74 protein-coding genes are annotated in these 90,380 nt (G+C 73.2%); 22 read left to right on the plus strand and 52 right to left on the minus strand.

The annotated features are described in order from the left end of the window. Positions 1 to 2,096: fibronectin type III domain-containing protein (locus ACERUN_RS10935; protein WP_370289972.1), on the minus strand; the 2,096-nt coding region annotated here is incomplete at its 3' end. A 175-nt stretch (positions 2,097 to 2,271) separates the two neighbouring features. Between ACERUN_RS10935 and ACERUN_RS10940 the strand changes: the two genes are divergently transcribed. Then, complete coding sequence (locus ACERUN_RS10940) at positions 2,272 to 3,120, plus strand: NAD-dependent epimerase/dehydratase family protein (protein WP_370289973.1); 849 nt, start codon at positions 2,272 to 2,274, stop codon at positions 3,118 to 3,120. Here the strand turns inward: ACERUN_RS10940 and ACERUN_RS10945 are convergent. Next, positions 3,108 to 4,598, minus strand: a complete 1,491-nt coding sequence (locus ACERUN_RS10945) for an MFS transporter (RefSeq protein ID WP_370289975.1) — start codon at positions 4,596 to 4,598, stop codon at positions 3,108 to 3,110. The two genes, ACERUN_RS10940 and ACERUN_RS10945, sit on opposite strands and share 13 nt — an antisense overlap. A 113-nt stretch (positions 4,599 to 4,711) precedes the next feature. Next, positions 4,712 to 5,146: an SRPBCC family protein gene (locus tag ACERUN_RS10950; protein ID WP_370289976.1), complete on the minus strand. Its 435-nt coding sequence runs from the start codon at positions 5,144 to 5,146 to the stop codon at positions 4,712 to 4,714. A gap of 189 nt (positions 5,147 to 5,335) precedes the next feature. Here ACERUN_RS10950 and ACERUN_RS10955 point away from each other — a divergent pair, with 189 nt between their 5' ends. Next, positions 5,336 to 5,851 (plus strand): hypothetical protein, encoded by a 516-nt coding sequence (locus tag ACERUN_RS10955; RefSeq protein ID WP_370289977.1) that lies wholly within the window; start codon positions 5,336 to 5,338, stop codon positions 5,849 to 5,851. 62 nt (positions 5,852 to 5,913) lie between these two features. On the opposite strand, the gene ACERUN_RS10960 is transcribed toward ACERUN_RS10955, so the two are convergent. The 10 genes from ACERUN_RS10960 to ACERUN_RS11005 form a co-directional block, all read right to left on the minus strand. Continuing rightward, entirely contained in the window at positions 5,914 to 8,160 is a 2,247-nt protein-coding gene (locus tag ACERUN_RS10960; protein WP_370289978.1) for a fibronectin type III domain-containing protein, read from the minus strand. 395 nt (positions 8,161 to 8,555) lie between these two features. Then, a complete protein-coding gene (locus tag ACERUN_RS10965) occupies positions 8,556 to 12,416 on the minus strand; it encodes a fibronectin type III domain-containing protein (RefSeq protein WP_370289980.1) in 3,861 nt (1,286 codons plus the stop codon). Between the two features lie 277 nt (positions 12,417 to 12,693). After that, positions 12,694 to 14,280 carry an MXAN_6640 family putative metalloprotease gene (locus ACERUN_RS10970; RefSeq protein ID WP_370289982.1) on the minus strand — a complete coding sequence of 529 codons (1,587 nt, stop codon included), beginning with the start codon at positions 14,278 to 14,280 and terminating at the stop codon, positions 12,694 to 12,696. 112 nt (positions 14,281 to 14,392) lie between these two features. Continuing rightward, positions 14,393 to 15,775 (minus strand): FAD-binding oxidoreductase, encoded by a 1,383-nt coding sequence (locus tag ACERUN_RS10975; RefSeq protein WP_370289983.1) that lies wholly within the window; start codon positions 15,773 to 15,775, stop codon positions 14,393 to 14,395. Positions 15,776 to 15,778: 3 nt separating this feature from the next. Beyond that, positions 15,779 to 17,338, minus strand: coding sequence for an aldehyde dehydrogenase family protein (locus tag ACERUN_RS10980; protein WP_370289986.1), 1,560 nt, complete (start codon positions 17,336 to 17,338; stop codon positions 15,779 to 15,781). Further along, entirely contained in the window at positions 17,335 to 18,960 is a 1,626-nt protein-coding gene (locus tag ACERUN_RS10985; RefSeq protein ID WP_370289987.1) for a GMC family oxidoreductase, read from the minus strand. Before ACERUN_RS10985 ends, ACERUN_RS10980 begins: the two co-directional genes overlap by 4 nt. Before the next feature lie 192 nt (positions 18,961 to 19,152). After that, a complete protein-coding gene (locus ACERUN_RS10990) occupies positions 19,153 to 19,953 on the minus strand; it encodes a crotonase/enoyl-CoA hydratase family protein (RefSeq protein WP_370289989.1) in 801 nt (266 codons plus the stop codon). A gap of 4 nt (positions 19,954 to 19,957) precedes the next feature. Continuing rightward, complete coding sequence (locus tag ACERUN_RS10995) at positions 19,958 to 20,935, minus strand: crotonase/enoyl-CoA hydratase family protein (RefSeq protein WP_370289991.1); 978 nt, start codon at positions 20,933 to 20,935, stop codon at positions 19,958 to 19,960. 43 nt (positions 20,936 to 20,978) lie between these two features. Then, on the minus strand, positions 20,979 to 21,800 hold the full coding sequence (locus tag ACERUN_RS11000) for an aminotransferase class IV (protein ID WP_370289992.1): 822 nt from the start codon (positions 21,798 to 21,800) through the stop codon (positions 20,979 to 20,981). A gap of 158 nt (positions 21,801 to 21,958) precedes the next feature. Further along, a complete protein-coding gene (locus tag ACERUN_RS11005) occupies positions 21,959 to 23,242 on the minus strand; it encodes a lipase family protein (RefSeq protein ID WP_370289993.1) in 1,284 nt (427 codons plus the stop codon). A gap of 188 nt (positions 23,243 to 23,430) precedes the next feature. Here ACERUN_RS11005 and ACERUN_RS11010 point away from each other — a divergent pair, with 188 nt between their 5' ends. The 3 genes from ACERUN_RS11010 to ACERUN_RS11020 are packed head-to-tail and all read left to right on the plus strand — an operon-like array spanning position 23,431 to position 25,799. Beyond that, positions 23,431 to 24,342: a cation diffusion facilitator family transporter gene (locus ACERUN_RS11010; protein ID WP_370289994.1), complete on the plus strand. Its 912-nt coding sequence runs from the start codon at positions 23,431 to 23,433 to the stop codon at positions 24,340 to 24,342. Then, positions 24,339 to 24,725 (plus strand): ArsR/SmtB family transcription factor, encoded by a 387-nt coding sequence (locus ACERUN_RS11015; protein ID WP_370289995.1) that lies wholly within the window; start codon positions 24,339 to 24,341, stop codon positions 24,723 to 24,725. Before ACERUN_RS11010 ends, ACERUN_RS11015 begins: the two co-directional genes overlap by 4 nt. Before the next feature lie 45 nt (positions 24,726 to 24,770). Then, positions 24,771 to 25,799, plus strand: a complete 1,029-nt coding sequence (locus tag ACERUN_RS11020) for an alpha/beta hydrolase (protein WP_370289996.1) — start codon at positions 24,771 to 24,773, stop codon at positions 25,797 to 25,799. A gap of 98 nt (positions 25,800 to 25,897) precedes the next feature. Here ACERUN_RS11020 and ACERUN_RS11025 read toward each other — a convergent pair whose 3' ends face one another. The 3 genes from ACERUN_RS11025 to ACERUN_RS11035 form a co-directional block, all read right to left on the minus strand. Beyond that, a complete protein-coding gene (locus tag ACERUN_RS11025) occupies positions 25,898 to 26,569 on the minus strand; it encodes an SDR family oxidoreductase (RefSeq protein WP_370289997.1) in 672 nt (223 codons plus the stop codon). A gap of 98 nt (positions 26,570 to 26,667) precedes the next feature. After that, the gene (locus ACERUN_RS11030) at positions 26,668 to 29,469 is read right to left on the minus strand and encodes a fibronectin type III domain-containing protein (RefSeq protein WP_370289998.1); all 2,802 of its coding nucleotides are present in this window, start codon (positions 29,467 to 29,469) and stop codon (positions 26,668 to 26,670) included. Positions 29,470 to 29,837: 368 nt separating this feature from the next. Beyond that, positions 29,838 to 30,626, minus strand: coding sequence for a fibronectin type III domain-containing protein (locus tag ACERUN_RS11035; RefSeq protein WP_370289999.1), 789 nt, complete (start codon positions 30,624 to 30,626; stop codon positions 29,838 to 29,840). A 224-nt stretch (positions 30,627 to 30,850) separates the two neighbouring features. On the opposite strand from ACERUN_RS11035, the gene ACERUN_RS11040 reads away from it, so the two are divergent. The 4 genes from ACERUN_RS11040 to ACERUN_RS11055 all read left to right on the plus strand — a co-directional run bounded on the left by ACERUN_RS11040 (position 30,851) and on the right by ACERUN_RS11055 (position 36,445). Further along, entirely contained in the window at positions 30,851 to 32,083 is a 1,233-nt protein-coding gene (locus ACERUN_RS11040) for a TetR/AcrR family transcriptional regulator (protein WP_370290000.1), read from the plus strand. A gap of 295 nt (positions 32,084 to 32,378) precedes the next feature. Beyond that, the gene (locus tag ACERUN_RS11045; protein ID WP_370290001.1) at positions 32,379 to 34,655 is read left to right on the plus strand and encodes a methyl-accepting chemotaxis protein; all 2,277 of its coding nucleotides are present in this window, start codon (positions 32,379 to 32,381) and stop codon (positions 34,653 to 34,655) included. A 103-nt stretch (positions 34,656 to 34,758) separates the two neighbouring features. Continuing rightward, positions 34,759 to 35,442, plus strand: coding sequence for an MBL fold metallo-hydrolase (locus ACERUN_RS11050; protein ID WP_370290002.1), 684 nt, complete (start codon positions 34,759 to 34,761; stop codon positions 35,440 to 35,442). Between the two features lie 103 nt (positions 35,443 to 35,545). After that, the gene (locus tag ACERUN_RS11055; RefSeq protein ID WP_370290003.1) at positions 35,546 to 36,445 is read left to right on the plus strand and encodes a GyrI-like domain-containing protein; all 900 of its coding nucleotides are present in this window, start codon (positions 35,546 to 35,548) and stop codon (positions 36,443 to 36,445) included. 147 nt (positions 36,446 to 36,592) lie between these two features. On the opposite strand, the gene ACERUN_RS11060 is transcribed toward ACERUN_RS11055, so the two are convergent. Both ACERUN_RS11060 and gabT read right to left on the minus strand, forming a co-directional pair. Then, positions 36,593 to 37,990, minus strand: coding sequence for an NAD-dependent succinate-semialdehyde dehydrogenase (locus ACERUN_RS11060; protein WP_370290004.1), 1,398 nt, complete (start codon positions 37,988 to 37,990; stop codon positions 36,593 to 36,595). A gap of 11 nt (positions 37,991 to 38,001) precedes the next feature. Beyond that, positions 38,002 to 39,378 carry a 4-aminobutyrate--2-oxoglutarate transaminase gene (gene gabT / locus ACERUN_RS11065; protein WP_370290005.1) on the minus strand — a complete coding sequence of 459 codons (1,377 nt, stop codon included), beginning with the start codon at positions 39,376 to 39,378 and terminating at the stop codon, positions 38,002 to 38,004. A gap of 124 nt (positions 39,379 to 39,502) precedes the next feature. Here gabT and ACERUN_RS11070 point away from each other — a divergent pair, with 124 nt between their 5' ends. Then, positions 39,503 to 40,387 carry a LysR family transcriptional regulator gene (locus ACERUN_RS11070; protein WP_370290006.1) on the plus strand — a complete coding sequence of 295 codons (885 nt, stop codon included), beginning with the start codon at positions 39,503 to 39,505 and terminating at the stop codon, positions 40,385 to 40,387. A gap of 130 nt (positions 40,388 to 40,517) precedes the next feature. Here ACERUN_RS11070 and ACERUN_RS11075 read toward each other — a convergent pair whose 3' ends face one another. Continuing rightward, a complete protein-coding gene (locus ACERUN_RS11075) occupies positions 40,518 to 41,111 on the minus strand; it encodes a TetR/AcrR family transcriptional regulator (protein WP_370290007.1) in 594 nt (197 codons plus the stop codon). Positions 41,112 to 41,264: 153 nt separating this feature from the next. Between ACERUN_RS11075 and ACERUN_RS11080 the strand changes: the two genes are divergently transcribed. Next, positions 41,265 to 42,650: a flavin monoamine oxidase family protein gene (locus ACERUN_RS11080; RefSeq protein WP_370290009.1), complete on the plus strand. Its 1,386-nt coding sequence runs from the start codon at positions 41,265 to 41,267 to the stop codon at positions 42,648 to 42,650. Between the two features lie 64 nt (positions 42,651 to 42,714). Next, complete coding sequence (locus ACERUN_RS11085; RefSeq protein ID WP_370290010.1) at positions 42,715 to 44,067, plus strand: aldehyde dehydrogenase family protein; 1,353 nt, start codon at positions 42,715 to 42,717, stop codon at positions 44,065 to 44,067. A 96-nt stretch (positions 44,068 to 44,163) separates the two neighbouring features. Here the strand turns inward: ACERUN_RS11085 and ACERUN_RS11090 are convergent, their stop codons facing one another. The 4 genes from ACERUN_RS11090 to ACERUN_RS11105 form a co-directional block, all read right to left on the minus strand. Then, the gene (locus ACERUN_RS11090) at positions 44,164 to 45,228 is read right to left on the minus strand and encodes an NAD-dependent epimerase/dehydratase family protein (RefSeq protein WP_370290011.1); all 1,065 of its coding nucleotides are present in this window, start codon (positions 45,226 to 45,228) and stop codon (positions 44,164 to 44,166) included. A gap of 93 nt (positions 45,229 to 45,321) precedes the next feature. Next, positions 45,322 to 46,236: an oxygenase MpaB family protein gene (locus ACERUN_RS11095; RefSeq protein WP_370290012.1), complete on the minus strand. Its 915-nt coding sequence runs from the start codon at positions 46,234 to 46,236 to the stop codon at positions 45,322 to 45,324. Beyond that, positions 46,233 to 48,194 (minus strand): hypothetical protein, encoded by a 1,962-nt coding sequence (locus tag ACERUN_RS11100; RefSeq protein WP_370290013.1) that lies wholly within the window; start codon positions 48,192 to 48,194, stop codon positions 46,233 to 46,235. Before ACERUN_RS11100 ends, ACERUN_RS11095 begins: the two co-directional genes overlap by 4 nt. Beyond that, positions 48,191 to 48,370, minus strand: coding sequence for a hypothetical protein (locus tag ACERUN_RS11105; protein ID WP_370290014.1), 180 nt, complete (start codon positions 48,368 to 48,370; stop codon positions 48,191 to 48,193). Before ACERUN_RS11105 ends, ACERUN_RS11100 begins: the two co-directional genes overlap by 4 nt. A 72-nt stretch (positions 48,371 to 48,442) precedes the next feature. On the opposite strand from ACERUN_RS11105, the gene ACERUN_RS11110 reads away from it, so the two are divergent. Then, positions 48,443 to 49,063, plus strand: coding sequence for a TetR/AcrR family transcriptional regulator (locus ACERUN_RS11110; protein WP_370290015.1), 621 nt, complete (start codon positions 48,443 to 48,445; stop codon positions 49,061 to 49,063). Between the two features lie 60 nt (positions 49,064 to 49,123). Here ACERUN_RS11110 and ACERUN_RS11115 read toward each other — a convergent pair whose 3' ends face one another. The 8 genes from ACERUN_RS11115 to ACERUN_RS11150 all read right to left on the minus strand — a co-directional run bounded on the left by ACERUN_RS11115 (position 49,124) and on the right by ACERUN_RS11150 (position 55,381). Next, entirely contained in the window at positions 49,124 to 49,429 is a 306-nt protein-coding gene (locus tag ACERUN_RS11115; RefSeq protein ID WP_370290016.1) for an excalibur calcium-binding domain-containing protein, read from the minus strand. 244 nt (positions 49,430 to 49,673) lie between these two features. Next, a complete protein-coding gene (locus ACERUN_RS11120; protein ID WP_370290017.1) occupies positions 49,674 to 50,342 on the minus strand; it encodes a DUF6629 family protein in 669 nt (222 codons plus the stop codon). A gap of 468 nt (positions 50,343 to 50,810) precedes the next feature. Beyond that, the gene (locus tag ACERUN_RS11125; protein ID WP_370290018.1) at positions 50,811 to 51,908 is read right to left on the minus strand and encodes a hypothetical protein; all 1,098 of its coding nucleotides are present in this window, start codon (positions 51,906 to 51,908) and stop codon (positions 50,811 to 50,813) included. Between the two features lie 17 nt (positions 51,909 to 51,925). Beyond that, positions 51,926 to 52,492, minus strand: coding sequence for a TerD family protein (locus tag ACERUN_RS11130; protein WP_370290019.1), 567 nt, complete (start codon positions 52,490 to 52,492; stop codon positions 51,926 to 51,928). After that, positions 52,492 to 52,995 carry a hypothetical protein gene (locus ACERUN_RS11135; RefSeq protein ID WP_370290020.1) on the minus strand — a complete coding sequence of 168 codons (504 nt, stop codon included), beginning with the start codon at positions 52,993 to 52,995 and terminating at the stop codon, positions 52,492 to 52,494. Before ACERUN_RS11135 ends, ACERUN_RS11130 begins: the two co-directional genes overlap by 1 nt. Positions 52,996 to 53,019: 24 nt before the next feature. After that, complete coding sequence (locus tag ACERUN_RS11140) at positions 53,020 to 54,120, minus strand: toxic anion resistance protein (protein WP_370290021.1); 1,101 nt, start codon at positions 54,118 to 54,120, stop codon at positions 53,020 to 53,022. Between the two features lie 64 nt (positions 54,121 to 54,184). Next, the gene (locus ACERUN_RS11145; protein WP_370290022.1) at positions 54,185 to 54,763 is read right to left on the minus strand and encodes a TerD family protein; all 579 of its coding nucleotides are present in this window, start codon (positions 54,761 to 54,763) and stop codon (positions 54,185 to 54,187) included. 39 nt (positions 54,764 to 54,802) lie between these two features. Beyond that, positions 54,803 to 55,381 (minus strand): TerD family protein, encoded by a 579-nt coding sequence (locus ACERUN_RS11150; protein ID WP_370290023.1) that lies wholly within the window; start codon positions 55,379 to 55,381, stop codon positions 54,803 to 54,805. 209 nt (positions 55,382 to 55,590) lie between these two features. Between ACERUN_RS11150 and ACERUN_RS11155 the strand changes: the two genes are divergently transcribed. The 4 genes from ACERUN_RS11155 (at position 55,591) to ACERUN_RS11170 (ending at position 59,457) form a co-directional block, all read left to right on the plus strand. Then, positions 55,591 to 56,850, plus strand: a complete 1,260-nt coding sequence (locus ACERUN_RS11155) for an NADH:flavin oxidoreductase/NADH oxidase family protein (protein ID WP_370290024.1) — start codon at positions 55,591 to 55,593, stop codon at positions 56,848 to 56,850. 24 nt (positions 56,851 to 56,874) lie between these two features. Then, complete coding sequence (locus tag ACERUN_RS11160) at positions 56,875 to 57,540, plus strand: enoyl-CoA hydratase/isomerase family protein (protein ID WP_370290025.1); 666 nt, start codon at positions 56,875 to 56,877, stop codon at positions 57,538 to 57,540. Positions 57,541 to 57,608: 68 nt separating this feature from the next. Continuing rightward, on the plus strand, positions 57,609 to 58,010 hold the full coding sequence (locus ACERUN_RS11165) for a hypothetical protein (protein WP_370290026.1): 402 nt from the start codon (positions 57,609 to 57,611) through the stop codon (positions 58,008 to 58,010). 127 nt (positions 58,011 to 58,137) lie between these two features. Next, positions 58,138 to 59,457, plus strand: coding sequence for an HNH endonuclease signature motif containing protein (locus tag ACERUN_RS11170; protein ID WP_370290027.1), 1,320 nt, complete (start codon positions 58,138 to 58,140; stop codon positions 59,455 to 59,457). Between the two features lie 59 nt (positions 59,458 to 59,516). Here ACERUN_RS11170 and ACERUN_RS11175 read toward each other — a convergent pair whose 3' ends face one another. The 13 genes from ACERUN_RS11175 to ACERUN_RS11235 form a co-directional block, all read right to left on the minus strand. Next, on the minus strand, positions 59,517 to 60,404 hold the full coding sequence (locus ACERUN_RS11175; protein WP_370290053.1) for an amidohydrolase family protein: 888 nt from the start codon (positions 60,402 to 60,404) through the stop codon (positions 59,517 to 59,519). A gap of 40 nt (positions 60,405 to 60,444) precedes the next feature. After that, positions 60,445 to 61,368 carry a 3-hydroxyacyl-CoA dehydrogenase NAD-binding domain-containing protein gene (locus ACERUN_RS11180; protein WP_370290028.1) on the minus strand — a complete coding sequence of 308 codons (924 nt, stop codon included), beginning with the start codon at positions 61,366 to 61,368 and terminating at the stop codon, positions 60,445 to 60,447. Continuing rightward, entirely contained in the window at positions 61,365 to 63,389 is a 2,025-nt protein-coding gene (locus tag ACERUN_RS11185) for an acetoacetate--CoA ligase (RefSeq protein WP_370290029.1), read from the minus strand. The genes ACERUN_RS11180 and ACERUN_RS11185 overlap by 4 nt, the downstream gene beginning before the upstream one ends. Next, positions 63,386 to 64,225: a crotonase/enoyl-CoA hydratase family protein gene (locus ACERUN_RS11190; RefSeq protein ID WP_370290030.1), complete on the minus strand. Its 840-nt coding sequence runs from the start codon at positions 64,223 to 64,225 to the stop codon at positions 63,386 to 63,388. Before ACERUN_RS11190 ends, ACERUN_RS11185 begins: the two co-directional genes overlap by 4 nt. After that, the gene (locus ACERUN_RS11195; protein ID WP_370290031.1) at positions 64,222 to 65,853 is read right to left on the minus strand and encodes an AMP-binding protein; all 1,632 of its coding nucleotides are present in this window, start codon (positions 65,851 to 65,853) and stop codon (positions 64,222 to 64,224) included. The genes ACERUN_RS11190 and ACERUN_RS11195 overlap by 4 nt, the downstream gene beginning before the upstream one ends. 114 nt (positions 65,854 to 65,967) lie before the next feature. After that, positions 65,968 to 67,644 carry an urease subunit alpha gene (locus tag ACERUN_RS11200; RefSeq protein ID WP_370290032.1) on the minus strand — a complete coding sequence of 559 codons (1,677 nt, stop codon included), beginning with the start codon at positions 67,642 to 67,644 and terminating at the stop codon, positions 65,968 to 65,970. Then, on the minus strand, positions 67,641 to 68,357 hold the full coding sequence (gene ureA / locus ACERUN_RS11205) for an urease subunit gamma (protein ID WP_370290033.1): 717 nt from the start codon (positions 68,355 to 68,357) through the stop codon (positions 67,641 to 67,643). Before ureA ends, ACERUN_RS11200 begins: the two co-directional genes overlap by 4 nt. Before the next feature lie 14 nt (positions 68,358 to 68,371). Continuing rightward, positions 68,372 to 71,299: an aminotransferase gene (locus tag ACERUN_RS11210; RefSeq protein ID WP_370290034.1), complete on the minus strand. Its 2,928-nt coding sequence runs from the start codon at positions 71,297 to 71,299 to the stop codon at positions 68,372 to 68,374. Positions 71,300 to 71,307: 8 nt separating this feature from the next. Further along, positions 71,308 to 72,345 (minus strand): agmatine/peptidylarginine deiminase, encoded by a 1,038-nt coding sequence (locus tag ACERUN_RS11215; RefSeq protein ID WP_370290035.1) that lies wholly within the window; start codon positions 72,343 to 72,345, stop codon positions 71,308 to 71,310. After that, positions 72,342 to 73,157: an SDR family NAD(P)-dependent oxidoreductase gene (locus tag ACERUN_RS11220; RefSeq protein ID WP_370290036.1), complete on the minus strand. Its 816-nt coding sequence runs from the start codon at positions 73,155 to 73,157 to the stop codon at positions 72,342 to 72,344. Before ACERUN_RS11220 ends, ACERUN_RS11215 begins: the two co-directional genes overlap by 4 nt. Positions 73,158 to 73,194: 37 nt before the next feature. Continuing rightward, complete coding sequence (locus ACERUN_RS11225; RefSeq protein ID WP_370290037.1) at positions 73,195 to 73,635, minus strand: MarR family winged helix-turn-helix transcriptional regulator; 441 nt, start codon at positions 73,633 to 73,635, stop codon at positions 73,195 to 73,197. A gap of 54 nt (positions 73,636 to 73,689) precedes the next feature. Beyond that, entirely contained in the window at positions 73,690 to 74,160 is a 471-nt protein-coding gene (locus ACERUN_RS11230; protein WP_370290038.1) for a DUF3237 family protein, read from the minus strand. A gap of 44 nt (positions 74,161 to 74,204) precedes the next feature. Next, the gene (locus tag ACERUN_RS11235) at positions 74,205 to 75,719 is read right to left on the minus strand and encodes an APC family permease (protein WP_370290039.1); all 1,515 of its coding nucleotides are present in this window, start codon (positions 75,717 to 75,719) and stop codon (positions 74,205 to 74,207) included. Between the two features lie 285 nt (positions 75,720 to 76,004). Between ACERUN_RS11235 and ACERUN_RS11240 the strand changes: the two genes are divergently transcribed. Continuing rightward, positions 76,005 to 77,456, plus strand: coding sequence for an amidase (locus ACERUN_RS11240; RefSeq protein ID WP_370290040.1), 1,452 nt, complete (start codon positions 76,005 to 76,007; stop codon positions 77,454 to 77,456). Positions 77,457 to 77,459: 3 nt separating this feature from the next. Here the strand turns inward: ACERUN_RS11240 and ACERUN_RS11245 are convergent, their stop codons facing one another. Genes ACERUN_RS11245 through ACERUN_RS11255 form a run of 3 tightly spaced genes read right to left on the minus strand, consistent with a single transcriptional unit; the run spans position 77,460 to position 79,746 of the window. Further along, positions 77,460 to 78,203, minus strand: a complete 744-nt coding sequence (locus ACERUN_RS11245) for an MBL fold metallo-hydrolase (RefSeq protein ID WP_370290041.1) — start codon at positions 78,201 to 78,203, stop codon at positions 77,460 to 77,462. Next, positions 78,200 to 79,132: a fumarylacetoacetate hydrolase family protein gene (locus tag ACERUN_RS11250; RefSeq protein ID WP_370290043.1), complete on the minus strand. Its 933-nt coding sequence runs from the start codon at positions 79,130 to 79,132 to the stop codon at positions 78,200 to 78,202. Before ACERUN_RS11250 ends, ACERUN_RS11245 begins: the two co-directional genes overlap by 4 nt. An 8-nt stretch (positions 79,133 to 79,140) precedes the next feature. Further along, positions 79,141 to 79,746: a TetR-like C-terminal domain-containing protein gene (locus ACERUN_RS11255; protein ID WP_370290044.1), complete on the minus strand. Its 606-nt coding sequence runs from the start codon at positions 79,744 to 79,746 to the stop codon at positions 79,141 to 79,143. A gap of 61 nt (positions 79,747 to 79,807) precedes the next feature. Between ACERUN_RS11255 and ACERUN_RS11260 the strand changes: the two genes are divergently transcribed. After that, a complete protein-coding gene (locus ACERUN_RS11260; RefSeq protein WP_370290045.1) occupies positions 79,808 to 81,073 on the plus strand; it encodes an alpha/beta hydrolase family protein in 1,266 nt (421 codons plus the stop codon). A gap of 101 nt (positions 81,074 to 81,174) precedes the next feature. Here the strand turns inward: ACERUN_RS11260 and ACERUN_RS11265 are convergent, their stop codons facing one another. From ACERUN_RS11265 to ACERUN_RS11275, 3 genes are all read right to left on the minus strand, one after another. After that, positions 81,175 to 83,454 carry a methyl-accepting chemotaxis protein gene (locus ACERUN_RS11265; protein ID WP_370290046.1) on the minus strand — a complete coding sequence of 760 codons (2,280 nt, stop codon included), beginning with the start codon at positions 83,452 to 83,454 and terminating at the stop codon, positions 81,175 to 81,177. A 213-nt stretch (positions 83,455 to 83,667) separates the two neighbouring features. After that, complete coding sequence (locus tag ACERUN_RS11270) at positions 83,668 to 84,288, minus strand: CE1759 family FMN reductase (RefSeq protein WP_370290047.1); 621 nt, start codon at positions 84,286 to 84,288, stop codon at positions 83,668 to 83,670. Next, a complete protein-coding gene (locus tag ACERUN_RS11275; protein ID WP_370290054.1) occupies positions 84,285 to 85,388 on the minus strand; it encodes an LLM class flavin-dependent oxidoreductase in 1,104 nt (367 codons plus the stop codon). The genes ACERUN_RS11270 and ACERUN_RS11275 overlap by 4 nt, the downstream gene beginning before the upstream one ends. A gap of 125 nt (positions 85,389 to 85,513) precedes the next feature. Between ACERUN_RS11275 and ACERUN_RS11280 the strand changes: the two genes are divergently transcribed. Beyond that, the gene (locus ACERUN_RS11280; RefSeq protein WP_370290048.1) at positions 85,514 to 85,921 is read left to right on the plus strand and encodes a hypothetical protein; all 408 of its coding nucleotides are present in this window, start codon (positions 85,514 to 85,516) and stop codon (positions 85,919 to 85,921) included. A 36-nt stretch (positions 85,922 to 85,957) separates the two neighbouring features. Here the strand turns inward: ACERUN_RS11280 and ACERUN_RS11285 are convergent, their stop codons facing one another. After that, a complete protein-coding gene (locus ACERUN_RS11285; RefSeq protein ID WP_370290049.1) occupies positions 85,958 to 87,877 on the minus strand; it encodes a PHB depolymerase family esterase in 1,920 nt (639 codons plus the stop codon). A 233-nt stretch (positions 87,878 to 88,110) separates the two neighbouring features. Next, entirely contained in the window at positions 88,111 to 89,037 is a 927-nt protein-coding gene (locus ACERUN_RS11290; protein WP_370290050.1) for an oxidoreductase, read from the minus strand. 59 nt (positions 89,038 to 89,096) lie between these two features. On the opposite strand from ACERUN_RS11290, the gene ACERUN_RS11295 reads away from it, so the two are divergent. Together ACERUN_RS11295 and ACERUN_RS11300 are read left to right on the plus strand one after the other, a co-directional pair. Then, positions 89,097 to 89,669 (plus strand): TetR/AcrR family transcriptional regulator, encoded by a 573-nt coding sequence (locus ACERUN_RS11295; RefSeq protein WP_370290051.1) that lies wholly within the window; start codon positions 89,097 to 89,099, stop codon positions 89,667 to 89,669. A gap of 213 nt (positions 89,670 to 89,882) precedes the next feature. Continuing rightward, a partial coding sequence (locus ACERUN_RS11300; RefSeq protein ID WP_370290052.1) for a DUF222 domain-containing protein occupies positions 89,883 to 90,380 on the plus strand: 498 nt, incomplete at its 3' end.

Below are 90,380 nucleotides of genomic sequence, written 5' to 3' on the forward strand. Positions count from 1 at the left end.
AGCGGCACCACCGACGCCGTCGTACCGGTCGCGCCCGGCACGTCGCTCCACGCGGTCAGGCCGTCCGGCACCCGCTGCCACTGCCACCGCACCGAGGACGACGCGGGCGTCGACGCACCCAGATCCGCCGACACCTCGTCCTCGACCGTGAAGACGGCGTCCTTCGCCCGGATCTGCGCCGGCGGCGTCTCCTGCCACACCCCGATCGGCGTCACCGTCGACGAGGGCTCCGACGTCGACGCCTTGCCGTCGGAGAAGTCCGCCGTCACCGTGAACGAGTACTCGGTGCCGTTGCCCAGACCCTGCACCGCGCACGACGACTCGTCCGGGGCCGCCACGCAGGCGCCGGCGGGCGAACCCGTGACGCGGTATCCCGACACGGTCGGTGAATCCACCGCGTCGGCCGGGGGCGTCCACGACACGATCGCCGACCCGTCACCCGCGACCGCCGACACGGCCGACGGCGCGGCCCGCCAGCGCGCCACGAACGTGAGATCCGCCGGGCCCCTCACGCCGGTCAGCGTCACCAGATCCGTGGACGAGGTCACCGACGCCGGAGCCGACGACGCGTCCTTGCGCCAGGTCCAGCCCGCGAAGGTGTACCCGGCGCGTCGCGGCGAGGCCAACGCCAGGCCGCCGTCATCGAACGATCGTGCGTACAGCCGTCCGGGAGAGGCCACGGGCTCCCCGCCGGCAGCGTCGTAGAGGATCCTGAAGTTGCGGTTGGTGATCCGTTCATCGGTCGGTGACTCGATGCGCATCCCGACGATCGCCCCGTTGTTGACCAGGGCGGACGGAGCGCTGTCGGGCGCTCGCACCTCACCGCCGCCCGTGATGCGCCCGGCGACCGACAGGGTGTCGCTGGAACGCAGCCTGAACGAGGCGTCCGTCGGGACGACCAGGGCCGCGCCCGCCCCGACGGACACACCGATCCTGCCCGTCGTCGACTGGGGTGCGGCACCGACGGCCGAACCCGTCGAGCCGCCCCGGGCCGTCAGGGTCGCGCCTGTCGACACCACGACTTCGAAGGACGAGCTGTCGGCCGCCTGAACCTTGCCGTCGGCTCCCACGCCTGCGCCGGCCCCGTCGCCGGTCGCCGTCACGCTGGCGCCGTCCAGCACCGCGAGCTGGACGGTGGGGCTCGATCGCAGGGCACCGATGCCGGCACCACCGCTGCCGGGCACCGCCGAGGCGTGGACGATCGTGCCCGCGCCGGTGATGGCGACGCCGCCGGAGCGCCCGGAGGTGGTGGCGCCTCGGCCTCCTCCGATGCCGGCGCTCATCCCGGTGGCGCGGACGCTCGCGCCGTCGGAGATCCTGACGCGGGTCGGGCCGTCGGCTCCGCCGCCCCCACCGATCCCGGCCGCGCCGTCGCCGTAGGCGGTCGCCGTGACGTTCCCGCCGTAGATCTGCGCGTCGTCCACCGTCGAGTCGAACTGCCCACCACCGATCCCGGCGCCACCCGCCGTGCTCGTCGCCACGACGGTGCCGCCGCGGACCTGGACCGTCTCGTGCTCGCCCCGCTGCCCGCTGCCGATGCCGGCTCCCGTGCGTGAGAGCGCGGTGACCTCGCCGCCCCTGACGCTGACGAACGGAGCGAAGACGGCGCCCTCCCCTCCCCCGATCGCGGCTCCGGAGTCGCTCGACGCGTCGACGACGGCGTCGAGGTAGAGGTCGCCGAGCAGGTCCTGCGTGCCCGCAGCGCCGCCGACCGCCGCTCCCGATGCCGCGCGAGCCGACACCTTGCCACCGCCGATGCTGTCGATGATCGTCAGCGAGCCCCTCCCGGAGATCCCGAGAGCGGCACTCGTGCCCGTGGAGGTGGTCGTCAACCGGTGCCCCGCCAGGTCGAGCACCGTGTTGGTCGACCCGACCGAGAGCCCCGCGTCGGCGGCGGTGAGGTCGGCCTCCAGCCTCACCGTTCCACCGGACCTCAGGGCCGCCGCCAGTTCGTCGACCGTCTGCACGCCGGCAGCCGAGGCCGCTGGCGCGACAGCGAGCGCCGACGTCACGACGGCCAGGGCGACGACCACGCGGGTCGCACCCCGACGCGTCGGTGCGGGCGAGGAGCGGCGGAGGACGGAGACGAGGGACATGCAGCAGCCTTCGGGCACTCGGGAGCAGAGCGGTCCCAGCCTGCAAGGTCGCCGCCACCGCCGTCCGGAAGTCCACCGAATCGTGCGCAATCTGAGCGCAATCCGCTGATGCTGCCGATGCGCGCGCATCGGTGGTCGTCGGAATAGCGATCGGCCGCGGGGCCGTTGGGCCGACATGAAGATCCTGCTCACCGGAGGTACAGGTTTCATCGGCCGCGCCGTGCTCGGGCGCCTGATCGAGGAGGGGCACGAGGTCACCGCCGTCGTCCGCAGCGAGAGCTCGGCAACGAAGGTGGCCCAGACGGGAGCCACCGCTCTCGTCGGCGACCTCTTCGACGCCGGCTGGCTGATCGACCAGCTGCGCGGGCACGACGCCGCGATCCACACCGCGGCGGGGAGCGACGGCCGCGACGCCGAGCTCAACGACGCCGTGATCGAGGCCGCGCTGACGGCCTTCGCCGGCACCGAGAAGGTGTTCGTGCACACCGGCGGCGTCTGGGTCTACGGCAGCAACGACGCGATCACCGAGGAGTCGCCGCTGTCGCCGCCGGCGATCACCTCCTGGCGCCCGGCCGGCGAGCAGCGCGTGCTCGACTCGGGGCTGCGGGCGGCCGTCGTCCAGCCGGGCATCGTCTACGGCCACGGCCAGGGCATCCCTGCGATGCTGGCGGGCTCCGTGGACGGCGACACGGTCACCGTGCCGGGCACCGGCGACCAGCACTGGACGACGATCCACGTCGACGACCTCGCCGACCTCTACCTCGCGGTGCTCGCTGCCGCGCCCGCCGGCCGCGCCTACCTGGGCGTCAACGGCCAGAACCCCACCGCGCGCGAGCTGGGCGAGGCCCTCGCCGCGACGGTGCGCGCCGAGGGCGACTCGGCCACCGTCGCGCGGCTCGGCGCCTTCGGCGAGGCGCTCGTCCTCGACCAGCAGGCCGCGGGCGAGCGCGCCCGCAACGAGCTGGGCTGGGCGCCCACCCGCCCCTCGCTGCTCGAGGAGCTGAGGGCCGGCTACACGGCCTGACCGACGGTCTCGGCGTACTCGCGCTCGGCCGCCTGCTCGGCCTCCTCCTTGTGCCGGCGCACGGCTTCGACGCCGGGCAGCAGCAGGCTGCCGATGGCGGCGACGCTCAGGGCGATCCCGGGCACCCATAGACCGGCGAGCAGGCCGTCGCGCAGGCCCTCGGGCGTGTAGTTCACGCCGACGGTCTCGAAGAACACCACGCCCACGATGGCGAGCAGGAGCGCAGCACCGACCTGCTGGGAGGTGCCGAGGACGGCGGAGGCGGCACCGGCGTCGGAGACGTCGGTGTTGGCGAGCGCGACGTCGATGAGCGGGATCGCGGAGAGCGCGAGGCCCACGCCGCCGAGGGCCATCGGGCCGATCATGTCGGCGATCCCGAGGTCGTTGCCGTGGTGGTTCACCGTCTGGCCGAACCAGGCGACGGCGGCCACGAAGAGCACCAGACCGACCGTGACCAGGCGTCGTCCGAGCCGGTCGATGAAGGGCACGGCGGCGCCCGAGGCCACGAACGCGCCCACGCTGAAGGGCACGGTGGCCAGGGCCGCGTCGATGGCCGAGAACTGCAGGCCCACCTGCAGGTAGAGGGTGACGACGAAGAAGAACGCGCCGATGGAGCCGAAGAAGGCCAGCGAGGTGAGGGCACCGGCGGTGTAGCCGCGGTCGGCGAACAGACGCGGCGGCACGAGCGGGAACCCGCCGGCCCTCTCGATGCGGCGCTGGTAGGCGAAGAAGACGACCAGCAGCACCAGGGCGAGGGCGATGAGCGCCCAGATCCACCACACCCAGTCCTTGGGGCGACCCTCGATGAGGGCGAAGGCCAGCGAGAACAGGGCGATCGAGGCGAGGGCCACGCCGGGGAGGTCGAGGCTGGTGCGGTGCGGCGAGCGGGTCTCGGGGATCAGGCGCGCGCCGCCGATGAGCAGCAGCACGCCGATGGGCAGGTTGATCACGAAGATCGAGCGCCACTCGAGGCCGGCGATGTCGTAGGTGACGAGCACGCCGCCGAGCAGCGGGCCGGCCACCGCCGCGGTGCCGGTGACGGCACCGAACGCACCGAGGACGCCGGCGCGCTCCTTCGGCGAGTAAAGCACCTGCACGATCGAGAGCACCTGCGGCACCATCGTGGCGGCGAAGAAGCCCTGCACGAAGCGGCCCGCCACCAGCACCTCGGCCGTGGGGGCGAAGGCGCACATCGCGGAGGCGATGGTGAACCCGGTCACGCCCACGAGGAAGACTCGCTTGCGGCCGTACAGGTCGCCCAGGCGACCGGTGGTGATGAGCACCGTGGCGAAGGCGAGGACGTAGCCCGAGACGATCCACTCGAGCTGGGAGGGCGTGGCGTCGAGGTCCTGCTGGATGGCCGGCAGCGCCACGTTGACGATGGTGGTGTCGAGCAGGTCCATGAAGGTGGCCACGAACAGCACGAGCACGGCGGTCGTGCGCACGCGGCCCGTGGGCAGGGCAGGGGAAGACGGCATGGGGATCCTCGGGCTTCGGGATGTTGGGAGCGGAACCGGCGGCACCTCGACGTGCCGCTCCATTGAAGCAAGGCCCACCGACCACCCCCGGTCGGTCGCGGGCCTTGAGGGGCTCAGCCCTTGCGCACCGCGCGGCTGTAGAGCGCCAGCAGCGTGCGCGAGACCACAGCCAGCGCGGCCTGCTCCATCACCGGCACCCGGGGCTTCGCCGAGAGGGTCCACTCCACGAGGACGCCGCTGCCCTGGGGCGTCAGGCGCACCTCGCCCCGGTAGTCGCGGAACGGGACGCCCGCGACGCCGCGGTAGCCGAGCACGTGGGGCGCGTCGAAGGTGACGATCTCCTCCACGATCGCGGGGGCCGGTCCGGGGGCGGCGATCGTGCGCACCGCACCGACCGCGCCGGGCGCCTGGGCCCGCGTGTCGTCGACGGTGACCTTGATCCCCGGGCCCCAGCCGGCCATCGCCTCGTGGTCCGCGAGCGCCGACCAGGCGGCGTCCAGGCTGACGGGGAGGGTGGTGCGGGCGGTGGCCTGGGCGCGCTTGGTCATGTCGGTCCTCGTCGTCGGGGTCATCTGGTTCGCAGGGTCACTTGTTCGCTGGCCGCCACCGGATCTGCTCGCGACGGTGGGTGTCGGGAGCGGCGTGGCGGGGCAGGGTGCGGGGGCACCGCCGACGATGGTGACAGGCCGCGGGAGCCCTCGCTCGGGCGCCTCGCATCGCGGGCAGGAGGAGGAGACGTGGACGACGGATCGGTGGACGAGCAGACCTCGCTGTGGCGCGACCTCGTCGGACCGAGGCGCGGTCCGGAGAGCCCGGGTGTTCGCCGCGGACGCCGCGTGGCGACAGTCGGCCTGACTCTGCTCGCCTTCGCTGTCGCCGTCGGGATGATCCTCCTCGCGCAGTCGAGCCGGGACGACGACTGGCCGCTGAACGTGCTCATCTTCCCGCTGGGCATCGGGATCGGCGGAGGTGTGCTCGCCATCGCGCGCGTGACGCGGATCGCCGGGTGGATCGTGATCGCGGTCGCCGCCTGGGCCTTCTTCACCTGGTACGGCCTGGTGTCGATCGTCGATCCCTACGAGGCGATCTCCGACTCCCTCAGCCATCCCGGCGGCAAGGGCCCGGACCTCGACTCGGTGGGAGAGGCGCGCTTCTGGGGGGCCTTCTTCCTCCTCATCGTCAACGTCCCGGCGGCCTTGCTCGCCTGGGCGTTGCTCGCCGAGCGCCTGCAGCGAGGCAGGCGCCGGGAGTGACCGGTCCCCGGCCCGCTGGGTGCGGCGGGCCGGGGACCGGTCATCGATCTCCTCGCAGAGCGCTACCTGGTTACCGTGACCGTCACGACCCGGCTGTAGCTGACCCCGCCACCCGAGGGCTGGCTCGCCTTGAGCCGGTACTGCCACCCGCTACGAGCCAGCTGCGCCTTGTCGGAGAACGAGAGCGACGTACCCGTCACCGCCTTGCCCGCATTGCGCCACACACCGTCAGCACCCTTGACCTCCCAGCGCAGGCTCGGCACCGGATCGGCGTCCACGCTCGCGGTGAGCGTGAACGTCGCCCCCGCCTTCACCGTCACCGACTCCGGCTGCGTGGTGAACGTGACCCGCTTGATCGGCGTCGCCCTCGTCGTCGCCGTACGACCCACACCCGCCTCATTCACCGCAGCGACCGTGAACGAATAGGTCTCAGCGTTGCTCAACTTCTTCACCACACACGACGTCACCGACGCGGGCACCTCGCACACCGTGCGCACGACCGCTCCGGTCGAGCTCAGCAGCTTCACCCCGTACTCGGTGACCGGCAGCGGCCGGTTCGCCACCGACGGCGCCGTCCAGCTCAACGTCACCTGCCCGTCGCCGGGCACCGCCTTGAACGAACCCGGCGCCCGCAGCAGGCGCGAGACCGACAGCTTCGCCGACGTCGACGTCACCGAGCCACCAGCGTTGCTCACCACGGCACGGAACAGCGCGTTGTTCAACCCCGCCGCACCCGTCACCGAGTAGGACGACGCACCGTTGACCGCCGGACCCGACTGGACCTGCGTCCACGTGGCCCCGTTGTTCAGCGAACGCTCCCACGTCACCGACGGCGCCGGATCACCCGTCACGTCCACGTTGAACGTGGCCGTGCGCTCATCCATCACCGACAGATCCGACGGCTGCGTCACCACCGTCGGCGCGACCGCGACCTGCTTGACCGTGATCGGTCCCACCACGTTCGAGAACGTCGGCGTCTCGGGGTAGCCCTTCAGCTTCGAGACCAGCTTCACCCGGTAGTAGCGGCCCGCCTGCAGGCCGCTCAGCAGCCCCACCGAAACACCGGCGTTGAACACCCCCGACGGGGCGCCCTCACCGCCCGCGCCCGCGACATCGACCCAGTCCTTCTCGCCGTCCGGCGAGGACTGCCACTGCCACGCCTGCGAGGTTGCCGCCGGCTGCGACTGACCGGTCGTGGCGTACAACGTGTCGTCGGTGTCCAACGAGTCGCCGCCCGCCAACGCCCCGCCGAGCGAGATCCACTTCCCGAGCGGCGTCACCGGCTCCGACGGCGCTGAGGCCACCGACTCCCCGGCCGAGTTCTTCGCTGTCACCGAGAACGTGTACGACGTGCCGTTGCTCAGACCCGACACCACACACGACGTCGACGTCTGCGTCACGCACGAACCACCCGGGGCGCCGGTGACCGTGTAACCCGTGATCGCCGCACCACCGTCGGAAGCCGGCGCCGTCCACGACACCGTCGCCGACCCGTCACCCGCCACCGCCGAGACACCCGTCGGCGCACCAGGCACCACCGCAGCCGGCTTCGGCTTGTAGAACAACAGGATGTACCCGTCACCGCTGTTGCCCCCCAGCGTCGCCTCGGTCGAGATCGGACCCGTCAGCCCCGCCGAGTAGCCGTTGCCGCCACCACCGCTGGAGCTATAGCCACCCGAGCCGCCGTAGTAGCCGCCGCCACCACCGCCACCGCCGCCGTAGAGGGGGCTACCGCCCCGCCCACCCTTGCCGGGCACGATGTCGCCGTTGACGAGTGCAGCAGGGCCGGACCCGCTCGTGACATCGGGGCAGAAGGCCGTCGACACTGGGAGCGAGCCGCCGGCGGTGGCTGTCGCGCCCCGACCTGCGCAGTCGGGGTAGGAGAGCGATGCGGCGTCGGCTCCAGCCGACCCTCCCGAGCCGGCACCCGCGTCGGAGCCCCGAAGATTCCGGGCGCTGCCGCCGCCCCCGCCAGCAACCGCGAGCGGCTCGGCCTGGCCGCTGAGGAACAGGAACGAGCCGCCGCCTCCCTGCCCCCCGTCGGCGCTGAACGGCCCCGTGGCGTAGGCGGGGCCGCCGCCACCCACCGTGGTCGTGCTTCCTGCGTAAACGCCGGCCTGGCCAACGAGGAGCGCCAGGGTCTTGCCCTGTGCGCCCTGGAGGACGCCGCGGACCTTGCCACCCAGCCCGCGCTTCGCTGTCGCCGGCTGCTCGATACCTCCGGCGGCCCCCGCGAGCTCGACGGTCACGGCGGTCGCGTCCGACGGCAGGGTCAGCGCCCTCTGCGCGCCGGTGTAGCTGATGAACACCGAACAGACGCCGTCGCCCGCCACGAACGGCGCGGGACAGGTCAGTGTCGCAGCACTCGCGGATGGCGCTGCGCCGATCACAGCCAGGCCGGCGAGGCCGGCTGCGGACGCGGCGAGGGCCGCCGTCGTCCTACGAATTGAGAACCCCATGTTCTAGATCCACCTCGGTGTCGATCATGTGCCGCGTACGCACCCCGAGCGTGGACGGCGGGCGCCTGGGAGCAGACGCGAGCCCATCAGACACTGGGACCGGTCCCGCCCGCAGTGATTCGGACGAACCAGGGCCGATACGGACCGAAGTCTCAGTTCACCGGCACCCGTTTCCCGCGCCAATCGACCGTGGGGGCTGACCGAACGTTCAGCCCCCACCATCGATCGGTCGGCGATCAGGGGGGCTAGCGGGTGATGGTGACCGTGACGACCCGGCTGTAGGAGACCGCGCCGGTCGGCTGGGTCGCCTTCAACCGGTACCGCCACCCGCTGCGCGCCGCGAGCGCCTTCTCGCTGTAGACCGTGGACGTCGCGCCCGCACCGTTCGCGTTGCGCCACGTCGCCCCGTCGTCCGAGCTGACCTCCCACCGCACCCGCGGAGCAGGATCACCGCTCACCGCAGCCGTGAACCGGAACGTCGCTCCCGCCGCCACGCTGGTGGACTCGGGCTGCTGGGTGAACACCGTCGCACGGATCGGGATGCCCGACACCGCGGCGGCCCGCCCCGCGCCGGCCGCGTTCACCGCCGCCACCGAGAACCCGTACTTGCTGCCGTTCACCAGCCCCCCGACGACGCAGCGCAGTGCAGCGTCGGCCGGCACCAGGCAGACCGTGACCGGGCTCGCGTTCGGCACCACACGCTGCACCACGTAGCCGGTCGGCTCCAAGGGCCGGTTGCCCAGCGACGGCGACCACGTCAACGTCAGCTGCCCGTCCCCACGCTGCACCGCGACCGTCGGCGGTCGCAGGAGGCGCGTCACCGACAGCCTCGCCGTGCTCGAGCGCACCGTGCCCGCCGTGTTCGTCGCCACGGCCCGGTACAGCGAACCGTCCAGTTTCGCCGCGCCCGTCACCGTCAGGGTCCGACCATCGCTCGACACCCCCGTGGCGGCGGTCGGGACCATCGGCGCCCACGTCCGACCGGAGTTCGTCGATCGCTCCCACGACACCGCAGGACTCGGCGCACCGGTCACCGCCACCTGGAAGGTCGCCGTCCGCTCGTCCATCGTGAGCGCATCGGCGGGCTGCTCGGTGAACACCGCCGCCTCGACGACGGGTTTGTCGATGACAGGGCCCACGACGTTCGAGTACGTGGTGGCATCGCGGTAGCCCGCGCGCACGTAGGTCAGCTCCAGGCGGAGGTACTGCCCGGCGTAGTCGCCCAGCGAGCTCAGGGCCGTCACCGGCACCCCGGAACCCGACGCGCCGGGCACGTCCCTCCACGCGCTCAGACCATCGGGCACGTATTGCCAGCGCCACCGCACGTCGCTCGCCCCCGGCGTCGCGGCGCCCACATTCGCCGCGAGACTGCCTGCGACCGTGAGGGGCGAGGAGTCGGCGCTGATCACCGGATCCGGCGTACTGGTCCACTCGGCGAGCGCGGAGCCGATCACGTTCGACACCACCACCGCGTCCGGGAAACCAGGCCGCTCGTAGGTCACCTCGAGCCGGTAGAACCGCTCCGCCACCAGCCCGTTCGACGCCGTCAACGACGTCACCGGCGTAGTCGTGCCACCCGCACTCGCAACATCGGACCACGCGCTACGACCATCCGGCGTCGTCTGCCACTGCCAGCGCACCACCGACGCCGTCGGCGTCGCCGCGCCCAGGTTCGCATCCAACGCACCCTCGACCGTCAACGGCGACGCGCTCGCATAGATCGACGGATCCGGGGTCGACGTCCACACCCCTAGCGAGGGACCCACGACGTTCGAGAACGCCTCCGCGTCCGGGAAACCCGCACGCTCGTACGTCACCTTCAACCGGTAGAACCACCCGGGCAGCAGACCGTCGCCCTTCAGCGCCACCACCGGCGCCGTCGTCCCAGTCGCACCCACCACGTCCGACCACGCCGTCGCACCATCAGGCGTGCGCTGCCACTGCCAGCGCACCACCGACGCCGTCGGCGTCGCCGCTGCCAGATTCGCGTTCACCTCCCCACCGGTCGTGAACGCACCCGTGCCCGTGGCGATCGCCGCCGGCGGCGTCGAGATCCACGAACCACGCGGCGTCACCGACCCCGACGGCAGCGACGCCGCGCCGTCGCCGTTGCGGTTCGACGACACCACCGAGAACGTCACCGCAACTCCCGGCTCCAGCCCCGACACCACACACGACGTGGCGGACGCCGCCGCAGTGCACGAACCACCTGCCGACCCCGTCACCGTGTAGCCGGTCACCGGCGACCCGCCGTCATCGGCCGGCGCGGTCCACGACACCCGCGCCGATCCCGCCTCATCCGCCGACACCTCCGCCGAGACACCTGACGGAGCACCCGGCACATCTGAGGCGATCACATCAGCCGCGGTGACCAACTCTGTCGCCGCGAGCCATCCGATGTCGAAACCGAAGACCGAGACCGCCAGCGACTTGCCCACCTGCGCCCGTGTCGGCGTGTACGAGCCGGAGGAGCCGTACTGCACCCGTTGGCCGTCGACCAACCAGGAGTAGATGTAGTTGTCCCCAGAAGTGGAAGGGTTCGAGATCCGGACGCCGACCGGCGTACCCGCCCTGACCTGCGACGTCGTCAAGGCTGCCGTGAAGGCGTACTGGTTCGTCACCGGCCCGATAACGTTCGAGTAGACCGTCGCGTCCGGATACCCGGCCCTCAGGTACGTCAGCGCCAGCCGGTAGTACTGCCCGAGGGAGAGGTAGGCCGGCGTTCCGGCCAGGGGCGTGACCGGCACGCCGGTGCCGCTGCGACCAGGCACGTCGTTCCAGGCGCTCCGGCCGTCGGGGACGTACTGCCATTTCCATCGCACGTCCGACGCCGCGGGAACCGCTGCTCCGACATTGGCTCGCAGAGTGCCGGCCAACGTCAACGGCAGCGCATCCGCGGCGATCACCGGATCCGGCGTCGAGGTCCACACCCCCAAGGGCGTCACCGCGGACGACGCACCCGATGTCGCCCCCTCGCCCACCGCGTTGCGCGGGCGCACCGTGAACGAGTACGCCGTGCCGTTGGTCAGACCCGTGATCGTGCACGACGTCGCGACCACGACACACGAACCGCCCGGCGAGCCCAGCACCGTGTACCCCGTCACCGGCGAACCGCCGTCATCCGACGGCGCCGACCACGACACCCGCACCGACGAGTCCCCGGCCACCGCACTGACCGTCGTGGGGGCCGACGGCGTCGACTGCAACGGCGGTTCGTACGTCAGCACGAGATAGCCGGCACCACTGTTGCCGCCCAGCGTCGACTCGTAGGAGAGCGGCGCACTCAGACCACCCGAGAAGCCGTTGCCGCCGCCACCGCCACCGCCGTAGCTGCCGCCACCACCGCCGTAGTAGCCGTCACCACCGGGGCCGCCGCCGTCGACATCGGAGTCGCCGCCGCGACCAGGGAGGATCGTTCCGTCCCGAACCTGCGCGGGCCCTGCTCCATCCCGCCCCAACTTCACACCGGCGGCGTCGCAGAACTCATCGCCATCGGCGCCGTTGCCGCCGCGGTCCGGCTGCGCACCGCCACCGACGGAGCACACTCCTCGACCGTTCCCTCCCGTCGAGGTTCCCGAGCCATCTCCGCCGCCCTGACCGATGTAGTAGCTGGCGCCGCCGCCACCTCCCGCCGCGGCCACGAGAACGCCCGTCGCCCCGAAGGCCAGGAAGGATCCGCCGCCGCCGGTGCCGGTCGGCGACAGGTAATCAGGCACGGGTACACCAGCCGCTCCGATGCGGTAGATCAGCCTCTGGCCGGCGGCGTTGAGGAGGCGACCGCGCAGCTTTCCCCCCGATCCTCCAGGCACGTCGTAGGCGGGATTCGCGGCATCGATGGCGTCTCGATACGCGGAGCCCCCGCTCGCGCCAGCGAGCTCCACCGTCACGACCCCCGCCTCAGCGGGAAGAGTGATCTCGCCCTGCCTGCTGGTGTCGGTGAGCCGCACGGTGCAGGTCGAACCCGACATCACGAACGGCGCCGGGCAGCTCACCGCCGCCTGCACCGGCGCAGCCGATACGGCAGCGACCGCACTCACACCGCCACCCAGCAGAGCCACCGCCACCACCCGCGACAGCAGCCCCGCACCGACCCGCTCGAACCCCATGACCCACCACTTCTCTAGCTGTGGCAGCACCGACGGCCGCGAGCGACCGCGAGGCTGCCGGGAGCAGACAGCCGGCCCTGCACGCAAGGCCTCGCGATCATGGTGGCGCAGCGAGGGCCGGGGTGTGGAGGATCTGGGGAAGGTCGACGCAATCTGAGCGCAATGTCGCTCCGGAACGGGGAGATCGACCCGCCGGAAGGGTGCCGAGATGCCGAGTGCCTCCCCGACCGTCGCGGTCGAGGAGGCACTCGGGTGGATCAGCTGAAGCGCTCCCGGCTCAGCGCACCCGGTAGGTGAGCTTGAACGGCTGCGCGTCGTCCACCGGCACGCCCTGGCAGGAGAACGCGGTGTTGCGGAAGCAGGCGAAGCGGCCGCTGGCGTTCACCAGCGTCACCTCGACGAACTTCACCGACCCGAAGGGCACCGTCAGGGCGCCGTTGCCGGTGCTGCTGTTGAGCGGCACGACCTTGCGGCTGATCGCGCCGGACTTGGCGAACGAGGTGACGATGGCGCGCGAACCGCGCACGGTGGCGGGTGCGTCGATCGTCACGGTCAGGCGGCGGGCGGCCGGCACCTTCGGCGTGAAGCGGTAGGTGGCGCTGGCGAGGTGGTTGATCTTGCGGGTCACCACCCGGGTCTTCAGGTCCCTGAGGACGACGCTGCCCACCGGCGCGGCGGTCGGGTAGCGCAGGGCCGCACCCTCGGCGTAGGTCCGGCCCGGGAGACGGTTGCCGACGGCGAAGTCGGCGAAGGCGGCGGCAGCGGTGATGCCGCGCGCCCGCAGCGCACCGTCGACCGCCTGCCACGAGTACTGGTCCGGCGCCTCGCCTGCGGCATCCACGCGGTCCCAGATGTCGCGCACGATGGTCGGGAGACCGCCCTCCGCCGTGGGGAACCGCTCGGACAGGTTGCGGAAGAAGATCCACACGCCGTAGTGCCAGCCGCTGAGCGAGCCCTCGCCGATGAACTGGTCCATCGACAGACCCGGGCGGGTCAGCGGGCTGTTGGCGAGGTACTGGCGGTTGTCGTTGACGCTCGGGTAGACCTCGTCCTCGATCCAGGCCGCCGTGGCCTCGAGGAGCCAGGCGTCCTCGAGGTAGTCGTAGCCGAACTGCACGGCGTGGAAGTACTCGTGCGCGGCCGTGACGCGCAGCGAGTCGATCGGCGTGTTCTGCGCGGTGAACTCCGAGTAGTCGTCGTCGAGCACGCAGTAGGCCCACACGTCGTAGGCGCCCTCGACGTTGGTGCGCGGGTCGTCGCTGGTGCAGTAGCCGTAGGTGCCGTCGGCGCCGATGTTGGCGATGTAGACGTCGATGCGGCTGTCACCGCCCGCGGTGCCGTCGGACTTCGGGGCGCGGTAGCCGGCGGCGAGGTACTGCTCGTGGATGAGGCCCATCTCGCGGAGCACCGTGTCGACGTAGTCGGGGATGCCGTTCTCACCGGGTTCGCCGGAAGCATCCTGGAGGTCGGTCGGGTCGGGCGCCGCATCGGTGGAGGTCACGTAGTGGACGCAGATCGACTCGTCGCACGCGGGCGTGGCCTCTTCGACGGCGTAGGTGACGTCACCGCGCACATTGGCACGCCGCTCGGCGGTCGGTCGGGCGAGGTAGGCGTCGGCCTTGGCCCGCTGCGCGGGCGCGAGCTCGGACCTCGTCGCAGCGAGGTCGCGCAGAGCGATGGTCCGGTCCGCACCACCGGCTCCGGCGAAGGAGTCCTGGACGGCGGCGAGCGCCTTGGCCGCACGCGGGCTCGAGGCCTGCTGGCGGTCGTTGTCGGCCTGGGCCGAGGGTGCGAGGAGCGCACCGGAGAGCGCTGCCAGCCCGACGAGGGTCGCGAGCCGGGCGCGGTGTGAGGCGAATGACATGTCGCGGACTATAGGAGTGCCGCGACCCCCGCCGTGGGGTTTCGAAGGTCCCTACTTGACTGACCACTTCGGGCCCTCCGGCCTAGTCCGGCGAGGCCCCGATGCCAGGCGCTCAGCACCCCCGGCCGGGGTTCAGCCGCCCCTCGGGATCGAAGACGGCCCGGACCTTCCGCATCAGGTCGAGCTCGCGCCGCCCGACCTGGTGGGCGAGGAAGGGCAGCTTCAGCGCGCCCACGCCGTGCTCGCCGGTGATCGTGCCGCCGTGGGCGAGGGCGGTGTGGAGGATGCGCTCGAAGGCCGTCTCGGCCCGACGGCGCTGGTCGGGGTCGGTCGCGTCGAAGACGATGGTGGGGTGCAGGTTGCCGTCGGCGGCGTGGCCGAAGGTCCCGATGGTCACGTGCTCGTCGACGGCGATCTGCTCGATCGCCACCACCATGGCCGGGAGTGCGTCGGGCGGCACGCCCACGTCGTCCAGGAGGATCGAGCCCTGGCGCTCGAGGGCCGGCAGGGCGAGGCGACGAGCGGCCATGAACTCCTCCCCCTCGGCGAGGTCGTCGGTGCGGTAGACCTCGCCCGCGCCGTGGCCGCGCGCGATGCGCTCCACCTGCTCGGCCTCCGCCGCGGCCGAGGAGCCGTCGCAGACCACGAGCAGCAGCGCCTCGGCGGAGGTGTCGAGCCCCATGCCCGCCATCTGCTCGACGGCCGCCACCGTCGTGCGGTCCATCAGCTCGACCGCCGCCGGCGTGAGGCGCCCGCCGATCTCGACCACCGCCTCCATCGCCGCGCCGAGCGAGGCGAAGGACGCCGCCACGGTGGAGGCGGCGGTGACGGCCGGCAGCAGCCGGACGCTCGCCTCCACGATCACCCCCAGCGTGCCCTCCGAGCCGATCATGAGCCGCAGCAGGTCGAGACCGGCCACGTTCTTGCGGGTGGCCCCGCCGAGGCGCACCACCTCACCGTCGGCGAGGACGACGGTCAGCGCCGCCACGTGGTCGGCGGTGACGCCGTACTTGCAGCACGCCATGCCGCCGGCGTTGGTCGCGATGTTGCCGCCGATCGTGCAGGTGGCGCGACTGCCCGGGTCGGGCGCGTAGCGCAGGCCGTGGGCCGCGGCGGCGCGGTCGAGGGCGCCGTTGATCACCCCGGGCTGCACCGTGGCGAGGCGGCGGGCCGGGTCGATGGAGACGATGCGGTCCATCTCCGCCACGCTCAGCACGAGGCAGCCCGCCAGGGCGTTGGCGCCGCCCGTCAGACCGGTGCCCGCGCCGCGGGTGACCACCGCGACGCCGTGACGCTGCGCCCACTGCAGCGCCGCCACCACGTCGTCCACGCTGCGGGCGCGGACGACGGCGAGGGGCGCGGCATCGGGGGCGATCGGGCTCTGGTCGCGGCTCCACGCCGCCATCAGGTCGGGGTCGACGACCACCCGCGGATCGCCCTCGAGGAGCTGCCGGAGCTCCTCGAGGGCACGGGTGTCGGCACCGGTCGCGACCACCCCTCAGCGCTTGCGCAGCGAGCGCGGCAGCTTGGGCAGCTGGGTGGCGCGCCCGTGCATCACGGTGGTGAGCGTGGCGACCTGGGTGTCCTGCGCCGCGGTGCGCTCGAAGGAGGTGAGGTTGAGCGGCGCCTTGAAGCGGGTGCGGGTGACGGCCTTGGCGTAGGTGAACTCCTTGAGCCCGTCGGGGCCGTGGATGCGCCCGAAGCCGGAGTCGCCGACGCCGCCGAAGGGCAGGCCCGGCACGGCCGCGAACGAGATCACCGAGTTGATCGCGGTCATGCCGGTGCGCAGGCGACGGGCGAGCTCGTCGCCGCGGGAGGCGGAGTAGATCGACGAGCCCAGGCCGTACTTGCCCGCGTTCGTGAGCCGGACCGCCTCGTCCATCGATGCCACCTTGCGCACCGTCACCGTCGGGCCGAAGGTCTCCTCGCACACGGCCTCGGAGTCCTCGGGGACGTCGACCAGCACCGTCGGCTGGATCGCGCGCGCCCCCTCGGGCACCTCCCCGCCCACCAGCGCGCGCCCGCCGCGGGCGAGGGCGTCGGCGATGTGGCGACGCACGACGTCGACCTGCGAGGGCATCGTCATCGGCCCGATCGGCGCGTTGGAGTCGCTGCCCGAGCGCAGCTCGCGCGCGCGGCGGGTGAGGGCGTCGAGGAAGGAGTCGTAGACGTCGGCGTGCACGTAGACCCGCTCGATGCCGGTGCAGGTCTGGCCGGCGTTCGCGAAGGCGCCCCAGCAGGCGGCGTCGGCGGCGGCCTCCACGTCGGCGTCGGAGTCGACGAGCATGGCGTCCTTGCCGCCGGCCTCGATGACGACGGGGGTGAGGTTCTCGGCGCAGGCGGCCATCACGCGCTTGCCGGTGGCCGTCGAGCCGGTGAAGGCGACCTTGTCGACGCCCGCCTTGCACAGCGCGGTGCCGGTGTCGCCGAAGCCGGTGACCACCTGCAGCAGGTCGTGCTCGGGCGCGACCTCCTTGAGGCTCTCGGCCAGCCACGCGCCCACACCGGGAGTGTGCTCGCTGGGCTTGAACACCACGGTGTTGCCCGCGGCCAGGGCGTAGGCGATCGAGCCCATCGGCGTGAACACCGGGTAGTTCCACGGGCCGATCACACCCACCACGCCGAGCGGCAGGTACTCCACCGACGCGGCCTGGTTGGCCAGCAGCAGCCCGGGGCTCACGCGCTGGCGCCCCAGCACCTTGGGTGCGTGCGAGGCCACCCACGCGAGGTGGTCGATCGCGAGCACGGCCTCGAGCTGGGCGTCGCCGTGCGGCTTTCCCGTCTCGCGGTGGACGACGTCGACCAGCTGCGCGAGCCGGCGCGCGAGCACGCCGCGCCACTGGTCGAGCACCTCGCGGCGGCCGGTGAACCCGATGGCGGCCCACCACTCGGCCGAGGTGCGGGCGCGCGCGACGGCGGCGTCGACGTCCTCGGCGGTGTGGATCGGGTGGGTGCCGACGACGTCGCCGGTGCGGGGGTCGAGGGAGTCGAAGGTGGGTGAGCCCTGCTGGGCCACGGTGTCGGAGCCGGCCTCGGGGCCGGGGGCGGTGGTCGTCATCGTGCTGCTGCCTTTCCGCGCAGGAGGTCGGCGGCCTTCTCGCCGATCATGATCGAGGGGGCGTTGGTGTTGCCGCGGGTGACCATCGGCATGACGCTGGCGTCGGCGACGCGCAGGCCCTTCACACCGCGGACCTTCAGCTCGGGGTCGACGACGGCGCGCTCGTCGCCGCCCATCGCACAGGTGCCGACGGGGTGGTAGAGCGTCTGGCTGTGCCGGCGGATGTGGTCGACGATCGCGGTGTCGCTGATGTCGCTGCCGGCCCGCCACTCGCGCATCGTCGGCAGCAGGCCGCCGACGATGTGGGGAGCGATCGGGCCGCCGAAGGTGATCTCGAGCGTGCGACGCACGCCCGCGGTCATGGCGTCGAGGTCGGTGGCGTCGTCGTAGTAGGCGGCGTCGATCTCGGGGTGCCAGTGCGGATCGGTGGAGCGCAGGCGCAGCGTGCCGCGACTGGCGACGTTGACCAGCGTCGGCGCCGCGGTGAAACCGCGCTCGGTGGGCTCGTGCAGGCCGTTGTCGTAGAAGCCGGTGGGCGCCACGTGCGCCTGGATGTCGGGGGCGGCGAGGTCGGGACGCGAGCGCCAGAAGCCGCCACCCTCGCCGATGTTGGAGACCAGCGGGCCGGTGCCGCTGGCCTTGGCGCGCAGGAACTGGCCGAGGTTGTTGTGGTTGAGCAGGTCGGTGACGCCGCGGGTGCGGAACACGAGCGGGACGACCGGGTGGTCGTGGAGGTTCTGGCCCACCCCCGGCAGGTCGACGAGGACGTCGACGCCGACCTCGCGCAGGTGCGCGCCCGGACCGACGCCGGAGAGCATCAGCAGCTGCGGGGAGGCGATCGCGCCGCCGCTGAGCACGACCTCGGCCTCGACGCGGGCGGTGCGCAGGCGCCCGTCCACCTCGTAGAGGACGCCGACCGCGCGGCCGTCCTCGATGAGCACGCGGTGGGCGTGGGCGCCGGTGCGGATCGTGAGGTTGGGCCGCGACTCGGCGGGCTCGAGGTAGGCCTTCGCCGTGCTCCAGCGGCGGCCCTTCTTGCAGGTGACCTGGTAGAGCCCCGCGCCCTCCTGCTCGCGACCGTTGAAGTCGTCGTTGCGCTTGAGGCCGGCGGCCACCGCCGACTCGACCCAGAGGTTGGTCATCGGGTGGGTGTAGCGGCGGTCCTCGACGTGCAGGGGACCGTCCTGCCCGTGCAGCGGAGCGCCCAGCCGGGTGTTGCCCTCGGCCCGCTTGAAGTACGGCAGCACGTCGTCGTGGCCCCACCCGGTGGCGCCGTAGGCGTCGCGCCAGGTGTCGAAGTCGGCGTGGTTGCCGCGGATGTAGATCATCGCGTTCATCGACGAGCAGCCGCCGAGGGCCTTCATGCGCGGCCAGTCGGCGCGTCGTCCCTCGAGCTGCTTCTGCTCGGTGGTGCGGTAGCCCCAGTCCCACTTGGTGCGGAAGAGGTTGGCGAACGCGGCGGGCACCGTGATCTCGTCGGCGTCGGCCGGCCCGCCCGCCTCGAGCAGCAGCACGCGGGTGCGGGAGTCCTCGGTGAGCCGGGCGGCGATCACGGCGCCGGCGCTGCCGGCCCCCACCACCACGTAGTCGAAGGTCTCGGTGTCGGACGCCGAGTGGGCCATGGAACCTCCTGGAAAGGCGCTGCGGTGCGCCGGGCCGCGGGTGCGGACCTGCTGCCCTCGACGGTAGGCCGTGTGAGGGCGATCACCAAGGCCGATCTCAGGATTCTGACTGCGGGCCCTGTCAGATCGCGGGCGAGCGGGCGGGCGCGCGGCGTCGAGCGCGCGAGGCCCGTGGACGACGACGGGGCCGGGTCAGGCGTCGAAGCTGCCGTGGCGGCCGGCGCCGTCGGCGAACCGGGCGGCCCCGGCGAGCGCCTCGGCGATCGACACGGTGCCGTGGTGGTACTCGGCCGCCAGCGCGTCGTCCTCGCCCAGACCCTCCTGCTCGAGCACGGAGAGGCGGTCGTGGCGCAGGCAGGTCTGGGGGAACGCGGCGAGCTGGTGCGCCAGCCGCACCGCCTCGTCGACGGCGGTGCCGTGCGGCACCACCCGGTTGGCCAGGCCCATCCGCAGGGCCTCCTCGGCGCCGACGGGGCGGCCGGTGAGGAGGAGGTCCATCGCGTGGCTGGTGCCGATGAGGCGGGGCAGGCGCACGGTGCCGCCGTCGATGAGGGGCACGCCCCAGCGCCGGCAGAGGACGCCGAGCACGGCGTCGTCCTCGACGACGCGCAGGTCGGCCCAGATCGCGAGCTCCAGGCCGCCGGCCACCGCATGGCCCGCGATGGCGGCGATCACCGGCTTGCCCAGGCGCAGGCGCGTGGGACCCATGGGGCCGTCACCGTCGGGCTCGAAGCGGTTGGGGTCGCCGGCGGCGAGGGCCTGCAGGTCGGCGCCGGCGCAGAAGGTTCCACCCTCGCCGTGGAGGACGGCGACCGCGGCGTCGGGGTCGGCGTCGAAGGCACGGAAGGCGTCGGCGAGCGCCTCGGCACTCGCGCGGTCGACGGCGTTGCGGCGCTCGGGGCGGTCGATGCCGATGAGGGTGACGGGGCCGTCGGTGCGGACCGTGACCGTGGGCCGGGGAGTGGGACTGGAGGTGGAACCGGGTGAGCCCATGTCGTCAACCCTTGAACGTCGAGGGGCCGGCGTCGTCGAAGGGGGCGCCGTCGCGCTCGCGCACGGCCTGCTTGAAGCCGACCTCGGCCGCACGCTGCTGGAAGGCGTAGCCCTCGCGGGTGTGGCGCGAGATGCCGTCGAAGACCGTGCTGATCATCTGGCTCGTCTGCACGCCCTGGGCCAGCAGGGCGGAGTTGAGGGCGAGCTTGACCATCACCAGCTGGTTGATCGGCATCGCCGCGATGCGCTGGACGAGCACCTCGGTGCGCTCGTCGAGCTCGTCGGATTCGGGGGCCTCCACGGCGAGGCCCCACTCGGCCGCCTCCCGACCCGAGAGGCAGTCGCCGGTGAGCAGCAGCCGCTTGGCGCGCTGGTCGCCGAGGCGGTGCGCCCAGAGTCCGGCACTGGGCACGCCCCACACGCGGGTGGGCGGGTAGCCGATCTTGGCGTCGGCGGCGATGACGATCTGGTCGCAGTGCAGCGCGATGTCGGTGCCGCCCGCCACGCAGAAGCCGTGGATCTTCGCCACCGTGGGCTTGTTCGCGTGCAGCAGGCTCGCGAAGCCCTTGGTGAAGCGGCTCATCATCGCGTAGTCGACCATCGGGTCCCACGTGCCGCGGGGATCGTGGTTGCGCATCTGCACGTCGGGGTCGAGCACGGTGCCCTCGCGCGGGACGGCGCCGGCCATCGCTCCGTCCATGAGGTTCTCGGCGGACGCCGCGAGGTCGTAGCCCCCGCAGAACCCCTTGCCGCGCCCGCTCAGCACGATCACGTGGACGCGGGGGTCGAGGTCGGCGCGCTCGACCGCGTCGGCGAGCTCGACCGGGGTGTCGGGGGTGATGGAGTTGCCCTGCTCGGGACGGTCGAAGGTCAGCCGCGCCACGCGGCCGTCGACCTCGTAGGTGAGCGTGCGGTAGCGCGGCGCCTCGGCTCCGGCGCCCGAGGGGGCGGCCTGCTGGCGCCACGGAGCGGGATCGGTCACGCCGTGGACGCTACAGAAATCTGATCGGTTGCGCCACGAAGTGTTACAACCCGTGACGCGGGAGGCCGGCGAGGCCGGCTGCGAAGCGAGCGAGCAGATCGGCGTCGAGCGGGAGGTCGCGCTCGCCGACGCGGGTGAGCGCCCGCAGCGGGTGGTTGGCGTTGACCGCCAGCACGAGGCGCGCGCCGGCGGCGACGAGGTCGTCGAGCAGCACGGGTCGGGCGGTCGTCGTCCACCCCCAGGTGCGGGCGATCGCGGCGAGGTGATGGGCGGTGATGCTCGGCAGGGCAGGGCCCTCGGGCACCACGAGCTCGCCCTCGCGACACAGCAGCAGCGTCCAGGTCAGGCCCTCCAGCACCGTGCCGCGGTGGACGAGCAGGGCGTCGTCCGCACCGGCGAGGCGGACCTCTCGCTTGATCGCGAGCTGGGCGAAGAGGTCGGTGGTCTTCAGATGCGCCGTGCCGCGGGTGTGCTCGACCGCCTGGACGACGAATCCGCCGTCCTCGACGCCCGGCGGGTCGACGGGAGTGGAGGCGATGAGCGCGCGGGCGCCGTCGGCGCGTTCGGGGGCGGCGATGGTGAGGCCGTCGGGGAACAGGGTGATGCGCACCGACTGCGCGGGCGCCCCGGACGTGCGGGCGAGGTGGGCGAGGTGGGCGCGCAGGACGCCCCGAAGGCGCTCGACGTCGAGGCGATGCCCCCACAGCTCCTCGGCGCCTCGGGCGAGCCGCTGCTCGTGCATCGCCCAGCCCAGCGTGGCGCCGTGCTCGACCACGAGCGTGGTGAAGACGCCGTACGGGTAGAGCGCGAAGGTCGGCGGCACGGCGTCGACGGGATCGCCGTCGAGCGTGTAGGTCGTCGCCACGGGGTCATCCTGGCAGGCGGCGGGGGCGGGGCAGATCGTGGCGGGCGGGCGTCGTCCACCCGGGAATGAGCCGGACTACTCGACCGAAACTCGTGCTTGTTGCATGAAGCTTCAGCCGAGAAGGTGGTAATTCGCCGGTTCACCGGCGAATTCCGACCTCAGCCGCACCCGCCCGGAGCGACCGCCGGACGCCCGGCAGCGCGGTCGGCGAGCCGGTCGGCGAGGAAGCCGATGGCGGGGCCGGCGAAGGACACGATGCCGGTGACGTGCTCACCGAGCGGCACGTCGAGGAAGGCGACCTTGGCGCCGCGGGCGCACCAGCGCTCGCGCAGGTCGGCGGCCTGGCGGAACGGGATCACCTCGTCCTGGCGTGCGGCGCCGAGGATGAGCGGCACTCGCGGGGCGGTGTAGCCGAGGTCGGCGCTGCGCAGCGTCGCGCGCCACAGCGGGTCGTTGATGACGTCGCGGGCCAGGTAGGTGCGCGAGTCCTTCGGCAGCAGGGCGCCGAGCCCGACCGCGCCGACGATGCAGGTGCGGCGCAGCAGGTCGGCGGTGCGTCGTCCACGCGGGTTGAGGAAGGTGTCGAGCTTCAGCTGCGGGTAGGCGGCGTCGAAGCCGATGCCCGTGTAGAGCAGGAGGAACGCGAACAGGGAGCCGTCGAGCGCCGACCACATGCCGAGGAAGTCGGCGGGCGGGGCGCCGACCGCGCCGGCCACCACGTCGAGCTCGGGGGCGTAGCTGGGCGCCAGCTGCAGCGCCCAACCGGCCGCATTGCCTCCCTCGGAGTAGCCGAACACCAGCACCCGACCGTCGCGGGCCAGCCCGGAACCCCGCACCTGCCGCGCCGCGCGGACGACGTCCAGCACCGCCCGACCGTTCGCCCGCCCGACGACGAAGGTGTGGTCGCCCGGGGTCCCGAGCCCGGGGTAGTCGGTGATCGCGACCGCCCAGTTGCGGCCCAGCAGCTGGCTGATCGTGTAGCTCTCGTACTCCGTGCCCTGGGCGAGCTGCTGGGAGGCCGCGCAGCGATCGGCCATCCCCTGGGTGCCGACGGCCAGCGACACGACCGGCCGCTCACCCGGCCCGGCCCACGGCGTGGTCGGCACGAGGAGCGTGCCGGTGACCTCGATCGGCCGACCGTCCTGCAGCTCTGAGCGGTAGCGCAGGCGCCACGCCCGGGCGTCGAAGGGGATGAGCGGCAGCACGTGGGCGACGAACGGCGTCGCGCCCAGCAGGGCCCCGGGCTGGCCGGGCTGGCCGGGCTGGCCGGGCGGTCCGGACGACGACCGGGCGGGCGCCGCGGCGGGCGCGAGGAGCGGGACGACGAGACCGAGCAGCAGCACGGCCACGACCTGGGGCAGCAGGTGGGGGCGACGGCGCACCGGGGGCGGCGCGCCGCGCCGGGAGGGTCGCCGAGGGGGTCGGCGCTCGTCCGGGAGCACGGGCCGAGGATGGCACGCACGCGGCCGCGCTGACCACGGCCGACCCCGGACGGCCCACCGCTCCGCGGGGACGACGGCCCGACCCTGCCAACCCTCCGGACCGCTGGCCGTCGTGCCGACAGGGAGTGACAGCGGCGAGCTCCCGGGTCTATCATCGCCGACAGGCGATGATTCTAGGAGGACTCGCGATGGGCGTCGGCCACGGACACGGGCACGGTCACGGTGGTGCCCACGCGGGCGCGGCCCACCGCTGGCGACTCGCCCTGGCCTTCGCCCTCGTCGGCGGCTTCTTCGTCGTCGAGCTGATCGCGGGCCTGGTGTCCGGGTCGCTGGCGCTGCTGTCCGACGCCGGCCACATGGCCGCCGACGTCGTCGCGCTCGGCGCCGCGCTCGCCGCGACCCGCATCGCCGCGCGCCCCGACCGCACCGGACGACGCACCTTCGGCTCCTACCGCGCGGAGGTGTTCGCCTCCGGCCTCACGGTGCTGCTCATGCTCGGCGCCGGCGCGTACGTGGTGGTCGAGGCCATCGCGCGCATCGGCGAACCGGTCGACCCCTCGACCACCCCCGTGCTGGTCGTCGGTGCGCTGGGCCTGGTGATCAACGTGATCGCCCTCCTCCTCCTGCGCGGCGGCGCTGGCGAGAGCCTCAACGTCAAAGGCGCCTACCTCGAGGTCGTGGCCGACACCGTCGGATCGGTCGGCGTCATCGCCTCGGGCGTGCTCGTGGCCGCGACCGGCGACGGCTGGTGGGACACCGCGGTGGCCCTGGCGATCGCGGCGTTCGTCGTCGTCCGCGCGGTGATGCTGGGGCGCGAGGTGCTCGCCGTCCTCGGTCAGCACGCGCCCGCCGGCATGGAGCCGGCCGAGGTCGAGGGCACGCTGCTCGCCGTGCCCGGCGTGGCCGAGGTGCACGACCTGCACCTGTGGACCCTGACCTCCGGCATGCACGTGGCCACCGCCCACCTGGTGGCCCACGCCGGAGCCGGCGAGACGGTGCTGGCCGGAGCGCGGGCAGCGCTGCGCGACGTCCACGGGGTCGACCACGCGACGCTGCAGGTCGAGTCGGACGCCAGCGCCTGCCAGGAGCTCTCGTGGTGAGCACCTCGGAGCGGATGGGGCCGGGCGCCGCGACCGGCGCGGTCCTGGCCGGCGAGGTCGAGGCGCTGGACGCGGCCTCCGCTCTGCTCGACGCCCTCGGCGACCGCTCCCGCCTGACGATCGTGCAGCACCTGCTGCTCGGCGAGCATCGCGTCGTCGAGCTCACCGCCCACCTCGGGCTCGCCCAGTCGACGGTGTCGAAGCACCTCGCCTGCCTGCTCGGGTGCGGCGTGGTCGGCGTGCGCACGCAGGGGCGCTCCTCGTACTACTCGCTCACCCACCCGGACGCCGTCCGCGCACTGCTCGCAGCCGCCGGTGCGCTGCTCGAGCTCACCGACGCCGCCGTCGTCGCGTGCCGCGCGGGCGAGGGCGAGGCGCGCTAGATTCACCGACCAGGGGGCGCGTCCCGCCTCCGGGAGGAGGCGGCCGTGCGCGTTCGATCGCCGCGACGAACCGTCGCCGCACGCGCCCTGAGCGCCACCGCCGTGCTGGCGGTGGCCACCGGCGCAGCGGGGGCACGCCGCCACCTCGTGATGCGACGCGTCGCGCCCGCACTGCGCAACCCGTGGCTCTACCTGCCCACCCTGGTGAACGCCCGCACCCTGCCGCGGCTGCGCCGCGCCCTCGCGGTGACCAAGCCGGTGGCCGACGGGGTGTCGATGGAGGAACGGCGGATCCGCGGGATGGACGGGCGACCCGACGTCACGGTGGTGATCTACCGGCCCGCCGCGCCGGGGCCGAGCGGTGCCGTGCTGTGGCTGCACGGCGGCGGGTTCGTCGCCGGACACCCCGCCGGCGACCACGCCCTCGCCAGCGGCCTCGCCGCCGAGCTCGGGGCGGTCGTGGTGGCCGTCGACTACCGCCTCGCCCCCGAGCACCCCTTCCCCGCCGCCCTGGACGACGTCACCGCCGCCCTCGACTGGCTGGCCGCCTCCGCCGACGAGCTGGGCGTGGACGCCGCTCGCATCGCCGTCGCCGGAGCCAGCGCCGGCGGCGGGTTGGCGGCCTGCCTGGCCCAGCGTGCACTCGACGAGGGTGGGCCGGCGCTCGTCGTCCAGTGCCTGGTGTACCCGATGCTCGACGACCGCACGACGCGCTCGCGCCGCGGAGCCGGCCGGATCGCCTGGACCCCGGCCGCCAACCGGTTCGGCTGGTCGGCCTACCTGGGCGGGCGCGGCCGCACGGCCCCCACTCCCCCGCCGCACGCCGTGGCCGCCCGGCGCGACGACCTCACCGGACTGCCGCCCGCCTGGATCGGCGTCGGCACGCTCGACCTCTTCCACGACGAGTCGGTGGAGTACGCCCGGCGGCTCGGCGTGGCGCGGGTGCCGTGCGAGCTGCACGTGGTGCCGGGGATGTACCACGGCGCCGACGCGGTCGCGCCGGACGCAGTGGCGATGCGGGCGTTCCGGGAGGGGTGGGTCGGCGCGCTGCGGGAGTCGCTGGCGTCGTCCTGAGGGCTGCTGGTCGACCGAAACTCGTGCTTGTCGGCTGAAGCTTCATGCACCAAGCACGAGATTCACCGGTTCACCGGTGAATCCCCGCCGCCCCCGCCTCACCCCTCGTAGCGGATCTCGGAGCGCCAGTCGTCACCGGAGGCACCGCCCTGCTCGACGGCCGCCCGCAGCTGCTCGGCGACCCGGTCGGGGGTGAAGGGGCCCTCGTCGGCCAGCAGACCGCACACGGTCACCGACACCGCGCGGACGCCGTCCTCGCGCAGGCGGGTGTCGATGCTGCGCACCAGGTTGCGCACGCCGGCCTTCTGCACGCCGAGGGAGGCCGCGCCGAACCACGGCTTGTCGGCGGCCTCGCTGCCGGTGACGGTGATGCGCGCGCCGTCGTGGAGGTACGGGCGGGCGGCCTGCACGACGCTCAGCAGTGCTGCGACACCGAGGCGGACGTCGTCCAGCAGGCCGTCGACGCTCAGCTCGAGGGGGTCCTGCTCGCGGTAGGCCGAGGGGTTGAAGTGGACGACGTCGAGGCGCGCGTCGCCACCCTCGGCGTCGACGACCTCGGCGATCGTCGCCCGCGTGGCGGTGTCGTCGGTGAGGTCGACCACCCGCGTGGACGACGAGCCGCCGGCCGCCTCGACCTCGCCGGCCAGGGTGGCGAGCACGTCGTCGTCCGCACCGAGCAGGAGCAGGCGGGCACCCTCGGCGGCGTAGACGCGGGCGAGGGAGCCGGAGACGCCGGGGCCGGCGCCGGCGATGAGAACGGTGAGGGTCATGTCGCGAGCCTAGGTGGGCGGCAAGGCGACGGCCCCGCCCCGGGAGTCCGGGGCGGGGCCTGTGCCGAGGGCGCGAAGGCGCTCGAGGAGTGACCGGGTCAGCGGGTGACGGTCACCGTGATCGAGCGGCTGTACGACACCCCGACGCCCGCCTGCGTCGCCTTCACCCGGTAGCGCCACCCCGACCGCGCGGCGACCGCCTTCTCCGCGTAGGAGATCGTCGAGCCCCGTGCACCGGAGCCCACGTTCTTCCAGGACCGGCCGGCGTCCTTGCTGACCTGCCACACGAGGGAGGGGGCCGGTTCGGCGTCGACCACGGCGTTCAGGGTGAACGTGGCGCCGGCGGCGACCGAGACGTCGTCCGGGAGGCTCGTGAACGACACCGGGCGGTAGGGGATGCCCGCGACCTTGGCCGGGCGGCCGATGCCCGCCCGGTTGAGGGCGGTGATGGTGAACCCGTAGGTGGTGCCGTTGGTCAGGCCCGACACCGCGCACTCCAGCGGTTCGCCGACCGCGACCGTGCACAGGCGCTCGACGCCTGCGGCGCCGGTGCGCTCCACCACGTAACCCGTCACCGGCAGGGGCTTGTTGACCAGCGAGGGCGGCGCCCAGGTGAGGGTCAGTCGCCCGTCACCTCGCAGGGCCGTCGCCGACGACGGCGGGCGCAGCAGCCGGGTCACGCTCAAGGTCGCGGACGCCGAGGCGGTCGAGCCGGCCTTGTTGGTGGCCACGGCGCGGATGCGGACGCCGTTCAGCTTCGCGGAGCCGATGATCGACAGCGTGGCGGTGTCGCCGTCGCGGGCGAGGGAGGCACCGTCGGCGGCGGTGAGCGGCGTCCACGGGCCGCCCTTCGCGCTCTGCTGCTGCCACTCGACCGTTGCGGCGGGGCCGTTGCCCCCGACCGCCACGGAGAAGGACGCCGCCCGCTCGTCCATGGTCAGGGCGTCGAGCGGCGAGGTGACGATGGCGGGCACCTCGATACCCGGGGGCGAGGCCACCGAGGTGGCCGACTGGGTGCCGGCCGTCGGGTCGTTCGCCCCGGCGGGCGAGCCCGTGCCGAAACCGGCCAGCGTGTTGGTGGCGGGCCCGCCCCACGGCCCGGTGGCCGTGGAGGTGAAGGTGTAGCGCTGGCCGCCGGGCAGCGGCTCCAGGCCGTCGATGGTGCACGCCAGCGGGGTCGCCGACGCCGGCACCGTGCAGGTCCGGCCGCCGGGCGAGGCCGTCACGGTGTACGACGTCACTTCCACCGCGGCCTGCGGCGGGGCGATCGTCACGGTCGCCGAGCCCGGGCCGGGCCGCACCGCGGGTGCGCCGGGGATGATCCGGGGGTCGTCGAGGAAGCGCGCGAGGGCGAAGAAGGCCTGGTTGGCGTCGAAGCGGACCGGGTAGGTGCGCAGGTCGGCGCAGTACGGCGAGCCCGGTGGCGGGAGGAACACCACGGCCTGGTTGTACGCCTTGAACGTGGCGTCGGTATGCGTCCCCAGCCCGGGCACAAGGTAGACGCCGAGCCCATTCTGCCTCTTCGGACTGAGCGGGGTCGTGGTGGCTCCGGTGCCGGCATCACCCTCCGCGTTCGGGACAGCGGTGCCGAAACCGCTCAACGACTCAGCCGCGTCGCGGGTGGCGGCGGCCCACGGAGCGAAGCGGAACGCCTCGGTGCCGGCCTCACTCGGGACGCCGACCTGTCCGACGGCGACGGCCACCGTTCCCGTCCCGGCCGGGAGTGCCGGCGTCAGCTTCACCGCCAGCTTGGAGACCGCGCGGGTGCCGACGTGCTGGAGGCCGGTGAGGGCAACTGGGATGGAGCGCGGCTGCCCGGGCGCGCCGTCGCAGCGGAAGAGGTCCGCCACCTCGGCGTTGGTCACCGGCCTCGTGGTGACCCGCACGCTCGGTGCCGACGAGCCGCCCGGCCCGTTGGCGATCACGGTGACCTCGTATTTCGGCTGACGGAGGTCCGTCAGCGTGCATCCGAGCGGTTTCGCGCCCGTCAGCACCGCACAGGTCGCCGGCGCCGTGGTCGCGTCGCTCTCGGCGCGCACCGTGTAGGAGTCCACCGGCCCACCGGAGGTCGGCGGCACGACCGTCACCGTCAGCTGCCCGTCGCCGATCTCGATCAGGGGCGTGCCGGGCGCCCCGGGGGCCACGAACACCGGTGGCTCCTCGGCGTCGATGACGTCGTTGCCGTCGGCGTCGAGACCGCAGCGCACCGTCCACGACACGTCGCTGCTGAACCAGCCCAGGCTCGAGGGCGGGCTGTAGGCCTCGGCGAGCGGCACGGTCACCGAGCTCGCACCGTTGACGAAGTCGGGCAAGGTCCGCACGGTGTCGACGGTCGGGACGCCGCTCTGGTCGTAGAGAGCCACCGTCACCCCGCCGTCGGGTGCCGTCGCCGATCCCCCGGTGCGGGTGGCGGTGACGACCGCCACCTCCTTCGGGCCGTAGGCGCCGACGCGCGAGGGTGCCGCCGACAGGTCGTCGACGCTGCCGTAGGTGCCGTCGAAGACGGTGGAGTTCAGGCTCGCGCACCCCGACGAGAGGTCGACGGTGAGGGTGAGCACCCGGTCCTTGCCGATGCCGTAGTCGGCGAGCGTGCGGCCGTCGTCCAGCTCGGAGGTGCCGGCGAAGAGGTGCTGACGCTCGGGCAGGTAGCCCTGGGCGTCCTGGATCTTCGCCTTGACGTTCTCGATGCTGTCGGACGGCTCCACGTCGAGCTGGAGGCGGGCACCCGGCCCGGCGACCTGGACGACGAGGGTCATCGCCCGCGCCGGCAGCGTGGTCGCGGCGAGGGCGCCGACGACGAGGGCGAGCACGATCAGCAGCGCCCGCGCGCTGCGCCCCGCGGACGACGCCGCGCGGGCGACCCGCGGACGGAGCGGACGGGGACGTGGGGACGAGCGCACGAGTTCTCCTGGGATTGAGCAGAGCAGGACGGGCACCCGAGCGCATCCCGCGGAGGAGACACGTGCCGACAACGCCGTTCAACCGCTGGACGACCTCAAGGTCACGGTCGCGGGCGACGATGAGCCGAAGGCTCACCGCCGCAGGGGCCCCTCACGCCTGGGACAGCCGCTCGAGGCGAACATCCGTTCAGTCCGGCCGGGCGCGCGCGGCTCACGCCGCCTCGCGTGTCGACCGCCGACGAGGCGCCGGCGGCGTCGTCCTGAGGACTGCTGGTCGACCGAAACTCGTGCTTGTCGGCTGAAGCTTCATGTGAGGAGCACGAGATTCACCGGCTCACCGGTGAATCCCGACCGCCGGCCACCGCAGATCAGCGGGCGAGCAGGAGCCGACCGCGTCGCCGCGACCGAGCGGGGGCGGCGGCGCTGCGAGGCGCGGTGCGCACCAGCGCCCCCGCCCCGAGCGACGGGGCGAACGGTCCCTCCGCCGACGACTCGGCCGAGAGGTCGGTGAGCCGGACCGGTCGGGAGGGCTGCGCCGTCACCGTCGCGGGCAGCCCCACACCTGCCCGGTTCATCGCGGCGATCCTGAACTCGTAGCGGGTGCCGTTGCTCAGCCCCGATAGCTCGCACAGCGGCTCGTCGGCCGGCACCGCGCACACCCGCTCCACGCCCGCGGCCCCCACCCGCTCCACGAGGTAGCCGGTCACGGGCAGCTGCCCCTCGGCCGGCGACGGCGCGGCCCACATGATGACCAGCCCGCCATCGCCCCGCACGGCGAGCACGGACGTCGGCGGCCCGAGCAGGGGCGTCACCCCCAGCGTCGCGGCCTGCGAGGTCACCGGTCCGGCCGCACCGGACACCACCGCCCGCACCCGGATCCCGTCCCGCGCGGTCGTCCCCGCGATGGTCAGCGAGGCGGTGCCGGCGTCGCTGGAGAATCGCGCGTCGTCCTCGGCGGTGAGCGGCGTCCAGGCCGCGTCGCGCGACACCTGCTGCTCCCAGGTCACCGCCGAGCCGGGGGCGCCGTCGACGTCCACCGTGAAGACCGCCGGGCGCTCCACCATCGTCAGCGCGTCGGCCGGCTGCCGGGTGATCACCGGCACCGGCGCCGGCGCAGCGTCGTGACCGGTCGAAGGTGGCACAGGAAGCACGGGCATCGGGTTCTCCTCGCGCGTGAACGACGGACTCACCGGCACCCGAGAGCGCCCAGGTGGGGCGCATGCCGCTTCATGCAGCCAACGACATCGTGGGGCACGCGTCCCGGGGGGACCACGAGGTCGGACCGAAGGTTCATTCGCCGGAACCGTGCGCCCGCGGCGAGATCGGTTCATCACCGAACGAACGTTCAGCCGACACCCGTCCCCTGCCCTACCCTGGACCCGTGGACGACGCCCCGCCGCCGCTCAAGCAGCGCCTGCTCGACGCCGCGCTCGAGGCGCTGCGCGAGCTCGACACCGCAGCCCTGCTGAACGCCGTCGGCGTCCGCGAGATCGCGCGGCGCGCCGGGGCGAGCCCGGCCAGCATCTACCACCACTACGGCTCGCTGCAGGGTCTCGCCGACGCCGTGCTGGGGCACGTGTACGAGCCGCGCACGGCGCCGATCGAAGGGTTGCTCGAGCAGATCGCGCTGATGAAGTACAGCCAGCTGCCGCTGACGACGGCCCTCGAGGTCCACGGGAGCGAGCTCGACCGGCTCACCGACGACGTCGACTACCCGCTGCGGGTGGGCCTGTGGGCCTTCGGCGGCGCGCAGGGGGCCGCGGCCTACCGGCACTACCTGCGCACCATCGACGACCACCTCGGGGCTCTCGCGAAGGCGCTCTTCGACAGCTGGTCGCGCACGCTCCGCCCCCCGTTCGAGATCGAGCACTACATGGCCATGCGGGTGGCCCTGGTGAACGGCAGCGTGCTGCGTCACCGCATCGAACCCGAGGCCCTCACCCGGCACCACTACCAGCGCGCCGCCACCGCCCTCGACCTCGTGCTCCTGCGGGTGGACGGCGATCGCCACGACACCGATGGTCGTCTGGCGGAGATCAACTACTACCCGCTCGGCGCCACCACGGCCCGGGTGCCCACGACCGCCCGCGGGCTCGCGGCGAACGCGCGCATCCTCAACGCCGCTGCGGGACTGTTCAACACCCTCGGCTACGAGCACACGACCTACGACCACATCGCGTCGCGCTCGAACACCTCGGTGTCGACGCTCAAGCGCTACTACCCGAGCAAGCACGACCTCGCCGTCGCCCTCTTCATCCAGCACGCCCGCGACGAGCTCCTCACCGACCCGCAGCCTCAGTGGGCGAGCCTCCTCGGCCACCTCACCGCCCTCGCTCGCCTCGTGCCACCGCGGGCGGCGGAGGCCACGGCCTACCTGACCGAGGTGCTCACCACGCCCCATCACACCGACGAGCTCGTCCAGCACGTCTGCTCCTTGCTGGTCGAGGCGCGCGAGCGCGCCGACCCGGACGCCCCCGCCGACGAGCACGCCGAGACGAGCCGCCTCCTCATCACCCTGACCATCCGTCGTGCCCTGCACGAGCCGGCCGGCGACCCGTCGGACCACGCCGCCGCGGTACTGGGCCTCCTCGCGCCCCAGCACCTGCCGACGTGAGTTCGCCGGGCGACTGCGAGAGGATTCTTCTAGCTTTCAGGCGACGTAGTGAGAAGTGACGGGACCCTGCCGATGGGAGCGGGGACCGCCCCACCGCATCTAGCCCCGTTCGCGGTTGCGCGCGTCTCATCATGAGACGGGGGGTCCCTGGTCACGCTCACGAGCGACCCGGCCCTCTCGGGACGAAGTCCGCCGCGTCGCACTCCGGCTCACCTCCGCGCCGCCCTGGCCGTCCATCAACTCGCAACGTTGCCGAGATCATGCGAGGCGACTCTACGTAGAGGACGGGTCGCCGATGACCGAGAGCCCCACGCGCCACCGGGTCCCCACCCAGGACCTCGCTCGCGCGATCACCACGACCGACCTGCACCTGCTGCCGTCGATCCTGGAGAAGCTGCCCACCCGCGTGATGGTCGCCGACCACGACCTCGTCATCACCTACGTCAACCCGGCGTCGATGCGCGCGCTCACCGCGGTGGCCGACTGGCTGCCTGTGGCACCCGACGAGGTGGTGGGCTCGAGCATGGACGTGTTCCACCACGAGCCCGGCTACCAGCGGGGCCTCCTCGCCGATCCCGAGTCGCACCTGCCCCGACAGGCCTTCATCCGGCTCGGCCCGGAGACTCTCGACCTCACGATCGACGCCATCCACGACGAGTCCGGTGCCTACGTGGGCGCCGTGGCCACCTGGGACGTCGTCACCGGCAAGCTCCAGCTCGAGGCGGAGCTGGCGCAGATGCGGTCGATGATGGACCAGGCTCCGACGAACATGATCCTCGCCGACCGGGACCTGGTGGTGACCTACATGAACCCCCGGTCGCTGGAGACCCTGCGCGGGGTGGCCGATCACCTGCCCGTGCCGGTCGATGAGATCGTCGGCTCGAGCCTGGACATCTTCCACACCGATCCGTCCTACCAGCGAGAACTGCTTGCCGACCCCGACCGTCACCTGCCACGGCGGGCGAACGTGAGCATCGGGCCCGAGGTCATCGACCTGCTGGTGTCGGCGATCACCGACGCCGACGGCATGTATGTGGGCGCCATGGCCACCTGGGAGGTCGTGACCAGGCAGGTCGCGCTGGACAAGGATCGCGCGGCCGCGGACACCGACATCGCGGCCGCCAACCGTGTCGCCGCCGCGGTGACAGCGGCGACCACCGAGGCCGAGGCGATCATGCTGGCCCTCGACCTGGTGCGCGAGGAGTTCGGCTGGGTCTACAGCTCCTTCTGGCGCGTGGACGACGCGGAGCGTGTGCTGCGCTTCGACTGCGAGTCCGGCGACGCCGGTGAGGAGTTCCGCCGCGTCACCCTCTCCTCCACCTTCCGGGAGGGCGTCGGCCTGTCCGGGCGCGCCTGGGCGGCGCGTGAGGTGTTCTTCACCCCGGACCTCGGTGAGATGACCGATTGCGTGCGGGCCCCCGTCGCCCAGCGGGTCGGCGTCCGTTCGGGACTGTGCTTCCCCATCAGCTGCCGCGGCGAGATCGTCGGGACGATGGACTTCTTCAGCACCGACATCATCGAGATGTCGGAGCGGCGGCTCACCGTGCTGCGCACCGTGGCCCGGCTCGTGAGCAACGCGATCGAGCAGATCACACAGCGCGAGGCGGAGCGGGCCATGCAGCGCGACCTCACCGCCAAGGTGGGGCAGATCCTGGCCGTGGTGAGGAGCGCGGCGGGCGGTGACCTCACCCGTCGCGTGGAGTTCACCAGCGACGACGAGCCCGGTCAGGTGGCCGAGGCGCTCAACGCCCTCCTCCACGCGCAGCGCCGGTCGGTCACGGCGATCAGCCAGAGCGCCGAGCGCCTCGCCGCCGCCTCCGAACAGCTCACCGCTCTCTCGCAGGCCATGGACGCCGGCGCCACCACCACCTCGCAGCTGGCCGCCAGCGCCAGCGACGCCTCGGAGGAGATCAGCACCTCGATCAACACGGTCGCAGCGGCCACCGAGCAGATGACCGCCTCGATCCGCGAGATCTCGCAGAACACCACCGAGGCGGCGGTGGTCGCCACCGGCGCGGTCGGCGTCGCCACCGCGGCTCAGCAGACCATCGCGGACCTCGGCGACTCCTCGGCCGAGATCGGGCAGGTCATCAAGGTGATCACCTCCATCGCCCAGCAGACCAACCTGCTCGCCCTCAACGCCACGATCGAGGCCGCGCGCGCCGGCGACGCCGGCAAGGGCTTCGCCGTCGTCGCGGGCGAGGTCAAGGAGCTGGCCAAGGAGACGGCCAGGGCGACCGAGGACATCGGACGACGCGTCGAAGCGATCCAGGGCGACACCCACGGCGCGGTATCGGCCATCACCGAGATCGCCGACGTCATCGCTCGCATCAACGAGATCCAGTCGACCATCGCATCAGCCGTGGAGGAGCAGACCGCCACCACGAACGAGATCGCGCGCAACGTCACCGAGGCAGCCGTCGGCGCGGGTGCCATCGCGCGCGACATCTCCGGCGTCTCCGGCGCAGCCACCACCACCAGTGCCGGCGCCGAGGGCGCACTGGTCGCTGCCACCGACCTCTCGGGGCTCGCGCTCGAACTCAAGGCGCTCGTCGACGAGTTCGTGCTCTGAGCGGGGGCGGGGTCGGGTGGTGTGCGCCCGGCCCCGTCCCGTCCACCAGACGATCCGCGCCCGTCGCCGGCTCCATGCCCTGTTCGTGGCTAGCCTCGGGCGCATGCGCTCCCTGCAGACCGTCGCCGACGGCGTCCACCTCGGCGCCCTGGGCCCCGGCAGCTTCATCAACGTCGTCGTGCTCGATGCCGATGACGACAGTGGAGCCGGCGGGATGGTCGTCGACAGCGGGCTGCGCTGGCAGCGCCGTCGGCTGCAGCGCCTGCTCGACGGGGTCGAGGCCTCGACCCACGTCGTCACCCACGCCCACGCCGACCACCTCGGCTCCACCGCGTGGCTGTGCGGGCACCTGGGCACCGACCTGGCGATGGGCCGTGAGGACGCCACGCTCTTCGCCGGCGGTCGCATCGACACCCTGCAGACCCGCGTGGGGCGCGCCCTGAGCCGCGCCCTCGACCCCGAGCGCCGAACGGTCGAGCGCCCCCTCGTGGACGGCGACCGGCTCGGCGCCTGGCAGGTGCTCACCACGCCCGGGCACAGCCCCGGCTCCATCGCGCTGTGGCGCGAGGCCGACCGGGTGCTGCTCATCGGCCACGGTCCGGTCAACCTCGGCTCGCGCACCTCCCCGCGCTGGCTGCGGCTGCCCGAAGCGCTCAACCACGACCTCGCCGAGGCAGCCGCCTCGCGCCGCCGACTCGTCGACCTCGATCCCGCCGTCGTCGTCTCCACGCACGGCGCTGCGGCGCGGGTGGACGACGCGTGGCTGCGGGCGATGCTGCGGCCCTGAGCGGGCGTCGTCCACCACGGTGATGCGGGGCTGATCGAACGGGCCCCGAGAGATCGGGTGCGGCCGCGCCGACGGGGGCAGGCTGGGTGCGGAAGGAGGACCCGTGATCGCATCGCTCAACCGCGTGGTCGACATCGTCGAGCAGCAACTCGCCCACGACCCCGCGGCACCGGTCGAGGTCGCCGCCCTGGCGCGCGAGCTCGGCACCACCGAGCACCATCTGCGCCGGATGTTCAGCTCGCTCGCCGCCATGCCGCTCGCGGAGTACGTGCGACGGCGTCGCATGGCGCTCGCCGCTGCCGCCCTCGTCAGCGCGGACGACGACCTGCTCACCGTCGCCGTGCGCCACGGCTACGGCTCGGCCGAGGCCTTCGGCCGCGCGTTCCGCTCGGTGCACGGCGCCGGCGCCGGCGACGTGCGACGCGACGGCGGCCCTCTGCGCACACAACCCCGCATCAGGTTCCACCTGAGCGTCGAAGGGAGCACCCCCATGGACACCCGCATCGTCGACCTGCCCGCCGTCACCCTCATCGGCCGCGCCGCTCGCGTGCCGCTCGTGCACCGCGGCGAGAACGAGGCCATCGCTGCGCACACGGCGTCGATCCCGAGGGAGGAGACCGTCCGGCTCGCCGGGCTCAACGACGTCGAGCCGCACGGCGTCCTCGCCGTGAGCGACGACCTCGACCCCGACCGCGCCGAGGGCACCGAGCTCACCTACCTGCACGGCGTCGCCGTGGCGCACCCCCCGCTCGCAGACGGGGACACGGATTCCGGGTGGGACCGCATCGCCGTGCCGGCCGGCACGTGGGCGGTGTTCCGCACCGACGGCCCCCACCCGCAGGCCCTGCAGGAGGCGTGGGCCGCCACCGCCACCTCGTGGTTCCCCTCCCAGCCCTGGCGGCTGCGGCCGGGACCCGAGATCGTGGCGCTGCAGGAGTACGACGCCGAGGCCGGCACCGCCGTGTGCGAGCTGTGGCTGCCGGTCGAGGCCGCCCCACGCTGACCCTCCTCCCCCGCACTGTCCGAGGTCGCTGCGGGTTGGCCGCGCACCAACGATTTTTGTCGCTTCTGAGGCCGAAAGACGACAAGAATCGTTGGTGAACCGCAGACCACGGCGCCCACCGACACCCACCACCGAGGACGACGGGGGTCAGCGGCCCCAGTCGACGGAGAAGTACTGGGTCTCGGTGAACTCGGCGAGACCCTCGCGGGCGCCCTCGCGGCCGAGGCCGCTCTGCTTCACGCCACCGAAGGGGGCGGCGGGGTCGGAGACGAGGCCGCGGTTGATGCCGACCATGCCGGCGTCGAGGCGCTCGGCGAGCTGCAGCGCGCGCTGGAGGTCGCGGTCGTAGACGTAGGCGGCGAGGCCGTACTCGCTGGCGTTGACCTCCGCGAGCAGGGCGTCCTCGTCGTCCCACACCCGGATCGGGGCGACGGGGCCGAAGATCTCCTCGCTCACCAGCGGGTCGCCCTCGGCGACGTCGACGATGACGGTCGGCGGGTAGAAGTGGCCGGGCAGCTCGGCGGGGTCGGGCACGGCGGCGCGGGCCACGACGCGGGCGCCGGCGGCCACGGCGTCGTCCACGGTGCGGGTGATGCGCTCGACGGCGGCGGCGCTGATCATCGGGCCGATCGCGGCGCCGTCGCGGGCGGCGCCCACGGTGAGCTTCTCGACCTCGGCGGCCAGGCGCGCGGTGAACTCCTCGACCACGTCGCGGTGCACGTAGAGGCGGTTGGCCGCGGTGCAGGCCTGGCCGGCGTTGCGGAACTTCGCGATCATCACGCCGGCGATGGCGGCCTCGAGGTCGGCGTCGGCGCCGACGATGAAGGGGGCGTTGCCACCGAGCTCCATCGAGGAGTTCACGACCCGCTCGGCGGCCTGGCGCAGCAGGATGCGGCCCACGTTGGTGGAGCCGGTGAACGACACCTTGCGCACGCGCGCGTCGGCCAGCCACGCGCCGACCACGCCCGAGGCGTCGGTGGTGGTGACGACCTCCACCACGCCGTCGGGCAGTCCCGCCTCGCGCAGGATGTCGGCCACCGCGATCGCCGTGAGCGGCGTCTCCGCCGCCGGCTTGAGGACGACGGTGCAGCCCGCCGCCAGCGCCGGGCCGATCTTGCGCGTGGCCATCGCCGCGGGGAAGTTCCACGGCGTCACGAGCGCCGCCACGCCGACCGGCCGGTGGTGCACGATCGTGCGGGTGCCGCCGGCGGGCGCCGAGCCGAAGTCGCCGTCGGTGCGCACGGCCTCCTCGCTGAACCAGCGGAAGAACTCGGCCGCGTAGGTGACCTCGGCGGCCGCGTCGGCCAGCGACTTGCCGTTCTCGCGCGCGATCAGCTCGGCGAGCTCGTCGCGGCGCTCGATCATCAGGTCGAACGCACGGCGCAGCACCTCCGAGCGGGCGCGGGGAGAGGTGGCGGCCCAGGCGCCGAAGGCCTGCGAGGCGCGCGCGACGGCGGCCAGTCCGTCGTCCACGGTGTGGTCGGGCACGGTGCCGACGACCTCGAGGGTGGCGGGGTCCTCGACGGTGATGAGGGCGTGGCTCACGACCGCCCCGCTCAAGCGCTCGCGAGGGAGGCGAACACGCCCTCGAGGACGTCGAGCGCCTCCTCGAGCAGGGCGTCGCCGATCACGAGCGGGGGCAGGAAGCGCAGCACGTTGCCGTAGGTGCCGCAGGTGAGCACGATGACGCCCTGGGCGTGCGCGGCGGCGGCCACGGCCTTGGTGAGCGCCGGGTCCGGCTCGTCGGTGCCGGCCTTCACGAGCTCGACGGCGATCATCGCGCCGCGACCGCGCACGTCGCCGATGCGGCTGTCGCGCTCCTGCAGCGCGCCGAGACGACGCTTCATCAGCGCCTCGATCTCCTGCGCGCGGGCCACGAGGCCGTCGGCCTCGATGGTCTCGATCGCGGCGAGGGCGGCCGCGCAGGCCAGCGGGTTGCCGCCGTAGGTGCCGCCGAGGCCGCCGGCGTGGGCGGCGTCCATGATCTCCGCGCGGCCGGTGACCGCCGAGAGCGGCAGGCCGCCGGCGATGCCCTTGGCGGTGACGATCAGGTCGGGGACGACGCCCTCGTGGTCGGAGGCGAACATGGCGCCGGTGCGCGCGAAACCGCTCTGCACCTCGTCGGCCACGAAGACCACGCCGTTCTCGCGGCACCAGGCGGCGAGCGCGGGCAGGAAGCCCTCGGCGGGGGTGATGAAGCCGCCCTCGCCCTGCACCGGCTCGATCACCACGGCGGCGAGGTTGTCGGCGCCGACCTGCGCCTCGATCTGGGTGATCGCGCGACGGGCGGCGGTGGCGCCGTCCAGGCCGCCGTCGCGGTAGGGGTACGACAGCGGGGCGCGGTAGACCTCGCTCGCGAACGGCCCGAAGCCGTGCTTGTAGGGCATGTTCTTCGCGGTCATCGCCATCGTGAGGTTGGTGCGGCCGTGGTAGGCGTGGTCGAAGACGACGACGGCCTGACGCTTGGTGTGGGCGCGGGCGATCTTCACCGCGTTCTCCACCGCCTCGGCACCGGAGTTGAACAGGGCGCTGCGCTTCTCGTGGTCGCCGGGCGTGAGGCGGTTGAGCGCCTCGGCCACCGCCACGTAGCCGTCGTAGGGGGTAACCATGAAGCAGGTGTGGGTGAAGGCGGCCACCTGCTCCTGCACGGCCGCGACGATGCGGGGCGCGGCGTTGCCCACCGTGGTGACGGCGATGCCCGAGCCGAGGTCGATGAGGTGGTTGCCGTCGACGTCCACGAGGACGCCGCCGCCCGCCCGCGCGGCGAACACCGGCAGCGTGGTGCCGACACCTGCGGCCACGGCCGCCTGCTTGCGCGCCATCAGCTCCACCGAGCGCGGGCCCGGGAGCTCGGTGACCAGACGGCGCTCCTGAGCGACGCCCTCGACGCTCGTCGTGCCGGAGTGCAGGGGGTTCTCGACGGTGGCGGTCACGGGGTCCTCCTCGGGTGGCATGCGGATGCCCCCAGTGTCCGACCGGTCGAGCTATGCTGTCGAATACTTCTTGGGCACCCGATTCATGCCTCATGGGCATGGCCCACCACCCCGCGGAGGCCCTGTGGAACTGCGTCACCTGCGCTACTTCGCCGCCACCGCACGCGCGGGCTCGGTGAGCGCCGCCGCACTGGACCTCCACCTCACCCAGCCCGGCCTCAGCCGCCAGCTGCGCGACCTCGAGCGCGAGCTCGGCGTCGCGCTCTTCGACCGCGACGGCGGGCGCCTGCGGCTGAGCCGCACCGGCACCGAGCTGCTGCCCCTGGCCACCGCGGTGCTCACCGCCGCCGACGATCTGCGCCGCGCGGCCGGCATCCAGGCGGCGGGGCGCATCGAGCGACTGCTCATCGCCGCCCCCACGGTGACCCTCACCGACGTCGTCTCGCCCTTCGTGGCCACCCTCGGCCACGACGACCCCGTGGTCGACGCCCGCGTGGCCGACGGCACGTCGGCGCAGGCCATGCTCGTGGACGGCGCCGACCTCGCCATCGCCGCCGACCGCGCGCCCGCACCGTTCGCCGTCCGGCGCCTCGCGACCCTGCCCGTGTGGGCCTACGTGCGCGCCGACCACCCGTGGGCCGCGCACGCCTCGGTGCCGCTGGCCGAGCTCGTCACGCAGACCCTCGTCAGCGTGCCGGCCGGCTTCACCGCCCGCGCCGCCCTGGACGCCGCCCTCGCCGGCGCCGAGCTGGCGGCCACGGAGCTGGTGGAGGCCGGCAACGGCACCATCGCCCAGGCGCTCGCCGCCTCGGGCCGCGGCGTCGCCGTCGTCTCCGACGACCCCCGCTTCGACCTCCACGCGCTGCGCATCGAGCTGCCGGGCCGCGCGACGCTCGCGCTGCGGCTCTCGGCGTCCTGGAACCCGCGGGCCGTCACGGCCGCGGCGGTGGAGGAGCTGGTCGAGCGGCTGCGGGCGTTCGTCGACGACCGCTACCGCGCCGCCGACTGATCCCGGTTGCCGGCCCGATCTCCCGAGCCCCCAGCCGAATCGCTGGAAAATGCCCCCCAACACGACGATCTGGCTGGGGGCCTCGACCAAACGGCGAGCGACCGCGGCCCGATCGGGCGGACAGGAGGGCTCAGCCCAGCAGCACCCGGGTGTGCCCGAGCGCCTCGGCGCGCAGCGGGAGCCCGCCGCCGTTGATGATCGCGATGGCGAAGCCGTCCCACATCGCCCGCAGCCGGGTCGAGACGCCGGCCGGGTCGGCCAGGTCGGGCAGTACCCGGCCGAGCAGGCGCACGAGGTCGTCGTGCCACAGGTCGTCGAGCTCGCGCTGCGCGGCGGCCAGGTCGTCGTCGTAGGGCGCGCGGGCCCACAGCTCGAGCCAGAGCAACCAGCGGGGGTCGGCGCGGTCGAGGGGCAGGTACACCTCGGCGAAGGCGACGACGGCGTCCGGGTCGTCGCCCTCGGTGCCGGTGCGGGCCTCGGCGGCCGCCAGCACGGGCTCGCGCTCGACCGCGTAGCGCTGCTCGCTCCAGCGCAGGGTCTCCAGCAGCAGGCCGTCGCGGGTGCCGAAGTAGTAGAGGAGGTGGCCGCCGCTGGTGCCGAGCCGTTCGGCGAGGCGGGCCATCGTGACGCCGGCCAGGCCCTGCTCGGCGATGAGGTCGAGGGTGGCGGCGAGCACCTGCTCGCGGGGCTGCTCGAGGCGCCGGTTGCTGCGCGTGCGTGCCATGCCCGACCCCTTCCCGCAGCGCTCTCGCGACTTTTCCCGTCGGACCCGGCCGGACCTCTTGACCGCGGGCCGTGTCCTGGGCCACATTGCACAGTAGTCTCGGTTTGTACGCTGTTCAAACATCTGCCGTCGAACGCCCCGAGGAGTAACGCCATGACGACCGAGCCCACCAGCACCCACGACGTGATCGTGGTCGGCGCCGGCGTCACCGGCCTCACCGCGGCGCTACGCCTCACCGAGCAGGGCAAGGACGTCGTCGTCCTCGAGGCCCGCGACCGCGTGGGAGGCCGCCTCTCCACCGAGAGCCACGGCCCCAGCGGACAGGAGTCCGACTTCGAGGTCGGCGGCCAGTGGGTCTCGCCCGACCAGACCGCCCTCCTGGCGATGGTCGAGGAGCTCGGCCTCGAGACCTACCCCCGCTACCGCCAGGGCGACTCGGTGTTCGTCACCCCCGACGGCGCGATCGAGCGCTTCACCGACGACCTGCCCCTGCCCGCGGCCACCAACGCCGAGGTCGACAAGCTGAGCGCCGCGCTCGAGAAGCTCTCCATCGAGCTCGACCCCGACGCGCCCTGGGACCACCCGGACGCCGCGCACCTCGACTCCGTCACCTTCCAGGCCTGGCTGGAGGCCCAGAGCGACGACCCCGTCGCCGTGGCCACCGTCGGCCTCTTCATCGGCCCCGCCATGCTCACCAAGCCCGCGCACGCCTTCTCGGCCCTCCAGGCCGGGCTCATGGCCGCCAGCGCGGGCCGCTTCGAACACCTCGTGGACGCCGACTTCATCCTCGACCGCCGTGTCGCCGGCGGCCTGGCCTCCGTGCCCGCCGCGCTCGCCGAGCGCCTCGGCGACCGGGTGCGCCTCAGCGCCGACGTCACCCGCGTCGTCCGCAGCGAGGAGGGCGTCGTCGTCCACACGCCGGAGGGGGCGCTGGCCGCCCGCCGGCTCATCCTCGCGCTGCCGCCCACCCACGTGAGCCGCATCCGCATCGAGCCGCCGCTCCCCCACCGCCACCAGGCCGCGCGCCAGCACACCTCCTTCGGCCTCGTGATCAAGGTGCAGGCCGAGTACGACACCCCGTTCTGGCGCGAGCAGGGCCTCAGCGGCACCGGCTTCGCGCCGCACCTGCTGGTGCACGAGGTCTACGACAACACCAACGACGTCTCCGAGCGCGACACCGGCACCGGCACGCTCGTCGGGTTCGTGTCCGACCTGCGCGCCGAGGAGGCGCTCACCTGGTCAGACGACGAGCGGCGCGAGCGCATCCTGGCCTCCCTCGCCGCCTACTTCGGCGACGCCGCCCTCACGCCGCGCACCTACGTGGAGAGCGACTGGCACACCCAGGAGCTCACCGGCGGCGCCTACGCCACCAGCTTCGACGTCGGTGGTCTGGTGCGCTGGGGCTCCGTGCTGCGCCAGCCCGTGGGCCCGATCCACTTCGGCAGCAGTGATGTGGCCGGCCTCGGGTACCAGCACGTCGACGGCGCCATCCGGGTCGGCCACGACCTCGCGGCCGAGATCACCGCCGCCCTGGGCTGAACGCCCGCTCCCTCCCAGCCCGCACGACCACCTCGCACCACCTGACGAGAGGCACCGACCTGCCATGAGCATCGCCTACCGCGCCATCGACCCCGCCACCGGAGACGTCGTCAGCGAGCACGACACCGCCACCGACGCCGAGGTGGAGGCCGCCCTCGCGGGCGCCCACGCCGCGGCGGCCTCGTGGGGGGCGCTGAGCATCGAGGAGCGCGCCGCCGTGGCCGCCGAGGTCGCGCGCCTCTTCGGCGAGCGCAAGGACGAGCTCGCCACCCTCGCGCAGCGCGAGATGGGCAAGCCGCACTCCGAGGGCGTCGAGGAGGCGGAGTTCTGCGAGGCGATCTTCCGCTACTTCGCCACCGAGGGCCCCGGCCTGGCGGCCGACCAGCCCATCCCCACCGGCGACGCCGGTGGCAAGGCGGTGGTGCAGCGTCGTCCGCTGGGGGCGCTGCTCGGGATCATGCCGTGGAACTTCCCCTACTACCAGGTGGCCCGCTTCGTGGCCCCGAACCTCGTGCTGGGCAACACCATGATCGTCAAGCACGCCGAGTCGGTGCCGGGCTGCGCGCTCGCGATCCAGCAGCTGCTCGCCGACGCGGGCGTGCCCGAGGGCGTCTACACGAACCTCTTCGCCGACCACGACCAGATCGAGACGATCATCGCCGACGCCCGCATCCAGGGCGTGTCGCTCACCGGCTCCGAGCGCGCCGGCGCGGCGGTGGCGGCCCTGGCCGGCAAGAACCTCAAGAAGTGCGTGCTCGAGCTCGGCGGCTCCGACCCGATGATCATCCTCGACACCGACGACGTGGACGCCGTCGTCACCGCCGCGTGGGACTTCCGCACCTACAACACCGGCCAGGCCTGCAACGCCAACAAGCGCATCATCGTCGTGGGCGACCTCTTCGACGACGTCGTCGCCGGCCTCACCGCCAAGGCGCAGGCCGTCACCGACCCCTCGCCGCTGTCATCGCGCAAGGCCGCCGAGGCCCTCCACGAGCAGGTGCAGGACGCCGTCGCCAACGGCGCCACCCTGCACGCCGGCGGCGAGCTCGGCCCCGCCCCCACCGCCCACTACACGCCCGCGGTGCTCAGCGGCATCACGCCGGCGGCCCGCGCCTTCAGCGAGGAGCTCTTCGGCCCCGTGGCCGCCGTCTACCGCGTCGAGTCGGCTGAGGAGGCGCTCGAGCTGGCGAACTCCTCGGCCTACGGCCTCGGCGGCTCTGTGTTCAGCACGGACGTCGACCGCGCCCGCGCCCTGGCCGAGCGCCTCGAGTGCGGCATGGCCAACGTCAACAGCACCGCCGGCGAGGGCGCCGAGCTGCCCTTCGGCGGCGTCAAGCGCTCCGGCTTCGGCCGCGAGCTCGGCCCGCTAGGCATGGAGGAGTTCGTCAACAAGCGGCTGATGTACATCGCCGACTGATCCCTTCCCCGGCTGTTTCCCGAGGCCCCCAGCCGATCTGCTGTCGTCGGCGCTCGAACACAGCGAATCGGCTGGGGGCCCGGGAGAACGGCGACCTCAGGCCGAGCGCTTCCCCTTCGCCAGGCCGTCGTCGATCATCTGCTGGAAGTGCTCGACGACGCTCTGCTCGACCGGGCGGAAGGTCATGCCGAGCTCGGCCACCGTGCGGGAGTTGTCGAAGGCGATCGGGTAGCCGACGTTGCGCTCGACGAAGCGCCGCGTGAGGCCGGCCGTGGGGGCGGCGAGCTTGATGAGGGCCTTGGGCAGCTCGCGGGTCGGGAAGGACAGGCGGTTGCCGAAGGCGCCGCGCAGCATCCGGCCCATCTCCAGCATGCTCACGCACTCGGCGACCGCGATGTAGCGCCCGTGCGCGGCGGGGGTGTCGCCGGCGGTGATGTGCAGGCGCGCGACGTCGCGCACGTCGACCACGCTGTTGGTGAGCTGCGGAGCGCCGGCCGCCATCGACAGGTCGACGAAGTGCGCCATCGTCGTCATCGACCCCGAGGCGCTGGCCGTCGTGAGCGAGGGGCCGAGGATGAGGCCGGGGTTGATCGTCACGAGATCCCAGCGGTTCTGCGCGCCCGCCATCTCCCACGCGAGCCGCTCGGCCACGGTCTTGGAGTACGGATAGGGCTGGTGGTCGACGCTGCTGGTGGTGTTCCAGTCGTCCTCGGTGAAGCGCTCGCGACCCGCGAGGTCGACGTTGTCGCCGTAGATCGCCACCACGCTGCTGGTGAGCACCACCCGCTTCACCGACGGCGTCGCCTCCACGCTGGCGAGCACGGTGCGCGTGCCCTCGAGGGCCGGGCGCACGAGCTGGGCCTCGGGATCCTTCACCTTGCCGATGATGAACGGCGAGGCGGTGTGGACGACGAGCTCGCACCCGGCCATCGGCTCGGTGAAGCTGCCGTCGTCCAGGAGGTCGGCGCGGTGCAGGGTGAGCCGGCCCGGGTGCGCCTCGGCGAGGGCGTGCAGGTGCTCGAGACCCTTCGGCTTGTGCGAGTCGCGCACGGTGGCGCGCACCGTGCGGCCGTCCTCCAGCAGCTGGCGCACGATCCAGGAGGCGAGGTAGCCGCTGCCTCCGGTCACCAGAACGGGTGCGGCGGGGTCGATCGTGGTCATGGCTGCTGCCTCCCGGCGGGTGGACGATCCGTCGCTGGCGATGATGGCAGCGCACCCCTGAGCGGCGGCGGCGACACCGCCCGGCGAGACGACTCAGCCGACCGAACGTCGTCCGCGCTGGTAGCCGACCTCCTCGGGCCCGCGCGGGCCGTAGCGGGCGTCGCCGAAGGAGGTGACGAACGACCGATCCACCGCCACCCGGCGGACGTCGACGGTGGCGGCGTAGGCGCGCAGCGTCGAGGCCACCGCGGCCCGCACCGCGGCGTTCGGCTCGGGCAGGTCGTGCACGCGGCGCAGACGCTCGGGGCTCACCGCGGCGATGACCTGGGGCGTCAGGCGCCGCAGCGGCGGGGGCAGGTGACGCTCGCCGAAGGCGGCGATGAGCGCCGCGGTGATCTCGCGCCCCTCGGCGCTGGGCGCGTACTCCGCCTGCTCGTAGACCTCGGCCCAGCGGGCGAGCTCGTGGCGATCGGCGGGCAGGTCCGCGATGCGCTGGCCCACCGCGACGCCCCGCCAGAACCGGAACTGCGCCTCACGCTCGGCGTCGCTGAACAACTGCACGCCGAACGGCGCGGTGAGGTCGTGCGGGTCGAGGGCGAGCGTCGAGAGCGTGTAGAGCGAGTCGATGTTGCGCAGCGGGAAGTGGGCGTGGATGGCGTTCATCCGCTCGATCCACGCGCTGCCCACCGGCGAGGTCGGACCGTGGTCGAGCAGGTGGCCGAAGAACACGATCGTGTCGTCGTTGCGCTTGGCCGTGTGGCGCAGGATGTCGCCGGTGCCGCGGCGGTGCAGGATGCGGGCCATCGTCGGCACCGCCACCTGCTTCATGAAGGCCACCGTGAAGAGCAGGTAGACGAAGGCGTCGTGGCCGTGCAGCGTCACCAGGCTCAGTCGCGCGATCTCGTCGGCGTCGCGCTCGGGGTCGAGGACGGCGATGCGCCGGCGCACCTGCGCCCCGCTCATCCGCCCCGTGGACGACGCTCGCCCCGGCGCCGCCTGGACGCTCACGCCACCGCCCCGATCGGCTCGACCACCAGCTCGTGGCGTCCGGCGAGGTCGACCGTGAGCGTCGCGCGCCCGTCGGCGTCGGCCACGACCTGGCCCTCGAGCGAGCCCGCGGCCAGGTAGGCGCGGCCGGGCACGAGGCGGTCGATCGTGAGGAGGGTGCGCAGGCCGTCGTCCACGCCGGGGCGGAGGACGCAGCGCAGCGCGGCGCCGTCGGTGACGGCGCGGGCCACGAGCACGTCGGGGTAGGCGGCCTCGGCCAGGCGCGGGCCGGTGCGCCAGGCCTCCGGGAGGCCGTGAGCGACGAGGTCGCGCAGCCCGGAGGCACGGCCGAAGCGCGCCATCAGGTGGTAGAGGTTGCCCTGCGTGGAGAGCCCGTCGTAGCGGGCGGCGCCGCCCGAGCGGAGGGTGGGCAGGGCGTCGTCCACCTGGGCGAGGGCGCGGGCGGCGACCTCCTCGTCGCCGATCTCGCGGGCGGCCATCGCCAGCAGGGTGAGGCCGAACGCCTCGCCGCCGAAGGAGTAGGTGCCGCCGTCCACGCGGTTGGCGAGGCCGCGGGGCAGGTGGAACCCGCCGTCGCGCTCCTGCAGGGCGGTCTCGCGCATCAGCCGCCACGAGCGGTGGGCGAGGTCGGGGTAGGCGGGGTGCAGCCAGAACACGGTGGGCAGCCACACGGCCTCGCCGGCCCACATGTTCCAGGAGAGTCCGAGGTCCTCGTTGCGCACGCCGATGATGCGGCCGTCGGGGCGGTGGAACTCCTCGGCGTACGCATCGCGCACCTGCCCCTGCAGGCGGTCGAAGCCGTCGCTGCCGTGCAGGCGGCGGCTCATCAGCAGCGTGTTGATGGCGAAGGTGTTGCACACCGGGTAGATCCAGCGCGGCTCGCAGGAGTAGAGCGTGAAGGGCGAGCGCTCGAAGTTCGCGACGATGGAGTCAACCACGCCGGGCAGGTCGTAGCCGTAGGCCTCGTCGTCGCTCCAGCGGTAGGTGAGCCCGCCGGGGCGCGAGAACCGGTCGTCGTGCAGGGACTCGAACATGCCGACCGTGGCGCCCTGCCAGCCGGTGAGCATCACGTTGTCGCCGTTGTCGACCGGGTCGCGCTTCAGCGAGAGCCGGCCCCAGGCGTTCTCGAGCGCCCAGTAGCCCCACACGCGCTTGTCGCTGAACTTCTCGATCGAGCGGGCGTGGGCCGCGGCCAGGTGACCGGAGAAGGCGGGGGCGACGTTCGCGCCGTAGGCCGCGAGGCCGTAGCCGAGCACGCACAGCTGGTAGCGCAGCGCCGCCTCGCGGAACTGGTCGCGACGGTCGAAGCCGTCGAAGGCCTCGAGCGGCTGCAGCGCGAGGTCGAGGGCGAAGCGCAGGCGCTCGAGATCCTCGGCGCTCGCCTCACGTACGGGCGGTTCGGGGCTCGAGGGCACCCGGGTGATCGCGGCCGGCGCGGCGAGGACGCTCGCGTTCAGCTCGGCGGCGGTGCGACGCCGACGGGCATGGCGCACCGCGTGCACACCGAGGCTCAGCAGGACGACGCCCGGCAGCGCCACCGCCGCCGCCACGACGCTGCTCGGCTCGGCGTGGTCGTGGTGGCTCATCGTCGCGGCGAGGGCGAGGTCGCCCACCCACACGACCACCGGCGCGACGACGGCGCCGATCATCCACCAGATGATCACGGCCACCGCGAGGGCGAGCACCGAGATCAGCGCGTGCACCGCGTGACCGCTCGCCAGGTGCTGGCCGCCGGGCACCATGAGCCCGGCGCCGACCACCTGCCACCGCCCCTCGCCGAGGGTGGCGAGGAGCAGGCCCGTCGTCCAGATCGCGGCGAGCACGGCGCCGGAGCGGGCCATCGCGCGGCGCGCGATCGGGGTGAGCAGCGGAGCGTGCGCGTCGAGCCGCGGCAGCTGCACGTAGTCGACGTCGCGCACGGCGGCGTCGTGCGCGCCACCGGCGCCCAGCGCAGTCATGCCGCCACCTCGGCCCGCTGGGCCCGCTCGGCCGGCTCGACGGTCTCGGCGCCGTAGCGCGCGGGCGGCGCGAAGGCGGTGGACGCCTCGGCCCTCCCGCCGCGCAGCACCCGCCGCAGCTTGAGCAGGCCGCTCATCACCGCCATCGCCATCACGCAGCACACCATCGTCGCCACTCCGCCCAGGAACCGGAACCACCCGGTTCCTGAAATGTCCCAGCGGGCCCGGCGCTCTGTCAAGATGCTCGGGTGACGACCTCCCCCCGCGCCTACGGCGGCGTCCCCGGCGACGAACGCCGCACCCAGCGCCGCGAACGGCTGCTCGAGGCGGTGCTGGACGTCGTCGGCGAGGGCGGCCTGGCCGCGGTGACCGTGGCCTCGGTGAGCACCCGCGCGGGCATCGGCAAGCGCTACTTCTACGAGAGCTTCGAGTCAACCGACGCCCTCGTCGGCGCCGCCCTCGAGCGCATCTTCGTGCGCGTCGGCGAGGCCATCGCCGCCTCCGACCCACCCGACGACTCCCCCGCCCACCTCCTCGAGGTCGCCGCCCGCAGCGCCCTCGACGCCATGGACGACGCCCGCGTGGCCCGCTTCTACCTCGAGGCGAGCAGCAGCCAGGCAGGTCTGGCCGCCCGCGAGGCCGGCACCGACCTGCTCACCGAGCACCTGCTGGTGCGCCTCGTCGGCCCCGAGCAGTCGACCGAGGCCACCCGCCTGCTCGGCAGCCTGCTCGTGGCCGGCACCCACCACGTGGTGGCCACGTGGCTGCGCGGGGAGTCGGGGGTCACGCGCGAGGAGCTCGTGGAGCTCGTGGTCGGCATCGGCGTGGATGCCACGGCGCGGATGCGGCGGGCGGCACGGCCCAGGTAGCCGCTCACCCGAGGCGTGACGGCCTCACGGGAGGCTCGTCGGGACGTCGGAGCCGATCGCTCAGCGCTTCTCGCAGGCGATGCCGTCCTTATCGCGGTCGAGGCCGCGGTTGTAGCTCATCGCCTCGCTGTAGAGCTTGTCGGAGCGCAGGAAGGTGGTCACGGGCTTGCCGGACGTGCTGTCCTTCGCCCTCGCCCTGCCCACGCCGTGCGCCCACTTCTGGTTGAGGGCGGTGCAGTTCTTCGACCACGCGGGCTTGCGGGCGGCGGGCGCCGCATCGGCGGCACCGGCGGCGCCCGCCGTGCCGACGAGGGAGAGGACGAGGGCGCTGGTGATCGCCGCGGCGATCTTCCGAGAGGGGGTCATGGGCCCGACGGTGTCACGGCGCGCGCTCGCCGTCAGGAACTTGGCAAAAGACAGGACCTGGACGCGCGGCTGAGGCGATCCCCCAGGTCGGCCTTCCGCTCGCACGCCGATGCGCGGCGTCCGGGGTTCGGTCCACCAACGATCCTTGTCGTCTTTTCGGTCGAAACACGACGAAATGTGTTGGTAGACCGCAGACCCACGGCGACCCCCGCAGACCCGTGCCCGACCCCGATCCCGAGCACGGCTAGCGGCGCGCGGGCTCCAGCACCCGGTCGCCGCTGGCGCGGGGGGACAGCTGGCGGGCCCAGAGGTTCACGAGCACGCTCGTGAGCGCGGCCCAGAAGCACCACAGCGAGATGAGCGCCGTCGTGGCCACGAGTGCGAGCAGCGCCACCACGGCGAGGTTGAGGACGCCGAACAGCTGCAGCTTGAGCGAGCGCGCGAGGATGCCGGGTCCACAGGTGGCGAAGACGTAGAGCCCCACCACGAGCGTCGCCGCGGGCAGGCCCACGGAGTAGGAGATCCAGTGGTTGTCGATGCGGCGACCGACGGGCCCGTCGAGCAGCGCCCACAGGCTGACGCAACCCGCGATGGTGCCGGCGGCGATGAAGGCGCGGTCGAGCACGGGCCAGCGGCCGAGGCCGGAGGAGCGGAAGGCGAGGGGTACCAGCACGGGCACGAGGAAGAGCGCGATGAACAGGTAGACGCGCGCCGCGATACCGCCCGCCTCGCGGCACACCTGCCCCTGCAGCTCCCACCACACGAGGGTCTCGACGAGCTGGTGGACGCCGAACACGAGCGGAAGCGAGGCCAGCGGCAGGTGCTTCGGGTCGCGCACGCGGCGCAGGGTGTCGATGCCGACGCCGGAGATGACGACGCCCGCCACCAGGTCCATCTCAGGGGAGAAGCACATGCCGCGGCCTCCTGGTGCAGGCCTGCGGCCGTGCGCGCTCGTGGGAAGAGGGCCGGCGACGCTGAGTGGCCCCACTGGTTCGTAGGCGCAGTTACCCCCGCCGACCACCTCCATCCGGGAGGCGTGCGTGTGACGTCGCGCGTCGTCGTCCACCGGCTCGGGCGGGGTGGCGGGTGCAGGCCGGGTGCGCGCGGCGGGTGCCGCGGCGGGTGCCGCGGCATGTAACACGCCGTCCACCTCACTACTCGCCACTTCTCAGTCGTTCCCGGGGTCGATCCGGGGCCGGAACGACTGACAACCGCCGCCCAGACCGGGTGACGGCGTGTTACAAGCCGAGCGGTGACCGGGGCGGCAGCGCCGCGTGGCCGAGCTCCTGGACGCCGGCCGCCGCCCCGGCCGCGAGGTCCGCGCGCCGCTCGGGCGTGGCGCCCACGGGATCCGCCGTCGGGGCGCGTGCAAGGACGGTGGCTACTGCAGCGGCGTGTGGTCGTCGAGCCAGGTGATCGCCTCGAAGCCGAAGGCCTGCGCGGCCTCGCGCAGGCTGCCGGCCGGTCGGGCCTCGGCGCGCAGCACGAGCTCGCCGTCGACCTGGTAGACCGCCAGCGCCGCCGCCGCGGGTGCGGCGCCGATCGGCTCCAGCGGAACATCCACGCGGGCACCTGCGTGGGTGGTGACCACGAGCGCACCGGCCCACGGCATCGTCATCGGCACGCCGATCGGTCGGCGCACCACGAGCAGGAGGCGGCGCAGGCGGCGCACCTGACGCAGGTCGATCGCGACGCGATCGAAGCGGTCGCGCCCGGCCAGCAGCACCGGACGACGCGAACGCGTCGGCGCCTCCCGCGCGTCCCGCGTGACCACCGAGCTCGACGGCCGCGCGGCCGGATCGGGCGAGTCGGGGGCGCTTGCGTCGCCCCACAGCTCGTAGACGCCCGCGAGCCCGACCGGCCCCTGTGTCTGACCCACCGCGAGGTCGATGGTGATGGCGCCGATGCCCGAGGCCACGCGCGACAGCGTCAGCGCCGGCACTGCGCCGCCCAGCGTGATGCGGCCCTCGAGGTCGAGGCGCGGGCGCTGCCAGCGCGCCGCCGCCCTCGTGGACGACGCGCCGCCCGCCGCGGCGGGAGCGGGCGGGGTGGGTGCCGGCGCCGCCGCCGCGGGCGGCGAGGCGGGCTCGTCGTCCGGGAAGAGGTCGAGCAGCGAGCCGCCGGTCGACGGTGGGGTCGGCGGGCTCGGCGGGGTGAGCGAGATCGTCGGGCCGGCGGGGGCCGGCGGTGGGGCGGGCGGCTCGAGCGGGTTCGCCGGAGCCGGAGGCTCGAGCGGGTTTACCGCAGTGGCGGGCGGCTCGAGCGGGGTCGCAGTGGCGGGCGGCTCGAGCGGATTCACCGGAGCCGGCGGCTCGAGCGGCTCGACGGGCGAGGCGGCGGGCGGCTCGACGGGCGCGGGCTCGGGCACCGGCTCGGGCACCGGCTCGGGCGCAGACGCAGGCGCGGCCCGGCGGGCCGATCGCGCGGCGAGGAAGCCGAGGTCGGGCCGGGGTCGGGCGGAGGCGGGGTCGAGGGGCATACGTTGCTCCGACGCCCTCAGAGGGTGAGGCCGTGGTCGCGGGCGAGCGCGGTGATGCCGCCGGTATAGCCGAGGCCGAGCACCTTGAACTTCCAGCCGCCCGCGTGGCGGTAGAGCTCGCCGAGGGTGAGGGCGTCCTCGCGGTCGAGGGCGGCGGCGAGGTCCTCGGAGCGCACGAGCTCGCTGTCGCTGTCGGCGTCCACGGCCCGCACGCGCAGGCTGCGCAGCCGGCCCAGCGTGCGGTGCTGGCCGGGACTGTCGTTGACGTAGAACGCCACCAGCACGCGGTCGACCTCCTCCGGCACGGCGGCGAGGTCGACGATCACCTGCTCCTGGTCGCCGCCGAGCGCCTGCTCGGCCTGCACCACCGACTCCTCCGGCGAGCTGAGCTGGTTGAAGAACACGAGGTGCTCGGGCGAGAGGGCGCGGCTGTCGGCGTCGCACAGCAGCGTGGTCATCACGAGCGAGCCGTGCAGCACGTCGTCGTTGCCGGCGTCCCACTGGACGCCGAGCGTGACCCGCTTCAGGCCGGGGATCTCGCGGGTGAGCGCCGCATTGGCGCCGCGGGGCAGGGGGGCGGGCATCAGAGATCCAGGTCCGATCGGGAGAACTTCGTGCGCAGGAAGATGCCCTGCGACACCAGGGCGTCGGTGTCGCGGGCGCGGGTGGCGGCGAGGACGTCGGCGGCCGCATCGGCCATCGCCGCGAGCTGGTCGACGACCTGCTCGACCGGGCTGCGGCCGTGCTGCAGCGGCCGGGTGAGGACCGAGGGGTCGAGGGCGAGGAAGCGGTCGAGGGTGGTGGGCAGGTAGTCGCGCACCAGGCCGCGCACGGCGAGCACGACCTCGACGTCGGGCACGGCGTCGTCCAGCGTGGTCTCGAGCAGCTGGCCGACGAGGTCGGTGACGTCGAGGGCCGCCACGGTGGCCGCGGTGGGCAGGCGACCGCCGTTGCGATTGATACGCGCCTCGAGCTCGTCGAGGGCGTGGGCGAGGGCCTGTGGGGAGTCGGGGTCGTGCCCACCGGCACCCGCGCCCGCGCCCGCGGACGACGCGTCGGCGCGCAAGCGCTGGAGCCAGGACCTCATCGCTTCATCATCGCAGCCGCCCGCTCACCGCTGATCCGCGGCGCCCACGCGGCGTCCGAGCGAGTCGACGGTGCGCGCCACGGTGTCGAGCGAGGTGCGGCGGAAGCGGTCGACGGCGTCCATCGTGGCGTCGACGTCGGCGAAGGCGATGCGCAGGCGCTGCAGGGCGGCGTCCTGGTCGGCGTCCTCCCCCTCGGCCGCCGCCTCGATCGCCTCGGCGCTCGCGCGGGTGAGCTCCTCGATCCGCTCGCCCAGCGCCCGTTGCTGGGCCTCGGCGCGGGCGACGACCACCGCCGTGCGCACGGCGGCGACGGTGGCGGTGAGGGCGGCGTCCACACCGCGCACCAGTTCGAGGTTGTTCTGCCGCACGAGGTCGAGGGCCAGGTAGCCCTGCACGCACACCGAGAGCTGCACGAGCATGTCCTGGCGGCGCTGCTTCAGCGCGTGGAGGGCGTCGGTGCGCAGCACGGTGGCGGCGTGGCCGCGGCCGGCGGCGTCGAACCGGTCGGCGTGAGCGGTGACGGCCCGGTCGAGGTGGCCGGCGAGCACCACGTAGTCGTTGAGGCGCTCCATGGCCACCCAGAGGTTGGCCTTCTCGATCTCGATCGCGGCGTTGTCCTTACGCAGGTCGTCCTGTCCGGCGTCGAGGGCGCGGATCAGCGCGCCGAGGCGGCTCTCCGCGGCCCGGAACGCGTCGGCGTAGGACGGCGTCTCCGCCCGGCGCCGTCCGAACCTGCCGGCCAATCCGGCCAGGCCCGAGCGCTCGCGCCGCGGGTCGATGTCGGCGAGCGCGTCGCGCACCTGCGCGAGCGCACCCATCACCGAGGACGACGCCCCGCCCCCGCCCAGCACCGGCCGGTCGAGCAGCTGGGTGGCAGCGCGGGCGGCGTCCTGCAGGTCGCGCGCGCCCATCGTCGTGATGGAGGCGACCTTGGCGGCGAAGGCCGGCGCGAGGGCGTCGATGGCCGCGAGGTCGTCGGCGAAGGCGCGTGCGCGCGCCAGCAGCGCGGCGTCGCGCTCGGGTGCCAGCGGCACCGAGCCGACCGCCTGCTCGGCGGCGATGTCACCGACCGCCGGCGGTGGCGTGAGGACGACGCCTCCCGGGGCGCTCTCCGTGGCGGACACGGGTCACTCCTCCATGACCCGGCCCCGCCGGGCGCGGCGTGCGCACCCGGCCGGGCCGGCGGGCTCAGAGGCTGGCGTGGATGGCGGGCAGCAGGTCGCGGAAGGTGCGACCGTTGGCGATGGAGCCGATCGCGGTCATCGACCAGCCGCCGCCGTCGCGGCTGACCTTCGACATGATCTGCGCGGTGTGCGTGCCCGAGCCGGTGAGCTGGTAGCGGGCGAGCTCCTGGCCGTTGGTCTCGTCGATCAGGCGGCAGTAGGCGTTCTCGATCTGGCCGAAGTCCTGGCCGGTGAAGGAGTTGACCAGGAACACGATGGTGGCGACGTTGGCGGGCAGCCGGTCGAGGAAGACGGTGACCGACTCGTCGTCGCCGTCGCCGGCACCGGTGCGGTTGTCGCCGCTGTGGCGCACCGACCCGTCGTTGCTGGCGAGCTGGCGGAACCAGACCTGGTCGACGACGTTCTTGTTCGCGTCGTAGAGCACGGCGCTGGCGTCGAGGTCGATCGACTGCGACTTCGAGCCGCCGAAGAAGCCCTTCTTCTTCACAGCGTCCCAGCCCAGGCCCATGCGGACGTGGGTGAGGCTGCCGCCGTCGTTCTTCTTCAGCGAGACGGTCTGGCCCTTGGAGAGTGACACGCTCATGTGGGTTCCTTGGGGGTTTCGGATCCGGGGTGGGCGGGATCAGCCGAGGTTGACGCCGTAGTCGCCGGCGATGCCGGCGAGTCCGCCGGCGTAGCCCTGGCCGACAGCGCGGAACTTCCAGTCGGCGCCGTTGCGGTACAGCTCGCCGAAGATCATCGAGGTCTCGGTGGAGGCGTCCTCGGAGAGGTCGTAGCGAGCGAGCTCCTTGTCGTTGGAGCGGTCGACCACGCGGATGTAGGCGTTGCGCACCTGGCCGAAGTTCTGCCCGCGCGACTCGGCGTCGTGGATGGTGACGGCAAAGGGGATCACCGAGGCCTCGGCCGGCAGCTTCGCGAGGTCGACCTCGATCGCCTCGTCGTCGCCGGCGGCGGCACCGTCGCGGATGTCGCCGGTGTGGCGCACCGTGCCGTCGGGGGTGGTGAGGTTGTTGTAGAAGACGAAGTGGCCGTCGGAGAGCACCTTGTTGCCCTCGCGGCACACGAGCGCGCTGGCGTCGAGGTCGAAGTCGGCGCCGGTGGTGGTGCGGGCGTCCCAGCCCAGGCCCACCGAGACGCTCGTGAGGCCCGGGGCCTCCTTCGTCAGGCTGACATTGCCGCCCTTGCTGAGCGATACGACCATGATCCCTCCTCCGGCCCGGACCTCGCCGGGCCTCGCAGTAGTGGTCGGAGCAACGCCCGCCCATCCGTCGCGCGGCGGACCTTCCCCGATGATGCGTGTATATCAGCACGGTCCGCACCAACGCAGGCACCCGGACGACGCACCACCGGCCGTGGGCCATCGGGGAGAATCGCCGCACCCCCGCCTGCCCGCCCCGACGAGGAGTTCCCGTGACCACCGCGCCCCGCGCCACCGACCGCTCCCTGCTCGATCGCCCGCTCACCCTGCCCAATGGGTTCGTCGTGCCCAACCGGCTCGCGAAGGCGGCGCTCAGCGAGGGGCTCGCCGAACGCGACGGCGCACCGGGCGAGCGGTTGCAGCGGCTCTACCGCCGATGGGCGCCCAGCGGGGTCGGCCTCACCATCACCGGCAACGTGATGATCGACCGACGCCACGGCCTGGGCGAGCCGGGCAACGTGATCGTCGAGGACGAGCGCCACCTCGAGCAGCTGCGGGCCTGGGCCGCGACCGCGCGCGCCGGCGGCTCGCGCGCCTGGGTGCAGATCAACCATCCGGGCCGCCAGACCCCGCGCACCCTCGTGCCGCGGCCGGTCGCGCCGTCCGCGGTGGCGCTGCCGGGGTCGGCGAAGCTCTTCGCGACGCCGCGCGAGCTCACCGGCGCCGAGATCGACGGCCTCATCGCCCGCTACGCCGCCGCGGCCCGCACGGTGGTGCGCGCCGGCTTCGACGGCGTCCAGATCCACGGGGCCCACGGCTACCTCGTCAGCCAGTTCCTCTCGCCGCTGTCGAACCTGCGCACCGACGAGTGGGGCGGCACCCCGGAGAAGCGTCGCCGCTTCGCGCTCGAGGTGCTGCGCGCCATGCGCGCCGAGGTGGGCGCCGACGTGCCGATCGGCATCAAGCTGAACTCCGCGGACTTCCAGAAGGGCGGCTTCGGCGAGGACGAGTCGCTCGAGGTCGTGCACGCCCTGGCCGAGGCCGGCGTCGACCTGCTCGAGGTCTCGGGCGGCACCTACACGTCGTCCGCGATGCTCGGGGTCGACCCGTCGCTCAAGGAGAGCACGCGCCGACGCGAGGCCTACTTCCTGGCCTACGCCGAGCGCGTGCGGGCCGAGCTGCCCACGCTGCCGCTGATGCTCACCGGCGGCTTCCGCACCGCCACGGGCATGGTGGACGCCGTGGCCTCCGGCGCGGTCGACATCGTCGGCCTCGGCCGCCCCCTCACCGTGCAGCCGGACTTCCCGGCCGACCTGCTCGCGGGTCGGGTCGACGAGAGCGTGGTGCGCCCGCACCGCATGGGCCTCCCGCTCGTCGACAACCTCACCGAGCTCACCTTCTACAGCGTGCAGATGTGGCGCATGGCGAAGGGCAAGGAACCGGCACCGGAGCGCCACGCCGCCCTCAACGTCGGGCAGTACCTCATCGCCAACGGCATCGGCAGCCTGCGCTCGCCGCGCGCGAAGTCCTGACCTCCCCCTCCCCGAAGGAGCAGCATGACCACCACCGCAGTGCGCCTCACCAGCACCGACCTGCACGTGCTCGACCTGGGCGACACCGAGAACCGCTTCAGCCCCACCTGGCTGGACGACGTGCACGCCGCCCTCGACGCCGCCCTCGCCTCGCCCGCACCGCTGGTGGTGACCGCCACCGGCAAGTTCTTCTCCAACGGCCTCGACCTCGACTGGCTCGGCCAGAACCCCGACAGCTTCGGCGACTACGTGGTGCGCGTGCAGGAGCTCTTCGCGCGTCTGCTCACCCTGCCGCTGCCCACAGTGGCGGCGATCAACGGCCACGCGTTCGGTGCGGGCGCGATGCTCGCGATCGCCTGCGACTGGCGCGTGATGCGCGAGGACCGGGGCTACTTCTGCTTCCCCGAGGTCGACATCGACATCCCCTTCACCTCCGGCATGGCCGCCCTCATCCAGGCCAAGCTCACCCCCCGCGCCGCCGTCGACTCGATGACCACCGGACGACGCTTCGGCGGCCCCGACGCGCTCGCGGCCGGGATCGTCGACGCCGTCGCCTCGGAGTCCGACCTGGTCGAGCGGGCCGGCGGGTTCGTCGCGCACCTGGCGGGCAAGAACCCCGACACCATCGCCGCGATCAAGGCCACGATGTTCGCCGACGCCGCCACCGCGCTGCGCTCGCACGACAGCTGAGGGGCCTCGGGCGAATCTCTACCCCGCATCGCACCGCTCGGGGCCGCCGGCTGTCCTAGCCTCGGGAGATGGTCCTGACCGACGTCCGCAGAACCCCCACGGTGCTCGCGCTCATGACGGGAGCGACAGTGAGCGCCGTGGCGGTCCTGATCGCCCTCGTGGTGCTGTTGCAGGACGGGTTCGCGCCTGGCTGCGGGCCGGGCTTCCCCGGTCGCGACGCGAGCACCTGCGACGTCAACGGCACGGACGTGTCCCGGATGCTGCCCTACGCCGGCATCGCGACGGCGCTGGTCGTCCTGACCGGGCTCCTGACCCGGCGGGTGCTGCGCCACGAGCAGCGGATCGGCGGCTCGGCGCGGTGGGCCCGCCGCCAGGTTGGGATCGCTGTCGGCCTCCCGGCGTTCGCCGTCGTGGGCTTGATCGCGGTCTTCATCTTCCAGATGAACCTCGAGTGGTGGTTGCAGCGGTAGCAGCGCCGACGGTCGACGGAGATCGCGGAGGACCTCCCGGGAATCGATGAGCGCCGGGGAAAGCACTTGTCCACAGGGTTCTGCGGCACGTTCGGGTTGTGTCGGGGGTTCGTGCCACCATCTTCGTATGACTCTCGGGGATGGGTTCGACGACGTGAACGGTGGGGTGGACGACGGTCCTGTCGCGCCGTTCGACGGCGTCGCGTCGTCGGCGCTGCTGGATGTGCTGGTGGGTGAGGAGGCGGCGCGTCAGGCCTCCGAGATCCGCACCTGGCAGGGCATCGTGGCCTGGGCCGAGCGCAACCTCCACGACGGTGAGAGCGAGCGAGAGGTCGAGGACGTGGTCGCCGCGCTCGACACCGGCGTGCGCCTCGCGGGTGAGGGTGCGCCGTTGGTGGCGGAGTTCGCCCTGATGGAGCTGGTCGCGGTCCTCGGTCGTACGCCGGAGGGTGGACGCCGCTACGTCGCACGGATCCTGGAATGCGCCTGGCGACTCCCGCACGTCTACGCCGCTGTGATCTCTGGGCGGTTGGCTCCGTGGCGGGCAATGAAGATCGCCGACGCGACGATCGATCTGAACGCTGATGCGGCCGGGTTCGTGGACCGTCAGCTGTTCGCCGCCCACAAGGTGTCGTGGGCCCAGCTGGACCGGCTGATCGACGAGGCGATCAAGCGCTTCGACGCCGAGCTGGCCGAGGCCCAGCGTCAGCGCGAGTGCGAGCAGCTGGGTGTGCGGTTCTCCGACCCCAGCCCCGACGGCATCGCCTACCTCGACGCCACCCTCGACGCCGGCGACGCCGCCGACCTCGAAGCCGCTGCGAAGCGGCGGGCGGCGACGCGGGCGCAGCTCGGGGACGACGCCTCCCACGACGTCCGCATGGCCAGATCACTCGGCGACATGGCCCGCAACGACCTCGAGCTCGACCTCACCACGGTCGACGAGAGCACCGGCGAACTCGTCACCGCGTCCGTGGGAAGGAAGGCCGAGGTGGTTGTCCATCTGACGCCGGAGTCGCTGACGGGTGAGAACCCGGTCGGGCGCTGCAACGGCAGGCCGGTCGCGACGACTCAGATCCGGGAGTGGTTGCAGCAGGCCTCCCACATCACGGTGCGACCCGTGGTTGACCTCGCCGACTGCGACCACGTCGATGCCTACGAGATCCCCGACCGCCTCCGCCGCCACACCACCTGGCGCGACCACACCTGCCGCTTCCCCGGCTGCACCCACCCGGCCACCAGCTGCGACCTCGACCACCGCACGCCCTACGACCAGGGCGGCGCCACCTGCCCCTGCAACCTCACGCCCTTATGCCGTCGCCACCACCGGTCGAAGACCCACAGCCGCTGGCGCTACACCGCGCTGGCGCCGGGGATCTACCGGTGGACCAGCCCCCTCGGCAGGCGGTTCCTCGTCACCCCCACCGGCACCCACCCCCAGCGCGAATAGCGTCTGCCCGCGGTTCTCTCTCACCTCACCCGGTCTCGAGACGACGCTTGCGCGCGCGCTCAGCCGAGCCCGAGGAGACGGGCGGCGTTGTCCTTCATGATCAGCGGGCGCACCTCGTCCTTGAGGCCGAGCTCGTCGAAGGACGCCGTCCAGCGGTCGGGGGTGATCACGGGGAAGTCGGAACCGAAGAGCGTCTTGTGGCGCAGGAACGAGCCGGCGGCCCGCACGAGCTGCGGTGGGAAGTACTTGGGCAACCAGCCGGAGAGGTCGACGAACACGTTGGCCTTGTGGGTGGCGATGGAGATCGAGGCGTCCGCCCAGGGCACCGAGGGATGGGCGAGGATCATCTGCAGGCTCGGGAAGTCGGCGGCCACGTCGTCGAGGAGCATGGGGTCGGAGTAGCGCAGCTTGAGTCCGCGACCGCCGGGGAGGCCGGCGCCGATGCCCGTCTGGCCGGTGTGGAAGAGGGCGATGACGCCGAGGTCGGCGAGGGCCTCGTAGAGCGGGTAGTGCGCCGGATCGTTGGGCGCGAAGCCCTGCAGCGTGGGGTGGAACTTGAAGCCGCGCACGCCGTGGTCCTCCACCAGCATCCGCGCCCGCTCCACCGCCGCGGCGCCCTGGCGCGGGTCGACCGAGCCGAACGGGATGAGGACGTCGTTGTGCCGCGCCGCCCCCTGGGCGATCTCCTCGCTCGACAGCGCCGGGTGACCGAGTTGCGTGGTGGCGTCGACGGTGAACACCACCGCCGCCATCCGCCGATCGCGATAGTGGGCGGCGAGGTCGTCGATCGTCGGCGTGCGGGGCTGATCGCCCTTGAAGTAGGCGGCGGAGGCGTCCATCAGCTCGTCGTCGAGCGAGAAGTGGCCGTGGGCGTCGGCCTCCACGTGGGTGTGCACGTCGATCGCCACCACCGCATCGAGGTCGATGGCCGGTTCGTAGCGCTGGATCACGGAGGTCTCCTCGAGGGCTCGGGCAGGTCAGGGCAGGTCAGGGCAGGGCGTCGGCGTCGGACTTGGCGAGCAGGAGCCGCACGAGCAGCTCGTCGCGCTGCCGGCGCAGCTCGTGCTGGTCGATGCCGGCCAGCTCGTCGTCCACACCGGCGACGAGGAGGTCGGCGAGGGCGGGGGTGAGCTGGGGCGCGCCGAGGCTGTCCATCCACATCTGGGTGGGCGGGCCGAGGTGCTCGAGGATGTGCCGCAGCCCGCCGGCACCGCCCGAGAGGTGCTGGTTGACGAGCGGCCCGAGGAGCGCCCACCGCAGGCCCGGGCCGTGGGCGATCGCGGTGTCGATGTCGGCCACGCTCGCCACGCCTCGCTCCACGAGCGAGTAGGCCTCGCGCCACAGCGCGGCCTGCAGCCGGTTGGCGAGGTGGCCGGGCACCTCCTGGCGCACGTGCACGGGCCGCTTGCCCACAGCGCGGTAGAACTCCAGCGCCTGCTCCACCACGGCCGGCGACGTCGCCCGCCCGCCGACGACCTCCACCAGCGGCACCAGGTAGACGGGGTTGAAGGGATGCCCGACCAGCACCCGCTCGGGTGCGCGGGGGCACAGGGCGCCGAGCTCGGTGGGCGTGATGCCCGACGTGCTGCTGGCGATCGGCACCGCGGGGTCGGCGAGCTCGTCGAGCGCCGCCATGACCGCGGCCTTCACCGACGCGGTCTCGGGGCCGCTCTCCTGCACCCAGGTCGCACCCGCCACCGCCGCGGCCAGGTCGTCGACCACCTCCACCCGACCGAACCCCGCCTCGTCGAAGCCGAGGGCGTGCAGCGCCGGCGCCGCCTCCGCCACCGCCTCGTGGACGACGCCCGCCTCCGTGTGCGGGTCGTAGACCGTGACGTCGTGCCCGCGCGCGACGAGGTGGGCCACCCAGCCGCGCCCGATGACGCCGGCGCCGACGATCGCGATGCTCACGAGGTGACCGTCGCGGCACGCGATGCGGCGAGGGCGACGAAGTCGTCGAGGGCGGTCTCGTCGGCCAGGGAGCCAGAGCTGACGACCTCGGTGAGGGCGCGCCCCTGGAGCAGCCGCTTCACCGGCAGCTCGAGCTTCTTGCCGGTGCGGTTGCGCGGGATCGCGGACACCGCCACCACCTCGGCGGGCACGTGGCGCGGCGAGAGTGCGCCGCGGATCTCGGCGACGATGCGGCGCCGCAGGGCGTCGTCCACCGCGGCCCCGGCAGCGGGGACGACGAACATGAGCAGCTCTCCCATGCCACCAGCAGCGTCCTCGAGGTGCACGACGAGGCTGTCGAGCACCTCGGGCAGCTCCTCGACCACGCGGTAAAACTCCGCGGTGCCCAGGCGCACGCCACCGCGGTTGAGGGTGGCATCGGACCGGCCGGCGACCACGCACGTGCCGGACTCGCTGAAGCGCACCCAGTCGCCGTGGCGCCACACGCCGTCGAACTCCTCGAAATAGGCGGCGCGGTAGCGGGATCCGTCGGTGTCGCCCCAGAAGCCCACGGGCATGGAGGGCAGCGGCTGGCGGATGACGAGCTCGCCGAGCCCGCCGACGACCTCGCGGCCCTCGTCGTCGTAGGCGCACGCGTCGACACCGAGGCAGGACCCGGAGATCTCGCCGGCCACCACCGGCTGCAGGGGCGAGCCCTGCACGATGCCGGAGCACAGGTCGGTGCCGCCGCTGCCCACGTTGAGCAGGACGCCGGGCAACTGCTCGGCGATCCAGCGGTAGCCCTCGGCGGGCAGCGGGCTGCCGGCGGCGCCGATCTGCCGCACCCGGCTCAGGTCGTGGCGGCGGGCGGGCTCGGCGCCGGCGGCGCGGGCGGCCATGATGAAGCCGGGGCTGACGCCGAGGTGGGTCACCTCGTCCTCGGCGGCCAGGCGCCACTGCAGGTCGGCGTCCGGGTGCAGCGGGTTGCCGTCGAGCAGCACCGCGCCGGCACGCACGAGCAGGCACGACACCAGCGCGTTCCACATCATCCAGGCCGTGGTGCTGAACCAGAGCATGCGATCGCCGGGCCCGAGGTCCCAGCTGAGCGCGTGGTTCTTCAGGTGCTCGAGCAGGATGCCCCCGTGCCCGTGCACGATGGCCTTCGGCAGGCCCGTGGTGCCGGAGCTGAACAGGATGCAGAGCGGGTGGTCGAACGCCACGTCGGCGTAGGCGGGCTCGACCGATCCCTGCGCCTCGGTGAGCTCGCTCCAGCCGAGGGCCTCGACGGCCACCTGCGGCAGCGCGTCGAAGGCGCCGTAGGGCACGTGGACGACGTGGCGCAGCCCGGGCAGCTGCGCCACGATCCGCGCGAGGTCGTCGCGCTTGTCGACCGGCTTCTCGCCGTACACGTAGCCCGACACCGCGAGCAGCACCGCGGGCTCGATCTGGGCGAGGCGGTCGACCACGCTCTGGACGCCGAACTCCGGCGCGCACGAGGCCCAGACGGCTCCCAGGCTCGCCGTGGCGAGATAGGCCACCACCGTCTCGGGGATGTTCGGCAGCACCGCCGCCACCCGGTCGCCGGGGCCGACGCCGAGGCGCTCGAGACCGGCCCGCACCCGCGCGACCTGCGCGCGCAGCTCGGCGAAGGTGAGGGTCACGGGCCCGCGGGTCTGGGAGTGGCCGCGCAGGGCGACGAGGTGGTCGTGGCGGCGCTCGGGGTCGGCGTCCTCGAGGAGGTGGCGGGCGTAGTTGACGCCGGCGCCGGCGAACCAGCGGGCGCCGGGCATGCGCGCCTCGGCGAGCACGTCACCCACCGGGGTGGGCGAGGCGACGCCGAAGTGGCTCCACACCCGACCCCAGAACTCGCTCGGCCGCTCGACGCTCCAGCGCCACAGCGACGCGTAGTCGTCGAAGTGCCGACCGGTCGCGGCCTCCGCGTCGCGGGCGAAGGCCCCGATGCGGGTGGTGGTGCGCCAGTCGGAGGGAGGGGTCCACACGACCTCCCGCTCGAGGCGCGCGGCCTCCGGAGCGGCGGTCATGAGCGGTGCGGTCCGGAGCCGTTCGCGCCGACCTTCGCGGCCCGGCCGGCCAGGAAGTCGGCCATGCGCTGCTGGGCGTCGGCGCTGCTGGAGGCGGTGGCGGCCATGAGCGCCTCGAGCAGGTAGGCCTGGTCGCCGGACGCCTCGGCGATGCGGGGCAGGGCCTGCAGCACCGCGAAGTTCGACACCGGCGCATTCTCGGCCATCTTCGCCGCGAGCTCGAGGGCGGTGCTGAGGCCGTCGCCGGTGCCGACGAGGTACTGGCTGAGGCCGAAGCGCTCGCCGTCCACGGCGTCGATGACGCGGCCGGTGAGCATCATGTCGGTCATCCGCGCCACGCCGATCAGGCGCGGCACCCGCACCGAGCCGCCGCCACCGACGAACAGGCCGCGCTGACCCTCCGGCAGCGCGTAGAAGGCGCTCGGCTCGGCCACGCGGACGTGCGCGGCGGCAGCGAGTTCGAGGCCGCCGCCGACCACCGCGCCCTTGAGCACGGCGACCACCGGCAGCGTGCCGTTCTCGATCGAGGCGAAGGCGCGGTGCCACATACGCGAGTGCTGCAGGCTCGCGAAAGCGTCGCGCGCGGCGAGCTCACTGAGGTCGAGCCCCGCCGAGAAGTGGTCGCCCGCGGCGTCGAGCACCACCGCGCGCGCCCACGGCGGCGGGCTGTCGAAGAACGCGCCGAGGCCGAGCACGGTGGCGTCGTCCAGGGCGTTGCGCTTGTGAGGGCGCTCGATGCGGACGACGGCCACCGCACCCTGACGCTCGAGGACGAGCGTGGGCGGCAGCTGCTCGTGGGGCGCGTCGGCGTGGGCGCGGGCGTGGCTGGTGGTCACGGGTCCTCCTGGGGAGTGCGGGCGGCGGCGTCGGCGCGCAGTTGCGGCTTGAGCACCTTGCCGACCGCGTTGCGGGGCAGCTCGTCGACCACGACGACCTGCTGGGGCAGCTTGAAGCGGGCGAGACGAGCGGCGAGGTGGGCGCAAAGGCGCTCGACCAGCGCGTCACGGGCGGCGGGGTCGGCAGGGTCGACGACCCCGGCGGCGAGCTCGACGTAGGCGACGCCCACCTCGCCCCAGCGCTCGTCGGGGCGACCGACCACGGCGGCCGAGCGCACCTCGGGCAACGCGACGAGGAGCGCCTCGATCTCGGCGGGGTAGATGTTCTCGCCGCCCGAGATGATGAGGTCCTTGACGCGGTCGACCACGTGCAGCCAGCCGTCCTCGTCCACCGCGAGCACGTCGCCGGTGCGGTACCAGTCGCCGGAGGGGGTGCGCACCATGGCGGCCTCGGTCTTCTCGTCGTCGCGCCAGTAGCCGCGGAAGACGTGCGGGCCGCGCACGAGCAGCTCGCCGCGATCACCCGGAGCGAGGGAGGCCGGCTCGTCGTCGACGAAGAGGGCGATGTCGGTGAAGAAGTGAGGCACGCCGACCGAGGTGAGCGCCCGTTCGGCGCCGTCGAGGGGGGCCATCGCGACCCCCGGCGAGGCCTCGGTCATGCCGTAGCCCTGCTGGAGTCGCACGCCGCGCTCGCGCCAGGCGGCGGCCACCGGCGCGGAGACGGGCGAGCCGCCGTAGACGACCTGGCGCAGCGAGCCGAGGTCGGAGGAGGCCCACCGCTCGTGCTCGATCATCAGCTGCAGCATCGTGGGCACGCAGGCGAAGCTGCTGATGCGGTGCTCCTCGATGCGGCGCAGGACGTCGCCGGCCTCGAAGCGCTCGACGATCTCGACCGTGCCGCCCTTGAAGAGCACCGGCAGGGTCACCTGGCTGAGTCCGACCGCGTGGAAGAGCGGGGCGATGCACAGCGCGCGGTCGGTGCTGAGGATGTCGAGGTGGGCCAGCTGGTTGACCGTGTTCCAGGTGAGGCTGGCGTGGGTGAGCACCGCGCCGCGCGGGCGGCCGGTGGTGCCGGAGGTGTACAGGATGACCGCGTCGTCCTCGAGGGCGACCGCGACGCTCGGCGCCACTGCACCGGGGTGCTCGACCAGGGGTGCGACCAGGTGGACCTCGCGGTGCCCGGCGGCCGCGATCGGGGCGCCCTCGGTCTCGTCGACCGCGACCACGTGGGCGACCGACGACGCGGAGAGCGCGACGAGCGCGGCGGCGAGCAGCCGACCGCCGTCCGGGCCGACCACCACGATCGCGGGCGCGGCGTCGGCGAGCACGTGCTGCACCTCCGCCGGCGCCAGGCGCAGGTTGACCGGAACGAAGATCGCCCGGAGACGGTGGGCGGCGAACATGGCCTGCACGGTGAGCACGTCGTTGAGGCCGAGGTAGGCCACGCGGTCGCCGGCACGGACACCGAGGGCGGCGAACGCGGCGGCGAGGTGCTCGACGCTGCCGGCCAGCTCGCCGTAGGTGAGGCTGCGGTCCCCGTGGACCAGCGCCACCGCCGCAGCGTCGATGCGCGCCCGGCGGCGCGGCCACGAGCCGAGACCGAGGTCGGCCGCCAGGGGGTCCGTCATGGTGCCCACATTAATCAGGATTCCTGTCTATTAGCAAGGGGGGCGGCCGAGGCACCCAGCCGGATCGTCGTCGAACGAGCCTGTGGGCGACGATCCGGCTGGGGGCTCGGGAGGCTAGAGGAAGTACAGGCGCGAGAGGGCGATGGAGTCGGCGGGCTCGGACGACACGTGCTCGCCGTCCACGCTCACCCGGCCGGCGTCGTCCACGCGCACCTCGGCCACGCGGTCGTTGTGCACCATGGACGCCGGACCGATGCCCCGCGTGCCGCGGACGGCGACCCGGCGCCGCCGCGTGGTGAGGCCGTCGGAGTCGGCGTCGAGCGCGGCCTGGCTGACGAAGGCCACCGAGAGCTCCGCCGGCGTGGGGCCGTGGGCGCCCAGCTGGCGGCCGAGCACGAGCGGCTCGGCGGCGTCGATACTGGCGTTCGGATCGCCCGTGACGCCCCAGGCCGGGAAGCCCGCCTTGAGCACGAGCTCGGGCTTGGCGCCGAAGTGGTCGGGGCGCCACAGCACGATGTCGGCGAGCTTGCCGACCTCGAGGGAGCCGATCTCGTGCGCCATGCCATGGGCGATCGCGGGGTTGATGGTGAGCTTGGCGATGTAGCGGCGCGCGCGGTCGTTGTCGTGGCGCAGGTCGATCGCGCCGCGCTCGTGCTTCATCTTCGAGGCCATCGCGAACGTGCGCCGCACGGTCTCGCCGGCCCGGCCCATGCCCTGGGCGTCGGAGGAGGTGATGGCGATGATGCCGAGGTCGTGCAGCACGTCCTCGGCGCCCATCGTGCTGGCGCGGATGCGCTCGCGGGCCATCAGGGCGTCGCCGGGCAGGTCGGCCTTGAGGTCGTGGGCGTCCATGATCATGTCGAAGTGCTCGCCGACCGCGTCGCGCCCGAACGGCAGCGTCGGGTTGGTGGACGAGGCGATGATGTTCGGCTCGCCGGCCAGGCGCATCACGTTGGGCACGTGCCCGCCGCCGCAACCCTCCACGTGGAAGGCGTGGATGGTGCGGCCCTCGAGCACGGCGACGGTGTCCTCCACGGCGAGGCACTCGTTGAGGCCGTCGGAGTGCAGCGCCACCTGCACGTCGAAGGCCTCGGCGGCGGTGAGCGCGGAGTCGAGCGCGCGGGCGTGGGCGCCGATGTCCTCGTGCACCTTGAAGCCGCACACGCCGCCCTCCACCAGCGCCTCCTCGAGGGGCCCCTGCGCCGACACCGACCCGCGGCCCAGGAAGCCGACGTTGATCGGCCAGGCGTCGAAGGCGCCGAAGGCGTGCCGCAGCGCCCACGGGGTGCTGATGCCCGGGCCCCACACCGGCCCGAACTCCTGGCTGATCACCGTGGTGACGCCGGAGGCGAGCTCGGCCTCGACCACGCGCGGCGAGAGCAGGTGCACGTGGGTGTCGATCGCGCCGGCGGTGGCGATGAGGCCCTCGCCCGCCACGATCGTCGTGCCGCTGCCCACCACGACCTCGACGCCCTCGAGGGTGTCGGGGTTGCCGGCGCGGCCGATGCCGCAGATGCGGCCGTCGCGGACGCCGAGCGAGGTCTTGCGCACGCCCTGGATCGCGTCGATCACGAGCACGTTGCTGATGACCAGGTCGCAGGTCTCGCGGGCGGTGGCGGCCTTGAGGTGCAGGCCGTCGCGGGCGGTCTTGCCGAAGCCGACCACGAACTCGTCGCCGGGTCGGCTGCTGTCGGACTCCACCTGCACCACGAGACCCGTGTCGCCCAGGCGCACGCGGTCGCCGGTGCGGGGCCCGTAGGCGCCCACGTAGTCGCTGCCGGTGAAGGTCATGTCCGCTCCTCGCTCCCCGGCTCGGGGGCGTGCTCGTAGCCGCAGGCCAGCGCCCGCTCCAACGCCGCCTCGGCGGCGCCGGGCGCGTCGAGCGGGCCGTCCACCAGGCCGGCGAAGCCGATCGCGATGCGGTCGCCGCCGATGGGGGTGAGCCACGCGGCCCCGGTCTCGCCCGGCCCGAAGCGCACCGACGAACCCGCCGGCACCGCGAGTCGTCGTCCGTAGGCCCGGGCCCGGTCGAAGCGCAGCCGCGGGTTGGCCTCGAAGAAATGGAAGTGCGAGGTCACGCTGATCGGCACCGTGGAGGTGTTGACGACCGTCAGCTCCACCACGTCGGGCCAGCTCAGGTCGGGCGCGTCGCCGAGCAGCACGCCGCCCGGAGGGGCGTCGTCCATCACGGCAGCGTCGGGCCCGCCGATCGGGTCGAGGACGACGGCCAGGCGCGTGCCGTCGTCGAACACGGCCTCGACCTTCACCTCGCCCACCACCTCGCGCACGCCGGGCAACACGTCGTCGGGGCCGAGGACGGCGCGCCCGGCCTCGATCGCCTCGGCCAGCCGCCGGCCGTCGCGGGCGGCCTCGCAGACCGTGTCGGCGATGAGCGCGGTGGCCTCGGGGACGTTGAGCCGCAGCCCGCGGGCGCGTCGGCGGCGGGCGAGGTCGGCGGCGGTGGCGATGAGCAGGCGGTCCTGCTCGCTCGGGGTCAGTCGCACAGCGTCACCCTCCCTCACCAGCCCTCGGTGAGCACGCGGTCGAGCGCGTCGACGAAGAAGTCGACCGCGGCGACGTCGATGCACAGCGGCGGCTTGATCTTGAGCACGTTGAGCCGGTCGCTGGTGGGTTGCACCACCACACCCAGCTCGAGGAGGCGGTCGCAGATCGCGTGGGTCTCGGCCGTGGCGGGCTCGAGGGTGGCGCGGTCGCGCACGAACTCGGCCCCGATGTACAGCCCGCTGCCGTGGACGGCGCCCAGCAGCTCGTGGCGCTGCGAGAGCTCGCGCAGGCGCGCGATGAGGTGGCCGCCCACGTCGCGCGCGTTCTGCTGCAGCCCCTCGTCGCGGATGATGTCGAGCACGGCGAGGCCGATGCGCGACGACACCGGGCTGCCTCCGGTGGAGGAGAAGAAGTAGCCGGCGCCGCGATAGGCGTCCGCGATCGCGCGGGTCGTGATCACCGCGCCGACGGGCGAACCGTTGCCCACCGCCTTCGCCACGGCGATCACGTCGGGCACCACGCCCTGCTGCTCGAAGCCCCAGAACCACTCCCCCAGCCGGCCGTAGCCCACCTGCACCTCGTCGGCGATCGCGACGCCGCCGTGGCGGCGCACCGCGGCGTAGACGGCCTGCAGGTAGCCCTCGGGCAGGGCGATACCGCCGGCGTTGCCGTAGAAGGCCTCGCCGATGAAGCCGGCCGGTGGGCGTCCCTCGGCGGCCAGGCGGTCGATGATCGCCGCGGCCTCCGGGCCGTAGGCCACCGCGTCCGCACCACGGCGGGTGCCGCGGTAGGGGTTGGGCGAGGGCACGGTGTGCACCCAGTCGGGGCGGGTCTCGAGCGCCGCGGGGTTGTCGGCGATGGAGGTCGACACCGCGTCGGAGGCGTAGGTCCAGCCGTGGTAGGCCTCGGTGACGGCGACCATGTCGGTGCGCCCCGTGCTCACCATCGCCAGGCGGATCGCGAGGTCGGTGGCCTCGGAGCCCGAGTTGACCAGGAACACCGTGTCGAGGCCCTCGGGCGCCAGCTCGGCCAGGCGCGCGCCGAACTCGACGATCGCCTCGTAGTGGAAGCGGGAGTTGGTGTTGAGCACGCGCAGCTGCCGGGCGGCCGCCTCGGCGACGCGCGGGTGGGCGTGGCCCACCACCGTGACGTTGTTGAGCATGTCGACCAGCGGGCGGCCGTCGTCGCTGACGAGGTGGTGGCGCCACCCGCGCTCGATCCGCGGCGGCGCGGCGTAGTAGTGCTCCTGCACCTCCGCCAGGGTCTTTTCGCGGCGCTGCAGCAGCCGCTCGCGCGTGCGATCCTCCGCCAGCCCCGACGGCTCGAGGCCCATCAGCGGCGCAGGGTCGAGGAGCTGCGCCAGCCAGCCGGCGGCGTAGGCGGACGGCACGGCCTCCGGGGCGCTCGACGCGTTGCGACCGACGGTGACGCGCAGGCGCGCCCCCGGCCGCGTGCGGCCCAGCAGGGATCCGGGCGCCACCGCACCGTCGGCGACCGCGACCTCGGCACCGGCGAGCACGAGCTCGATACCCTCCCCCACGAGGACGACGCGCCCGTCGCGCACGCGCACGTCGCCGCCCCACGGGGCGCGCAGGTCTGCGGGGTCCGTCGTCCACAGGTCGACGCCGGTGGCCACGGTGGCGGGGGGCTCCTGAGTGGGCTCGGTGGTGCCGGCCAGGCGCGCCTCGGCGAAGCGTGCCGCGACCACGCGGTGTCCGCGCTGGAGATGGGCGGCGACCAGCCGCTCGACCAGCTCCGCCTCGCGCCAGGCCCCGTCGTCCACGAGGGGGGAGGTCGAGGAGAGGTCGAGCACCTCCGCGCCCGCCGCGTCGAGCAGCTGCGTCGCAGCCAACGGCGGAGCCGGCCGGTCGACGGGCAGACCGATCGCCTCGCGCACCAGCGCGGTCATCACCGCGAGCGGCACCGACATCGCCTGCTCACAGATGCGCCACTCGTGCGCGAGGCGGGTCTCGGCGTAGTCGTTGTCGCCGTCAAGCGCGGTCTGGTGGCATCCGCTGGCCACGAGCACGGCACCGCGCAGCACCACGAGGGGCCACAGCGCATCGGCCTCGGCGGCGCTCAGCGGACGCACCGCGTGGTAGGCCCGCACGGCGGGCAGCACGTCGACGGGGTCGTTGCCCGGGTGGTGCAGGATCGAGGAGACGGCGATGGCGAGCTCGCTCACCGTCCAGGTGCGGGTGAGGTCGCTGAAGTCGATCACGCCGTCGAGCTCGATCAGGCCCGAGGAGGCGTCGACGACCACGTTGTCATCGGTGACGTCGAGGTGCACGACCTGGCGCGGCAGGTCGTCGGCCACGCGGGCCACCTGCCGCCACGCGGCCGCACCGGCAGCGAGCACCTCCGCACGCCGGTGCTCGGGCAGCGCGCCGCCGAGGGCGTCGAGCACCTGCGCGGCGAAGCGGAGGTCCCACTGCAGCTCGCGGTCGACGCCGTCGACCGTTGCGCCGCCATCGTCGAGGCGGGCGAGGGCGACGTCGATCTTGGCCGCGACCTCGCCGAGGCGGGCCGCCACCCGCGGCGACACGTGCCCGCGGTCGAACAGGGTGCCGCCTCCGAGGAACCGGATCAGGCGGGCGACGGCCGGACCGTCGGGAGTGTTCACGACCGCCCGCTGCGGCGCCCCGGCGTCGTCCCGCAGCACCTGGCAGATGCGCAGCTCCGGGTAGGCCTCGGCGATGAGGTCGGCCGCGCGATCCTGCACCTCCACCTCGGGCAGCCCGAACACCGGGTTCGACACCTTGAGCACCGCCACCGGCTCGGCGCCGGCGGAGAGCAGGAAGTTGGCGTCCTGGTTGCTCCCGAGCCCGCGGGCGGTGACGGCGAGACCCCAGCGTTCCGCGGCCACCTGCTCCGCCCACGCCTCGTCCACCCGGGGGGCGGGGAGGTCGACCGGGTCGAACGTGCTCGTCGAAAGGCTCATCGACGTGGTCATCGGCCCGCCCGCGTCGGGGTCGCCGGCTGCTGCTGGGTGATGCAGTGGATGCCGCCGCCTCCGGCGAAGATGTCGCGGGCGGGCACCATCACCACGGTGCGTCCGGGGTAGGCCTCCTCGAGGATCGCCTTGGCGTCGGCGTCGCGGGGGTCGTCGAAGGCGCAGCCGATGACGCCGCCGTTGACGACGAGGTGGTTGATGTAGCTGTAGTCGACCCAGTTCTCCTCGTCGCGCACGGTCAGGGGAGCCGGCACCTCGATGATGCGCCAGGGCCGGCCGTCGGCGTCGTGCGATGCGCGGAGCGCCTCGAGAATCTCGCGGGTGATGGCGTGGTCGGGGTGCATCGGATCGTTCTGCACGTGCACGAGCAGCACTCCCGGCGACGCGATGGTGGCGGTCATGTCGACGTGGCCGCGGGTGCCCAGCGCCAGCGAGTCGCGGTAGAGCCCGCGCGGCAACCACACCACGTGGCGCGCCCCGATGGTGCGCGCGAGCTCGGCCTCCACGTCGGCCCTGGTCCAGCCCGGGTTGCGATGGGGGTCGAGCTGCACGGTCTGGGTGACCAGGACCGTGCCCAACCCGTCGACGTGGATGGCGCCGCCCTCGTTGACCATCGGCGACGACTCGACCTTCGCACCCGCCCGGTCGGCCACGAACGCGCCGATGTGCTCGTCGTCGTCCCAGGCGGCCCACGACTGCTGGCCCCAGCCGTTGAAGACCCAGTCGACGGCACCCAGGCGGCCCTCCTCGTCGAGGACGAAGCTCGGGCCGGTGTCGCGCATCCACGCGTCGTCCAGGGGCGCGGTGACGATGTCGACCCGCTCGTCGAGGTAGGTGCGGGCGATCTCGACCTCGGCCGGGTCGACCACCATCGTCACGGGCTCGAAGTCGACGATCGCCGCCGCCACGCGCGCCCAGGCCGAGCGGGCGCGGTGGGCCTCCTCGGGGTCGTCGGCCACGTAGGAGGCGCTCGGCGGGAACGCCATCCACACCCGCTCCTGGGGCTCGGTCTCCGCGGGCATGCGCCAGTTCATGGGTGGTCCTTCCTGTCACCGGCCGCGGGCCGGGGAGCGGACTGGGTGAAGGGTTCCTCGTCGATCGCGTTGCCGCCGTCGACCACGAGCACCTGCCCCGTCACGTAGGACGACGCGGGCGAGGCGAGGTAGGCGACCAGCGAGGCGACCTCGGCGGGCGTGCCCGGGCGGCCCATCGGCGTGGCGGCGCCGAGCGCCCGCTCGTGGTCGGTGGCCGACCCGGTGTCGATCCACCCGGGTGCGACCACGTTGCTGGTGATGCCGAGGCGGGCGTGGTCGACCGCGATCGAGCGCGCGAGCCCCACGACGGCGGCCTTCGCGGCGTGGTAGCCGGCGTCGCCGCGGTAGGCCATCACCGCACCCGAGAGCGATCCGACGCACACGACGCGCCCGTATCCCTGCTGCACCATCGGGCGCAGCGCGGCGCGCGTGACGAAGAAGGTGGTGTCGAGGTTGCGGGCGAGCACCGCGCGCCACTGCTCGTCGGTCGTCCCCGTCGCGCTCGACTGCTCCTCCTCCCCCGTGGTCGCCACCATGCCCGCACTGTTGACCAGCGCGTCGAGGCGACCCCAGTGGGCGAGCGCGGCTTCGACCAGGGCGTCGGCGACGTCGGAGCGCGAGAGGTCGCCCACGAACGACTCGGCCACGGCGCCCTCCGCGCGCAGCTGCGCGACCCGGTGGTCGATGCGGTCGCTGGTGGCGGCCACGAGGAGGCGGTGCGTGGGCGCGAGCGCCCGGGCGCAGGCGAACCCGATGCCGCTCTCGCTGCCGGCGCCGGTGATCACCGCGACCCTCTGCGGAGCGCCGCTCACGACGTCGTCCTCCGCGCGGCGGTGCCCGGAGCGGGCGTCAGCGTGACGCGGGCCCGAGGTTCTCCCGGCACCTGTTGAGCACCGTGCGCAGGGCCGCGACCTCCAGCGAGGCGAGGCCAGCGGTCATCTCGCGCTCGAGGGCAACCACCTCCTCGTCGTGGCGCTCCAGCACCGCACGGCCGGCATCGGTGAGCACGATGAGCATGCGCCGACGATCGTCGGGGTCGCGATGGCGATCGATCAGGCCCTGCCGCTGCAGCGCGCCCACCAGGTCGGCCATCGACTGCGTGGCCACGAACGAGTTGCGGGCCAGCGCTGCCGCGGTGAGCCCCTCGCGCCGGCGCAGCACGGTGAGCGCGGTGTACTGCAGCGCGGTGATGCCGGAGGGCCGCAGGAGGTCGTCGAGACGCGAGCGGATGGCCAGCTCGACCTGCTTCACGGCGTAGAGGAGCGAGGGCGAGTGCTCGTTCGCAGCCATGCGCGGAGCGTAGTCCGCGCGAGCGGTCACCAGGAATCCTGCGCGATCCGGTGCTCACCGAGTCTCCCCGGCCTGCGGAAGCGGATCGAGCACCTCGAAGATGTCGATGGCGGTGAGCTCCGGCGTCGACCGCGCCCAGCCGAGGTAGACGCGGTCGACGAGGTGGCGCAGGGCGGGGTTCTCGACGCGGAAGACGGGCCGCGTGGGGAAGTAGCCGACGTCGAGCTGCGCGTCGTCCAGGAAGTGCGCGACACCGGTGTTGAGGACGTCGACCACGTCGCCGTCGGCGGTGCGGAACTGGTAGCGCGCCTCCACCGTGCAGTAGTGGCCCTTCACCACGCACCAGTCGCCACCACCCTCGAGCACCTCGCCCTCGATGTCGCCGTGGACGCGCCCGCCGGTGATCGGGATGTAGATCAGCTCGCCCTCGTCGATGGCGCCGATACGCCGGTCGGGCGCCACGAACGCGTCGATGGTGAAGGCGTGGCGGAGCTGGGGCAGGGCGCCCACGGCGCTCGGGGTCATGCGTCCTCCTGGAGATGGGGGGGGGCGGGCCGGAGCCCGGCCGCTCAGACGGCGGCCGGGCCGGCGAACGGGGTGGCCGGCGCGGACGGCTCGGTGAAGGTCTTCTCCTCGCGCACCGGCTCGTCAGCGTCGGTCGTGCCGAGTGCCGCGTAGAGCTCGGGCCTGGCGGAGCGGAGGATCGCCGCGTAGACGAGCCCGGCCACGAAGGTCAGCACCGGGAGCGCCACGATGGTGGTGTTCACGACCTTGTTCGTGGTGAGCGTCGCGATGTCGAGGTGCAGGAGCACCAGGGCGAGACAGCCGATCAGCAGGACCATGGCGACGAGGGAGACCGCTGCGGTGACGGGATTGCGGTCGCGCCCCGGGCGCAGGAAGAACACGGCGGCCGCCAGCGAGGTGAGCGAGAGCAGGCTGACGATGCCGATGACGCCGATGCCCGCCGTCCACGCCGCGAGCTGGGTGAGCGGCTGAGCACCACCGATGCCGAAGCCGATCACGGCGACGACGCAGATCACGGTCTGGATCATGCTGGCGGCATACGGCGAGCCGTGGCGGTCGTGCACCTTGGCGAGCACCCGCGGGAGCACGACCTCGCGACCCAGGGCGTAGCCGTAGCGGTTGATCGCGTTGTGGAAGGCGAGGAGCGCGGCGAGGCCGCTGGTGATGAGCAGCAGGCGCATCACGTCGGTGGCGAAGCCGCCCACGTAGGTGTCCATCGCCGTGAAGAAGGGGGCCACCGGGTTGGCGGCGACGGTGGGGACGGTGTCGACGACGCCGAAGGCCATCACGATCACCCAGAGCACGAAGCCGTAGAAGAGCGCCATGAAGGTGACCGCGACGTAGGTGGCGCGCGGCACGGTCCGGTCGGGGTCGCGGGCCTCGCTGCGGTAGATCGCGGTGGCCTCGAAGCCGCAGAAGGCGGCGAACGCCACGGCCAGCACCGCGCCCATGTTGCCGTTGAAGACGTTGCTCGGGGCGAACGGCTCGAGGCTCAGCCCGTCGGCTCCACCCTGGAACAGCACGGCCGCGCAGAGGACGGCGAGGACGGCGACCTCAGCAACGAGCAGCACGGCGAGCACCTTGGCGCCCAGGTCGATCGACTGGTAGCCGAGCACCGCGACGATGGCCGCCCCGATCAAGCCCCAGACCCACCAGGGGGCGTCGATGCCGAACATGGTCGACATGGTGTCGGCCGTGGCACCGCCGAAGACGCCGAAGGTGCTGAGGATCAGACCCGTGTAGCTGAGCAGCGCCACGAGCGCCGCGGCCACACCGGCCGGCTTGCCCAGACCGTGGCGCACGTAGGAGTAGAAGGCGCCGTTGTTGTGCACGTGCTTGGCCATGCGGGTGTAGCCGTAGGAGAAGACGATGCACACGAGGCCGGCGGCGAGGTAGCCCGCTGCAGCGCCGACGCCGCCGATGAGCAGGGCGATCGGCGCCACCGCGACCATCACCGTGAGCGGCGCAGCAGCCGCCATGACGAAGAAGACGATGTCGCGCGCACCGAGACTGTTCTTGCGGAGCTGGCCCGAGCCGGCTTGATCGAGGGTGTGAGCCATAGCGGTCTCCCGGGTGGTCGAGGGCGAGGGGGTTGGTTTCGGTAACGTAGATCACGCTTCCGAGATTGGGAAGGATTCCTGATGATTTTTTTCCTCCCCGAAACACGGCGGCGACCCATGACGATCGATTCAGGCCCGCAGGGCGGGGGTCTTGAGGGCACACAGCGCCGTCGAACCTCTTCCGCTCACTGGATGGTCGGTGATACAAAGCAGGAATCCTGTTGATTAGGTGCGCCACCGTCGCGCGCCATCCGCCCCTCGGGGCCCGGCGAGGAAGAGGAACCCATGAGCAACCAGAACGCCGAGCGTCCGAGCGAGCTGTGGCGGTGGTCGGCCACGACACTGCGCGACGCCGTGCGCGCCCGCGAGGTCAGCGCAGCCGAGGTCGCTGAGGCCCACCTCGAGCGCTGCGCCCAGGTCGACCCGGCCATCAACGCGATGGTCGAGACCTCGCGCGAGGAGGCGCTCGCCCGCGCCGCCGAGCTCGACGCGCGCGCCGACGGCGCTCGCGACGGTCTGCTCTTCGGCGTGCCCACCGCGATCAAGGACAACACCGACGAGGCCGGGCACGTCACCAGCAACGGCCTGGTGTCGGCGTCCGACAACGTCGCCGCCACCGACGCCTCCGTCGTCGCCGCCCTGCGCGCCAGCGACGCGGTGTTCATCGGCCGCACCAACCTGCCCTCCTTCGGCCTGCGCTGGTTCTCCGAGAACGAGCTGCACGGGCGGACCCTCAACCCGTGGACGCCGGAACGCACGCCGGGCGGCTCCAGCGGCGGCGCCGCGGCAGCGGTGGCCTCGGGCATCGTGCCGATCGCCCACGCGAACGACATCGGCGGCTCCATCCGCTACCCGGCCGCGATGTGCGGGGTCACAGGCATCCGTCCGACCATCGGCCGCGTCGCGAAGTGGACCTCCCCCTCCCCCACCGCTCCGCCGGCGTCGCTGGCCGAGAACCTGATGGCGGTCGAGGGTCCCATCGCCCGCACCGTGGGCGACCTGCGCCTCGCACTCGCCGCGATGACGACCTTCGACCCCCGCGACTCCGCCTCCCTCCCCCTGCCCTACCGCGACGAGCCGGCCCTCCCGCGCGGGGCGAAGGTGGGCGTCGTCCGCGCGGTGCCGGGCGTCGAGACGGTGGCGGCCAACCTCGCCTCGGTCGAGAAGGCGGCCGAGGCTTTGCGCGACGCGGGCTACGAGGTGATCGACGTCGAGGTGCCCGAGATCCTGGAGGCCCACCGCGTGTGGCAGCGGCTGCTCTACGAGGAGCTGCGACCGGCGCGCGCCGAGATGGCCGAGATCGGCGGCCGCGACCTGGCCGCCTCCATGGCCAACAGCTTCGAGATCGTCGACGCCGTCTGCGGCGGGCCCGCGAGCCTCGAGGAGTTCATGGAGGGCTACACCCGGCGCAACCAGCTGCTCTCGCAGCTCGAGGCGCGCTTCCTCGAGCTGCCGCTGCTGCTCACCCCGGCCTCGGCGGTGCTCGCACCGCTGCACGGCGCCGACTGCCGCGGGGTCGACGAGGCGCGCGAGCTCATGGAGGGCCAGTGGCCGATGACCTTCGTGCCCTGCCTCGGCCTCCCTGGCGCCACCGTGCCGACCGGCGTGGTCGACGGCCTGCCGGGCTCGGTGCAGATCGTCGGTGGCCGCTACCGCGAGAGCTGGATCCTCGACGCCGCCCAGGCGATCGAGGACCGCGCAGGCACCTTCACGCCGATCGACCCCATGGGAGCCTGAGGCCTACCCGGCGTCGAGCGCCCGATCGACCGCATCGCCGATCGGGCCCCGGTGCACCTCTCCGTGCCCGGGCAGCACGACGTCGACCGGAAGGTCGCGCAGCGGCAGCAGTGCGTCGCGCGCACCGACCTCGTCGGCGGCGAAGACGCTCGGGAGCAGCTGCGGTCCCTCACCCCGCCGCGAGATCGGGTGGCCGGTCACGAGCGCGTCGCCGCTCGCGAGCGCACCGTGCGCGGGCAGCAGCCAGGCGGTGTGGCCGGGGGTGTGGCCCGAGGTGGCCACCGGCACCGGCCGGCCCGGAAGGTCGAGCGGCTCGCCCAGCGCGACGCCGCGGGCGTCGTCCACCGAGATCGAGGCGTGGGGGAGCACGGCGCGGAGCGTCTGGGCGACCCAGCGGCGACCGGCCGGGCGGCCGCACTGCGCGAGCATCTGGAGCGGGGTGATCTGGTCGAGGTACTCGCGGCGCGCGTGCCGCGCCTCCTCCTCGCTGGTGAGCACCTCCACCGGACGGTGGCGGCGGATCGTGCGGACGCCGCCGAGGTGGTCGAGGTGGGCGTGGGTGAGGAGGACCGCCTCGACGTCCTCGGGCCCATGACCCAGTGCGGCGAGCGAGGCGAGCAGCGCCTCGCCGTCGTTGGGGTAGCCGCTGTCGATCAGCGTCACCGACGAGCCCTCGCTGACGACAATCCAGTTGACGTTGGTGCCCGTGACCAGGTGCAGCCCCTCGGCGACCTCGGCGATCCTCACGACCCGCTCCCAGGGGTGGCGGCGACGACGTCGTGCACGATCGCGCCGATGCCGTCGAGGCCCAGCTCGAGGCGGTCGCCCGCCTCGAGCAGGCGACCGACCTCGAGACCGCAGCAGCCGGGCAGCGTGCCGCTCCCGAACAGCTCACCCGGGAAGAGCTGCTCGGAGCGCGACGCGTGGGCGATCGCCTCGGCCATCGTGAACCGCATACCCGCTGTGGTGCTGCGCGCAACCTCCTCCCCGTTGACCCGCACCCACCCGCTCAGGGCGTCGAGGTCCGGCAGCCCGCGCCGCGGCACGAGCGCGCCCGACAGGGAGCTCTGGAAGTGCTTGGACTTCTGCGGCCCGAAGCCGCTGCGCATCTCGCGCAGCTGCACGTCGCGCGCGGAGAGGTCGTTGACCACGACGACGGCGCAGATGGCGGCGTGGGCCTCCTCCACTGTGGCGTCGCGCAGGGGGCGGTCGATCACCACGCCGAGCTCGAGCTCGTAGTCGAGCGCCGCGGTGTAGGTCGGCACCGCGACCGGGGTGCCGGTGGGCACGAAGGTGAGCGCGTTGCCGAAGTAGTAGATCGGCTGCTCGAACCAGATCCGCTTCGGCCGGTAGGCGGCGAAGTCGCGCCGCGTGGTGCGCTCCACCACCGAGGCGAAGCGGGCCGCCGCCGGCAGGTAGCGCCGGGCCATGCCGCGCGAGGCCGCCACGACGTGGCGCTCGAAGAGCATGAAGTCGCGGAAGGACGACGGCGCGAACGGCAGGAGCGTGCCGTCGGGCGCCGGTCCGGCGAGGTCGCGCCACGGCTGCACCGGCGGGAGGTCGAAGGGCTGCGGGGCGTCGTCAGGCACCGGGCGCCACCCGTCGTCCTCGAGGACCTCGGTGACGGCAGCCCCCTCCACCAGCCGGCGGCGCACGCTGCCCAGGACGGCACTCACGACCGTGCTCATCGCCCCGCCCCAGCGGCGGCGAGCACGAGGTCGACCCGCTCGGCGAGCGCGGCGCGGGCGTCGTCGCCGGTGACAAGGGCGCGGAAGTGAAGGGGCGCCACGAGCAGCTCGAGCAGGAGCAGGTCGTCCGCACCCGAGGCGGGCAGCTCACCGCGCTCGCGCGCGCGGTCGAACATCACGCGGGCGAGCTCGAAGCGCGTCGTCCAGAACCGCCGGCGCACCTCGTGGGCGCCCGCGTGGTGACCCGAGGAGACGGCGGCTCGGGCCAGCGCGCGCCCGCGCGGCGAGGCGAGGTGGCCGGCGACCGTGCCGACGTAGGCGAGCAGGTCGCCGCGCAGGGTGCCCGTGTCGGGCACCGGCACCGCCGCCTCGCTGCTGGCCAGCAGGGCGTCGACGACGACCGCCTCCCACGATCCCCAGCGGCGATAGAGCGACGACGGCGCGACCCCGGCGCGCGCGGCGAGGTCCGGCAGGCTCAGTGCCGTCGACCCCTCCTCCAGCGCGGCGAGAGCGGCCCCGAGCACCGCGCTGCGCACCGCGGCCGAGCGACCGCCCGTGCGACGGCGCACCGAGCGGTCGACGTCCTCACGCAGGGCTGACATGGCCCGCACGCTATCGCACAGATCTTTGCGTTAACAGCCGATCGCGCCCTACCGTCGGCCCATGACGCTCGCCCAGGACCTCGCCGTCACCGCGCGGGCGCTGAGCCACACCACCGAGCGCGGCACCCGCCGCGGCGGCGCCGGCTACTACCTCCCTGCGCTCTTCGCCGACCGCTTCTCGCTCATGGGCGGGCTCGACAAGCAGCTCTTCACCGACCAGCTCGCCGCCTGCCGCACCTTCGAGGACGACGGGTGGACGACCTACTGGAACGCGCTCGCCGACGAGCGGATCGCCGTGGTCGACCGCCACCTGCGCGAGCAGGGCGCGCCCTCGCTCGCCGAGCTGCTCAGCGCCGATCACGACGCGGCCGCCACCGAGCTCGCCCGGGTGCTCGGCGCCGCCGCCTCCGCCTTCGCGGGAGCCGGCGAGGCGGGCGCCACCGAGGACGACGCCTCGGCGGCGCTCACGGCCTGGATCGCGGCGATCACCTACACCTTCGCCGCCGCCTGGCCCGGGTGGACGCCCGCGCGCCTCGAGGCCTACCGCCGCTCGCGGGCGCTCTTCGAGCTGCTCCTGCACGGCCTCTCCGCACCGCTCGGCGTGGTGGTGGAGCACCTCGACATGAGCGTCGACGGCCACCGCAGCTCGGCGATCGTCGTCCTCCCGGCCGGGGACGACGTGGTGCCGGGCGTGCTGGTGAGCAACGGGCTCGAAGGCACGGTGCAGGAGCTCCTCCTGCCGCTGCTGCGCTACCGCGACCGGCGCCTGGCCGTGCTGGTGACCGAGATGCCGGGCACCTACCTCGACCGGGTGCCGATGTCGGCGGCGTCCTCGGCGGTGTACTCGACCCTCATCGACCGCATGGCGGCGCACCCGCGCATCGACGCCGAGCGCATCGCGATGGTCGGCTTCAGCTTCGGCGCCCACTGGGCCGCCCGGATGGCGGCGCAGGACCGGCGCCTGCGCGCGGTGGTGGCCAACGGCGGGCTGCTGCACCGCAGCTTCCGTCCGTCAGCGGTGTGGGGGATGCCCGAGATCATGCTCAGCACCCTCGAGCACACCACCGGCGCACCCCACCCGTGGGCGATGGCGCTGCGGCTGCACCGCCTCTCGCTGCGCCGCCGATACGGGGCGATCACCGCTCCGCTGCTGGTGATCAACGGCGAGCGCGACACCCTGGCCAGCACCCGCGACTCGATCGACCTCGCGGCGGCCGCACCCTTCGGCGAACTCGTGCTCTACCCCGACGACGACCACTGCGCGATGGGCCACTACCACCAGTGGCTCGACCTCACGATCGACTGGCTCGAGCGACAGCTGCGCTGAGCTGGCCCGGCAGAGCTGAAGGCCCGGGAAGCGCTGCTTCCCGGGCCCTCGTTCTCCCTGGGGGGTCGGTGGACGACGCGCGTCGGTCGCGGTCGGGTTCTTTAGTAGGTGAAGCGGTTGACGAGGCTCTCGAGGGTGCCGGCCATGCGGGTGAGCTCGCCGGCGGAGGTCAGCGAAGCCTGGGCGCCCTGACGGGTGTCGTCGGCCGACGTCGACACGCGGGTGACGTCCTCGGCGATGCCCGCGGCGCCGGTGGCGGCGTCGGTGACGTTGCGCGCGATCTCGTTGGTGGTGGCGGTCTGCTCCTCCACCGCGGAGGCGATCGTCGTCTGGATCTCGTTGATGCGCTGGATGACCTCGGTGACCTCCGCGATCGCGGTGACCGCGCCGCGGGTGTCGCCCTGGATGGCCTCGATCCGCCGCCCGATGTCCTCGGTGGCCCGCGCGGTCTCCTTGGCCAGCTCCTTGACCTCGCCGGCCACCACCGCGAACCCGCGCCCCGCCTCACCGGCGCGCGCGGCCTCGATCGTGGCGTTGAGGGCGAGCAGGTTGGTCTGCTGCGCGATCGAGGTGATCACCTTCAGCACCTGACCGATCTCCGCACTCGACTCGCCCAGGCTGGCGATGGTCTCCTGCGCCGAGCCGGCCACGCTCACGGCCCCGGTGGCCACCGTCGCGGCCTCGGTGGTGTTCTGCGAGATCTCGCGGATCGAGGCGGTCATCTCCTCAGCGGCCGAGGCCACGGTCTGGATCGCACCGCTCACCTCGCCCGAGGCGCCCATCGCGCTGGTCGCGCGCTCGGAGGTCGACGCCGCACCGCGCTCCATCTCCTGCGAGAGGCTGTTGAGCTGATCGGCGGCAGCAGCGAGCTGCTCGGCGGTGTGGCCGATCTCGGTCATCGACGCGCGCTGCATCTCCAGCAGGGCATTGAGGGCGGCGGCGACCTGGCCGGCGGCGTCGTCGCTCTCGAAGGCCACCGCACGGGTGAGGTCACCGCTGGCGGCGGCCTGGACGACGTCCAGGATCTGCGCGACCTTGGCCGCGAGATCCTCCTGCGCCGCACGATCAGCCTCAGCAGCACTGATCCGCTCGAAGGCCGCGCTCACCAGGCGGGCCACGGTGCGCAGCACGTTGAGCCGGCGCTCGGAGAGCTCGATAACGTCGGTGGAGAAGAAGTCCATGGTTCCGACCACCTCACCGCCGACGATGATCGGGAAACACACACCCGACTTCACGCCGACGCGCTGCGCGACGGGGGCGCGCACGCAGTCGGTCATCTCACCGAGGTCGCGGGTCGTGAAGACGTCGCGGGCCTGCCAGGCACGGCCGGAGAGGCCGACGCCCTCGGCGAAGGTGGCCTTGAGGGTGACGGCGCGGAACTCCTCGCCGACGTCGCCGGACTCGGCCTCGAATCGCAGCACCCGCTCGACCGGGTCCACGGCCCAGAACGAGCCGTACGCCCACCCGAACTCCTCGCGCACCCGCTCGATCGCGGCCATCACCGCCTCCGCGCGGGTGGTGGCGGCGCTCACGCCGGCTTCGACCCGGTTGGCGGCGGTCGTGTCAGACTCGGCCGCGTCGCGGTCCTGGGCGAGGTTGATCGCGTCGGTGACGACCTCCCACGTGGCCATCGCCCCCACGTACTCGCCGTGCGCGTCGGTGATCGCCGAGACGTTGAGGTCGAGGATCTCCGGGCCGACCTGGATGTTCGCGCGACGCGGCAGGTGCTTCGACGGATCGGCCAGCAGCCCACGCTGGTAGGCCGGGTTCTTGTGGAAGATGTCGAGGCTCGAACCCACCACCTCGTCGGCCCGCACCGGCAGGTGCTGCTCCAACCCGCGCAGGGTCTCCAGCGACTTGGGGTTCATGTAGGTGATCACGAAGTCGCGGTCGGCGAACATCATGTTGGTGGGCGCCTGCTCCATCATCGAGGTCATCCGCGCGACCTCGGCCTCGAGCACGAGCTTCTCGGTGACGATGTCCCACGTGGCCATCGCGCCCAGGTAGGTGCCCGACTCGTCGGTGATGGCGGCGATGCGCAGGTCGAGGGTCTCGGGGCCGAGCTGGATGAGCGACTGGCGCGGCAGGTTCGCCCGGGGGTCGGAGAGCAGACCACGCTGGTAGGCCGGCTTCTTGTGGAAGACGTCGAGGCTCGAGCCGACGACGGCGTCCGGCGCCACCGGCAGCCAGTCGGCCAGCGCGGTGAGCGCGGTCAGGGATGCCGGGTTGATGTAGGTGATGACGAAGTCGCGGTCGGCGACCATCACCCGGGTGGGCAGCTGATCGAGCACGGAGGGCTGCAGGTGCAGCGGCGAGCCGACGGCACCGGGACTGGCGCCGGGGTGGTCGCGACGGACGGGGCGGGTCTGGATCTCGGTCACGGGGGGTGTCCCAACTTCTCGGTCGCCCCAGTGGCTCCGGGCGGCTCGAGCTATCGATTCGGCCCCGCGATGGAACTGTTGAGTTCAGATATTCGCAACTTCTCGCGAAAGGGAATCTTTTATCTCAACAGAAGTTCGCCGAGTTTCACGCCAAACATCAACAGCGTGTGCTCGATAGAGTCGAAGGTCCCGTCGTGGCCGGGCTGGGAGTCTTCAACCGCGCGAACGGCGCAGCAGCTCCTCGAAGGGCGTGACGGCGGCGAGGGCGTCGTCCACGAGCTCGCGGCGCTCGCCGACCGCGCTGCCGCCGACACCCATCGCGCCGACCAGCTCGCGGGCCGCGCGGGTGATGCGCAGGTCGAGGTCGGGGCCGGCGAAGTCGTCGGTGGCGGCGAAGACGCCGGTGGGCAGGGCCACCGCGTGCAGGTAGGCGAACAGCGGGCGCAGCGCGTGATCGATCACCAGCGAGTGACGCGCCGTGCCGGCAGTGGCGCCCATCAGCACGGGCGTGCCGTCGAGCACGCCCTGCTCGAGGGTGTCGAAGAAGGTCTTGAACAACCCCGAGTACGACGCCGAGAACACCGGCGTCACCACGATGAGGCCGTCGGCGTCGCGCACCGCGGCCTGGGCCGCGGCCAGCTCGGGAGCCGCGAACCCGACGAGCAGCTGGTCGGTGAGCTGGTGGGCGAGGTCGCGCAGCTCCACGTGGACGACGTCCACCCCCTCGCCCGGCCCGCCCAGCTCGCCGACCACCGCAGCGGTGAGGCGATCGGCGAGCAACCGCGTGGACGACGGGTTCGACAGGCCCGCGGACACCACGACCAGGCGGGTCATGCCACGGCTCCCGCCTGCTCGACCTGCCCGGCAGCGCGTGCGGCGACGAGCGAGGCGTGCGTGGGTGCGTCGGGGACGTGGGCGGGGCGGCCCTCCGCGAAGCCGGCCCGCAGGTCGGGCAGGATCTCGCCGAGCAGGTCGAGCTGCTCCAGGACGGTCGTCAGCGGAAGGCCCGCGTGGTCGATGAGGAACAGCTGGCGCTGGTAGTGCCCGGCGTAGTCGCGGAACGAGAGCGTGCGTTCGAGCACCTGCTGGGGCGATCCGACGGTGAGCGGCGTCTGGCGGGTGAAGTCCTCGAGCGAGGGGCCGTGGCCGTAGACGGGCGCGTTGTCGAAGTAGGGGCGGAACTCGTTCCAGGCGTCCTGGCTGTTGCGGCGCATGAAGAACTGGCCGCCGAGCCCGACGATGGCGGTGTCGGCCGGGCCGTGACCGTAGTGCTCGAACCGCTCGCGGTAGAGGCGCACCATCTGCTCGGTGTGCGAGGCCGGCCAGAAGATGTGGTTGTGGAAGAAGCCGTCGCCGTAATAGGCGGCCTGCTCGGCGATCTCGGGGCTGCGGATCGAGCCGTGCCAGACGAACGGCGCCACGCCGTCGAGCGGGCGCGGCGTGGAGGTGTAGCCCTGCAGCGGGGTGCGGAAGCGGCCCTGCCAGTCGACGACGTCCTCGCTCCAGAGCCGGCGCAGGAGCGCGTAGTTCTCGATGGCGAGGTTGAGGCCCTGGCGGATGTCCTTGCCGAACCAGGGGTACACGGGCCCGGTGTTGCCGCGCCCCATCATGAGGTCGACGCGGCCGTCGGTGAGGTGCTGGATCTTCGCGTAGTCCTCGGCGATGAGCACCGGGTCCGTCGTGGTGATCAGCGTCGTGGCCGTCGAGAGGATGATCCGCTCGGTCTTCGCGCCGATGTAGGCGAGCGTCGCGGTCGGGTTCGAGCTCACGAACGGCGGGTTGTGGTGCTCGCCGGTGGCGAACACGTCGAGCCCGATGTCCTCGGCCTTCTGCGCGATGGCGACGGTGGCCTTGATGCGCTCGTGCTCGGTGGGGGTGCGACCCGTGGTGGGGTCGGTGGTGAGGTCGCCGACGGTGAAGATGCCGATCTGCATGGGGGTCATCGCCTTCCGGAGAGTCGCGTCCGCGAAGTGGTGGACGTGTCAACTTCCTCAACCCTAGGGCCTGCCGGCCTATTCCGACGACCGGCCCCTCGGCGGGCGCCTCCTACGATGGGCCCATGAGCGAGCGACCCTCCGCCCTGGTCACCTCGGGCGTCGTCGAGCTCGCGGCCGCCGCCCTGTCGGGCTGGGCGTTCACCTACGCGATCAGCAACCCCGAGGGCGCGCGGAGGGCCGGGGTGGCGAGCGTGCCCCGGATCCGCCAGTGGCACCTCGACCTCGTGGCCCTGGGCACCAGCACCGTGGCGCTCGGCGTGGCCGTGCCCGACGCGCCCCGCATCGTCCAGGGCTCGCTGGCCACGGGAGCCTGGACCAACGCGATGCTCTTCCTCCCGCTCGCCTTCAAGCCCGAGCTGATCGACGAGCCCGGCTACAAGGCTGCCGCCGGCGCCTCCTTCGTGGCCACCACGGTGGGTTTCGTCGGCATGGCGGCCACGGCGATCGCGCGCCGGCGCGCGGCGCGCTGAGACCTGCCCGCGGGTCGGCGCTCAGTCAGCTCTCCATCAGCGGACGACGCGCACCGAGCGCGCGAGGTCGGTGCGGCCGCCGCCGGGGTAGCGCACCTGCAGCGAGAGTCGGGCGGTGCCGGCGGGCGCACCGGCGGGCAGGCGCCCGGCGAAGCGGTCGCGCGCGGCGTCGTAGGTCAAGCAGCTCACCCGGGTCGTGACGCCGCGAGCCAGGGCGGCGCTCACCCCGCACCCCCGCGCCAGCACGCGGGCGAGGGGGTCGGGCAGACGTCGTCCACGGGCATCGAGCAGGTGGACGACGACCGGCTGGCCGCCCCGCACGCGCGCACCCGAGCCGATGGAGAGCTGGGGCGCGGCCTCGACGAGCGCGGTGATCGCGGCGCTGGCGCGATGGCCCATGCGGTCGCTGGCGGTGCACACGACGCGCACCTCACCGAGGCGCTGGGCGCTCGCGCTCGCGCAGCCGGCGCTCGCGATGCCCGAGCCGGTGTCGACCGCGCCCGGGGCCGCCGCCACGCCGCCGGGCCGACCGAGCAGCGTGCGGCCGACCTGCGTGGGGCGGAGCAGGGGCGGATCGCGGTCGAGCGTGACGGAGGGACGCAGGCGGGTCAGGCGTCCGTCGGACTCCCACACGTCGACGAGGATCACGTGGCGTCCGTCGCGCAGGCCCGCGAGGTCGAGGGTGCGCGCGACGCCCGGCGCGAGGGCGACCCCGGGGCCGCTGAGGTCGTCCACCCACAGGCGCACCTCGTCGATGCCGGCGGTGGTGCCGTCAGCGCGCAGCAGGGTGACGGCCGGGCGAGCGTCGGAGGTGAGAGCCGGGAGCCCGCGCAGCACCGGGGTGGCCAGCGGGGGCGGGGTCGGGCTCGGGGTCGGGCTGGGGGTGGGCGTCGCGGATCCGCCGTCCACCGGCTGCCCCTCGTCGAGACGCAGGAACTGCAGCGCGAAGCTCACCATCGCGGTGAACGGCAGCACGTGGCCGACGTCGGCCACCGTGACGGCCTCCACCGCCGGGTGCGCGCCGTCGTCGCCGTAGCGCACCCGCCGCCACGTGGGCACCGGCACCGTGACCGAGGCGGGCTCGAGGCCGACGCCGGCGAGCGTCGTCCACTGCTCGACGCTCTCGCGGAGGTTCGCGTAGGCGATCGACCGGTCGCGGGTGCCGTGCCACAACTGCAGGCGCGGGATGCCGGGCGACCCGTCGGCGGGCAGTGGGCCCCCGAGTGCGCGGGCCACGCGCGCCCACTCCTGGGGCGTGCGGTCGACGCGGCCCGCGGCGCAGTCGGGGTTCCACATCGAGCCGCCGGAGGCGGCGAAGCAGCCCGCGGGCGCGCCCATGAACGCCGAGCCGGCGGTGAAGACGTCGGGGTACTCGGCCAGCAGCACCGTGGTGAGCAGTGCGCCGGAGGAGAACCCCAGAACGCTCGTGCGCGACGGGCTCGCGCCGGTGATCGCCTGCGCCCACCGCACGGCCGAGGCTGCGCCCTGCGGATCGCCGCCGCCGTCGCGACGCAGGGCGGCGGGCGTAGAGGCGTCGAAGCAGGAGTCGCTGCGCGGCGACTGCAGGAACACCGCGGTGAAGCCGTACTCCTCCGCCGCCGGCACCAGCTCGTGCGAGATCTGCTCGTAGGTGCGGCGGGCGGTGGTGCCGCACCCGTGGGCGACCAGCAGCACACCGGGCTCCGGCGCGAGGCTGCGCGGGACGTAGGCGAAGGCCGTCAACCCGGTCGGGTTCGGCCCTGGGAACCACAACGGCGTGAACCTGCTGCGCGGCAGCTCACCGGAGCTCGCCTGCGCGGCGGGCGTTGCGTGTGTCGAGCCCGGGGCGAGCGCTGCCGTCGTCCGCGCTGCCGCCACCTGCGCACCTGCCAGGCCGAGGACGACGGCGAGCACGGCGAGGAGCGCGACGAGCGCGGCCGCGGGCGCCCCGAGGGGTCGGCGGTTGTTCGAGAGCATGAGCGGGCCTAACCGAGAGCGCCGGCGCGGAGCCCCCATGACCCCGCGACCGCCGAATGTACGCCTCCGACCCGCTCGCCGCAGCGGTTTGCCGCCCGCTCGAGCGGGGGCTCGCGTCGGTTGAGATTCGCCGGTTGACCGGCGAATCCCAAGCTTCTCGGCTGAAACTTCATGCAAGAAGCACGAGATTCGGTCGACCAGTCCGGCCACGGCGTGGACGACGAGCCGCGGCGTCAGCCGAGCGCCGCCACCGGGTCGAGCCCGGACTGCAGCACCGAGTCCTCCCACAGCACCCGCGCAGCCTGCTCGTCGCGAGCCCGCCGACTCGGGCGCTCCACCACCGGCGTCCGCCCGCGGACGACGAAACGCGGCCCGACGAAGGCGCCGGGCGGCAGGGTGCGGTCGGTGGCCGCGCGCACGATCGGCAGCGCCCCGGCGGCGGCGGGCTGCGTGACGAAGCGGGCGACACGGCGCATGAGCAGGTTGCTGACGCCGGTGCCCTCGAAGCCGAGGTCGGTGTCGGCGCCGCCCGGATGGGCGACCATCGCGCTCACGTGCGAGCCGGCGCTGGCCAGGCGGCGCTGCAGCTCGGAGGTGAACAGGATGTTGTCGAGCTTGCTGTGGAAGTAGGCGTTCCACCGGTCGTACGGCTTCTCCAGCCGCGGGTCGGCCTGGCCGCGGGCGGCGCGGTGGCCCATGCTCGCCACGTTGACCACGCGGCCCTGCGGCGAGGCGGCCACGAGCGGCATCAGCCGGGCGGTGAGGGCGAAGTGCGCGAGGTGGTTGACGGCGTACTGCATCTCGAGGCCCTCGGCGGTGCGCGCCTCGTCGATGGCCATGAGGCCCGCGTTGTTGATGAGGACGTCGATCGCCCGCCCCTCCGCGTGGAGCCGCTCGGCCGCCGCAGCGACCGACGACAGGTCAGCGAGGTCGAGGTCGACCACCGTCACCTCGGCACGCGGGTGCTCGGCCACCAGCTGGGCGACGGCGGCATCGGCCTTCGCGCGGTTGCGGCAGGCGAAGGTGAGGCTCGCGCCGGCACCGGCGAGCACACGGGCGGTCTCGAAGCCGAGGCCGGCGTTGGCGCCGGTGATGACGACGTGTCGCCCGGCGAGGTCGGGAAGGTCGGCGGGGGTCCAGCCCATGGTCGTTCCTCTCATGAAGGTGAATGCGAGTTCATATTAGACCACAAGATGAATCATGGTTCATGATGCGAGCCATGAGGTCCGACGCCGCCCGCAACAGCGAGGCGATCCTGCAGGCGGCGCGCGACGTCGTGGCTGAGGAGGGCATCGGCGCCTCGATGGTCCGCATCGCCGAACGAGCCGGCGTCGCCGTCGGCACCCTGTACCGCCATCACCCGAGCAAGGACCATCTCGTCGGCGCCGTCGTCCAGGACGCCACCCGCCGCCTCGTCGACCTCCTCGACGCCGCCCTCGCGCGCATCGAGACCGACGGCGACGTGGGTCGCGAGTTCGAGACGGCCCTGGCGTCCGCGGCCGAGACCTACGCGACCGATCGCGCGTTCAAGGAGTACCGCGCCCAGGCCCGCGGCGCAGCGGTCGACCTGCCGGGAGCCGATCAACTCGAGGCGCGCGGCTACGCCGCCCTCGACGACCTCGTCGCCGCAGCCCATCGCGCCGGCACCCTGCGTGCGGACGTCGGCGCGGCCGACGTCCTCGAGATCCTCGCCGCCGTCCCCACCTCTCCTGAGCGCCGGGCCACCTACCTCGCCGTGGTCCTCGCCGGGCTCCGGTCCGCGCCGCGGCGGGATTCACCGGTGGGCCGGTGAATCTCGTGCTGGTCGGCTGAAGCTTCATGCAAGGAGCACGAGTTTCGGTCGAGTAGTCAGGTGATTTCGGGCGTGGACGACGGACCGCCGGCAGTGCACTCGGGGCGGCCCGGGGTGGGTGTGGAGAACCCGGGGCCGAGCGGGTCATTGTGTCGGACCCCCATCTCATGATGGTCCCCACAAGTCCTCCTCGGGATCTCGGAGAACCAGCGCATGAGCGTCGACGTCACCACCACCCACCCGGTGATCGCCTGCGCCCACACCCTTCAAACCGCCTTGGGTGAGGTCCGTGAGGTGCAGGCGGTGTACATGAGCGTGGAGGACAAGAAGACCGCCCTGATCGAGCTCACCCGGGTCGAGGCCGCTGTCGCCGAGCTGAAGGCACGGGTCCTGGCCGCCTCCGGTGATGTCGCCGACGACACCGGCGCCCGCGACCCCGGCGCCTGGCTGGCCCACGCCACCCGCACCGACCGGCGCATCACCGCCACGCAGTACCGCCTCGCCCAAGCGTTGGAGCGCCTGCCCCGCCTCGCAGCAGCCATGTCATCCGGTCTGGTCAACGAGGGCCAAGCCCGCGTCATCATCGAGACGGTCGACAACCTCCCCGACCGCCTCGGCACCCAGGTCAAACTCGACGCCGAAGCCTCACTCATCCACTTCGCCGCCGACCACGCACCAGCCGACCTCAAACGCCTCGGTGTCCACATCCTC

This window comes from Nocardioides sp., from assembly GCF_964229035.1.
Taxonomy (GTDB): domain Bacteria; phylum Actinomycetota; class Actinomycetes; order Propionibacteriales; family Nocardioidaceae; genus Nocardioides.

Bases quoted from the DNA above. Each gene is read 5' to 3' on its own strand.
- ACERUN_RS11100 (WP_370290013.1), bottom strand. From the start codon at position 48,194: ATGACTGCGCTGGGCGCCGGTGGCGCGCACGACGCCGCCGTGCGCGAC.
- ACERUN_RS11280 (WP_370290048.1), top strand. From the start codon at position 85,514: ATGAGCGAGCGACCCTCCGCCCTGGTCACCTCGGGCGTCGTCGAGCTC.
- ACERUN_RS11260 (WP_370290045.1), top strand. From the start codon at position 79,808: ATGACGCTCGCCCAGGACCTCGCCGTCACCGCGCGGGCGCTGAGCCAC.
- ACERUN_RS11200 (WP_370290032.1), bottom strand. From the start codon at position 67,644: ATGACCTTCACCGGCAGCGACTACGTGGGCGCCTACGGGCCCCGCACC.
- ACERUN_RS11010 (WP_370289994.1), top strand. From the start codon at position 23,431: ATGGGCGTCGGCCACGGACACGGGCACGGTCACGGTGGTGCCCACGCG.
- ACERUN_RS11120 (WP_370290017.1), bottom strand. From the start codon at position 50,342: ATGTGCTTCTCCCCTGAGATGGACCTGGTGGCGGGCGTCGTCATCTCC.
- ACERUN_RS11090 (WP_370290011.1), bottom strand. From the start codon at position 45,228: ATGACCACGATCGACCCCGCCGCACCCGTTCTGGTGACCGGAGGCAGC.
- ACERUN_RS10985 (WP_370289987.1), bottom strand. From the start codon at position 18,960: ATGGCCCACTCGGCGTCCGACACCGAGACCTTCGACTACGTGGTGGTG.
- ACERUN_RS11285 (WP_370290049.1), bottom strand. From the start codon at position 87,877: ATGCTCTCGAACAACCGCCGACCCCTCGGGGCGCCCGCGGCCGCGCTC.
- ACERUN_RS11130 (WP_370290019.1), bottom strand. From the start codon at position 52,492: ATGCCCGCCCCCCTGCCCCGCGGCGCCAATGCGGCGCTCACCCGCGAG.
- ACERUN_RS11230 (WP_370290038.1), bottom strand. From the start codon at position 74,160: ATGACCCCGAGCGCCGTGGGCGCCCTGCCCCAGCTCCGCCACGCCTTC.
- ACERUN_RS11215 (WP_370290035.1), bottom strand. From the start codon at position 72,345: ATGAACTGGCGCATGCCCGCGGAGACCGAGCCCCAGGAGCGGGTGTGG.
- ACERUN_RS11045 (WP_370290001.1), top strand. From the start codon at position 32,379: ATGACCGAGAGCCCCACGCGCCACCGGGTCCCCACCCAGGACCTCGCT.
- ACERUN_RS11235 (WP_370290039.1), bottom strand. From the start codon at position 75,719: ATGGCTCACACCCTCGATCAAGCCGGCTCGGGCCAGCTCCGCAAGAAC.
- ACERUN_RS11225 (WP_370290037.1), bottom strand. From the start codon at position 73,635: ATGGCTGCGAACGAGCACTCGCCCTCGCTCCTCTACGCCGTGAAGCAG.
- ACERUN_RS10970 (WP_370289982.1), bottom strand. From the start codon at position 14,280: ATGTCATTCGCCTCACACCGCGCCCGGCTCGCGACCCTCGTCGGGCTG.
- ACERUN_RS11270 (WP_370290047.1), bottom strand. From the start codon at position 84,288: ATGACCCGCCTGGTCGTGGTGTCCGCGGGCCTGTCGAACCCGTCGTCC.
- ACERUN_RS11080 (WP_370290009.1), top strand. From the start codon at position 41,265: ATGACGACCGAGCCCACCAGCACCCACGACGTGATCGTGGTCGGCGCC.
- ACERUN_RS11085 (WP_370290010.1), top strand. From the start codon at position 42,715: ATGAGCATCGCCTACCGCGCCATCGACCCCGCCACCGGAGACGTCGTC.
- ACERUN_RS11035 (WP_370289999.1), bottom strand. From the start codon at position 30,626: ATGCCCGTGCTTCCTGTGCCACCTTCGACCGGTCACGACGCTGCGCCG.
- ACERUN_RS11025 (WP_370289997.1), bottom strand. From the start codon at position 26,569: ATGACCCTCACCGTTCTCATCGCCGGCGCCGGCCCCGGCGTCTCCGGC.
- ACERUN_RS11050 (WP_370290002.1), top strand. From the start codon at position 34,759: ATGCGCTCCCTGCAGACCGTCGCCGACGGCGTCCACCTCGGCGCCCTG.
- ACERUN_RS11290 (WP_370290050.1), bottom strand. From the start codon at position 89,037: ATGAGAGGAACGACCATGGGCTGGACCCCCGCCGACCTTCCCGACCTC.
- ACERUN_RS11150 (WP_370290023.1), bottom strand. From the start codon at position 55,381: ATGGTCGTATCGCTCAGCAAGGGCGGCAATGTCAGCCTGACGAAGGAG.
- ACERUN_RS11195 (WP_370290031.1), bottom strand. From the start codon at position 65,853: ATGACGGACCCCCTGGCGGCCGACCTCGGTCTCGGCTCGTGGCCGCGC.
- ACERUN_RS10990 (WP_370289989.1), bottom strand. From the start codon at position 19,953: ATGGGCTCACCCGGTTCCACCTCCAGTCCCACTCCCCGGCCCACGGTC.
- ACERUN_RS11255 (WP_370290044.1), bottom strand. From the start codon at position 79,746: ATGTCAGCCCTGCGTGAGGACGTCGACCGCTCGGTGCGCCGTCGCACG.
- ACERUN_RS11165 (WP_370290026.1), top strand. From the start codon at position 57,609: ATGGTCCTGACCGACGTCCGCAGAACCCCCACGGTGCTCGCGCTCATG.
- ACERUN_RS10945 (WP_370289975.1), bottom strand. From the start codon at position 4,598: ATGCCGTCTTCCCCTGCCCTGCCCACGGGCCGCGTGCGCACGACCGCC.
- ACERUN_RS10940 (WP_370289973.1), top strand. From the start codon at position 2,272: ATGAAGATCCTGCTCACCGGAGGTACAGGTTTCATCGGCCGCGCCGTG.
- ACERUN_RS11115 (WP_370290016.1), bottom strand. From the start codon at position 49,429: ATGACCCCCTCTCGGAAGATCGCCGCGGCGATCACCAGCGCCCTCGTC.
- ACERUN_RS11075 (WP_370290007.1), bottom strand. From the start codon at position 41,111: ATGGCACGCACGCGCAGCAACCGGCGCCTCGAGCAGCCCCGCGAGCAG.
- ACERUN_RS11295 (WP_370290051.1), top strand. From the start codon at position 89,097: ATGAGGTCCGACGCCGCCCGCAACAGCGAGGCGATCCTGCAGGCGGCG.
- ACERUN_RS11210 (WP_370290034.1), bottom strand. From the start codon at position 71,299: ATGAGCCTTTCGACGAGCACGTTCGACCCGGTCGACCTCCCCGCCCCC.
- ACERUN_RS11145 (WP_370290022.1), bottom strand. From the start codon at position 54,763: ATGAGCGTGTCACTCTCCAAGGGCCAGACCGTCTCGCTGAAGAAGAAC.
- ACERUN_RS11240 (WP_370290040.1), top strand. From the start codon at position 76,005: ATGAGCAACCAGAACGCCGAGCGTCCGAGCGAGCTGTGGCGGTGGTCG.
- ACERUN_RS10980 (WP_370289986.1), bottom strand. From the start codon at position 17,338: ATGACGACCACCGCCCCCGGCCCCGAGGCCGGCTCCGACACCGTGGCC.
- ACERUN_RS11135 (WP_370290020.1), bottom strand. From the start codon at position 52,995: ATGAGGTCCTGGCTCCAGCGCTTGCGCGCCGACGCGTCGTCCGCGGGC.
- ACERUN_RS11185 (WP_370290029.1), bottom strand. From the start codon at position 63,389: ATGACCGCCGCTCCGGAGGCCGCGCGCCTCGAGCGGGAGGTCGTGTGG.
- ACERUN_RS11275 (WP_370290054.1), bottom strand. From the start codon at position 85,388: ATGCAGATCGGCATCTTCACCGTCGGCGACCTCACCACCGACCCCACC.
- ACERUN_RS10965 (WP_370289980.1), bottom strand. From the start codon at position 12,416: ATGGGGTTCGAGCGGGTCGGTGCGGGGCTGCTGTCGCGGGTGGTGGCG.
- ACERUN_RS10950 (WP_370289976.1), bottom strand. From the start codon at position 5,146: ATGACCAAGCGCGCCCAGGCCACCGCCCGCACCACCCTCCCCGTCAGC.
- ACERUN_RS11125 (WP_370290018.1), bottom strand. From the start codon at position 51,908: ATGCCCCTCGACCCCGCCTCCGCCCGACCCCGGCCCGACCTCGGCTTC.
- ACERUN_RS11160 (WP_370290025.1), top strand. From the start codon at position 56,875: ATGACCACCACCGCAGTGCGCCTCACCAGCACCGACCTGCACGTGCTC.
- ACERUN_RS11170 (WP_370290027.1), top strand. From the start codon at position 58,138: ATGACTCTCGGGGATGGGTTCGACGACGTGAACGGTGGGGTGGACGAC.